Annotated in this window: 85 protein-coding genes and 2 other annotated features; of the genes, 14 read left to right on the forward strand and 71 right to left on the reverse strand. The window is 40.8% G+C overall.

The window, feature by feature from the left end; translation table 11 throughout:
- Nucleotides 1–165: 165 nt before the first annotated feature.
- The 11 genes from ADH81_RS07895 to ADH81_RS07945 form a co-directional block, all read right to left on the reverse strand.
- Nucleotides 166–1,914: an ABC transporter ATP-binding protein gene (locus tag ADH81_RS07895; protein WP_049527968.1), complete on the reverse strand. Its 1,749-nt coding sequence runs from the start codon at nt 1,912–1,914 to the stop codon at nt 166–168.
- A gap of 1 nt (nt 1,915) precedes the next feature.
- Nucleotides 1,916–3,640 carry an ABC transporter ATP-binding protein gene (locus ADH81_RS07900; protein WP_049527971.1) on the reverse strand — a complete coding sequence of 575 codons (1,725 nt, stop codon included), beginning with the start codon at nt 3,638–3,640 and terminating at the stop codon, nt 1,916–1,918.
- 50 nt (nt 3,641–3,690) lie between these two features.
- Nucleotides 3,691–4,629 carry a peptide-methionine (R)-S-oxide reductase MsrB gene (gene msrB / locus ADH81_RS07905; protein ID WP_049527973.1) on the reverse strand — a complete coding sequence of 313 codons (939 nt, stop codon included), beginning with the start codon at nt 4,627–4,629 and terminating at the stop codon, nt 3,691–3,693.
- A 123-nt stretch (nt 4,630–4,752) separates the two neighbouring features.
- Nucleotides 4,753–5,622, reverse strand: coding sequence for a homoserine kinase (gene thrB, locus ADH81_RS07910; RefSeq protein WP_049527977.1), 870 nt, complete (start codon nt 5,620–5,622; stop codon nt 4,753–4,755).
- A gap of 1 nt (nt 5,623) precedes the next feature.
- Nucleotides 5,624–6,910, reverse strand: a complete 1,287-nt coding sequence (locus ADH81_RS07915; protein ID WP_049527979.1) for a homoserine dehydrogenase — start codon at nt 6,908–6,910, stop codon at nt 5,624–5,626.
- Between the two features lie 140 nt (nt 6,911–7,050).
- Nucleotides 7,051–7,773 (reverse strand): peroxide stress protein YaaA, encoded by a 723-nt coding sequence (gene yaaA, locus ADH81_RS07920; protein WP_049527982.1) that lies wholly within the window; start codon nt 7,771–7,773, stop codon nt 7,051–7,053.
- A gap of 45 nt (nt 7,774–7,818) precedes the next feature.
- A complete protein-coding gene (locus ADH81_RS07925) occupies nt 7,819–8,229 on the reverse strand; it encodes a peptide deformylase (protein WP_049527985.1) in 411 nt (136 codons plus the stop codon).
- A gap of 109 nt (nt 8,230–8,338) precedes the next feature.
- Nucleotides 8,339–11,023 carry a cation-translocating P-type ATPase gene (locus tag ADH81_RS07930; protein WP_049527988.1) on the reverse strand — a complete coding sequence of 895 codons (2,685 nt, stop codon included), beginning with the start codon at nt 11,021–11,023 and terminating at the stop codon, nt 8,339–8,341.
- A 190-nt stretch (nt 11,024–11,213) separates the two neighbouring features.
- On the reverse strand, nt 11,214–12,182 hold the full coding sequence (locus ADH81_RS07935) for a glycosyltransferase family 2 protein (protein ID WP_049527991.1): 969 nt from the start codon (nt 12,180–12,182) through the stop codon (nt 11,214–11,216).
- The gene (locus ADH81_RS07940; protein ID WP_049527994.1) at nt 12,175–13,206 is read right to left on the reverse strand and encodes an acyltransferase family protein; all 1,032 of its coding nucleotides are present in this window, start codon (nt 13,204–13,206) and stop codon (nt 12,175–12,177) included. Before ADH81_RS07940 ends, ADH81_RS07935 begins: the two co-directional genes overlap by 8 nt.
- A gap of 1 nt (nt 13,207) precedes the next feature.
- Nucleotides 13,208–14,818, reverse strand: a complete 1,611-nt coding sequence (locus ADH81_RS07945; RefSeq protein ID WP_049527997.1) for a hypothetical protein — start codon at nt 14,816–14,818, stop codon at nt 13,208–13,210.
- A gap of 157 nt (nt 14,819–14,975) precedes the next feature.
- Here ADH81_RS07945 and ADH81_RS07950 point away from each other — a divergent pair, with 157 nt between their 5' ends.
- Complete coding sequence (locus ADH81_RS07950; protein WP_049527998.1) at nt 14,976–16,166, forward strand: cation diffusion facilitator family transporter; 1,191 nt, start codon at nt 14,976–14,978, stop codon at nt 16,164–16,166.
- Between the two features lie 40 nt (nt 16,167–16,206).
- Here ADH81_RS07950 and scrK read toward each other — a convergent pair whose 3' ends face one another.
- Both scrK and ADH81_RS07960 read right to left on the reverse strand, forming a co-directional pair.
- Entirely contained in the window at nt 16,207–17,094 is an 888-nt protein-coding gene (gene scrK, locus ADH81_RS07955; protein ID WP_049528000.1) for a fructokinase ScrK, read from the reverse strand.
- A gap of 140 nt (nt 17,095–17,234) precedes the next feature.
- Entirely contained in the window at nt 17,235–19,118 is a 1,884-nt protein-coding gene (locus ADH81_RS07960; protein ID WP_049528002.1) for a sucrose-specific PTS transporter subunit IIBC, read from the reverse strand.
- Nucleotides 19,119–19,482: 364 nt separating this feature from the next.
- Between ADH81_RS07960 and ADH81_RS07965 the strand changes: the two genes are divergently transcribed.
- Together ADH81_RS07965 and ADH81_RS07970 are read left to right on the forward strand one after the other, a co-directional pair.
- Nucleotides 19,483–20,937 carry a sucrose-6-phosphate hydrolase gene (locus tag ADH81_RS07965; protein WP_049528003.1) on the forward strand — a complete coding sequence of 485 codons (1,455 nt, stop codon included), beginning with the start codon at nt 19,483–19,485 and terminating at the stop codon, nt 20,935–20,937.
- A complete protein-coding gene (locus tag ADH81_RS07970) occupies nt 20,918–21,883 on the forward strand; it encodes a LacI family DNA-binding transcriptional regulator (protein WP_049528006.1) in 966 nt (321 codons plus the stop codon). The genes ADH81_RS07965 and ADH81_RS07970 overlap by 20 nt, the downstream gene beginning before the upstream one ends.
- Nucleotides 21,884–22,127: 244 nt before the next feature.
- Here ADH81_RS07970 and ADH81_RS07975 read toward each other — a convergent pair whose 3' ends face one another.
- The 12 genes from ADH81_RS07975 to gmk form a co-directional block, all read right to left on the reverse strand.
- On the reverse strand, nt 22,128–22,319 hold the full coding sequence (locus ADH81_RS07975; RefSeq protein ID WP_049528008.1) for a hypothetical protein: 192 nt from the start codon (nt 22,317–22,319) through the stop codon (nt 22,128–22,130).
- A 236-nt stretch (nt 22,320–22,555) separates the two neighbouring features.
- Nucleotides 22,556–23,830, reverse strand: coding sequence for a hydroxymethylglutaryl-CoA reductase, degradative (locus tag ADH81_RS07980; protein WP_049528009.1), 1,275 nt, complete (start codon nt 23,828–23,830; stop codon nt 22,556–22,558).
- The gene (locus ADH81_RS07985) at nt 23,830–25,002 is read right to left on the reverse strand and encodes a hydroxymethylglutaryl-CoA synthase (RefSeq protein WP_049528010.1); all 1,173 of its coding nucleotides are present in this window, start codon (nt 25,000–25,002) and stop codon (nt 23,830–23,832) included. Before ADH81_RS07985 ends, ADH81_RS07980 begins: the two co-directional genes overlap by 1 nt.
- Nucleotides 25,003–25,178: 176 nt before the next feature.
- A complete protein-coding gene (locus ADH81_RS07990; RefSeq protein ID WP_045763178.1) occupies nt 25,179–25,628 on the reverse strand; it encodes a threonine/serine exporter family protein in 450 nt (149 codons plus the stop codon).
- A gap of 1 nt (nt 25,629) precedes the next feature.
- A complete protein-coding gene (locus ADH81_RS07995; RefSeq protein WP_049528012.1) occupies nt 25,630–26,388 on the reverse strand; it encodes a threonine/serine exporter family protein in 759 nt (252 codons plus the stop codon).
- An 87-nt stretch (nt 26,389–26,475) separates the two neighbouring features.
- On the reverse strand, nt 26,476–28,359 hold the full coding sequence (pknB, locus tag ADH81_RS08000; RefSeq protein ID WP_049528016.1) for a Stk1 family PASTA domain-containing Ser/Thr kinase: 1,884 nt from the start codon (nt 28,357–28,359) through the stop codon (nt 26,476–26,478).
- Nucleotides 28,356–29,096 (reverse strand): Stp1/IreP family PP2C-type Ser/Thr phosphatase, encoded by a 741-nt coding sequence (locus ADH81_RS08005; RefSeq protein WP_000406258.1) that lies wholly within the window; start codon nt 29,094–29,096, stop codon nt 28,356–28,358. The genes pknB and ADH81_RS08005 overlap by 4 nt, the downstream gene beginning before the upstream one ends.
- Nucleotides 29,097–29,111: 15 nt before the next feature.
- The gene (gene rsmB / locus ADH81_RS08010) at nt 29,112–30,425 is read right to left on the reverse strand and encodes a 16S rRNA (cytosine(967)-C(5))-methyltransferase RsmB (RefSeq protein ID WP_049528152.1); all 1,314 of its coding nucleotides are present in this window, start codon (nt 30,423–30,425) and stop codon (nt 29,112–29,114) included.
- Nucleotides 30,418–31,353: a methionyl-tRNA formyltransferase gene (fmt, locus tag ADH81_RS08015; protein WP_049528019.1), complete on the reverse strand. Its 936-nt coding sequence runs from the start codon at nt 31,351–31,353 to the stop codon at nt 30,418–30,420. Before fmt ends, rsmB begins: the two co-directional genes overlap by 8 nt.
- Before the next feature lie 12 nt (nt 31,354–31,365).
- Complete coding sequence (locus ADH81_RS08020; RefSeq protein WP_049528021.1) at nt 31,366–33,762, reverse strand: primosomal protein N'; 2,397 nt, start codon at nt 33,760–33,762, stop codon at nt 31,366–31,368.
- Between the two features lie 84 nt (nt 33,763–33,846).
- Nucleotides 33,847–34,161, reverse strand: coding sequence for a DNA-directed RNA polymerase subunit omega (gene rpoZ / locus ADH81_RS08025; RefSeq protein ID WP_045763172.1), 315 nt, complete (start codon nt 34,159–34,161; stop codon nt 33,847–33,849).
- Between the two features lie 24 nt (nt 34,162–34,185).
- Nucleotides 34,186–34,812 (reverse strand): guanylate kinase, encoded by a 627-nt coding sequence (gmk, locus tag ADH81_RS08030; RefSeq protein ID WP_000775049.1) that lies wholly within the window; start codon nt 34,810–34,812, stop codon nt 34,186–34,188.
- Nucleotides 34,813–35,059: 247 nt separating this feature from the next.
- Here gmk and ADH81_RS08035 point away from each other — a divergent pair, with 247 nt between their 5' ends.
- The gene (locus tag ADH81_RS08035; protein ID WP_049528024.1) at nt 35,060–35,896 is read left to right on the forward strand and encodes a DUF4839 domain-containing protein; all 837 of its coding nucleotides are present in this window, start codon (nt 35,060–35,062) and stop codon (nt 35,894–35,896) included.
- Between the two features lie 71 nt (nt 35,897–35,967).
- On the opposite strand, the gene ADH81_RS08040 is transcribed toward ADH81_RS08035, so the two are convergent.
- From ADH81_RS08040 to ADH81_RS08100, 13 genes are all read right to left on the reverse strand, one after another.
- On the reverse strand, nt 35,968–37,581 hold the full coding sequence (locus tag ADH81_RS08040) for a ribonuclease Y (protein ID WP_049528027.1): 1,614 nt from the start codon (nt 37,579–37,581) through the stop codon (nt 35,968–35,970).
- A gap of 217 nt (nt 37,582–37,798) precedes the next feature.
- The gene (locus tag ADH81_RS08045) at nt 37,799–38,896 is read right to left on the reverse strand and encodes a nucleotidyltransferase (protein WP_049528029.1); all 1,098 of its coding nucleotides are present in this window, start codon (nt 38,894–38,896) and stop codon (nt 37,799–37,801) included.
- A 14-nt stretch (nt 38,897–38,910) separates the two neighbouring features.
- Nucleotides 38,911–39,303, reverse strand: a complete 393-nt coding sequence (locus ADH81_RS08050; RefSeq protein WP_006153606.1) for a hypothetical protein — start codon at nt 39,301–39,303, stop codon at nt 38,911–38,913.
- A 9-nt stretch (nt 39,304–39,312) separates the two neighbouring features.
- Complete coding sequence (locus tag ADH81_RS08055) at nt 39,313–40,053, reverse strand: class I SAM-dependent DNA methyltransferase (protein WP_045763259.1); 741 nt, start codon at nt 40,051–40,053, stop codon at nt 39,313–39,315.
- A 357-nt stretch (nt 40,054–40,410) separates the two neighbouring features.
- Nucleotides 40,411–40,764, reverse strand: coding sequence for a ribosome silencing factor (rsfS, locus tag ADH81_RS08060; protein WP_049528033.1), 354 nt, complete (start codon nt 40,762–40,764; stop codon nt 40,411–40,413).
- Between the two features lie 12 nt (nt 40,765–40,776).
- Entirely contained in the window at nt 40,777–41,277 is a 501-nt protein-coding gene (locus tag ADH81_RS08065) for a cysteine hydrolase family protein (protein ID WP_049528037.1), read from the reverse strand.
- Complete coding sequence (gene yqeK / locus ADH81_RS08070) at nt 41,278–41,871, reverse strand: bis(5'-nucleosyl)-tetraphosphatase (symmetrical) YqeK (protein WP_045763165.1); 594 nt, start codon at nt 41,869–41,871, stop codon at nt 41,278–41,280.
- Nucleotides 41,871–42,500 carry a nicotinate-nucleotide adenylyltransferase gene (locus ADH81_RS08075; RefSeq protein ID WP_045763164.1) on the reverse strand — a complete coding sequence of 210 codons (630 nt, stop codon included), beginning with the start codon at nt 42,498–42,500 and terminating at the stop codon, nt 41,871–41,873. The genes yqeK and ADH81_RS08075 overlap by 1 nt, the downstream gene beginning before the upstream one ends.
- Nucleotides 42,501–42,551: 51 nt before the next feature.
- The gene (yhbY, locus tag ADH81_RS08080) at nt 42,552–42,863 is read right to left on the reverse strand and encodes a ribosome assembly RNA-binding protein YhbY (protein WP_000060171.1); all 312 of its coding nucleotides are present in this window, start codon (nt 42,861–42,863) and stop codon (nt 42,552–42,554) included.
- A gap of 211 nt (nt 42,864–43,074) precedes the next feature.
- On the reverse strand, nt 43,075–44,181 hold the full coding sequence (gene yqeH, locus ADH81_RS08085; protein WP_045763163.1) for a ribosome biogenesis GTPase YqeH: 1,107 nt from the start codon (nt 44,179–44,181) through the stop codon (nt 43,075–43,077).
- Between the two features lie 2 nt (nt 44,182–44,183).
- Nucleotides 44,184–44,711, reverse strand: coding sequence for a YqeG family HAD IIIA-type phosphatase (locus tag ADH81_RS08090; protein WP_045763162.1), 528 nt, complete (start codon nt 44,709–44,711; stop codon nt 44,184–44,186).
- A 16-nt stretch (nt 44,712–44,727) separates the two neighbouring features.
- Nucleotides 44,728–45,633 (reverse strand): magnesium transporter CorA family protein, encoded by a 906-nt coding sequence (locus ADH81_RS08095; protein WP_045763161.1) that lies wholly within the window; start codon nt 45,631–45,633, stop codon nt 44,728–44,730.
- 51 nt (nt 45,634–45,684) lie between these two features.
- Nucleotides 45,685–46,251 carry a mechanosensitive ion channel family protein gene (locus ADH81_RS08100; RefSeq protein ID WP_049528040.1) on the reverse strand — a complete coding sequence of 189 codons (567 nt, stop codon included), beginning with the start codon at nt 46,249–46,251 and terminating at the stop codon, nt 45,685–45,687.
- A 150-nt stretch (nt 46,252–46,401) separates the two neighbouring features.
- On the opposite strand from ADH81_RS08100, the gene sstT reads away from it, so the two are divergent.
- Both sstT and ADH81_RS08110 read left to right on the forward strand, forming a co-directional pair.
- Nucleotides 46,402–47,607 carry a serine/threonine transporter SstT gene (gene sstT / locus ADH81_RS08105; RefSeq protein WP_049528042.1) on the forward strand — a complete coding sequence of 402 codons (1,206 nt, stop codon included), beginning with the start codon at nt 46,402–46,404 and terminating at the stop codon, nt 47,605–47,607.
- 64 nt (nt 47,608–47,671) lie between these two features.
- Nucleotides 47,672–48,646 (forward strand): aromatic acid exporter family protein, encoded by a 975-nt coding sequence (locus ADH81_RS08110; protein WP_049528045.1) that lies wholly within the window; start codon nt 47,672–47,674, stop codon nt 48,644–48,646.
- Between the two features lie 130 nt (nt 48,647–48,776).
- Here the strand turns inward: ADH81_RS08110 and ADH81_RS08115 are convergent, their stop codons facing one another.
- The 3 genes from ADH81_RS08115 to typA all read right to left on the reverse strand — a co-directional run bounded on the left by ADH81_RS08115 (nt 48,777) and on the right by typA (nt 56,551).
- Nucleotides 48,777–54,077 (reverse strand): G5 domain-containing protein, encoded by a 5,301-nt coding sequence (locus ADH81_RS08115; protein ID WP_049528048.1) that lies wholly within the window; start codon nt 54,075–54,077, stop codon nt 48,777–48,779.
- Between the two features lie 367 nt (nt 54,078–54,444).
- Nucleotides 54,445–54,690, reverse strand: a complete 246-nt coding sequence (locus tag ADH81_RS08120; RefSeq protein WP_045763157.1) for a DUF3165 family protein — start codon at nt 54,688–54,690, stop codon at nt 54,445–54,447.
- A gap of 19 nt (nt 54,691–54,709) precedes the next feature.
- Nucleotides 54,710–56,551, reverse strand: coding sequence for a translational GTPase TypA (gene typA, locus ADH81_RS08125; protein ID WP_049528051.1), 1,842 nt, complete (start codon nt 56,549–56,551; stop codon nt 54,710–54,712).
- A 161-nt stretch (nt 56,552–56,712) separates the two neighbouring features.
- Here typA and ADH81_RS08130 point away from each other — a divergent pair, with 161 nt between their 5' ends.
- Nucleotides 56,713–57,438 (forward strand): pseudouridine synthase, encoded by a 726-nt coding sequence (locus tag ADH81_RS08130; RefSeq protein ID WP_049528052.1) that lies wholly within the window; start codon nt 56,713–56,715, stop codon nt 57,436–57,438.
- Nucleotides 57,439–57,479: 41 nt separating this feature from the next.
- Here ADH81_RS08130 and ADH81_RS08135 read toward each other — a convergent pair whose 3' ends face one another.
- The 8 genes from ADH81_RS08135 to ADH81_RS08170 form a co-directional block, all read right to left on the reverse strand.
- Nucleotides 57,480–57,707, reverse strand: coding sequence for a hypothetical protein (locus ADH81_RS08135; RefSeq protein WP_049528054.1), 228 nt, complete (start codon nt 57,705–57,707; stop codon nt 57,480–57,482).
- Between the two features lie 99 nt (nt 57,708–57,806).
- Entirely contained in the window at nt 57,807–58,034 is a 228-nt protein-coding gene (locus ADH81_RS08140; protein WP_049528056.1) for a hypothetical protein, read from the reverse strand.
- 92 nt (nt 58,035–58,126) lie between these two features.
- The gene (locus tag ADH81_RS08145; RefSeq protein WP_000259322.1) at nt 58,127–58,507 is read right to left on the reverse strand and encodes a rhodanese-like domain-containing protein; all 381 of its coding nucleotides are present in this window, start codon (nt 58,505–58,507) and stop codon (nt 58,127–58,129) included.
- A 5-nt stretch (nt 58,508–58,512) separates the two neighbouring features.
- Complete coding sequence (locus tag ADH81_RS08150; RefSeq protein WP_000646475.1) at nt 58,513–58,737, reverse strand: YqgQ family protein; 225 nt, start codon at nt 58,735–58,737, stop codon at nt 58,513–58,515.
- Between the two features lie 68 nt (nt 58,738–58,805).
- Complete coding sequence (locus tag ADH81_RS08155) at nt 58,806–59,267, reverse strand: ECF transporter S component (protein ID WP_000814958.1); 462 nt, start codon at nt 59,265–59,267, stop codon at nt 58,806–58,808.
- Complete coding sequence (locus tag ADH81_RS08160) at nt 59,245–60,018, reverse strand: bifunctional hydroxymethylpyrimidine kinase/phosphomethylpyrimidine kinase (RefSeq protein ID WP_049528066.1); 774 nt, start codon at nt 60,016–60,018, stop codon at nt 59,245–59,247. The genes ADH81_RS08155 and ADH81_RS08160 overlap by 23 nt, the downstream gene beginning before the upstream one ends.
- A complete protein-coding gene (gene truA, locus ADH81_RS08165; RefSeq protein ID WP_049503446.1) occupies nt 60,008–60,757 on the reverse strand; it encodes a tRNA pseudouridine(38-40) synthase TruA in 750 nt (249 codons plus the stop codon). The genes ADH81_RS08160 and truA overlap by 11 nt, the downstream gene beginning before the upstream one ends.
- A gap of 85 nt (nt 60,758–60,842) precedes the next feature.
- Nucleotides 60,843–61,298, reverse strand: a complete 456-nt coding sequence (locus ADH81_RS08170; protein ID WP_049528154.1) for a GNAT family N-acetyltransferase — start codon at nt 61,296–61,298, stop codon at nt 60,843–60,845.
- A gap of 70 nt (nt 61,299–61,368) precedes the next feature.
- Between ADH81_RS08170 and ADH81_RS08175 the strand changes: the two genes are divergently transcribed.
- Nucleotides 61,369–62,031, forward strand: coding sequence for a prepilin peptidase (locus ADH81_RS08175; RefSeq protein WP_049528069.1), 663 nt, complete (start codon nt 61,369–61,371; stop codon nt 62,029–62,031).
- Here the strand turns inward: ADH81_RS08175 and trpA are convergent.
- From trpA to ADH81_RS08240, 12 genes are all read right to left on the reverse strand, one after another.
- Nucleotides 62,000–62,782, reverse strand: a complete 783-nt coding sequence (trpA, locus tag ADH81_RS08180) for a tryptophan synthase subunit alpha (RefSeq protein WP_049528072.1) — start codon at nt 62,780–62,782, stop codon at nt 62,000–62,002. The genes ADH81_RS08175 and trpA overlap by 32 nt on opposite strands.
- A complete protein-coding gene (gene trpB / locus ADH81_RS08185) occupies nt 62,775–63,998 on the reverse strand; it encodes a tryptophan synthase subunit beta (RefSeq protein WP_049528075.1) in 1,224 nt (407 codons plus the stop codon). Before trpB (ADH81_RS08185) ends, trpA begins: the two co-directional genes overlap by 8 nt.
- On the reverse strand, nt 63,976–64,575 hold the full coding sequence (locus tag ADH81_RS08190; RefSeq protein ID WP_049528077.1) for a phosphoribosylanthranilate isomerase: 600 nt from the start codon (nt 64,573–64,575) through the stop codon (nt 63,976–63,978). Before ADH81_RS08190 ends, trpB (ADH81_RS08185) begins: the two co-directional genes overlap by 23 nt.
- Nucleotides 64,562–65,329, reverse strand: a complete 768-nt coding sequence (trpC, locus tag ADH81_RS08195; protein ID WP_049528080.1) for an indole-3-glycerol phosphate synthase TrpC — start codon at nt 65,327–65,329, stop codon at nt 64,562–64,564. Before trpC ends, ADH81_RS08190 begins: the two co-directional genes overlap by 14 nt.
- A complete protein-coding gene (gene trpD / locus ADH81_RS08200) occupies nt 65,326–66,330 on the reverse strand; it encodes an anthranilate phosphoribosyltransferase (RefSeq protein WP_045763145.1) in 1,005 nt (334 codons plus the stop codon). The genes trpC and trpD overlap by 4 nt, the downstream gene beginning before the upstream one ends.
- Nucleotides 66,331–66,340: 10 nt before the next feature.
- A complete protein-coding gene (locus ADH81_RS08205) occupies nt 66,341–66,907 on the reverse strand; it encodes an aminodeoxychorismate/anthranilate synthase component II (RefSeq protein WP_049528083.1) in 567 nt (188 codons plus the stop codon).
- Entirely contained in the window at nt 66,904–68,265 is a 1,362-nt protein-coding gene (gene trpE / locus ADH81_RS08210; protein ID WP_049528087.1) for an anthranilate synthase component I, read from the reverse strand. The genes ADH81_RS08205 and trpE overlap by 4 nt, the downstream gene beginning before the upstream one ends.
- Before the next feature lie 71 nt (nt 68,266–68,336).
- Nucleotides 68,337–68,563, reverse strand: a binding site (T-box leader).
- Complete coding sequence (trpB, locus tag ADH81_RS08220; protein WP_049528090.1) at nt 68,560–69,738, reverse strand: tryptophan synthase subunit beta; 1,179 nt, start codon at nt 69,736–69,738, stop codon at nt 68,560–68,562. Its footprint overlaps the feature before it by 4 nt.
- A gap of 160 nt (nt 69,739–69,898) precedes the next feature.
- Nucleotides 69,899–70,123: a binding site (T-box leader), on the reverse strand.
- A 66-nt stretch (nt 70,124–70,189) separates the two neighbouring features.
- The gene (locus ADH81_RS08225; RefSeq protein WP_049528092.1) at nt 70,190–71,416 is read right to left on the reverse strand and encodes a DegT/DnrJ/EryC1/StrS family aminotransferase; all 1,227 of its coding nucleotides are present in this window, start codon (nt 71,414–71,416) and stop codon (nt 70,190–70,192) included.
- 38 nt (nt 71,417–71,454) lie between these two features.
- The gene (locus ADH81_RS08230) at nt 71,455–72,147 is read right to left on the reverse strand and encodes a sugar transferase (protein WP_049503465.1); all 693 of its coding nucleotides are present in this window, start codon (nt 72,145–72,147) and stop codon (nt 71,455–71,457) included.
- A 105-nt stretch (nt 72,148–72,252) separates the two neighbouring features.
- A complete protein-coding gene (locus ADH81_RS08235; RefSeq protein WP_049528095.1) occupies nt 72,253–73,995 on the reverse strand; it encodes an ABC transporter ATP-binding protein in 1,743 nt (580 codons plus the stop codon).
- On the reverse strand, nt 73,985–75,730 hold the full coding sequence (locus ADH81_RS08240) for an ABC transporter ATP-binding protein (protein ID WP_049528097.1): 1,746 nt from the start codon (nt 75,728–75,730) through the stop codon (nt 73,985–73,987). Before ADH81_RS08240 ends, ADH81_RS08235 begins: the two co-directional genes overlap by 11 nt.
- Before the next feature lie 262 nt (nt 75,731–75,992).
- On the opposite strand from ADH81_RS08240, the gene ADH81_RS08245 reads away from it, so the two are divergent.
- Both ADH81_RS08245 and ADH81_RS08250 read left to right on the forward strand, forming a co-directional pair.
- Nucleotides 75,993–76,820: an exodeoxyribonuclease III gene (locus tag ADH81_RS08245; RefSeq protein ID WP_049528100.1), complete on the forward strand. Its 828-nt coding sequence runs from the start codon at nt 75,993–75,995 to the stop codon at nt 76,818–76,820.
- 11 nt (nt 76,821–76,831) lie between these two features.
- Nucleotides 76,832–77,218 carry a bleomycin resistance protein gene (locus ADH81_RS08250; RefSeq protein WP_049528103.1) on the forward strand — a complete coding sequence of 129 codons (387 nt, stop codon included), beginning with the start codon at nt 76,832–76,834 and terminating at the stop codon, nt 77,216–77,218.
- A 74-nt stretch (nt 77,219–77,292) separates the two neighbouring features.
- Here the strand turns inward: ADH81_RS08250 and ADH81_RS08255 are convergent, their stop codons facing one another.
- Nucleotides 77,293–78,783, reverse strand: coding sequence for a Sau3AI family type II restriction endonuclease (locus ADH81_RS08255; RefSeq protein WP_049528104.1), 1,491 nt, complete (start codon nt 78,781–78,783; stop codon nt 77,293–77,295).
- A gap of 116 nt (nt 78,784–78,899) precedes the next feature.
- Between ADH81_RS08255 and ADH81_RS08260 the strand changes: the two genes are divergently transcribed.
- The gene (locus ADH81_RS08260; protein WP_049528106.1) at nt 78,900–80,165 is read left to right on the forward strand and encodes a DNA cytosine methyltransferase; all 1,266 of its coding nucleotides are present in this window, start codon (nt 78,900–78,902) and stop codon (nt 80,163–80,165) included.
- Between the two features lie 60 nt (nt 80,166–80,225).
- On the opposite strand, the gene ADH81_RS08265 is transcribed toward ADH81_RS08260, so the two are convergent.
- The 4 genes from ADH81_RS08265 to ADH81_RS08280 form a co-directional block, all read right to left on the reverse strand.
- The gene (locus ADH81_RS08265) at nt 80,226–80,630 is read right to left on the reverse strand and encodes a PaaI family thioesterase (protein ID WP_006152721.1); all 405 of its coding nucleotides are present in this window, start codon (nt 80,628–80,630) and stop codon (nt 80,226–80,228) included.
- A 69-nt stretch (nt 80,631–80,699) separates the two neighbouring features.
- Complete coding sequence (locus ADH81_RS08270) at nt 80,700–82,181, reverse strand: UDP-glucose--hexose-1-phosphate uridylyltransferase (protein ID WP_049528109.1); 1,482 nt, start codon at nt 82,179–82,181, stop codon at nt 80,700–80,702.
- The gene (locus tag ADH81_RS08275; RefSeq protein WP_049528111.1) at nt 82,181–82,840 is read right to left on the reverse strand and encodes an HAD family hydrolase; all 660 of its coding nucleotides are present in this window, start codon (nt 82,838–82,840) and stop codon (nt 82,181–82,183) included. Before ADH81_RS08275 ends, ADH81_RS08270 begins: the two co-directional genes overlap by 1 nt.
- Nucleotides 82,841–82,851: 11 nt before the next feature.
- Nucleotides 82,852–84,030: a galactokinase gene (locus ADH81_RS08280; RefSeq protein ID WP_049528122.1), complete on the reverse strand. Its 1,179-nt coding sequence runs from the start codon at nt 84,028–84,030 to the stop codon at nt 82,852–82,854.
- A 168-nt stretch (nt 84,031–84,198) separates the two neighbouring features.
- Here ADH81_RS08280 and ADH81_RS08285 point away from each other — a divergent pair, with 168 nt between their 5' ends.
- The gene (locus tag ADH81_RS08285) at nt 84,199–85,206 is read left to right on the forward strand and encodes a LacI family DNA-binding transcriptional regulator (RefSeq protein ID WP_049528125.1); all 1,008 of its coding nucleotides are present in this window, start codon (nt 84,199–84,201) and stop codon (nt 85,204–85,206) included.
- Nucleotides 85,207–85,264: 58 nt separating this feature from the next.
- On the opposite strand, the gene ADH81_RS08290 is transcribed toward ADH81_RS08285, so the two are convergent.
- A complete protein-coding gene (locus ADH81_RS08290) occupies nt 85,265–86,302 on the reverse strand; it encodes a zinc-binding dehydrogenase (RefSeq protein WP_049528128.1) in 1,038 nt (345 codons plus the stop codon).
- A 79-nt stretch (nt 86,303–86,381) separates the two neighbouring features.
- On the reverse strand, nt 86,382–87,284 hold the full coding sequence (locus tag ADH81_RS08295; protein ID WP_049528130.1) for a cation diffusion facilitator family transporter: 903 nt from the start codon (nt 87,282–87,284) through the stop codon (nt 86,382–86,384).
- A 133-nt stretch (nt 87,285–87,417) separates the two neighbouring features.
- On the opposite strand from ADH81_RS08295, the gene ADH81_RS08300 reads away from it, so the two are divergent.
- Together ADH81_RS08300 and ADH81_RS08305 are read left to right on the forward strand one after the other, a co-directional pair.
- Nucleotides 87,418–87,954, forward strand: coding sequence for a TetR/AcrR family transcriptional regulator (locus ADH81_RS08300; RefSeq protein WP_049528135.1), 537 nt, complete (start codon nt 87,418–87,420; stop codon nt 87,952–87,954).
- 86 nt (nt 87,955–88,040) lie between these two features.
- Nucleotides 88,041–88,457, forward strand: coding sequence for a pyridoxamine 5'-phosphate oxidase family protein (locus tag ADH81_RS08305; protein WP_049528138.1), 417 nt, complete (start codon nt 88,041–88,043; stop codon nt 88,455–88,457).
- Nucleotides 88,458–88,633: 176 nt separating this feature from the next.
- Here ADH81_RS08305 and nifJ read toward each other — a convergent pair whose 3' ends face one another.
- The 3 genes from nifJ to ADH81_RS08320 form a co-directional block, all read right to left on the reverse strand.
- On the reverse strand, nt 88,634–92,293 hold the full coding sequence (nifJ, locus tag ADH81_RS08310) for a pyruvate:ferredoxin (flavodoxin) oxidoreductase (protein WP_049528141.1): 3,660 nt from the start codon (nt 92,291–92,293) through the stop codon (nt 88,634–88,636).
- Nucleotides 92,294–92,412: 119 nt separating this feature from the next.
- Nucleotides 92,413–92,688: an ethanolamine utilization microcompartment protein EutM gene (eutM, locus tag ADH81_RS08315; RefSeq protein WP_049528144.1), complete on the reverse strand. Its 276-nt coding sequence runs from the start codon at nt 92,686–92,688 to the stop codon at nt 92,413–92,415.
- A 22-nt stretch (nt 92,689–92,710) separates the two neighbouring features.
- The coding region (locus ADH81_RS08320; protein WP_049528150.1) for a BMC domain-containing protein at nt 92,711–92,864 on the reverse strand (154 nt) is incomplete at its 5' end.

Genomic DNA, 92,864 nt, shown 5'->3' on the forward strand with positions numbered 1-92,864 from the left:
GCAGTGCTTTGAGCAACCTGCGGCTAGCTTCCTAGTTTGCTCTTTGATTTTCATTGAGTATTAGCTTTCATACTAGATAATTTTTCTAGCTATTGTAACAAAAAAGTCACCCGAAGGCAACTTTTATTCTGTATTTGCTTATTTGCTTTATAAACGATTAAAAATCTATTCTGGACTAAAAGCTGCTGCTTCTTGCATTTGATAGTATTTACCTTTTCTCGCCATGAGTTCCTGATGATTGCCATACTCGACAATATCTCCATCCACCAAGACAAGAATCAAATCAGCATCCTGAATGGTTGACAAACGGTGGGCGATGATGAAACTTGTCCGCCCCTTCATGAGTTTGGCAAAGGCATCCTGAACCAATACCTCTGTCCGAGTATCAATGGATGATGTCGCTTCGTCTAAGATGAGAATCTTAGGAATGGCCAAAAAGACACGGGCAATGGTTAAAAGCTGAGCCTGACCCACAGACAAGGATTCCCCTGCATTTTCAAGCTTGGTATCATAACCCTGTGGCAACTGTTGGATAAAGAAATCTGCGTTAGCTGCCTTGGCTGCGGCAATGACCTGCTCTCGGCTAGCATCAGGATTGCCAAAGGCAATATTGTCATGAATGCTTCCTTGCTTGAGCCAAGTTTCTTGAAGCACCATTCCAAACTGCTGTCGAAGAGAAGCTCGAGTATAGCCATAAATCGAATGACCATCTAGCAAAATATCTCCAGAGTTAATCGGGTAAAAACGCATGAGGAGATTGATAAGGGTGGATTTCCCAGCACCCGTTGGTCCAACGATGGCAACCTTACTGCCAGCTGGAATGTCAATAGACAAGTCCTTGATTAAGATTTTTTCAGGATTGTAACCAAAGGAAACATGTTTAAAGGAAATTGCTCCACTGACTTGGTCGCTGTTCAATTCTTTAAGGCCAGTTTCTGTAATCTCAGGACTTTCTAAAACAGTATAAACACGTTCTGCACAAGCCAATGCACTCTGCAACTCGGCTAAAACCGATGAAATATCATTAAAAGGCTTAGTGTACTGCTGCACATAGTTTAAAAAGGTCACTAAACGTCCAACTGTCAAAGTGGAGCCCATCATGATACGGAAGGCCCCTACTCCAGCAAGAAGGGCATAAATAAGGGCATTTACAAAACGGGTTGAAGGATTGACTGTCGAAGAATAAAAGATAGCTGACTGAGAATAGCCTGCATAAGTATCATTTGCCTCATGAAGTCTATCGATGAATTCTTCTTGAGCATTAAAAGACTGGATTATAGTCTGTTGGGTGAGGGATTCTTCAATCAACTGGGTTTGAATCCCCCTAGACTCTGTCTGTTTTTGAAAGAGATGGTAGGATCTCTTGGCAATAAAGCGTGAAATGACCATAGACAGAGGTGTTAAGAGCAAGACCAAGAGAGTCATCAAAAGATGAATCTGAAGCATGGCAAGGATGCTGACCAAAATCATCAGAACTCCGATGAAAAATTGGTTGAAAATCATATTCAATCCCGCTGCCAACTGTTCAATATCTGTCGTCACACGGCTAACCATTTCTCCGCTCCCCTGTCTGTCTACAAGGGCAATCGGGAGACGATGGAGTTTTTGAATGATTTTTTCACGTAAATCTCTGGTATAGGAGAAAATAAGACGGTTATAGAGGAGAGGATTGACCCATTGTACCAGTGTATTTCCTATGACCACCAATATCATCTGGAGGAAAATCTGCCAAAACACCTGAGATGAGCCCGTCACTATGACTTGGTCAATTACTTGTCCAATCAAGATTGGAAGATAGATTGATAGGGCCACTTGAGCAATGGTTCCTAAGAAAGCCAGGAAAAGAAGGACGGGATGACTTGCTAAATCTTTTGCCAATTGTTTGAGGGTTTGACTTGCATGTTTGCCTTTCATTCTAGTCCTCCTTTCCATGTTGGGATGCATTGATTTCACGATAGACTTGGCTAGATTTCATCAATTCCTCATGATTTCCAAGCGCTGATTGCTGACCTTTCTCTAAAAGAAGAATCTGGTCTGCAATCTTCAAGGTTGAAGTCCGTTGGGAAATCAAGATTAAGCTAGTATCTGGCAAGTTCTCCTGAATGGCCTTCAGAAGATTGGATTCAGTAATGGTATCAAGTGCTGACGTCGCATCATCCAGGATGAGAAAAGGAGCTTGACGTAAAACTGCTCGGGCAATCGACAAGCGTTGCTTTTGCCCACCTGAGAAATTTCGACCGCCTGCTTGAACCTCTGCGTCCAGCTGACCTTCCTTATCGCTGACAAAGTCCTTGGCCTGAGCAATTTCCAAGGCCTGCCAGAGTTCTTTGTCCGAGACAGGCTCTTCCATACCCAGAGTTAAATTAGAACGAATAGTCCCTTTAAAAAGTTCAACCTTTTGAGGGACATAGGCCATCCAAGAACGCCATTCAGAAAGATCGCGAGGACTACGTTCATCTCGATAAAGGGAAATGCTTCCCTTATCTGCCGGATAGAGGCCAAGTAGGACCTGCACTAAGGTTGACTTACCAGAACCAGTTCCTCCGATAATCCCAAGAATCTCCCCTTGTTGCATATCAAAAGAAATATCCCTTAGCGAAGGTTGAGCAGCATCTGGATAAGTAAAGGTCAAGTGACTAACTTGTAAAACTCGATGTCCAGATACTTTCTCCACCTGAATCTCAGAATGAATATCTTCAGGTTCTTCAGTGAAGACTTCCTCAATCCGCTTAGCTGATATATAGGACTGGTTGAGTGAATTAATCAGCATGGCTAGTTTAATCAACTCTACCAAGATCTGTAAGAGATAGTTGATTAGGGCAATCAAGGCACCCTGACTGAGCCAGCCTCCCTGGATAGAAAGATAGCCATTCCAGATAATCACCAGCAGAGTTCCGTTGACGATCAAATAGGTCAATGGGGTCAAGAGACTAGACCAGTATCCTGTTTTCATTTGGATAGCCGTATAGATTTGGTTGAGTACTTGGAACTGTTCAATCTCTCGTTTTTCTTGACCAAAGGCACGAATCACACGCATCCCTTGTATCTGTTGGCGCGTTTCCTGAACCAGCTGGTCTGTTTTCTTTCTCAAACTACTGTAGAGGGGATTGACCAAACGTGACAGAACGACAATGACAAGGGTCAAAATGGCAACCATGACCAGAAACCAGAAGGTCAATTCAGGCGAGAGACGATATGCCATGAAAATGGCACCGAAAACAATAATAGGCGCCCTTAAAAATAAGCGCAAGAATTGATTAATTCCCGTTTGAATCTGATAGGTATCTGAAGTCAAACGCGTCACCAAACTCGAAGTCGTCAAACGGTCTCTACTATCCTTGGGCAAGGAGAGAATATGACGATAGAGATCATTGGTCAACTCCTTGGTAAATCCGACAGCTGCCTTGGCTGAGTAAAACTGGGCTACTAAAGCTACCAAAACACCAATAACTGCAAAAACAAAGAGGAGGCCTATTTGCATCCACAGATGACCCTGATCTTTTTGAGGGATTGATTGGTCAACAATTTCTGCTATTACCATGGGAACCAAGAGTTCAAAAACAGCTTCTAGCAATTTAAACAGAGGTGCTAGGAAAGATTCCTTAATGTAAGGTTTAAAGTAAGAAAGTAATTGTTTCATATGTCCCTTCTATTTTCAAAATGAAGAAGGTGGAAAAACCACCATCTTTTTTATTTGTTCAAATACGGAAGTAGGTAGCCATAACCAGCCTCTTCCATTTCATTCTTAGCAATGAATCGTAGAGAGGCAGAATTGATGCAATAGCGTAAGCCTCCTAGTTCCTGAGGTCCATCAGTAAAGACATGTCCCAAGTGGGCATTACCCGAACGTGATCGGACTTCGATACGTTCCATACCATGACTCAAGTCCTGGTAGTAATGAATGAGTTCCTTGGAAATAGGACGGCTAAAGCTTGGCCAACCACAGCCTGAGGCAAACTTATCCTTGGCAAAGAAGAGGGGCTCACCAGTCGTGATATCGACATAAATTCCTTCCTCAAAAGTTTGGTCATAAGCATTGCTAAAGGGAGCTTCCGTCGCTGCCTCTTGGGTAACTCTATAAGACTCTTCTGACAAATTTTCTCTTAAATCTGCCTGACTCGGTTTTTCATAGTTGGCGGCATCTATGAGTGGTTTCTCAGCATCTCTCACATCAATGTGGCAATAGCCACCAGGATTTTTCTTGAGGTAGTCTTGGTGATAGTCTTCAGCTAAGATATAGTGTCGGAGTTTTTCTACTTCCACTGCAATTTTACGACCGATGAGGAGTTCTTGTTCGCGAACTACTGTATTGATCGTTGGTATATCAGCTTCATCTAGGTAATAAATCCCTGTGCGGTATTGACGACCACGGTCATTTCCTTGTTGATTGACAGAAAGGGGATCGATAACTCGGAAATAATAGAGTAAAATCTCACGGAGCGAGACCGCCTTTTCGTCATAGACGACTTGCACAGTCTCAGCATGATCTGTTTCTTTGATTAATTGATAATTGGTAGTTTCAACTTGACCATTGGCATAACCAACACTTGTTTGCAACACTCCAGAAATACGGGAAAAGTATTCTTCCAAACCCCAAAAACAACCACCTGCTAAATATATTTCTGCCATCTCATACCTCCTTGACCATCTATCGGTCAGCAAAAGTGGGAAACATTTCATATCCCATCTTTCATTTTCAAAAAAAGGATAGGAAGCCCTCTAATAGAGAGTTTCCCCATCCTATCGCTATATTTATTTTTCTTCGACGCGAACGCCTTGTGTGTCTACTTGCAAATCATGAAGCTTGCCTTTGAACGGTTGTTTTTCAAGCTCTGCCTTAATCTTCGGCATCTTATCAGGATTAGCTAGAACCATGACAGTAGGCCCAGCGCCAGACAAGTAGGTCGCATAAGCACCGTTTCTCTTGGCAACTTTTTTAATTGTCGCAAATTCTCGAACCAAATCTTGACGATAACGCTCGTGGAAAAGGTCACTCTCGATAGCTTGGCCAGCTTTGACCATATCTCCTGTCAGTAGAGCTGCGATAGCCACATTGGCGATAGAACTTGCTGCAACAGCTTCCTTGTATGATAATTTCTTAGGCAAGACACCACGACTATCGCGAGTTCGCAATTCATAGTTTGGAATATAAGCTAGAAAAGCACACTCTGGGAAAGGCGCCACAACAGCAGAAACCTGACCTTCTACCGAACTAGCAATGACCAGATTTCCATAGATAGCAGGTGCAACATTATCAGGATGTCCTTCAATCTTAGTCGCCAATTGCAACTTATCGTGATCCGTTAATTTTAGGTTCCCTAATTGATTTGCCAGCTCAATTCCTGCAACGATGACTGAACTAGAAGAACCAAGTCCACGCGCAAGTGGGATATCACTAATCATTTTCAGGCGTCTGGGTTGTAGGTCTGGAACAATTTGTAGAGCAATCTTCAGCAAAAGATTACGTTCATCACGTGGAATCCATTTGCCTAATTGGTGCTCGATCATCCATTCTTCACGTTCCTCACAAACCTGAATTTCTAGATACTTAGTTACAGCTACACCAACCGAGTCAAAACCAGGACCCACATTGGCACTTGTAGCAGGTACAATAATCTTCATCTTAGTCTCCTAAAACCTTGAAGGTGTTGAGAAGTTCAAATTCAGCTACACCCTTCAAAGCTGCTGTAATAGTTTCAAGTTGCGCCTTGTTGATTTTATGAGTGATAATGACAACACGAGCCTTGCCTTCTTGCTTACCATCTTGAAGGATTTGCTTGAAGGAAATATCTTCTGCATTAAAGAGTTCAGCCAATTTCAAGACTTGACCTTTTGAATCTGGAGCCAAGATTGAGAAATAGTAATTAGCTTTGACATCTTCTGGCTTAGCCAAGACTACTGGACGGCTGTATTCATTAAAGGCTTTTCCAATTGTTCCATCATTCAGACGACGAACGATGCGGGCAATATCAGCCACAACACTTGTTGCAGTTGGTTTTTGACCAGCACCTGGTCCATAGTACATAGACTCGCCGATACCGATAGACTCTACAAAGACTGCATTCATGACACCATTGACACTTGCAAGTGGGTGAGCCTTAGGAAGGAAGGTTGGTGTAACCTCGGCAGCGATTCCAGATGGTGTTTCTTCGATAGAACCTACTAATTTAACAACATACCCAAGATCTTGGGCAACTGCCACATCCTCTGGAGTGATGTTGCGGATTCCTTGATGGGCCACATCTTCAAATTTGACATTCATCCCAAATGCAAACTGGCTAAGGATGACCATCTTGTAGGCTGCATCAATCCCATCAACGTCATTTGTAGGATCACTTTCAGCAAAACCAAGTCGTTGGGCTTCTGCAAGGGCATCTGCATAAGACCAGCCTTCTTCTACCATTTTAGTCATCATGAAGTTTGATGTGCCATTGACGACACCAAGAACACGTGTGATTTTGTCTGATGCTAGTGAGTTAACCAAGGTACGAAGGATTGGAATTCCTCCCGCAACAGCTGCTTCATAGTAAAGAGCAACATTATGAGCTTTAGCAATCTCAAGCAATTCTGCACCATGAACAGCCAAAAGGTCCTTGTTGGCTGTCACAACGTGCTTCCCTGCTTCTAAGGCACGAGTGATAAAGGTTTTAGCAGGTTCGATACGTCCCATCAACTCAACAACAATCGTGATATCTTTGTCTGACAAGATTTCATCAATATTTGTTACAAAATTAAAATCATTTCCTGCTTCAAGCAAGCGAGCTTTTTCTTCATCATCTTTGACCAAAACCTTAGCTACTTCAATTTCTGAATGTGCTGCTTGAACAATTTTTTCTCCATTTTCCTTTAGTAAGAATGGTACACCACTGGCTACTGTACCAAATCCAAGTAAAGCAATCTTAACTGACATGTTTGTCTCCTTGAAATTTTCTAATAGTCCTATTATACCAAAATTGTGAGAAAATTCCTACCATTCTGAACTAAAAATAGGAGCGTCAAATCATAAAAAAGCCTGCCCTGATACAACCTAGGACAGACTCTATTTTCAATCTATTTCACAAAAGCCAATTCCTTGCCAGTAGACAGGTCTTCTCGATAACGGAAACCTGCAAAACTGAGCTTTTTGATTTCTTCTACCGAAGTCACCTGATTTTCCATCAAGGCTGTTAAGAAAGCACCCCTAGCTTTCTTTGAAATGGTTGAGTGGACTTTAAGTTTTCCATCTCTGTCTTCCATAAACTTAAAGGTCACCATTTGCTCGCGAACCTCTTTAGGGAAGACAGTTTCAAATTCCGAAGACAAGAGTGAAAAGATGCAATCTTCCTCCTTCACCGACTCTTCATAAGCTGACTGCCAGTGACTTTTCAGGCTTTTCCCAGTGATTTTAAGTTTCATCAAAAAGTCCAGTCTGTGAGGCGCAATCGGTTCAAAGGCTGGAATCACACCATAGAGAGCTGACGTTATCATGAGGTGTTTTTCGAGATAGGCTTGCTCCTCCTTGGTGAGATTGTCCCGTTTGATGTTGCGATACATGAGTCCATCAAAGAGGTGCAAGGCTGGATAGTTTGTCGCAGTTCCATTTTTCAAGGCTTGGATATGGTCATACTCCTCTTGCGCTTTTTCGGCAGATATTTTGTAAAAACTCTCCAGCTCTTGGGCAGAAAATCTTGCCAATTCATTCAGCACTGCCTGACTTTCAGGACACAATGGTTTAGCCTCTAAACTAGGGATTTCAGTGTTCATTTCTTTTGCAGTTGGGATTAGAATTTTCATAGTGTTAGTGTAGCATATTTTTTTAAGACTACCAAGGATTTGAGCCTAAATAATACGACCTTCCAAATGATCCAGTTCATGCTGACAGATCTGAGCCGGAAAACCTGTCAGGGTAATGGCCTTCTCTTGCCAATGAACATCTCTGTAACTTACTGTAATTTTTTCATATCTAGTTGTTTCTCTCACTCCTGTCAAAGACAAACAACCTTCCTTTGTCTCGTATGGTCCTTCAAAAGATTTGAGAACTGGATTAAACATAACCATGGGAATCATTCCGATATTAAAAATAATGACGCGCTTTTGCACCCCAATCATATTGGCTGCTAGTCCTACACAAGTTTCACGGTTAGCCTGTAGGGTGTCCTGCAAATCCTTTGCCAGGGGTAAATCTTCTTGACTTGCAGGCTGGGATACCTGCGATAAAAACATCATATCTTTGACAATTTTCTTTTCCAACTACTATTTCCTCCATCTTTCTCTCTACTTGATTATAGCATAAAATGCTTAGTCAGTTTATCTTTATATAAAATCTAAAAAGCCATCCGAAGATGACTTTTCATAGTGCTTAAATAGCGTTTTTATCTTTTCCAAGCGCTCGTTGAACTGCTTTGACAATCTCAACAAGGACTACAATCATAAGCGCTCCTACAGCGACCACCATCCATTGAGTCAAACTCAAATGTGACACGTGGAAGAGATTATTAAATCCAGGAACCAAAATTGTCACCACAAAGAGGACGAAGGCAACTGGGATAGACCAGTTAAAGGTCTTGTTGGTAAAGAGTCCCACTTTAAAGATAGATTGGTAAACCGACTTAACGTTAAAGGCATGGAGCAATTGGATCAAACCGAGAGTTGCAAAAGCCATGGTAAGGGCATCCGCATGGATTTCAGTATGACTTTGGTGCTCTGGGAAGAGAAGAGCCCAACCATAGACACCCAAAACTAGCATCGTTTGGAAGATCCCTTGATAAATGATTGCTCCGAAGACACCACCATCAAAGAAGTTAGACTTACGGCCACGTGGTTTGTGGGTCATGACACCTGGTTCAGCTGGTTCCACACCAAGGGCGATGGCTGGTAGCGTATCTGTTACCAGGTTAATCCATAGCAAATGCACTGGTTGAAGCACATCCCAACCTAACAAGGTTGCAAAGAAGATGGTGAAGACTTCAGCCATATTAGCAGACAAGAGGTATTGGATTGATTTTTGGATATTTGAGAAGACCTTACGTCCTTCTTCTACTGCTACGATAATGGTTGCAAAGTTATCATCAGCAAGGACCATATCCGAAGCTCCCTTAGAAACTTCTGTACCTGTAATCCCCATACCGATACCAATATCCGCTGTCTTAAGTGATGGCGCATCGTTGACCCCGTCACCTGTCATGGCAACAACCTTACCTTCATTTTGCCATGCTTTCACGATACGAACCTTGTGCTCAGGTGATACACGAGCATAAACAGAGTATTGCTTGAAGACTTTTTGGAATTCTTCATCAGTGAGTTCATTCAACTCAGCACCCGTGAAGACATGGTCTTCTGTATCATTTGGATCAATGATTCCAAGACGTTTGGCAATAGCTTCCGCTGTATCTTGGTGGTCACCCGTAATCATGATTGGACGGATACCCGCTTCCTTAGCAACACGAACAGCTTCTGCAGCTTCTGGGCGCTCAGGGTCAATCATGCCGACCAAACCAGAGAAGATGAGGTCAGATTCAACAATTTCAGATTCCAAGGTTGGAATTTCGTTACTTGTCTTGTAAGCCATCATCAAGACACGGAGGGCTTGTTTAGCCAAGTCTTTGTTGGTTGCAAGGATAGCATTTTTATCTTCTTCTGTGATTGGGCGAACTTCCCCATTGACTTCAATACGAGTCACGCGCTTGAGCAATTGGTCAGGCGCACCCTTGACAGCGATAAAGTAAGAACCGTCTGCTTCCTTATGAATGGTAGACATGAGTTTACGGTCTGAGTCAAATGGCAATTCAGCTACACGTGGCTCATCCTTCAAGACTTCACGAACATCAAAGTTGTGGTCCAAACCAAACTGTACAAGTGCTGTCTCCGTTGGATCACCAATCAGCTTACCAGATGGATCCACCTTGGTGTCATTGGCAAAGTTCATGATACGTAGCGTATTGTTGTTAGCAGCAATTTCAGATGCCGAGCTTTGCAATTGACCGTTGGTATAAACTTTTTCAACCGTCATTTGGTTCATGGTCAAAGTACCTGTTTTATCAGATGCGATGATTTCTGTTGAACCAAGAGTTTCAACCGCTGGTAATTTACGAACAATCGAATTACGTTTGGCAAGGGTTGTTGTTCCCAAAGATAGAACGATGGTTACAATGGCAGGAAGCCCTTCTGGAATCGCCGCTACTGCAAGAGCAACCGCCACCATCAAGCCTTCTAATGGATGTTCGCCACGAACAAAGACACCAACCAAGAAAGTAATAACGGCAATCACAATAATCAAGTAAGTCAAGGCCTTAGATAATTGTTCCAAGCTTTGCTTCAACGGTGTTTCTGTTTCGTCTGCGTTGGCTAACATATCCGCAATCTTACCAACTTCTGTATACATACCAGTGTTGGTCACGACCCCAATACCACGACCGTAAGTTACGTTTGAGTTTTGGTAACCCATGTTAACACGATCCCCGATACCAGCATCTGCTTCAACAAGTCCTGTCACATCTTTTTCAACTGGCACAGACTCCCCTGTAAGAGCTGCTTCTTCGATTTTAAGAGAAGCTGCTTCAAACAAACGCATATCTGCAGGCACGACATCTCCCGCTTCAAGCAAGACGATGTCACCAGGTACCAATTCTTTTGAGTCAATCTCAATCACATGACCATCACGACGAACACGAGCCATCGGGCTAGACATATTTTTCAGAGCTTCAATGGCTGCTTCTGCTTGCCCTTCTTGGTAAACCCCAAAGGCAGCATTCAAGACAACAACGGCCAAGATGATAATGGCATCCGTTAGACCGTCCATTCCTTCTGTAATCACAGAAAGTGCCGCTGCCGCAAGCAAGATGATAATCATCAAATCCTTAAATTGATCAAGGAATTTAGCTAGTAGGCTACGTTTTTCGCCCTCTTCTAACTCATTTCGACCATAAGTCGCTAAGCGTTCTTGAGCCTGGGCAGTTGACAAACCTTCAACAGATGAGTCCAAATTCTTTAGGACTTCCTCAGAAGATTGCGTATAAAACAAGTCTTTATTTTGTTCTTTTGACAAAACAGTCTCCTCCTTTTTGGCCTCTTTTTACAAAAAAAGAGACCTGTTTTTTAAAAAAACAAGTCTCGCTGTTTAATATAGTGCCGGAAATAATTCGTAATGACGACACTATCGCGGTTAACCGCCAGCTACTCCCTTGAGTAGTTCTATTATAACAGATTTTCAAAAATTTTCAAGTCTTGAGGTGGAGTTACTCATCACTCTCATCATAGGTGCGGTTGCTGATAATATATCTTGGACGTTGTTTCGTTTCTAGATAGATTTTTCCGATATATTCCCCAATTACACCAAGACTAATGAGTTGAACCCCGCCAAGTAAGCTTACAATGGCGTAGGTACTGGCCCATCCAGCTACTACTGTACCAACAAATTTGCTCCACAAAACCCAGATGATCAACAAAAAACTAAACAGTGAAGTCATAACTCCCAAGCTAGTAATCAAATGGATTGGTTTAATCGATAAGCTAGTAATTCCATCCATAGCTAGACCAAGCATTTTAGAGAGTGGATAGTGACTCTCACCAGCAATCCGCTCATGGCGTTTATAAGTCACGTAGGAATACTTAAACCCTACAAGAGGCATAATGCCTCGAAGAAATAAGTTTACTTCTTTAAATTTAGCAAGTTCATGAATAAAACGTTTGGAGACTAAACGATAGTCAGCATGATTAAAAACGACATCCGCTCCAAATAGTTGCATCACCTTATAGAACCCCTCTGCTGTAATACGTTTAAAAGCCGAATCTGTCTCTCGGTTATCACGAACGCCGTAGACAATCTCTGAACCTGACTTATATTCAGCAATCATCTGATTCATACAATCAATATCATCTTGACCATCTGCGTCAATGGTAATCACGATATCCGCAAATTCTGCAGCTTCGTACATCCCAGCAAGAACACTACTTTGATGACCACGGTTTCGACTTTGAGAAATACCTACAACAAATGGATTCGATGAAGCATATTCTTGGATAAGTTCCCAAGTTTTATCCTTACTGCCATCATTCACATACATGACCTTACTATTTGGATGAACCTCTTGATTTTTCACAAGCTCCTCTATTTTTCCCACAAACATTGGGTTAGTATGAGGCAATACCTGCTCTTCGTTATAACATGGAATCACGATATATAAAATCGGATTATTTCTACTCATTTTTGTCTCCTAACCTCTTAAATCCAAAAGGGAAATTAGTCCCTCTAAATACTCTGACAATCAATTCACACCCTACCAAAGTCAATATTGTCACAACACTTGTTGTAATATAGGCATTCACAAAAATACCGGTATATCTTGTAGATAATTGTAAAACTAATTTTTCTACCAATACTAAAACAATCGGGGCATGGACACCATAGTAAATCAAGGTTCTTTGACCGATTGATTTCAAGAGAGTCATTTCAGGAATTGACTTAAAGAATATGAGGGTGGACCATATACCTGAAATTGCAGCAATGTAAAACAAGAGATGGTTTCCAATCTGTTGATAGTAAAGATCAACAATCTGTTTCCCACTCCAATGATAGTTCAACCTACCAACAAATATAGTTAGCAATAAGGCAAGCGGCAAATAATAAATTGCAAAAAACTTTTCCATCTGCGCTAAATATTTTCTCACTCCGACACCTAAGAGTGTAAAGATAATGGCTACAGGGACCAGGTCAATATTCCAGATAAGATAAAAATGCCAAGCATAGATTTTTTGCCCTAAAATGACTAGAAGCAAGAGTGATACACTAATCAAAAACCATTGGATAATGGTCCATTTTTTTCTGAGAATAAAGTAACTAAAAACATGTGCTAAAAACATGACATTCAGAAACCATAACTGAAAATAAACATGCAAGCGGTCTGACAACAATAACTGTTTAGTAAAATGAATAAGATTAAAACTAAACACTTGTTCAGGATACATGACAAAGAGTTGAAAGAGAAAAACAAAAATATTCAGGCAAAAAAAGGGAACGACCAAACTTTTCACCTTGCTAAGAAAATATTCCTTAAATGTTTTGTATTTAGTGACATTTAAAGTAAAACCTGACAAGAAGAAAAATAAGGGGATATGAAAAACATAGAGGAGTATTTTTGCACCAAGAGGCACAAAACTGCTATGCCCTATAATAACAAGTATAATCGCTAGCCCCTTAGCCATATCTAGGTAACCTATGCGCTTTTTCATCCTATCTATCTTCTCCTGTTCTTAGTCGATAAAGATTCATATCAGAAGTGACCAACTCAACTTCTTCAAAATAAACATCTTTCTGGTAATGTTCTTTCATAATTTTTTTGACCCGATCCATATTTCCTGAGGAAGGTGACCAAAAGAATAGGATGTTCTCCTTATCTAAAGCCGATGAAAGAAGATTACTAGGGTCCTCCACATTGTAGTTTTCCATTAATTGATAGTAATGTGGCGAAAAAGTTTGCCAATTACCTAAGGTTGTTGTATTTTCAATTAACTGATCAGGCTTCATTCTAATCGTAGCCAAGCTTGGTTGAGAATTGACAAGTGTTCCATAACCGCCAAAAACAAGCAATTTATCAGAATGTTTTTCCACTACATCATGATACTCTGATATCATGGATGATTGAATGATTGGGAACCAGTAAAGTTCTTGTCCCACACTATTTACCCAGGCCATACTCGCCAGCATTCCTACAAGTTGTAGACTATAAAAAATTCCTCTTTCTTTCAACAGTTTACGCTTATTGTAAAATAAGGGCGCATAGTAGACGAAAAAGATTAAAAAGCTAACGATAATCGGGATATAAACACGTTCTACTACTCTCTGCCTAACAAATAGTGCACCGATGAGTGCAAATGGAACAAGCGGGAGTAACCAGCCATAGACTTTCTTAGGCTTGAACAACAAAAACCAGCCAACCATAACAAGAAGAAAGGTTGTCAAAATAATGTTTTGGAAATAATCTTTCACCATCTGAAATACATTAAAGGAGTACTTCTCAGAGAAAGAACGTACGGATTGAATTTTTGTTAACAACTCATTGTTCAAAGCATCTTTTTCAGCAAATAACCAGTAGGTTGAAGCAGATAAGTCGTTTTCACTGACCCCCAATTCCTGAAATTCCTTGGCATGCTTCTCATAATCAATTGCAGGGAAATCTCTCAAATTGGTACTCAGAGTATTCCAAGTTAGGTATTCTTGAACATCTGGTTTCGTTAAGGTGTAAACTTTATTAGAAGCAAAGATAAGTAAAATAAGAGCAGATAATACGAAAAGCTCTTTTTTCTTTTTCTCTTTGATTACTTCAAAAACTAGAAACGGCAGTAAAAGTAGCAATAAACTGGCAATGATTTGCGGTCTAATCGACAATCCAATCAGAGACAACAGAGCTCCTACGATGTATTTTCTATCGAATAATAAAAGTATCCCTGCTGTAGACAACAAATAAGCAATTACTGAAAACGAGAAATACTTCATCAAAATCATTTGAAGTATAACAAGTAGGGGAAGAACAAAATAAAGTTTCTTCCTGAAAAAAGAATCCAAGTATACACTAAAGCTCAAGCAAAAACTAAGGGCTAGGAAAATAAAATAAACATTCCAAGTTGTAAACAATTGCTGAAGGAATACTAAAGCAGATGACAACATAATCCCAATGTAAGGGAGCAACATATTATCACCAGATAGTATGGTTTGATTGACCATGATATCATCTACGACTGGATATTCAAAGCCTTTCATCAATCTATATCCATAAAAAATAAAAAATGGTAGCACAATCAAACCAATGCGAATCATTCTATCTGTGATTTGTTTTTGGGTCATGGAAAACTCTCTCTAAAATTATGATTACTTTATATTCTATCATATTTCAATCAAAAAATCTGTTGAATCAATGCAAATCTCCCCAACCACTCCATTTGAATTTTCCTTACAAAACCAGTATAATGATAGAATACAAAAATTCTAGGAAGAGAGTCAGATGAATCAATCAGTTTCAAATTTGAAATTAGCTGAGCGAGGTGCTATTATTAGCATCTTGACCTACCTTTTCTTGTCAGCAGCTAAGTTAGCAGCGGGCCACCTCCTTCACTCGTCCAGTTTGGTGGCGGATGGTTTCAACAACGTTTCTGATATCATCGGAAATGTTGCCCTCCTCATAGGGATTCGATTGGCCCGACAGCCAGCAGATAGAGACCATCGTTTCGGTCACTGGAAAATCGAGGACTTGGCAAGTCTTATCACCTCTATCATCATGTTCTATGTTGGTTTTGATGTTCTTCGCGATACGATTCAAAAGATTATCAGTCGCGAAGAAACTGTGATTGACCCACTTGGAGCGATTTTGGGAGTGGTTTCTGCAGTGATTATGTTTGGAGTCTATCTCTACAACACTCACCTCAGCAAGCAATCCAAGTCTAAGGCACTGAAAGCAGCTGCCAAGGATAATCTATCAGATGCCGTCACCTCACTTGGAACCACCATCGCCATCCTAGCCAGCAGTTTTAACTTCCCTCTCGTGGATAAATTGGTTGCCATCGTTATCACCTTCTTTATCCTCAAAACTGCCTATGATATCTTTATCGAGTCATCTTTCAGTCTTTCAGATGGTTTTGATGAGCACTTGCTCGAAGATTACCAAAAGGCTATCATGGAAATCCCTAAGATTAGCAAGGTCAAATCACAACGGGGTCGTACTTATGGTAGCAACATTTATCTGGACATTACTCTCGAGATGAACCCGGATCTCTCTGTTTTTGAGAGTCACGAAATTGCTGACCATGTCGAATCCATGCTGACAGAACGCTTTGGTGTCTTTGATACCGATATTCACATTGAACCAGCACCGATTCCTGAAGATGAAATTCTTGATAATGTCTATAAAAAATTGCTCATGAGAGAGCAACTAATTGACCAAGGAAATCAATTGGAAGAGTTACTGGCTGAAGATTTCATTTATATTCGCCAAGACGGACTAGAACTAGACAAGGAAGCCTATAAGGAGGAAAAAGAATTAACCTCTGCTATCAAGGAACTTCACTTGACGTCCATTAGTCAGAAGACAAAACTCATCCGCTATCAGATTGGTGACACCATCCATACAAGTATCTGGCGCAGACATGAAACTTGGCAAAATATATTCCATCAGGAAACGAAAATTGAAAAAGACTAAAGAAAGAGGCCGGGACAAATCCCGACCTCATTTTTTATACTTATTTTGCTACGCTCTTAGCAAGAACGAAGTTTCCAAGTGTAGCTGAACCATTACCTGCAACAGCTGGTGTTACGATATAGTCACGCACATCCGGAACTGGTAGGTAACCATTGAGCAAGGATGTGAATTTCTCACGCACACGGTCAAGCATGTGCTGTTGGGCCATTACACCACCGCCAAAGACGATGACATCTGGACGGAAGGTTACAGTTGCATTTACAGCTGCTTGAGCGATATAGTAGGCTTGAACATCCCAAACAGAACTGTTGAGTTCGATGTTTTCACCACGAATTCCTGTACGAGCTTCTAAGCTTGGACCAGCCGCAAAACCTTCTAAACATCCCTTATGGAAAGGACAAACACCGTTGAATTCTTTTTCAATATCCATTGGGTGTTTAGCCACATAGTAGTGTCCCATCTCAGGGTGACCCACGCCACCGATAAACTCCCCACGTTGGATGACACCTGCACCGATACCTGTCCCGATTGTGTAGTAAACCAAGTTCTCGATACGGCCACCAGCATTGTTACGGGCAACCACTTCACCGTAGGCAGAGCTGTTTACGTCTGTAGTGAAGTACATTGGCACGTTTAGGGTGCGACGAAGGGCACCAAGCAAGTCCACATTTGCCCAGTGAGGTTTTGGAGTTGTTGTGATAAAGCCATAAGTTTTTGAGTTTTTGTCAATATCAATGGGACCAAATGAACCAATTGCAAGACCTGCAAGATTATCAAATTTTGAAAAGAACTCGATGGTTTTATCGATTGTCTCGATAGGAGTTGTTGTTGGGAATTGTGTTTTTTCTACAATGTTAAAGTTTTCATCACCGACAGCACAGACAAATTTTGTACCGCCCGCTTCCAAGCTTCCGTATAGTTTTGTCATGATAAACCTCTAGTTTTTATTTTCTCTATTATAGCATATTTCAAGGAGGAAAGTTGCTCTATATTTTAGTTTTTCCTCTGTAAATTTTACGATTCAATCAAAAACGAACAAACATGACATTTGTTCGTTTTTTTGATTTATTAAGCTTTAACTTCGATGATTGCATCACCCTTAGCAACTGTTCCAGAAGCAACTGGATTTACTGAAGCAAAGTCCGCAGTGTTTGTCACGATAACCATTGTTGTGTTATCAAGACCTGCAGCAGCAATCTTAGCTGAGTCAAATGTTCCAAGAACATCTCCAGCTTTAACCTTGTCACCTTGAGCAACTTTTTGCTCAAATCCTTCACCGTTCATTGAAACAGTGTCGATACCCACGTGGATCAAGATTTCAGCTCCGTTTGCAGTTTTCAAACCATAAGCATGTCCTGTTGGGAAGACGATTGTCACTTCAGCATCAGCTGGGGCGTAAACAACATCTTGACTAGGTTTTACAGCGATACCTTGTCCCATAGCTCCACTTGAGAAGACTGGGTCATTAACATCTGAAAGGGCAACTACGTCACCAACGATTGGTGTTTGGATGACACCTTCGCTAGGTGCAACAACAGTACCAGTTACTGCTTCGTCAGCCAAACGTTCAGTTGTAGCTTCTGAAGCCACTTCTGCTTCATCTTCATAACCAAACATGTAAGTAAGAGCAAAACCAAGAGCGAATGATACAGCTACCATAAGAAGGTATTGTGGAAGTTGTCCGTTACCAATGTAAAGCATTGTACCAGGGATGATTGTGATACCATTACCAGTACCAGCAAGACCAAGGATAGATGCCAATCCACCACCGATTGCACCAGCGATCAATGAAAGGAAGAATGGTTTACGGAAACGCAAGTTAACCCCGAAGATAGCAGGCTCAGTAATACCTAGGAAGGCAGAAAGAGCAGCTGGGAAAGCAAGTGTTTTAAGTTTTGGATTTTTAGTTTTAACACCAACGGCTACTGTTGCAGCACCTTGAGCAGTCATGGCAGCTGTGATGATAGCGTTGAATGGGTTAACATGGTCAGTAGCAAGCAATTGAACTTCAAGCAAGTTGAAGATGTGGTGAACACCTGATACGACGATAACTTGGTGAACTCCACCAATCAAGAAACCACCAAGACCAAATGGCAAGTTAAGGATAGCTTTTGTTCCAAGAAGGATATAGTTTTCAACAACGTGGAAGACTGGTCCGATAACAAACAAACCAAGAATTGACATTACGAGGAGTGTTACGAATGGTGTTACCAAGAGATCAAGTACATCTGGAACCACTCTACGAACAGCTTTTTCAAACTTAGCTCCGACAACCCCGATGATGAAGGCCGGAAGAACTGAACCTTGCAAACCAACAACTGGGATAAATCCGAAGAAGTTCATAGCAGTTACTTCACCGCCAGAAGCAACAGCCCAGGCATTTGGAAGTGAACCAGAAACGAGCATCATACCAAGAACGATACCAACAGCTGGGTTACCACCAAATACACGGAAGGTTGACCAAACAACCAAACCTGGCAAGATAATGAATGCTGTGTCAGTCAAGATTTGAGTGTAAGTTGTAACATCTTCTGGAAGTGTCATTCCAAGAGCATTCAAGAGACCACGAACACCCATGAAGAGACCAGTTGCTACGATAACTGGAATGATTGGAACAAAGACGTCACCAAAAGTACGGATGGCACGTTGGAACCAATTTCCTTGTTTAGCAGCTTCTGCCTTCATCTCATCCTTAGATGTCGTTGGCAAACCAAGAGCTACGACTTCATCGTACATCTTGTTAACTGTACCTGTACCAAAGATGATTTGGTATTGACCTGAGTTAAAGAAAGCACCTTGAACTTTTTCCAAGTTCTCAATAGCATCTTTGTTAATCTTCGCTTCATCTTTCACCATAACACGAAGGCGAGTAGCACAGTGAGCTACACTGTTAACATTCTCACGTCCGCCCAAGGCTTCGATGACTTTTTTTGCAATTTCTGTATTGGTCATTTGCAAAAATCTCCTTATAAAAAAATTTGTTCTTGTTTGAAAGCGATTTTACTCGCCCCACGAATATTATTCTATCACGTTTAAAAAATATGTCAAGCGTTTTGCAGAAAAAATTTTGCTATTTTTTATTTTTTGATTGTTTTTGCTATTTTTTTCATCAACACAGCCATAACACCCTCTAAAATCAAGGTTTTTACTTTAAAGTTTTTCAAAAACTTTCATATTTTCATCATTTTCCATAAAATTACGTTTCCAAACTCTGTCAATCGTTTGACATTTTTTTCTTTAATTTAGTGTAAAAGACTTGCTTTTTTATAAGGAAACGTTTACTATTAAGATAGTAGAATTTATGGAGGAAATAGAAATGGAATGGACTACTGAACGTCGTTACAGACGTTATGAAGATTGGACACAAGAAGAAAGAAAAGAAATCCAAGAAAAGATGGTGCAATCCCCATGGCATGTCAGCTATCACATTGAACCAAAGGAAGGACTTCTCAACGATCCAAACGGTTTTTCTTATTTTGATGGTAAGTGGATTGTATTTTACCAAAACTTCCCCTTTGGAGCAGCCCACGGCTTGAAATCTTGGGTTCAACTTGAGAGTGACGATTTGGTGCACTTTACTGAAACAGGTGTAAAAATCTTACCTGATACTCCACTGGATAGCCACGGCGCTTACTCAGGATCTGCTATGCAGTTTGGTGATCAATTGTTCCTATTCTATACAGGAAATGTCCGTGATGAAAATTGGGTTCGCCACCCTTATCAGATTGGTGCCTTGATGGATAAGGATGGAAATATTAAAAAGATTGATAAGATCTTGATTGATCAGCCTGCTGATGCTACTGACCACTTCCGCGATCCACAGATTTTTAACTTTAAAGGACAATACTACGCTATCGTTGGTGGTCAAGACTTGGAGAAAAAAGGGTTTATCCGTCTTTACAAAGCTGTCGAAAATGATTATACAAACTGGCAAGAAGTTGGTGATCTTGACTTCAACAATGACCGTACTGCCTATATGATGGAGTGCCCAAATCTTGTCTTTGTTGGAGAACAACCTGTCCTTCTCTACTGCCCACAAGGTTTGGATAAAAAGGTTCTTGACTACGATAATATCTATCCAAATATGTATAAAATCGGTGTTTCCTTCGATCCTGAAAATGCTCGTATGGTAGATGTGTCTGAACTACACAATCTAGACTATGGTTTCGAAGCATATGCCACTCAGGCCTTCAATGCTCCTGATGGACGTGCTCTGGCAGTTAGTTGGCTTGGTTTGCCAGATGTGTCTTATCCATCTGATCGTTTTGATCACCAAGGGACTTTCTCATTGGTCAAGGAACTTACCATTAAAGATGGCAAACTCTATCAGTATCCTGTAGCTGCTATCAAAGAACTCCGTGCTTCACAAGAGGAATTTTCAAATCGTTCTGAAACCAAAAACACCTACGAGCTCGAGCTTAACTTAGCAGCCAATAGTCAAAGTGAAATCGTTCTTCTTGCTGACAAAGATGGCAAAGGACTCTCTATCAATTTTGACCTTGTCAATGGTCAAGTTACTGTTGACCGCAGTCAAGCAGGTGAGCAATATGCTCAAGAATTTGGAACTACTCGCTCATGTTCAATCGACAACCAAGCTACTACTGTAAATATCTTCATCGATAATTCAGTCTTTGAAATTTTCATCAATAAAGGAGAAAAAGTATTTTCTGGTCGTGTCTTCCCTCACAAAGATCAAAATGGAATCCTCATTAAATCTGGAACCCCAACTGGAACTTACTACGAATTAGAATATGGTCGCAAAACTAACTGATGTCGCAGAACTAGCAGGCGTCAGCCCAACTACTGTCTCACGTGTTATCAATAAAAAGGGCTACCTGTCAGAAAAAACTATTCAAAAGGTCAATGAGGCCATGCGGGAGTTAGGCTACAAACCCAACAACCTTGCTCGTAGCCTCCAAGGGAAATCAGCCAAGTTAATTGGGTTGATTTTCCCAAAAATCAGCCATGTTTTCTATGCTGAATTGATTGACAAACTGGAGCACGAACTCTTCAAAAACGGCTATAAGACCATCATCTGTAATAGTGAGCACGATTCGGAAAAAGAACGTGAATATCTTGAAATGCTAGAAGCTAATCAAGTGGATGGCATTATCTCTGGTAGCCATAACTTAGGGATTGAGGACTACAATCGCGTAACGGCTCCAATCATTTCTTTTGACCGAAACCTATCACCAGACATTCCTGTCGTTTCTTCTGATAACTATGCTGGTGGAGTCCTAGCAGCTCAAACCTTGGCTAAAACTGGATCCAAGTCTGTCATTATGATTACAGGTAATGACAACTCCAATTCACCAACTGGACTTCGCCATGCAGGCTTTGCTTCTATCTTCCCAAAAGCTCCCATCATCAATATTTCCAGTGACTTTTCACCCCTCCGCAAGGAAATGGAAATCAAAAGTATTCTGAAAAAACAAAAACCAGATGCTATTTTCGCATCGGATGATTTGACTGCCATCTTGGTAATGAAGATTGCTCAGGAACTTGGTATCTCTGTTCCAGAACAACTTAAGGTTATTGGTTACGATGGAACTTATTTTATCGAGAATTTCTATCCTCACCTTACTACCATTAAACAACCTTTAGAAGAAATTGCTCGCCTGACAGTTGATTTACTCCTTCAAAAAATCGAAGGAAAAGAAGTTGCCACAACCGGTTATTTCTTACCAGTTTCCCTCCTACCAGGAAAAAGTATTTAAACAAAAAGAGTCTGAGACAAAATAGTTCTCAGACTCTTAATTTAGTATACTATCAATAAATAATATTATAGAAGCAATAATAACTATAATTTTACCTATTTGGATAAGCTTATTTTGAGATTTAAATATATTTTCTAATAAAAATATTTGGATCACACACATTATAGGAATTAAATTTTTTGAAATTGAGAAGTACCCAAACAAATAGACTATAAATAATAAAAATAAAACTATATTGTATTTCTTATTCAAAACAGTTATCACCAATTGCCTTAATTCCCAAAATAGTAGACCCCATGTCAACTACAGTATTTCCAAATTTTGTAGCTGAAGCCACCTCATTAGCATGAACAACTGAAACACCTTCTGTAAGTGCTATATTCAATATTACTGTACTAAGTGATGCAACACTTACCATTTTTATTTTTTTATTCATAATCAAAAATCCTCCTCTCTATATTTTTTTGATTACCAATCTTAATAATTTACAGTTATATTATAATAAAAATCAAAGCGTTATCAATGCATACATCTTGTTTTTTTGAACAAAAATAGAAAAACTGTCAAACACTGTCGTTGAATTAAGAAACTCAAATACGATTCTGTATTTGAGTTTCTTTTATTTAAAAAAACAGTAAAAAGCGCAAAAAATCAAACCAGTCTGAGTTTTTCTTATGATCTTAAGTTTTTCAAAAGAGTTTGGGCTTTTTCTAAATTAAAAGTTTTTTCAGCAATCAAGCTTTCTACTAGCTTAGGTACTTCTTTCTCTGTAGCTCCTGCTAAAAGTGCTAGAGATTTTGCTTGAAGTTTCATGTGTCCATGCTGGATCCCTGTGCTGACCAAAGCTTTAAGTGCTGCAAAGTTTTGAGCGAGACCAATCGAAACGATAATTTGAGCCAATTCTTTGGCAGATGGATGACCAAGCAACTCATGACTGAGTACGACTCGAGGATTAAGACCAATTGATCCACCCTTGGTAGCAACCGGCATCGGCATGGTCATCTCTCCAATTAGCTCTTCTGTTTCCAAATCCATAGTCCAACGACTAAGACCTTGATAGACACCATCGTGGCTCGCATAGGCATGCGCTCCCGCTTCAATAGCACGCCAATCATTTCCAGTAGCAATCAAGAGAGCATCAATTCCGTTAAAGATTCCCTTGTTGTGAGTCGCTGCACGATAAGGATCGGCTTGGGCAAACTGGCTGGCTAAAACCATTTTTTCTGCCAACTCACGCGCCTCATCCTTCTGTCGGCTCAAATAACGAAAAGCAATCCGACAAGTTGCTGTTACTAACGAATCAGTTGCGTAGTTGGATAGGATCCCCATTAAACTTTGCCCTTGACTTAGAGCCTCTAGACTTGGTTTTAAAGCTTCAAGCATGGTATTGAGCATATTAGCTCCCATGGCTTCCTGAGTATCGACATGGAGATAAACCACTAAAAAGTCAGCCTCACCAGAAATTTTTTCAACTGTTAGCTCTCTAGCTCCACCACCACGTTTGACAATAGAAGGATAGGCTTGGTTTGCTTGTTCGAGTAAATCCGTTTTTTGACTTAGAATGGCCTGGCAAGCTAAGTCCCTATCTGGAACCTGATAGAGGGCTACCTGACCTATCATTTGGCGCTGATGAACTTGAGCTGTAAAACCTCCAGCGCGTTTGATAATCTTACTGGCAAAACTAGCTGCAGCAACTACAGATGGTTCTTCGGTCACATAGGGAACGGTATACTCCTGACCATTTACCAGAACTTCTGGAACGATTGAGTATGGAAGCGAGAAGGTCCCAACCACATTTTCACTCAATTGGTCCGCAACTGCTAGACTGAGATTTTCATTCTGCTCAAGACTTTCTTGGGCTTCGATAGAAGTAAGCGCCTGAGACTTAACGAACTCGAGGCGCTCTTGAATTGATTTTTTAGCAAATCCATTCCAATTTTTTTTCATTATTTTTCAACCTTGCTGTAGCGACGTTGGTGGTCTACAATCTCAACCAGAGCATAATCCTGCCCTTCAAAGCCTGACAAAGTTGCAGATCCAGACTCATCTAAGTTTGCTTCTTCAAAGAAGATTCGTTCATAGTCAGCAACACTCAAAGTTTGACGTTGATCTAGCAATTCTAAGCGATTTTTCCGCAATTGTTTTTCATAGCCTTCAACCAATTCCACACTAAAGAACTCAGATACAGCACCACTTCCATAGCTGTAGAGGGCAATCTTATCCCCAGCTTTTAGGCTATCAGAATTTTCAAGAAGAGACAAGAGACCTAAGAAGAGTGAACCTGTATAGATATTTCCAACTTTTTGGCTATAAATAATAGATTCATCAAAGTGCTTTTGAAGCAAATCCTTTTTCTCTTGAGGTAGAGATTTATCGAGGATTTTTTTCAATCCCTTGAGAGCTAGCTTTGGATATGGCAAATGGAAACAAATAGCTTCAAAATCATTCAAGTCGCAATCATAACGCTTTTGGTACTCTTCCCAAGTCGTTTTTAAGCTATCAAGATACTGCTGTGTTGAGTAAACCCCATTTACAAATGGTGTTGTCGAATAGTTTGGACGCCAAAAGTCCATGATATCACGAGTCTGCGCAACGTTATCATTGTTGAAGACCATAACGCGTGGATTTTTACTAATCAACATGGCAACACAACCTGCTCCTTGAGTTGGTTCCCCAGGAGTTTCGACACCATACCTTGCAATATCACTGGCTAGTACCAAAACTTTTGATTTTGGAGAGTTTTCTACGTGTAACTTAGCATAATGAAGGGCCGCAGTCGCACCATAGCAAGCTTCCTTGATTTCAAAACTACGAGTAAATGGTTGAATACCAAGCAAACCGTGTACAAAGACAGCTGCAGCTTTACTCTGGTCAATCCCAGACTCTGTCGCAACGATAACCATATCAATCTCTTGCTTCTCTTCTTCAGTCAGGATAGAATTTCCTGCACTAGCAGCCAAAGTAACAATATCCTCTGTTAAAGGAGCAATACTCAATTCTTTTAAAAGGAGCCCTTTACTCAATTTTTCAGGATCAATTCCTCGGGTTTCTGCTAAATCTTGTAATTTCAAAACGTATTGACTGGTCGCAAAACCAATCTTATCAATACCGATTGTCATATTTACCTCTATTTTTATCATTCATTGTAAAAAATCGTTCACCTCTATTTTATCACAATTGAGGTCAAATGAGCGAAAAAAGACTTGATTCACCAAATCAAGTTCATTTTCAAAACCTTATTTCATTTTTAGGCTAGTCCAACAAACAGAACTTTAGGGCTACAAAAAATCGAGACTTAGCTAGCTCGATTCTTTTTAAGATAATGATACAATTTCAACAAAACTGTTCCACTGGCCATTCCAATGGAGATAACGAGAGCCAACATCATGACTAACATGGCACTAGAAATGGCATGACTGTAGTCACCTGTAACGAAGAAGGAAGTGGTTCGATAGGACAGATAACCTGGTACTAGTGGTGCCAATATAGCCAGAGCAAAAACAACTGCTGGTGTCTTATAGAGGATACTCATAATTTGGCTGACACAAGAACCAATCACAGCAGCAATAAAGGTTGCCAAAATGACATTGGTTGGTTCCTTAAGTATCAAATAGAGTAGCCAGATAGACATCCCTAAAACTCCACCAGGGATCAGCATGGAACGCTGGACATTTAAAACGATTAAAAAGGTGATAATGGCAAGCAAACTTGCCAGAGCTTGCAATAAAAATGTTGTTAGTGTCATATTAGTTCATGAGTACGAGGGCGACTGATGTTCCAGCCCCTAAGGCAAGGGTAATCAGCAAGGATTCAAACATCTTGCTCATACCAGAGTTAATGTGATTGGTCATAATATCTCGAACAGCATTGGTCAGGGCAATTCCAGGTACAAAGGGCATGACCGCACCCGCAATCACCAGATCAGCTGTCGACGGCAAACCAGAATAGCGCGCCCAAAATTGTGCAATCAAACCGAAGACAAGAGCACCTGCGAAAGCTGTCATAAAAGGAATACGAATAAATTTTTCTACATAAAGGGAGAAAGTAAAAGCAAACAAGGTTGCTACTCCTGCTCCAAACGCATCGTAGACATTCCCACCAAACATGATTGAGAAGAATGGAGCACTGAGAGTTGCTGCTGCAGTTAGTTGAACATTGGTATAGGGAGATGCCTTAGCATTCAATTCCTTTAGTTGGATAAAGGCTGTCTCCAGATCCAGCTGTCCTGATACAAGCTGACGTGAAATCTGGTTGACATCACACACCTTCTCAATATTATAAGCAGAGGAGGTCACTCGCTTCATGCGAGAGATATTTGTATTTTCAATGGAGAAAAAAATAGCGGCAGGCATGGCTAAAACATTACAATCCATAATACCCTGTGAATGAGCAATCCGAATCATGGTATCTTCAACACGATAAATCTCAGATCCGTTTCGAAGCAGTATCGTTCCTGCTAGCATAATGACATCGATCACTGCATTCAGTTGTTTGACTTCGTCCATGTTTTCCTCCTTCTAAAACTCCTTTTTATTTTATCATAAATTTGAAGGAAAAAAAATCTTTGTCACAAAAACTGTGACAAAGATTGATTAATTATCTGTGTTATGTTCGTCTGTTTGATTATGTGTTGACGAAGATGGAGTCGATTGACTTTGTGATGGCACTGTACTATCTACTCTGTTAGTGTTACGCTGGTTCGAAGACGGAACCGAAGAAGATGATGGTGGGGTTTTTGGTTTATAAATAGAAATCTTTATACGTGTCGTACTTAGATCAATTTTCTCACCTAGTTTTGGACTTTGATCCACAACAGTTCCTTCAGCAGTGCCCTCAGGTGCTGTCGAAACCTCTACGACTTCGATATTAGCTTCCTTGACACCAACAATTTGAATTAAGTTATTCTTTGTAAATTCAAGACTTGAGCCAATATAACTTGGCATGGTCACGGTTGTCACCTTTTTAGCAACAGTCAAAACGATAGAAGTTGCCTTGGTAAGATCATAAGTCGTACCTTCTGCTAAGCTCTGTTTTAAAACCACACCTGGTTCTGATTCACTGGACTCTTCTTCTTCAATCTTAATCAGATTTTCAGGAACCTTTTTCCCTTTCAATTCTGCTATGACATCTGCAGATTTACGACCAACATAATTTCCAAGCTTGAAGGATTGTTGACCTGAAGAAATAATGAGATTAACCTTAGTTCCTTCTTTGCGAGCTGAGCCAGCATCTGGATCTGTTCGGATGACCCGACCTTCCTCTACGGTATCACTCGCTTCGTTCTTCTCCTCACCAATCTCAAAATTCGCTTTTTTCAGATTTTCTTTTGCTTCAGCGACAGTTTGACCTGCAACTTTTGGAATTTCAACAGTAGCTGGTGTTCTAGACAAAATCCACACCAGAGAAGCAGCAACCAGTACGAAACTTGCTAGTAGAACTAGATAACGTGCTTTAAAACGACGTTTTTTCACTGGTTTTTCCACAGATTTTTTAGCACTTACTTCTGGGCTAGCTTTAGTTGCCTGATGGCTTTCTGTCTGTGGCTGAACCTTAGGAATAGAGGTCAAGGTTGTCTGAGAAACCTTTGGCAATGTCTTTGTGTCTGCCTTAGTAGCATCATCAAAAACAAGTTTAGGTTCATTTCTGCGATTATAAGATAGACTGCTAGATAAATCAACATACATCTCTGAAACCGACTGGTATCGATCTGTAAGCTTTTTAGCAGTTGCTTTGATGACCACATTCTCCAAAGCTTGGGGAACAGATGGGTTTTCAGCTATGACCGAAGGAAGAGGTTTTTGAAAATGCTGGAGGGCAATGGTTACTGCGCTATCGCCATCATAAGGGATATGCCCTGTCAGCATCTCGTAGAAAATAATCCCCATGGCATAGATGTCACTCTGGACAGTTGCCTTAGAGCCACGAGCCTGCTCAGGTGACAAGTAGTGAACAGAACCCAACATGGAGTTGGTCTGAGTCAGACTGGTCTCTGCAAAGGCTACGGCAATCCCAAAGTCCGTCACCTTAGCAGTTCCATCAGGAGTTAAAAGAATATTTTGAGGCTTTAAGTCACGATGGACAATACCTTTAGTGTGCGCCAAGCGCATCGCTAAGAGAATCTGACCCATGATACGGACAGCTTCTTCATTTGAGAGGGGATAGTGTTCTTTGATATAGCGCTTGAGATCAAGACCAGCTACATATTCCATAGCTAGGTACTGTTGACCGTCCTCTTCGCCGATATCTGTTATCCGAACGATATGGGGATGATCTAAGTCAGCCATTGCACGCGCTTCACGTTGAAAACGCGCAACAGCAATCGGGTCAGTTTGGTAGTTAGTCCTCAAGACCTTAACAGCTACCTCTTCCCCGTCTAAAATCAAATCCTTGGCCAGGTAGACATCTGCCATACCTCCACGGCCAATTTGTTTGATAATCCGATACCGCCCGGCAAAAATCTTGCCGATTTGGATCATTCTGCCGCCTCCTCCTTAATCGAAACAAGGGCAACTGTAATATTATCAAGCCCTCCGGCATTGTTGGCAAAGCGTACCAAAGTGGCTGCCTTATCATCAAGCGAAATATCGCTTGTCACAATATCATAGATCTCACTGCCTGAAATCATATTGGTTAGACCGTCGCTATTCATGACCAAATAGTCACCGGCTTCCAAGCTTACAATTCCAAAGTCAGGTTGAATTTCATCTTTTTGTCCGATAGATTGGGTAATGATATTCTTTTGTGGATGTGCTTCAGCTTCTTCAGGTGTCAATTGACCTGCCTTAAGCAATTCATTGACCAAAGAATGGTCACTGGTCAATTGATGGTATTCTTCACCACGAATCAGACCGATACGAGAATCTCCAATATGAGCATAAATAGCTTGATGATCAATGATTGCAAGGGCTTCTAAAGTTGTCCCCATTCCCTTGTAGGCTTCATCACGCCCCATTTGATAAATCTTTTGATTTTCAACTTCTAGATGGTGGGCAAACCATTCGCGAACTTCATTAACGGTGTCAATCTGCGTATCAACCCAGGCAACACCTAAATCAGTTACTGCCATTTCGCTAGCAATATTACCTGCACGGTGTCCTCCCATCCCGTCAGCCAAGATGATCATTGTACGACCGGCACGGTTGACAAAAAGATTGACATAGTCTTGATTATTTGTACGTTTCTGACCCACATCTGTTAATAATGAAATCTCCATTGTGTCAGTTCCTTCCTACTTGGATATCTTGCGAAATTGGCTGATAAAGAATCCATCACTTCCGTATAATTCCGGAGTAATAAGGATACAACCATTTTTCACGATATCCTTACATTCGTGTTCTAGTTTAACCTGCTCGAACTCTGGATGACTTTCTAAAAATGCTTGAACAACTTGAAAGTTCTCTTCAGAGACAATAGTGCAGGTACTATAAGTTATTATACCACCTTTACGTAGCGTTTGACAAACACTACCTAATATTTCCAACTGAATTTCCTGTAATGACGCGAAATCTGCTGTCTCTTTATTATATTTGATATCTGGTTTTCGACGCAATAGACCAATCCCTGAACAAGGAGCATCGACCAAAATTTTGTCAAATTGATCCTTGCCAAAAAATTCATGCACTTTTCGAGCGTCCAGTTTTTGCGTTTGGACACGGTCCGCTACACCTAAACGCTGAGCATTTTCTTGAATCAAAGTGAGTTTATGGTCGTAGAGATCTAGAGACGTTACCTGACCTGTCGTCAGATAGGATGCCATATGGGCGGTCTTTCCACCAGGAGCTGCACAGGCATCTAAAACCTGCTCGTCGCCTTGTAAATGAAGAGTTGGCGCAACCAACTGACTAGACTCATCCTGGATAGTAATAGACCCTTCAGCAAACAAATCATGGCCTGCAAAGTGCCCCTGTTCCTTAACCAGACCAGCAGGAGATAAAAGAGAATCACTTGCACCAAGCAGAGTTTTGATCTGCTCTTTTCGACTCAAATCTGTCACACGGATACTGGCTTTATTACGCTTCAATAGACTTTCAAAAATAGCTTGAGCTCGCTCTTCTCCATACTCTTCCTTGAGTTTCGAAATCAACCAAACTGGTAAAGAGTAGGCAATGGAATCACGCTTATTTTTACGCTTGATACTGGCAATATCTGGCAAGCCCTCACGCAAAATACGACGAAGAACAGCATTGACCAGTTTTTCACTACCCTTCTTACGAGATTTTGCAATTTCCACTGCCTCATTGACCACTGCATGGTCAGGAAGCTTATCCAAGTATTGGAGTTGATAGACGCTCATGAGAAGCAGAACATAGAGCCAGTTGTCTAGCTTGTCTCTATCCTCAATAAAGTGAGAAATATACCACTCCAATGTTAGTTTTCGAGCTACAGTACCATACACAAGCTCTGTCACCAAACCCTTATCTGCAGCTGACAGTTGACTTCCCTTGAGATATTTATTTAAGGCGATATTGGAGTAAGCTTGTTGGATAAAGACATCCTCCAATACCTCTAAGGCTAAACTTCTAGCCGTTTCTACTTTAGTCACCAAATCGTTCTCCTACTGCCAAAGTTCGTCCCACACCGTTGAGGAAGGAAGCAATGTCCATCTTAGGTTTTCCTGCTGGTTGGACTTGCTTGAGTGATAAAGCTCCTTCTGCTGTTGCGACGATCAATTCTTTCTTGCCGATGGAGAGTATCTCACCCGGAGTCCCTTGACCATCTACTGGTAGAGCTTCATAGATTTTGAAGCGTTCGCCCTTGAGGAAGGTATGAGCAACTGGCCATGGATTCATCCCACGGATTTGGTTAAAGAGTTGACGATTGGTCTTGTTCCAGTCCAGTTTTTCCTCCTCAGGTTTGATATTTGGTGAGAAAGTTACTTGACTTGGGTCTTGTGGTTCTGGTTGAATATCGCCAGCAATGTATGCAGGCAAAGTATCCAAAAGCAGATCACGACCGACAATGGCCAATTTTTCAAACAAGGTCCCAACATTGTCCTCATCAGTAATGGGAATACTGCGACGAGAAATCATATCTCCTGCATCCATTTCCTTGACCATTTCCATAATGGTTACTCCTGCCTCCTCATCACCCTGGATCAAGGCATAATGGATCGGAGCACCACCACGGTGTTTAGGAAGGAGGGAAGCATGAACATTGACCGCAAAATTCATGCTATCAAGGAGTTTACTTGGGAGAAATTGTCCAAAAGCTGCTGTTACAATCCCATCAGCGCCCAAGTTCATGATAGCTTCCATTTCTGGACTACCCGATAATTTTTCAGGTTGGTAAATAGGAAGTCCTGCCTCTTTGGCTGCTTGTTTAACTGGGGTTTCTTGGATAACTTTTTTACGTCCGACAGCACGGTCTGGCTGAGTTACAACTGCTAGAATCTCATAGCGATCATCTGACAAAAGTCCCTTCAAAACGGTTGCTGAAAAATTGGGAGTCCCCATAAAGATTAATTTTGTCATATCTTCTCCTTCTTATAAAAACTGTTGCGGTTCGTGGTCAATACTGAGACGAAGTTCGCTATTTTCCCGTTCCTGTGTCAAGGCCAAGACCTGGTTAAGGGTTGGACCCAGCTCATCTTCTAAACGGTATTTAATTAAAATCTGATAATGATAGAGGTTATGAGTACGAGCGATAGGTTTAGGGGTCGGTCCTAGGATTTTACTAGCATCCGACAAACCAGACCTCAAAATACCCATGACTTGATAAGCACGTCTAAGAACCTCTTCCTCTTTTTTATGAGACAAGGTAATCCCAATAGTGAAATAATAAGGCGGGTAACCCAACTGACGTCTGATACCCATTTCATAGGCATAGAAACCTTCGTAGTCCTGATCCTTGGCAAAACGAATGGCATAATGCTGAGGATTATAGGACTGAATCAAGACCTGTCCTGCTTTCTCAGCTCGACCTGCTCGTCCAGCTACCTGGGTCAAGAGTTGGAAGGTTCTCTCAGAAGAACGGAAATCAGGCAGATTCAAGGCTGTATCCGCATTGAGAACACCAACCAAGGTCACATTTGGAAAATCCAAGCCCTTGGCAATCATCTGGGTTCCTAGCAATATGTCCGCTTCACCATTGCCAAATTGTTCAAGTAGAGCTTGGTGACTGCCTTTTTTACGAGTTGTATCTACATCCATTCGCAGAATGCGAGCCTCTGGAAAGAGTTCAGCCAGCTCATCGTAGGCCTTTTGAGTTCCTGTTCCATAGTAACGAATACTGCGACTCTGACAGTTTGGACAGACATGAGGAATTTCTTTGGAAAAACCACAATAATGACAGTTCATCGTCTTGGTATCCATGTGCAGCGTCAGAGAAATATCGCAGTTCGGACAGGTATCCACGGTCCCACATTCCCGGCACATGACAAAGCTAGAGTAACCACGGCGATTGAGCATGAGAACAACCTGCTCTTTTTTATCTAATCGATCTTTAATGGCCTCAATCAGTGGTGGTGTAAAATTTGATGTTTCATTCTGCCCGATATAATCACGGAAGTCAATCAGTTGAACTTCAGGAATGCTTGCTAAAGGATTGGCCCTTTGCGTCAGGCGGAGATGTTGATAAACACCCTTGCCAGCACGCGCACGGCTTTCTAGACTCGGTGTTGCAGAACCAAGAACTAATGCTGCTTGATTGTACTGAGCTCGTAAAATAGCCACATCTCTAGCATGGTAACGAGGATTACTGTCTTGCTTGTAGCTGGCCTCGTGCTCCTCATCGATAATGATTACCCCTAGATTTTTCAAAGGTGCAAAAACGGCAGATCTAGCACCAACAACTACTTGGGCTTCTCCTCGCTCCACCTTGCGCCATTCATCGTACTTTTCACCATTGGACAAGCCAGAGTGGAGAATCGCTACTTTATCACCAAAACGAGCAATGAAACGCTCTGTCATTTGAGGTGTCAGAGAGATTTCTGGGACTAAAACGATAGCTGTTTTCCCCACATCCAAGGCTCCTTGGATAATCTGCAAGTAAACCTCCGTTTTCCCACTTCCAGTGATTCCTTGTAAAAGAAAGGGAGGGTGTTTCTTCCCAATCGCTCCAACAACCGCCTCACAGGCTTCTTTTTGCTCTGGGTTTAACTCTAAGGATTGGCTAGCCTCAATGCCTTCAAAATAAGCCGCTGAACGTTGGACTTCCTTTTGCACGATGGTGATAGCACCATGTTCCACAAAGAAATTAACTTGTTCGCGTGAGTAATGTTCTAACAAATCAGCCAAAGGAACTGTTTCAGGATGTACTAATAAGTATTCTCGCAGTTCCAATTTCTTCTTGGCACGATTTGAGATTTCTAGCTTTTCTAATTTGTCAAGATTCACTTCAACCCAAGACTGCGTCTTAACTTTCTTCTGATCCACAGCCTGATACTCTAGTTTTAAAAGACCTTTTCGAGTCAATCGCATCATCTCAGCCTGCTTTTCTAAGTCTAGAGATGAAAATGCTAGAGACTCCTGTGAACCGAATAAGCGTTCTCTATCTTCTTGACTTAAGCCTTCCAGAGGATAGAGGATCTTATCATAGCTAGAGTTCAAAAATCCAGGGAGCATAGCTTTTAGAATGGAAATTTTGTAGGAGAAGACTGATTTACGTAACTTCTCTGCTAGCCAGAGTTGTTCCTCTGTTAAAACAGGAGAAAAGTCCAGCACTTCGGCAATTTCTTTCAAATCTTCGTCTGCCACATCTGCATCAGATTGAGACTCCATTCCAAGAACAATTCCCTGAATCAAGCGATTGGCCTTCCCAAAAGGTACATGAACTCGCATGCCAACTTCCAGCATCCCCTCAAATTCCTCTGGAATCTTGTAGCTATAGGGCTGGTCTGTCTGCATCAAGGGAACATCCACAATGATTTTTGCAATAGCCATATCCTCACCTCCTTCTCTTCTTAAATCCTTTTAATTGATTGAGTATTCTTGCAATAGAAAAAATAAGATTGAGTCCCCCCAACCTTAAATTTTTTCACCTTCTTCTTTTTCTTTCGCGATTTGCTCTTTGATTTTCTTTTCTTCTTCTTCTTTCAATCGTCTTTCTTCTTCGATACGACGACGAACAGCTTCGCGTTTTCCTTCTGGATCTGGATGGATGGTTACATTCCCTGATTCAATTTCTTCCAAGGCACGAAGAGTAGATTTCTCAGATTTAAATTCTTGAGTTGGAGGTGCTCCAGCTTCTAATTCGTGAGCACGTTTTGCTTCCAAGATTACGAGTGAATATTTTGATGGTACCTTATCAAGCAAGGTATCGATAGAGGGTTTAAGCATCATTTGTTTGTACCTGTTTTCTAAATTTTATCGAATAGTCGGAGACTTTGGTAGCATATCCTGATAATGACCAATCACGCGATCTACACGGAAATGTTCTGCTTCAATCACACGTTTGACACGTTCTGCGGCAAGAGGAACATGGTCATTTACAATAGCGTAGTCATACTCACGCATCAAAGCAATTTCTTCCTTGGCTTTTTCGATACGCTGAGCAATCACTTCTGCGCTATCGGTACCTCGGCCAACGAGACGGTCTTGCAATTCTTCCAAATCTGGTGGTGTCAAAAAGATAAAGACAGCATCTGGAACTTTTTTCTTAACCTGAAGAGCTCCCTGTACTTCAATTTCAAGAAAGACATCGATTCCCTTATCAAGCGTTTCATTGACATAAGTCAGAGGAGTTCCATAGTAGTTACCCACATACTCTGCATACTCTAACATTTGCCCTTGACGGATCAATTCTTCAAATTCTTCCCGTGTACGGAAGAAATAATCAACACCATCTACTTCACCTGGACGTTGTGCCCGCGTTGTCATAGATACAGAATATTGAAATTGATTTTCAGAACTCTCAAAAATTTCTCGTCTAACCGTTCCTTTTCCAACTCCTGAAGGACCTGAAAAAACGATTAGTAAGCCTCGGTCTGCCATTATATCTCCTTTGGATAGTTTGTGAAATGACTTGAAAATTTCTGTAAGATTATATATCTAAAGCCATTTCTGCTCGCTACAATCTTTCTATCTAGTGTAACAAAAAAGCAGTAATTTTTCAACTGCTCTTTCTTATTTATTTTGCATAATCAACTGTACTAAAAAATTCAACTCCAGTAGGAAAAAGCTTGCTATTTTTTTTATGTTTAAGAGATAATCAATATAACAAAATCAAAAGGAGTTGTTTATGACAATTTATAAAGGGAAAAACGTAGATGAAGCTATAGAGAAAGGTTTAGCAGCACTTAATCTTAAAAAAAATGAAGTCCACATAAACATAATCGAAAAAGGACAGGCCGGAATATTTGGTTTTTTTGAAAAAGAAGCTGAAGTAGATATAATACCATTAACCGAAAAGGAACTAAAATTAAAAAAAATTACTCCATATTTAGTTGGGGCTGCTTTATTACTTTCATTTTTTATTATGCTTCTACTTGCTATATTTCAAGATAACAAGCCAACTACAGCCTCTCCGTCTTCTACAAGTACTACTATTGTCGAAAAAACAACTGAAAAATCCAGCGAACAATCATCAACAAATACTGAAAACTCATCTAGTTCAACTAGTTCATCATCAAACTCTATTGAAAATTCGTCAACTAGTTCATCATCAAATTCTATCGAAAATTCGTCAACTAGTCCCTCACAATCTTCTACAATTACCGTTGAAAACAACTCTGAATTCCAAGTATTACTACAATCAGAGGATCAAAGTACAATTGAAGATTTTATTAAAAAATACAAAGGTCAGACGATCGAATTTGATGGGAATATTGCACACTTAGCTAAGGTGAAGTCAAAATATGATATTCTAATTCATTCTTGGGATTATCATCCCGATGAAGCAACTGGACCTAACTTTAAGTTTGTTGAAATTAGTCTTATTTCTAATCCTATTTTCAAATCTTTCAATGGTGAAAATATTAAAGTAGGACAAAATGTTCACATAAAAGCTAAGGTTGGAGGATATAATGAAAAACAAGATTTAGTCTTTTTATCTCCAATTGAAGTTTCACCTAGATAATCATTACTTATCTCTTATATAATTAGTAACTAAAAAACTGAAATCAGATTTCTCTCTGATTTCAGTTCTTTTTATTTTGCATAATCAACTGCACGAAGTTCACGAATCACGGTTACCTTGATATTTCCTGGGTAATCGAGATTGTTTTCGATTTTCTCCCGAACTTTATGAGCCAAGATTGTGACCTTGTCATCTTTGATTTGACCTGGATTTACCATAATGCGGATTTCGCGACCAGCTTGAAGGGCAAAGCTATTTTGAACACCTTCAAAGCTATTAGCAATTTCCTCTAGATCATGGAGACGTTTGATGTAGCTTTCAAGGGATTCACTACGAGCTCCTGGACGAGCGGCACTCAAGGCATCCGCAGCAGCAACGATGACTGCGATCACACTTTCAGGTTCTACATCTCCGTGGTGACTGGCAATGGTGTTAATCACGACTGGATGCTCTTTGTACTTGCGAGCCAATTCAGTACCAATCTCAACGTGGCTACCTTCTACCTCACGGTCAATGGCTTTACCAATATCGTGAAGGAATCCCGCGCGACGAGCAAGGGTAGCATTTTCACCAAGTTCACTAGCCATGATACCAGCTAACTTAGCCACTTCAATCGAATGACGCAAGACATTTTGTCCGTATGAAGTACGGAACTGCAAGCGACCCATGATCTTCATCAAGTCAGGGTGAAGGTTCGGTGCACCAATTTCATAGGCTGCGGCTTCACCATATTCACGAATCTTGTTATCAATCTCTTGACGATTTTTCTCAACCAACTCTTCGATACGAGCTGGGTGGATACGTCCATCCTTAAGCAAGGTTTCCATCGTCATACGGGCAATCTCGCGACGGATAGGATCAAAACCTGACAAGGTTACCACTTCTGGCGTATCATCAATGATAACATCAACCCCTGTCAAACTTTCAAAAGTACGGATATTACGCCCTTCACGACCAATGATACGACCTTTCATGGTATCATCAGGCAGATGAACTGTAGAGTTTGTAGACTCAGCTACATACTCACCAGCAATTCTCTGCATAGCTTGGGACAAGATATCCTTAGCCAATTTGTCTGAACGTTCCTTAACTTCTTGCTCAGCCTCACGAATGCGACTAGCAATTTCCTTAGTCAAGTTTTCCTCTGTCTGGGCCAAGATAATGTCTTTTGCTTCCGACTGAGTCAGAGTTCCAATACGCTCTAGTTCAGCTTGCTTTTGTTTCTCAATTTCTTCTAGTTGCTCTTCACGTACATCAAGGTTTTTTGCTCTATCAGAAATACTTTGTTCTTTTTGTTCAAGTGTTTTTTCTTTGTTCGTCAAATTGTCATCTTTACGATCAAGACTGCTAGCACGTTCGGTCAAACGACTTTCGATTTGCTTGAGTTCTTGACGTTCTGATTTAAATTCAGCGTCCACTTCTTCACGGTATTTTCTGGCTTCTTCTTTGGCCTCCAATAGTGCTTCTTTTTTAAGAGACTTGCTTTCGCTCTTAGCTTCATTGAGTAATAAATCCGCTTCGCGCTCAGCTTGTCCACGTAAATTAGTTGCTTCTTGTTCAGCATTTAAAAGCATCAGCTCTGCAGCCTCTTGTGATGATTTCATCTTGACTGAGATGCTGACATATCCAATGACTAAACCAATGATGACGGCAAAAACAACGATAACAATCGCCATAATTTCCATGTTTTTACCTCAATTTATTTGTTTATCCGAATGATATGCATTCTTATACATTCTACCATAAAAAATCATTTTTAACAAACCTTAAATTGAAGTTGTTTTGGTCATTTCAAGTCAAAAAAACCTTATTTTCCCTAATAAAATAGGCTATTCTCCCTAAGTAAATTTTTAAAGATTTTTTTAGAAAAAAATAAGTTAAAAAGCCTACTGTTCAGTAGACTTAGTTTGATTCGATTTTAATTAGCACTCGACCAAAATTTTGTTCTGCGATACTTGGGTGTCCCAGTTGATAAATTTGGTCTGCCTTTTGAGTCATGGCATCCCAGGGCTCTTTACCGATTCGGCTAACTAGATGGACATGCTCTTTCAGAGACTTGAGGTGTTGTCTGCCTTTTTCGGTAAAACCAAGGACGTGAATGGCTTCTGGCAAGTCACATTCTCTGGCATGCACCAGAATATAGGTCAAGAGGCGACGTACACGTGCTTTGGTGTAACGTTTGGTGGCAACCGCCTCGACCAATTCTTCCACAGACTGGGCTGTCTTGATGGCCTCCTTGATACGCACTGCCATTTCCTGATTGACCTGATAAATGCTAGTTAGGTCAGGATTTGACCAGATTTGATAGCGAAGCAAAGGATAATAATCTTCCCAGTTTACCTTGCTAGCATTGTCAAAAAGAGCAACCGAAGGCATAAAACGTTCTAAGAAATTTTGATCATTTTGATGCTGACGAAGAGCTGTCGCTGAGGCAAAGTCAACATCCTTATCCACCGAATGGTAACCCGCTCCCTGCCGTTGAATTGGATGAAGTTTGATGTTGCGCCCCGCGACTGCCTTGGCATAGGCAAGAGCAAGGACATGATTGGGCGTATCACCAGAAAAATCAAGACCTGCAAATTCCTTCCACATAGCTTGGGTTTTCTGGGGATAAGAAAGAGAATCAGGTAAATTATCCACAAATTTCTCCATCTCTTGACCACGTTCTGAGTATAGGTCAGCAATTTTCTGATAATCCAGAACTTCCTCTGTCCCAAAGGCTAAGGTATCAATTCCCAAACGAGCCAAGATAGCCACTGCACCTTGGCCGAAAAAATCCGCCGCCTGAACACTGACTAAAAAGGGCAATTCTACAACTAAATCTGCACCATTCTCTAGTGCCATTTGAGCCCGTGTCCACTTGTCCACAATAGCAGGTTCGCCACGTTGAACAAAATTCCCAGACATGGCCACAATTTTCAGGCCATCTGCCTGTTCCAGCAAGTATTTATGGCCATTATGAAAAGGATTGAACTCCGCGATAATACCTGTGATAGTCATGATGTTCTCCCTATCTAATGACGAAATCTACGATACCGCTCAGGCAATCTTCCTCTCCAGTTAAGCCATTGTTTTTCTCCTACTGGAAGGATTTCTGCCAGTTGTTCGTTGCTATAATTTTTTTGTAACTCAGGATAAGCTATCAACATTGTTGGTCTATGGCATCCAGCAACCGTCATTGGCCATGTTCCATACATCAGCATATGTCGGATATCATCCTCTGATTTTATTCCATTTACTAACATATCAAAAAGTTTCTTAGACATATCGTAAACGACTAACTCTGAAAACACGGTCCCTTCTTCCTGAACATAGAAGTACTGCCCATCTTTTTCCCAAAGCGTTCCATTTTGACGGATACGATTAAACTGCGAAACTTCTTCCCAAGAATATTTTGATCGAACCATATCCATCTCCTACTTCTGCACCACAAAAAACCAACGGGTACTGGTTTTTGTTGGCTCCTTGTCTTCAAAGTCTGCAAAGAGTTTAAAGGATTTAAAGCCAGCCTGTTCCAGCAGAATATCATAGGTTAAGACTTCATAAGTACGCTCTTCATGGACTTCATCATGACGGCTAAAGGAACCGTCTGTCTCCTTGACAAAGAAGGTCAGTTCATGCACGATAGAGTGAGGAGCATCGTCCTCATAGGTATCCCAAAGCATAGCGAAGTCTTCCGCATTTTCATGATAAGAATAACCTGGGAAGACCTCATCTGTCTGGTAAGTCGAATGCACATCAAAGATAAAGACGCCATCTTCATTGAGGGCATTGTACACTTCCTTAAAGACGTCTCCAACCTCCACTTCATCTTGCATGTAGCAGATAGAGTCCGAATAACAAGTGACAAAATCGTATTTACCAGCCTTAGATAAATCCAGCATATTGCCTTCAATAAAATCAATCTTTTGCTTGGCTGAAGTAGCTCTATTCTCAGCAATCTTCAACATATCCGCACTCAAATCAAGCCCAGTCACATCAAAGCCAGCTTGAGAAAAGCGCACAGACTGAATCCCTGTCCCACAAGCCAATTCCAAGAGTTTCTTTCTGTCCTTGGTTTTAGGCAAATGGCGTAGCGAAAAGTCCGTCCATTTGTCGTATAAACTATCATCCATGACCGCATCATATACCGCCGCAAAAGTTTCATAAGTTGCCATAATCATGATACCAAGAGCGTCCATGGCAAACACCACTCGCCCTTTACCTTTCAATCAATTTTCTTCTAAAATAAGCAAATAAAACCCAGTTGACTGCAACTGAGTTCAATTGAAGACAAAGTCTTTCTAAGACTTTCCTTAGGTGATTTCGGACGTCTGCGACCTTCTTCGAAGTTCCAAGACTTAGTTTTGAGCCTAAGGTCTCAAAACTCCCGACTTCTTGAAACATTATTGTTTCAAGAAGTTTTATCACAACGGAAAGTCTCGATAATTTCTCACTTCTCACTCAAAAACAAGAATAATCTTAATACATTGTCGAATTTCAAAGCAATTCCCAGCCGAAGTTCAAGTCATCTTCTACGCTAGAGTTTCAGATAAATCTACTGAATTCGCCTCATGCCAAAGTTTTTCTAGATTATAGTGGGCACGCATTTCTTCTGAGAAGATATGTACAACGACACCACCAAGGTCAAGTAAGACCCAGCCACCAGCTGCATCACCTTCGACATGGCTGCCTTTAAAGCCTGCTTCCGCTACTTTTTCACGGATATTGTCAGCGATAGCATCCAACTGACGACTGTTCATAGAGCTAGTGATAACAAAATAGTCTGTCACACTGGTCAATTCTTGTACGTCAAGTGCGAGGATATTCTCCGCACGTTTCTCATCAGCCGCTTTCACGACTAGTTCTAGTAATTCTTTTACGTTCATTTAATCCTCTTTCTAGAAAATATGTTTGTAATCTAGGACATCTGCAAAGCGCTCCTCCCAAATGTCCTCATAAAATTCATTTATCGTTTCAGCTGGAATGTCATCCCCATCAAACGTTGTGCAAGTTCCTTCTGGAATAATAAGCTGATAGCCATATTCAAAGGCAACCTTGACAGAGGTATCCACACAATATTCTGTCTGCATACCACATAAAACTAATTTTTCAATCCCCTGTTTATCCAAGTATTCTTTTAAACCAGTTTCTTTGAAAATACTGTTATACTTCTTCTGAAAGACCTTTTCATTAGGTTTTCGACTTAAAAACTCAGATAACTGCCAATCTTCTGATGTTTGGGCTTCAGGGCTCTCAATATGTTGAACATAGATAATTTCGATATTCTTGCTTCTAGCCTGGTTTTGTAAATAAGAAATTTTTTCCAATAGACTTTTTGTCTGAAACCCAGTTTCCACTAAAATATTCTGAACATCAATGATTATAAAAGCCGTCTTCATTTAGTCCTCTTTCAAATAGTGCACATAGGCGTTATAGGTTTCAAGGGTTTGGGGATAGATGGGAAATCCTTGGTGAGCTAAATGCTCTACTGTGTGGGCTGTCTCGTAGGCCACCGCCTTATTGAGAGATAGTTCAGCAATTTCACGCGCCTCATCTACTCCTGGAAAGGCACGATTATGTTCGATGTAGTCTGCAACATAGATAACTTTGTCAAAATCTGTCATCTGACTCGCTCCGACTGTATGAATTTCTATTGCACGCAGAATTTCAGAGTCTTGCAAGTTCAAATCTTCCTGAATTTTGTAGATACCGACCATACCATGCCAAACATTATTACCCCAGTTTTTGAGGTCTGGATCTAGTTGATATCGATCAATCAAGTCTAGAAACTCTTGATCTGATAGCTTTTTAGCATAGTCATGAAGAAGGCCTGCTAGACCAGCTTTCTCAACATCAATTCCAAATCGTTCTGCAAGCTCAATAGCTGCACGCTCCACACCCAGACAATGGGTTAGGCGTTTTTCAGGTAGAAGCTCCGCCATTTTTTCTAACAATTCTTCACGGGAACAGTTGATATAGTCCTGGTATGCCATCAATAAAGTCCTTCTTTCTCGATATAGTCTAGCACTGGCTTTGGCAAGAGAAAGTTAGGTGTGCGTCCTTGGGCGATGAAATCACGCACCATGCTGGATGAAATATCCATGAGGGGCACATCCACCCAGATAACTGGATAAGAAGTCCCTGCCTTGTAACGTGGACGCTGAACCCCCACAAACTGAACCAAATCGACCAATTCGTCAATTCTATACCACTTAGGCAGATAGTCTACCATATCTGCACCGATAATGAAATAATAATCTGTATCTGGATTCTTCTCTGTTAGAAGCTTCATGGTGTCGTATGTGTAAGAAATACCCTTACGTTCTAGCTCGATGGTTTCAATAGCTAGACCCTCGATTCCATCAATCGCTAACTCAAGCATTTTGAGACGGTGGTGTTCAGGAATGGTTTCCTTTTTATCTACGTGAGGTGGTTGATATTCGGGCATGAGCAAAACCTGGTCCAATCCCAACTGTTGGCGCACTTGGTCTGCCACGATCAGATGGGCATTATGAACGGGATTAAAATTTCCACCCAAAATACCTACTTGTTTGCGTTTTTTATCCTTGATTTCTGGCTCTAACTCCACTTTTGTAAAGGGAGTTAATAATTCAATTGCCATAGGTTAATCTCCTTTACTCTTCTGTAAAAACAGCTTTTGGGAGTATCGTTCTTAGATTTCTTTAACTTTTTTAGAAATCTTGCGATTTTCTTTCTTGCTTGATTGTTTATACAAAATCAAGATACGTCCGATTTTTTGGACTGTATCCACACCAATTTCTTCTTCCAAGATTTCAGCTACTTCGTGGATATTTTCATCTGTGTTTTGCAAGAGAGTAACCTTGATCAATTCACGAGCGTCAAGAGCCTGACGAACGCTGGTTTTGATTTGATCGTTGAGACCATTTTTCCCGATTTGGATGATGGGTTTGAGGGTGTGTGCCTGGCTGTTGAGGAAGGCACGTTGTTTTGATGTTAGTGACATATTCTTTCTTCCTTTTTTGATAGTTATTTTAGGTGATGAGGGACGGTCGGAACTAATTTTTCAATGATTTCATCTTTGAAAAATGGATTTCCTGACCTCACAATTGAGCCTAGGTCTCAATTGTGCCCCTTGCCAATCTAAAGATTGGCAATCACACCACGGCAATAACTATCTTTTTATGAGCTCACTTTGTTCGCTCGGTGATTTTATTTTAAATAATTGCTTTTCGTGTGACGACGGCGACGCCTTCTGGTGCCCAGACGGCGACTTTGGCGGTGCCTGTTACACGGATCCAACCTAGTCCTGAGATGACTAGGTCTGTCTTGTCCTTGATGTTAAATACATGTTGGACTAGTTTTGGAAAATCTTCTTTTTCCTTGTTATTTGGTGGTGTGAGGAGAGTTCCCAGGTGCTTGTCGTAAAAGGCACTAGCTCCCTCTAGCTTGGTACGATGAAGTTTGAGTTCATTGTCAAAGAAGGCTGTAAAACCTTGCTTTTCTCCTGCAATAAAGTCAAAGCGTCCCAATCCACCTAAAAATAGGGTTTGTTCAGGGTTTAGCTGATAGGTTTTTGGTTTGATTTCCTTTTTAGGGCTGACATACTTGAGGTTTTTAGCAGTCAAGTAGTGAGCCATCTGGTGACGGTGGATAATCCCCGGCGTATCATAGATATAAGAACCGTCATCAAGTGGAATCTCAATCTTATCTAGAGTTGTTCCTGGGAAGCGTGACGTTGTGATGACGTTCTGGTCACCCGTGATTTCCTGGATGATAGCGTTGATGAGGGTTGATTTCCCGACATTGGTCACACCAACTACGTAAACATCACGTCCCTTACGGTAGTGCTCAATCTTATCAATTACTTCTCTGATAGCATGCTTATTTTGGGCAGAAGTCAAGACGACATCGACTGGACGAAGTCCTTCTTCATGGGCACGCTCCATCAGCCACTGGCTAATCTTACCTGGTTTCACTGACTTAGGTAGGATATCTTTTTTGTTTCCAACCAAAAGCACATCATTACCTGACACAAAGCGTGGCAAACCTGGGATAACAGAGCCATTGAAGTCAAAAATATCAATGACATTGACCACCAAGGCATCGCTATCTCCAACCTCGTGCAAGAGTTTTAGGAAATCATCATCCGTCAACTGCACATCTGTGATTTCATTATAATGACGAAGACGGAAACAACGCTGGCAATAAACTTCTCCAGTTTCCAAACCTTTTTCAAGTGCTGACTGAGGTGTAAAACCTAAACCAGTCTTATCTTCCGTCTGAATGGTTGCTCCACAACCAATACAGAGAATTTCTTCCATAATTAGATTCCTTTTTTATAAGTGATAGGGCCGTACTTTTCAGCGATTTTTCTCATGACACGACGCTCACGCGCTCGGTTAATCTGAGTCTTAATAGAGTCGTGTTGAACCAAGGGTTTAACCAAAATCGAGCGAATGCCTGCTCGGTGGGCTGCTCGAATATCCGTCATCAGCTGGTCGCCTACCATGACCACTTCGTTCTTTTTATAGTGGAAATGTTTCATGGCACGGTTAATTCCTAAAGTAAAGGGCTTCAGTGCCCAGTAAACATAGTCAATATCAAATTTTTCAACTGCTCGTTTGACACGTTTGGGAGTATTGTTAGATACCACAATGATACGTATCCCAGCATCACGCAGATCATGCAACCATTGCTTCATCTCTACTGTTCCATCTGGATTATTCCAAGCAATCAGGGTATTGTCCAAATCCACCAAAACAGCTTTGATTCCCTGTTTTTGCAGGCTTTGAACTGTCAGATCATAAACTGCTTCCACAGCAAAATCTGGCATGTAATTTTCAATCGCCATTCTGGCTCCTTCTCTTTTATTTTCTAGTAATTTTCTTCAGCCATTGAGATAAGGCTGCCCATAAAATCAAGCTAGCTATTAAGATATAAATCCAAGCATTGGGCTCTTCTGTAAATGGTAGAGGAACATTCATTCCAAAAAAACCTGTAATAACCGCAAGGACTGCTAACAAGACTGAGATAATAGTCAAAATTGTCAAACTATCATTCAGGTTATTGTTTAGGATGTTGTTGTAAGAAGCTGAGAGTTGTTGCAAGACTTGAGAAATCAAATCTGTCATGGACACCAACTGATGGGCTTCAATCATGGCATCATCAAACTGCTCTCTCTCCACTTCGTTAAAGTTCCGATAAAGCGCGTGTCCTTGGATATGTTCCAAGAGGAGACGATTTTGTTTAGCCGCAGCTGTCAAGTAAACCATACCAGTTTCCAAGTCAGAGAGGGCAAAGAGATTTTTTTTAGTGGTTGTTTGACGTAACAAGGCACTGATTTCATCCTTGCTTTTATCCATCTGTTCAATGACAGGATAATAAGCATTGCTGATAAGCTCTAAACCGGCAAATAGAAACTTGTAGATTGAAATGATTTCATGATTTTCAAGATAGCCTAGCATCTGATCAATGACATAAGCATTCTTATGATTGCTGATGGTAATCATTCGTTGCTTTTCCACGATAAAGGTCATAGGAATGGCTTCATAGTATTCCTTGTCCCTTTCTAAGTCAAGAACGTTGTAGATAAAGGTCACTGTCCCATTTTCACGGTTATAATCCATGTGGGCCCGTTCGTTTCTATCCAGCGCATACTCGATGGTTTCTTTATCCAATCCATAGATTTCAGATAAATCTTCAAGATTTTTGATGATTTCCACATCTAGATTAATCCAGGTACAACCATTTCCTAACTGCTTATCTAAAAACATCGTTTCTCCTTTACCAAACTCTTTCTATTGTACCATAAATCAGGTAAAATTTCAGTCCTCGTCTTTTCTTGAAAAATTGCTAACGACGGTGATATTCCGATTAGGAACAAAATGAAGAGCTTGGTCATCACTTCGCAGTTGAGTTGTCCGAATTCCTACACTAACGACTTTCCCCGATACGGTAATTGGGCCGTTAGTCAAGACAACCTCATCTCCAACGTCCAACTGGCGCTCAAAGAGAATAAAGAAGCCATTGATGACATCTGATAGAAAACCTTGTGCTCCCATACCGATAGCCACCCCAGCAATCCCCGCACCTGCAAGCAAGCTAGAAACAGGCAAACCTAAGATAGACAAGATACAGTAAATCAAGAAGAAATAAAGGATATAGTTAAAAATATTCTCAAGCAAACGAGAAATAGTCTTTTGTCTACCAGCATCTCGATTTGAAAATTTAAGTGAGGGTTTGACAATCTTTCTTACAGCAGCATGGAGGAACTTTTTAGCTATATAAAATAGAAGGATAAGAAGTAGAAGAGAAATCACCTTGGTCAAGAGATTCTCTAAAACAGTTGTTACATCTAATTTATCCAGATAACGTTGAAAAAATTCTTGCATATAAAACTCCTTTTCTATTCATTATACCATAAATCCTTCCTCGCATCCTTTTCATAAATATTCATTTATTCCAACAAAACTTATAACTCACTTGCTTTTCAAGCATATTTATACTATAATCATAAACAATACACAAAAAAGGAGACCTCTATGAAAAGAATCATTCGTGCTTGGAACAAAACAAATCTTATCAAACGGATCGGAATTGGAATGACCTTGGGAGCTATTCTAGGTCTACTCGTTCCTAATCTTACTGGCATCGGTTTATTGGGAGATTTATTTGTAGGAGGACTAAAGGCCATCGCTCCTATCCTGGTTTTTGCTTTAGTCGCTAATGCCCTTTCCCAACACCAGAAAGGCCAAGATAGCAATATGAAAAAAGTCATTTTCCTCTATTTGCTGGGGACCTTTGCTGCGGCTCTTGTAGCAGTTTTGGCTAGCTTTCTCTTCCCTGTTCAGATGGTCTTAAGTAGTGCTAGTACAGAAGTTACTGCTCCAGACGGCATCGGACAAGTACTCAGTAATCTCCTACTAAAAATAGTAGACAATCCTGTCAATGCCATCATCGAAGCTAACTATATTGGGATTTTGTCTTGGGCTATCGTCTTTGGAGTTGCCATGCGTGAAGCTAGCAAAAATAGCAAGGAGCTACTCAAAACAATGGCCAGTGTGACTTCAAAAATCGTCGAATGGATCATTAACCTTGCGCCATTTGGTATCCTTGGGTTAGTCTTCGAAACCATCTCTGGCCAAGGTATTGCGAGTTTAGCAAATTACGGAATCTTACTCGGACTTTTGATTGCCACTATGGTTTTCGTTGCCCTAGTGATCAATCCTCTGATTGCTTTTCTCTTTATCAAGAAAAATCCTTATCCACTTGTTTGGAAATGTTTGCGTATCAGCGGAGTCACAGCCTTTTTCACTCGAAGCTCAGCTGCTAATATCCCTGTTAATATGAAACTCTGTGAGGATCTAGGGCTTAATCCAGATACCTATTCTGTCTCTATCCCACTTGGATCAACTATCAATATGGCTGGAGCTGCTGTCACTATCAATATCTTAACCCTAGCAGCTGTCAATACCCTTGGAATCTCAGTTGATTTTGCAACAGCCTTTGTACTCAGTATCGTTGCAGCCATCTCTGCCTGCGGTGCTTCAGGAATTGCTGGAGGTTCTCTCCTTCTCATCCCTGTCGCTTGCAGTCTCTTTGGGATTACCAATGATATTGCTATGCAGGTTGTAGGTGTAGGTTTCGTCATCGGTGTTATCCAAGACTCTTGCGAAACAGCCCTCAACTCTTCAACAGATGTCCTCTTTACAGCAGTAGCCGAATTTTCCTCTGCTCGCAATAAATAATCAAGGCAAGCCTATTTAGGGCTTGTTTTGTCTGGTTTCTATCAATTACTTTAGGAAATGTCTCATGTCTATCACCCAACGTACTTTTAAACTCGTTCTGGCAACCTGTTTAGCCTGTGTTCTAGCCTACTTTCTGGATTTATCTTCAGCAGTGTCCGCTGGTATTATTGCCCTATTGAGCTTATCGGATACCCGTCGAAGCACCATTAAGCTGGCTCGCAATCGTTTATTTTCAACCCTTCTTGCTCTTTTCATTGGCGTCCTTTCCTTTCACCTGACTGGCTATTACATCTGGAGTTTTGGTCTCTATTTGGCTCTCTATGTCCCTCTTGCCTATAAACTGGGCTGGGAAATTGGCATTACCCCAAGTAGTGTCCTGGTCAGTCATCTCTTGGTTCAGAAGTCTACATCACCTGATTTGCTAGTAAATGAACTCCTCCTATTTCTGATCGGTACGGGATTCGCCTTGACTGTCAATCTTTACATGCCTTCTCGGCAAGAAGAAATCCATCTCTATCATCTCAAGGTAGAAGAAAAACTCAAACACATTTTACAACGTTTTGAATATTATCTTGGGAAGGGCGATGGTCGTAACCGTGCCCAACTCGTTGAAGAACTGGATCAGCTTCTTGAAGAAGCTCTCAAACTGGTCTATCTTGATCACTCTGACCACCTCTTTCATCAGACCGACTATCATATCCACTATTTCGAAATGAGACAGAGACAGAGTCGCATTCTTCGTAATATGGCCCAGCAAATCAATACCTGTAATCTAGCCGCAAGCGAAAGCCTAATCCTTGCCCAGCTATTTGCTAAAATTGCAGATCAACTCAGTCAGACCAATCCTGCCAACGATTTATTGAATGATATTGAAAGCTACCTGCAAGTATTTCGCAATCGCAATCTCCCTAAAACAAGGGAAGAATTTGAAACGCGCGCAACCTTACTTCAACTCCTGCGCGAATTGGAAAACTTTATCCAACTGAAAGTTGACTTCTATCAACGCTATTCTGAAGAAAAAAGCAATCTATCATCATAAACAAAACACCTTTTGAACTGCGAAAACTTGCAATTCAAAAGGTGTTTTTCTGTCTCGAACCTAGCTAACTAGTTAATCTTACCGAGTAGCAAAATTGCTATGAACTCCTAATGATAGACTTATCTTTCCCTTAAGAAGTATAGATGGAATTTCTAAACTCATTTGATTCCTTGAGATATGCTTTGTATATAGCTTTTTTCAACTTCTGAACAGGAGTTTCAATGAAACGGTATTGTTTTTGACTGATATTTCCTGCTTTAATCTGAGCAAGTTCTTCTTTTACCGCTTCTTCCATCAATTGCTTCATTCGTTCAGGACTAGAAATCACTTCCTGCTTACCTTTGTAGTCAATGGTAATCGGTTTTAACTTACTGATATTCGTAATCCGTTCATCCATTTGTTCCTTCTTGAATTGAGCATAGGTCTTACCAGCTAAGATCTTTTCAAAGATGTATTGGTCTGACAAGGGACGATTCTCTTTTTCTGCATCTTGCTTGTACTGATTAGAGACATAAGGAACGAAACCTTCGTAATAGCCAAGGCCTGCCATGAGTTCAAAGGCTTGTTTTCTAAAGCTGATATCACCACTCATTCCCTTATCATTTTCGTTGACACCATAAATCGTATCAAACATATCAACGGTATAATAACCATTGGCATCTACTTTCCCTGTAGCCGTAAATCCTTTAATGATATAGCGATTTACCACGATGTGATTGTCAATCAAACTATGAACATCTCCTAGCTTGCTAGCATCTGCCTCTGTTAAAGCCTTGATTTCCTCGCTCTGGTGGCTTGGTTTGACAGATGGATTTGGATAAGAAACAGGAGTTCTTGAACCACTTGTCGCACTCGGCAAGAGTTGCTTGAAGTAGACTGCCTTATCCGCAGCTGACAATCCTCGACTTGCCTCAGCTTCTAGATAATCTAAAGTATAGAGAACATCGAAACTACCGTGCATATATTCTTTCAAATCTGCGGCTGATTTAAAGCGCTCAGGTGTCTTGTTGTAGAAACTGTCTTTGTCACTCTCGTCATAGACAAAGTTCAAGTTAAAGTAGCTATCCATTTCCGGAGTGTAGGAATTTTCAAAGATTCCACGTGCATAGAATTCTGCCCCAGTACCATCTCGTCGACCATAATTGTTAAAGAGGACTGTGCGATCCAACAAGTGAGTCATTTCATGAGAATAGGTTGCTGACCCTCGATCGTCCAAGACCCTATCAATAAAGTAGCGCACACCAGCCCCATTAGCCTCAGCACCTACTGATTGAGACGGAGAATACATGCCTAGCGGAGACATGAAGTCCTTAACTCCCTTATCCGCCTCTGAACCAAACTCCTTAGACCAGGTTTCCTTGATGCCTGCATTTTGCTTGCTAGTATACTTTTTCATAGTATCCACAATCAAACGGTTGGTTACTAGTTTTGATTGATTGTCTTTCTTAGTGATTCTATAAAGCGTATCAACATAAGCAGCCTGACGCTCAGCCGTCAATTCAACCAGAGCCTTCACTTTTTCCAATTCAGCCTTATATTGAGTAGGATTGCTCTGAGCCAGTGAGGTATCCATATAAGTTCCGATATTCCCGTAAGAAACGGTCGCCATATTTGTAATGGCATAAATACTTGGTTCCTTGATGTTTACTAGACCTAGAAGGGTAGCCATGTTATATTGTTTGCGATTATCAATCTGTTGAGGTTCTGCCCCGTACTTGGCAGGGTCAGAGGTCAACTTCGTGTAAAGACTGACATTTTCATCTGTCTTCTCTTTGGATTTCTTCTCAACAACGATGGCTTTTGTAGCATCCTTCAACCAAGTATCACCATCCATGTTTGTAAAGGTTGTTCGGTTATAGTCAAGGAAGTCTAATAGGCTTGACTTATCTGTTACTTTTCCAAAGTATGTTTCAAATGTTCGAGGACTATTGACCAGTTTCATCTCATCATAGCTCATTGAACCTAGAGAGGTTAGCCATTCTAATGACGTCACCTTTTTACCAAAGGAACTTGGATTGTAGGCAAGAATATCACGGATGTTGGTCTTGCCAAAGTCAATATTGTAGAAACGATTGATATAGGTTAAACCTAGGAGAACTTTTTCCTTATTAGCTTCTAAATCTGCCTGAACCTTAGCTCTGCTTTCCGCTGTATTTCCGAGCACACTCAAGGTATGGGCTACAACTTTTTTAAGGTCTGTATCTAGGGTCTTTTTCGTTTCTTCAAGTGTGTCTTTAATAGATAATCTCTCTAGATATTCTTTGCGAAGGACTTCTTTAACCTCTTCATCTGAAATAGTAGGATTTGTCTTTTTGAGTTCAATCTTCTTACTAATCACATCCCGCCCCAGAATATTTGGTCTGAGGGCATTTGTCACATAAGCGTTGGAAAACAGGTCCACAGCCTTCATTCCTTGGCTAGCAGGTCGTACATCAATGGCATTTTCTAACTCCGTATTCACTGGAAGAAGATGAGGTTTGTTTTCTTTGGTTCCCACCAAGATGACCTTTGGCTTCATTGCTTTTGTCACAGTACTTGTTTCCGTGTGTGATAGCAATTCACCTGTTTGAGAATTTACTTCATAGACTCTGGTAGTGGTGGTCTCGCCAGGCTCGCCCTGGTTTTCTACTTTTTCAAGGTTCTTCTCAAGTGTTGGTTCCTGACGACGTTCCTCCTTGATTGGAATTGGTGTCACGATGGTTTGGACATTTCCGACCTTCACTACCTTATCAATTGGAGCTGTTACTTCCTTTTGGTGATCTCTTTCTGTAACCTGACCTGTCTGAGTATCTACTTGGTAGGTAGTCGTCGTTTTTTCGCTTCCTTCCTTACCTGGAACAACAACTTTTTCTGTTTGATAAGGAAGTGTCGGGTCCGCTTCATATATCGTATTATTTGCGATGACCTTTGTTTCTACACTTGGTTTGGTCCCAACTAGAACAACCTCATCTACCTTTTCTACCAGAGTTTTTGATGTACTAGTCTCTGTAATTTGGCCACTTGTTTGATCTCTTGTATATCGGGTAGTGGCTTCTACTTGTCCATTGACCCCATGTGTTTTCGTTTTTCTAGAACCGACTTCTTGGCTGTCATCTGCTTGATAGATTGTTTTATATGGGATTGTTTGGGTTTCAATCTTAGGTTCTGGAACTGGGGTCAATTCTACCTTAGTGCCTACTGCGATGATTTCGGTAACTGGCTCCAAGGTTACAGTATTGGATTTGAGTTGGCGGACTTCCTTGCCATCTACAGTCGTCACTTCTGTTAAGATAGTGCGCTCGCCTGCTAGGCCTGCTTTGATGACACGTGTTTGCCCCTTAAGCAAGTCCGGATCTTCCTGATAAACAGTATCATAGGCAACGGTTTCTGTTGTAACCTCTAGCTCTGGTTTCACCTCTTCCAAACTTGGAGTACCTTCACTTGGAATTGAAGTGGATTCTACCTTAGTGCCTACTGCTATGATTTCTGAAACTGGCTCCAAGGTTACAGTATTGGATTTGACTTGGCGGACCTCCTTGCCATCTACAGTCGTGACTTCCGTTAAAATGGTACGCTCGCCTGTAACACCTGCTCGGATAAGGCGGGTTTCACCCTTAAGCAAGTCCGGATCGTCCTGATGAATAGTATCATAAGCAACGGCTTCTGTCGCAACTTCAAGCTCTGGTTTCACCTCGACCAAGCTTGGTGTACCTTCGCTTGGAATTGAAGTGGATTCTACCTTAGTGCCTACTGCTATGATTTCGGAAATTGGCTCCAAGGTTACAGTATTGGATTTAACTTGGCGGTCTTCCTTGCCATCTACAGTCCTCACCTCGGTTAAAATAGTGCGCTCACCTGCAACCCCTGCTCGGATAAGGCGGGTTTCACCCTTAAGCAAGTCCGGATCGTCCTGATGAATAGTATCATAAGCAACGTTTTCTGTCGCAACTTCAAGCTCTGGTTTCACCTCGACCAAGCTTGGAGTGCCTTCGCTTGGAATAGAAGTGGACTCTACCTTAGTGCCTACTGCGATGATTTCGGTAACTGGCGCCAAGGTTACAGTGTTGGATTTTACTTGGCGGACTTCCTTGCCATCTACAGCCGTCACTTCCGTTAAAATAGTGCGCTCGCCTGCTAGGCCTGCTTTGATGACACGTGTTTGACCCTTAAGCAAGTCTGGATCGTCCTGATGAATAGTATCATAGGCAACGGCTTCTGTCGTGACCTCTAGCTCTGGTTTCACCTCGACCAAGCTTGGTGCTCCCTCACTTGGGATTGAGGTGGATTCTACCTTAGTGCCTACTGCGATGATTTCGGTAACTGGTTCTAAGGTTACAGTTTTGGATTTGACTTGACGGACCTCCTTACCATCTACAGTCGTCACTTCCGTTAAGATAGTGCGCTCACCTGCTACGCCTGCTCGAATAAGGCGAGTTTCACCCTTAAGCAAGTCTGGATCGTCCTGATGAATAGTATCGTAAGCAACCGCTTCTGTCGTGACCTCTAGCTCTGGTTTCACCTCGACCAAGCTTGGAGCACCTTCACTTGGAATTGAAGTGGATTCTACCTTAGTGCCTACTGCTATGATTTCGGAAATTGGCTCCAAAGTCACAGTATTGGATTTGACTTGGCGGTCTTCCTTGCCATCCACAGTCGTCACTTCTGTTAAGATAGTGCGCTCGCCTGCGACGCCTGCTTGAATGACACGTGTTTGACCCTTAAGCAAGTCTGGATCGTCCTGATAAATAGTATCATAAGCAATGGCTTCTGTCGTAACTTCAAGCTCTGGCTTCACCTCGACCAAGCTCGGAGTACCTTCGCTTGGGGTTGAGGTGGATTCTACCTTATCCGCTTGTGGAGAATGAGGTTTTGTATTTTCATTTCTAGAAACTTCTCCATTTCCCCTTACAAAATAATAGCCTGTAAATTCATAACCCTCAATCTTTTCTGGTCTAGGCAAAAATTCTCCTGCAACTGTTTTGACAAGAGCTGGACGAAGCTCTACTAAATTCTCCAAGGCAGAAACTGATAGTGCAGTACCACCTACAGCCAAAACTGTCACTAGAAAGAGAGAGGCGCCTTTTCTCTTTTTAATGAGAGTGAGCGAAACTAACAAGATACTTGTACCCAGCACAGGCAGAATGGCATTTGAAAACAAGCCAGTATCAGGTAACTTAGTAGCAGACTTACGGTAGACGAAGTAATAATCCTTACCTTCCTCCACTTGGATAGCATTTTCTTCAAACCAACGTAGTTCAGCCTTCAAAGATTCAGGAAGATCTTTATCTTCCACATAGTGTGACACTAGCTGAGGAATTCTTTCCTCTGCAAGCACGGCATTTCCACCTGCGCCTACAAAAAACAAACTCGTTCCCAATAAAACAGAACAAGTTCCTACTGCATACTTTCTCAAAGAAAAGCGTTGTTTTGCTTTAAAATGATGTTGTTTCATGACAAACTCCAATTTCGTATCTATTCCTTTTCCCAGTATATCAAAAATAGTAAACGCCTACAAAAGATTTGAATAATAAAATTGCCATATCTAGCTTCTTTATCCATTTTTGAAAGAAAAGCAACCGTATTCTTTGTAAACATTCACAGTAAGAACGTAATTTCCTCCCAGAAGTTCTTCTATTATCTGCTACTTAATAAAAATCTAGTGAATGAAAGTAGGAGGCCGATGAAGCTTAAAGAGCCTAAATTTCTAGATTATACAAAGCAAAAACCACAAGTAAATTCAGTTTTACTGACTTCACTTGTGGTAGTTATGTTTTATCAAAATATTTACCGAATCCTAATAGAACTCCAAAGCCACATACCTATCTCTTTTTCACCGACATTAAAGATATATCTCGCAAACTAAAGTAAGTAAGGACCAGCATGGCTACTGTGATAAAGAATTCTGTTGGTAGCTGAAAGATTTGCAGGATGGACAACATAAGCAAAATCACGAGGGAAACGAGACCAAAAACAAGAATTACAATATTAACCGTTCCCTTGATACTTTGAGGTGTCGCAAATATATAGAGTAAGAGTAATAAAATCCCTATGATTAAATAGACCATTTTCTGCTCTTTCTAGCTCTTATTCAGCTGATTTTTTCTTTTTGTTTGCTTTCTCACGCTCTGCCTTGTTAAGGATTTGTTTACGCAAACGAATAGATTCAGGTGTTACTTCCATGTATTCATCATCATTCAAGAACTCAAGTGATTCTTCAAGAGTCAAGATACGAGGAGTCTTGATAACCGCTGTTTGGTCCTTAGTTGCTGAACGAACGTTGGTCATTTGTTTCGCTTTCGTAATATTAACAGTCAAGTCATTTTCACGAGAGTTTTCACCGATAATCATGCCTTCGTAAACCTCAGTACCTGGGTTAACAAAGATTGTTCCACGTTCTTCGATAGACATGATAGAGTATGTTGTTGCCTTACCAGTATCGATAGAAACAAGGGCACCACGGTGACGTCCACCGATTTCACCTGGAATCAATGGCAAGTATTGGTCGAAGGTATGGTTCATGATACCGTAACCACGAGTCATTGACAAGAACTCAGTTGAGTATCCAATCAAACCACGCGCAGGAACTAGGAAGACCAAACGAGTTTGACCATTACCAGTTGAAATCATATCCAACATTTCACCTTTACGTTCAGAAAGACTTTGGATAACAGATCCTTGGTATTCTTCTGGTGTGTCAATTTGCACGCGTTCAAACGGCTCACATTTAACACCATCGATTTCTTTTACGATAACTTCTGGACGAGATACTTGAAGCTCATAACCCTCACGACGCATTGTTTCGATAAGGATTGACAAGTGCAATTCCCCACGTCCTGATACAGTCCATTTATCTGGTGAATCAGTTGGGTCAACACGAAGGGAAACGTCTGTTTGCAATTCTGCTTGAAGACGCTCTTCAACCTTACGTGAAGTAACCCATTTCCCTTCACGACCAGCAAAAGGTGAGTTGTTAACCAAGAAGGTCATTTGAAGTGTTGGCTCATCGATGTGAAGAACTGGAAGAGCTTCAACTGCGTCTGTAGGAGTAATGGTTTCTCCGACGAAGATATCTTCCATACCAGAAACCGCAATCAAATCTCCAGCTTTGGCTTCTTGGATTTCACGACGTTCCAAACCAAAGAAACCGAAGAGTTTTGTAACACGGAAGTTCTTCGTTGTTCCGTCAAGTTTAGAAAGGGTAACTTGGTCCCCAACCTTGACACTACCACGGAAGATACGTCCGATACCGATACGTCCTACGAAGTCATTGTAGTCAAGAAGTGACACTTGGAATTGAAGGGGCTCATCTGAGTTATCAACTGGAGCTGGAATGTGGTCGATAATGGTATCAAAGATTGGCGCCATAGTCTTTTCTTGATCTGCTGGATCATCTGACAATGAAGATGTTCCGTTGATCGCTGACGCATAAACGACTGGGAAGTCAAGCTGGTCATCATCCGCACCAAGCTCGATGAAAAGTTCCAAGACTTCATCCACTACTTCTGCTGGACGAGCTGATGGCTTATCGATTTTGTTAACCACAACGATAGGCACAAGGTCTTGTTCCAAGGCTTTTTTCAATACGAAACGAGTCTGTGGCATAGTTCCTTCGTAAGCATCTACGACCAAAACAACACCGTCAACCATTTTCATGATACGCTCAACTTCTCCACCGAAGTCCGCGTGTCCTGGTGTGTCCATGATGTTGATACGAGTTCCGTTGTAGGCAACTGCTGTATTTTTCGCAAGGATAGTGATTCCACGCTCTTTTTCAATATCGTTTGAGTCCATTGCGCGCTCTGCTAACTCTGTACGCGCGTCAAGAGTTTCAGATTGTTTCAACAATTCGTCAACGAGGGTCGTTTTACCGTGGTCGACGTGGGCGATAATCGCGATATTACGGATATCTTCTCTTAATTTTGTCATGATTTCCTCTATTGTATTCAAAAATTTATTTTCTAACTGAACGATTATACCACAATTTTAAGCAAATAACTTAATTCAAGTAAGTGTAAATGTTTTCAAAAGAAAATTCATTCCTTCTCTTTTCTTTTCAAAAATCCTGACTTGTGATAAGATAGGCTGGTATGCGTTTAGATAAATTATTAGCCCAGGAAAAAATCAGCCGTAAGGCCATGAAACAAGCTCTTTTGAAAAAAGAAATTTTAGTTGATGGACTCCCTGCTAGTTCCCTTGCACAGAATGTTGATACCGGGTTGCAAGAGCTGATTTTCAAAGATAGAAAAATCCAAGGATATGAACACACCTACCTCATGCTACACAAGCCAAACGGAGTCGTAACTGCAAGCAAGGATAAAAAACTCCCAACTGTCATGGACCTTCTTCCTCAGCATCTCCAGTTTGACCAACTCTACGCCATCGGCCGTCTGGATCGGGATACGACGGGTCTCCTCCTCTTAACGGATAATGGTCCCCTAGGTTTTCAACTCCTCCATCCTCAGTATCATGTGGATAAAACTTACCAAGTAGAGGTCAATGGGCCACTAACTCCCGACCATATTCAAGAGTTTAAAGATGGGATTGTCTTTCTTGATGGAACTATCTGTAAACCTGCTCAACTTGAGATTTTATCCTCAAGTCCTAGTCTCAGCCAAGCCACTATCACCATCTCTGAAGGAAAGTTTCATCAGGTCAAGAAAATGTTCCTATCTGTCGGTGTCAAGGTCACTGCCCTCAAACGAGTTCAGTTCGGGGATTTCCTATTAGACCCTGACCTAGCAGAAGGTCAATATCGACCCTTGAATAAAGAAGAATTGGAAATCATTAAAAAATACTTAGAAAAGAGTAGGTAAAACAAAAAAAGCTTTATGCTTCAAAGCTTTTTTGTTATTGCTTATCCATAAACTCTTGCTATGGCTACAATCAAGTTTATTACAAAAACTACAATACCTACGATATTGAGAATTCGTTCTGTTTTATAGTCTAGTCCAGATTCTTTTTGATGTGAATTAGCCAAGACTAGACCAACGATCCCCAAAACGAGACCTACGATTGGAGATAGCAAACCAAGGACGATAGATAGAATACCTAAAACAAGTGATGGTTTTTTCTTTTCTTTCATCTTCAAAAAACTCCTTAAACTCATACAAATGAATAATACTATAGCAATTGGATAAAACAAAAAAGCTTTAAAAATAAAGCTTTTTTGTTAGAATCCTGATTAGTGCATCATCAAAACGACTCCTGCAATCCAGTTAACTACAGAAATTACAATCCCAACGATATTGAGAATTCGTTCTGTTTTATAGTCTAATTCAGATTCTTTTTGATGTGAATTAGCCAAGACTAGACCAATGATCCCCAAAACGAGACCTACGATTGGAGATAGCAAACCAAGGACGATAGATAGGATACCTAAAACAAGTGATGGTTTTTTCTTTTCTTTCATCTTCAAAAAACTCCTTAAATTTTATACTAACAATTATACCATAAAAAGCCAAGACTTTATATTAAACATATGTGACAAGTTTTTTCACATTGTTAATTAGATTTCACCTTCCCTGTCCAAGAATCCAATCCGTAAGAGAGGATATAGATTTCTGAGAAACCTTGTTTTTTCAAGAAAAGTGCTGCGTTTGTGACACGTTGCGCACGTTGGTTTTCATAGAGAAGGACAGGTTTATCCTTGCGAAGAGCTGCAAGACTTGTCTTCAATTGATTTGAAGGAATATTACGAGCTCCGAGGATATGTTTTCTGTGGAAGTCAGCTGGATCACGCAAATCAATCAACTGACCTGTACGAATCAAAGACTCAAACTCTGCATTGTCTACAATTTTTGCTGCACGACGAATACGAAGATAGTTATATCCCATCCAAGCCAACATCGCTATAATAAGTCCCCATAATACCCAAGTTACCATATTACCTAATCTCCATTTTTTTCTAAATAGTCTAATTCTAGTTTGTGCTCTCTGCGAAGAACAGCCTCCGCTTCAAGATAATCCAGCTTGTCCATCAAGCCTGCATCATAGATTCGAGATAGCTCGATCTTCATCAGTTCAATGTCATAGAGACGTTTTCCCATATAGACAATGATACCAAACTGTTTGAGAAATTGTTGCACATCGTAGAGTGTTTTCATAGCTTTCATTTTAGCAAATAATCAGAGTTTTTTCAATAGTTCCCTAATAGTTCGGGGTAGGTTTCCTTTTTTCACGATTATCTGAATTTCTTTACACTATGACAAAGAAGAAAACCTAGAGTCATTCCAACGATATTTTGCATGAGATTTGGAATGATTTCTGGAATAGCTGCGCCCCAACCATTCATCCAAGCTGATGCCAAGGCATAACCAGCTACCATGAATAAAGTCGCCAAGACTAAGCCTAGCCATTGCCATTTCCCTTTAAAACCTGCAAAATAACCTTGGAAACCATGGTTAATTAAGCTAAAAATCATCCACTGAGGGTAGCCTGAAATGAGGTCAATAAGAAATCCTGCTAAACCTCCAACAACGGCCCCTTCACGACTGCCAAAGTAAAAGGCTGTGAAGAAGACTCCAACGTCCAAAAGTGTTAGAAAGCCAGTTGGTGTCGGGATTTTTATAAAATACCCCAATACGACAGAACTAGCTGCCAAGATAGATACTAGGGCGATTTTAGTTGTTTTGGTTTGCTTCATACTGTCTCACTCCATATTGATCTGCTTGTGCAATGGCACAGTAAACAAAGGCTTTGGAAGTTTCAATTGCTGGTAATAGTTCCTCTCCCTTGACTAACTGACTAGCAATGCTTGAGGCAAAGGTACATCCTGCACCAGCATTTTGTCCTTGGATAACTGGATTTTCAAGAATAGTGAAATTCTCCCCATCATAAAAGACATCCACAGCCTTATCCTGACTGAGGCGATTTCCACCCTTGATAATCACTGCTGGTGCACCCAAGTCATGTAATTTCTGCGCTGCAGTCTTCATATCTTCCAGACTTTCAATCTTTTGGTCTGCAAGCAACTCTGCCTCAGGAAGATTCGGAGTAATCACTGATACATAAGGGAAAAAGCGAATCAACTCTTGACAGAGCTCACTAACTGCAACGTCGTGCGTTTCCTTACAAACCAATACAGGGTCCAAGACCACTGGAACTCCTGATCTTTCCTTAATGAAATTCAAGGCTTTTTCAGCAACACCGACTGTCGGCAAGAGACCAACCTTAATCCCTCCAAAGTCTACACTCTTCAGACTATCCAACTGTTGTTGGAAAATAGTCTCATCTGTCGGGAAGACCTCAAAACCATTTTCCGTCAAAGCAGTTAAACAAGTCATGGCTACAAATCCATGCAAGCCATTCAAGGTGTAGGTCGCAAGGTCTGCTGCCAATCCACCACCACTAAAAATATCATTTCCTGAAAGTGCTAAAATACGATTATTCTTCATAACGAATCTCCTTCAAATACAAACCATTGGGTGCTGCAGTTGGTCCTGCCAACTGTCTATCCTTTTTCTCCAAGATGAGGTCAATCTGTTCAATCGGCATACGGTTGTTGCCAATTTTAAGCAAAGTTCCAACCATATTTCGAATCTGCTTATAGAGGAAACCATTGCCAGAGAAAGTAAAGGTCAAAAACTGCCCTGTTTCATCAACCCTAAGACTAGCTTCCGTGATCGTCCTAACCTTATCCTCTACACTAGTACCTGATGCCGTAAAACCAGTAAAGTCATGTGTTCCCTCTAGTTTTTTTACAGCTTCTTGCATCCGCTCCACATCGAGTGGATAGGGATAATGAGTCGCATAATGGCGACGCATGGGATTTTTAGGACGTCCTCTATCCACGATAAACTCGTAGGTCTTGCTATGCTTGGCATAACGGCAATGAAAATCGTCAGCCACTATCTCAATCGAAATCACATCGATATCTTCAGGACTTTGGGTATCGAGAGCAAAACGAAGTTTTTCCTCATCCATCTGATAGGGAAGGTCAAAATGGATGACCTGACCTAAAGCATGAACGCCACTGTCCGTTCGCCCAGCGCCATGAATGGTAATAGCTTGTCCCTTATTTAATTTGGTTAAAGTTTTTTCAATTTCCTCTTGGACACTACGCGCGTGAGGTTGCCGCTGGAAGCCAGCAAAAGCGTAGCCATCATAGGAAATTATAGCTTTATATCTAGTCATGTATCTATTTTATCAAGAAAATTTCTCTGCAACAAGTTTGAAAACCAAAAATTGTACGGGTACAGTTTCTAGTGTAATTTAGTTCTTATCTAGATTTTTTCATTATGTATTTTCGTTCAGGAACTTCAATGGTTTGAACAATTTCAAATCCCTCTTTGTGGTAGAGGTCTCTAGCTATTTGATTTGACTCAAAAACCGTTAGGGAAATACTTTCTATTTCTTCATTTTCAAACATTTCTTGAAGAAAGTATTGAAAAGCTTTTCTACCTAATCCTTTCCCCTGCTTATGTGGAGCTATGAGAAATCTTCCAATATGAAGATTTTTATCTTCTAGTTTGATTTTCTGGATGATGCCTACAAACTCTTCTCCAACAAAAATGGAAAAAATCCCTTCAAACTTTTGTAAGGTTTGGGCATTCAAGGGATAAGAAATTTTGGGACCCATCCATTGCTTCTGGAAACTTTTTCCCAAAGCATTAGACCACTGGCTAATGAGTCGGGCATTTTCTAACTGTAGTCCTTTTTCAAAGTGAATTTTCATATTTGCTCCTGAAACTTCTCCTATATCCAACTATTATACTCTTTCTCTTATTTTTTCCGAATAAATAAGTATGATTCATCTTTATTTTTTTCTTGTTGGAACGATTCTTGCTTCCTTTCTAGGCTTAGTCATCGATCGCTTCCCTGAACAATCCATCGTCTTTCCTGCAAGTCACTGTGATTCTTGTCAGACTCGCTTGAGACCACTAGATTTGATTCCGATTGTGTCCCAGATATTCAATCGCTTTCTCTGTCGCTATTGCAAGGCTCGCTATCCTGTTTGGTATGCCCTTTTGGAGTTGGGGTTAGGACTTGTCTTTCTAGCTTTTTCTTGCAGTTTTTTAACGTTGGGGCAAATCATATTGATCACCTCTGGCTTGACTTTAAGCATCTATGACCTTCGTCATCAAGAATATCCCTTGATCGTCTGGCTAATTTTTCACTTAATCCTCATGGCTTGCTGTAATTGGAATCTGGCCATGGCTTTCTTCTTGATTCTTGGAATCATTGCTCATTTCATCGATATTCGCATAGGAGCAGGTGATTTTCTCTTTCTAGCCTCTTGTGCACTCGTCTTTACACTTGCAGAAATTCTGATTTTAATTCAATTTGCTTCCACAACTGGCATTCTATCCTTTCTCCTACTAAAGCAAAAGGAAAGGCTTCCTTTCGTGCCTTTCCTCTTGCTGGCTGCTTGTGTGATTATTTTTGGTAAGCTACTGCTTCTAGGATAAAGTCGGCGATTTCTGCTACTTGTCCTTCATGTAGAGCCTTAACAATCTTGGAACCGACGATAACACCGTCTGATACAGCATTGAAGCGTTCCACATCAGCCTGAGTGGATACACCAAATCCTGTCAAAACTGGAATGTCAGCCACTTGATGAAGTTGAGCCAAGTGCTTGTCCAAATCATCTCGGTAATTCCCTGATTTTCCTGTCACTCCATTGATAGCAACGGCATAGACAAATCCTTCTGCCCCTTCAATGAGTTCCTTTTGACGGTCAATTCCTGTCGTCAAGCTGACAAGTGGAATCAAAGCAATATCTGTATCCGCCAAATATGGCTCTACAAAATTAGCATGTTCATGAGGGAGGTCTGGAATAATCAAACCCTTGACTGCTGTATCAGCAAGATCTTTAACAAATTTCTCCACACCGTACTGAAAGAGGGGGTTAAAGTAGGTCATGATGACAAGCGGAATTTCTGTTTCAATGGTTTTCAAGGTTTCAACCAAAGCCTGGGTAGAGGTTCCGCGAGCTAGACTGCGCAAGCCTGCTTCTTCGATAACAGGACCATCTGCAACCGGATCCGAGAAGGGAACTCCCACTTCAATGGCAGAAACACCCAAATCTTCTAAAAAGTGAATTGTTTCACCGAGACCAGACAAACCTTTTTCATGGTCTCCAGCCATAATATAAGGGACAAAAATTCCCTTTCCAGTTGCTTTGATAGCGTTCAGTTTTTCTGTTAGCGTCTTAGGCATGAGCTTCTCCCTTCTTTGCTGCGTCTGCTTCCAAACGGTCTTTGACTTGAACTACATCCTTGTCCCCGCGACCTGATAGACAGACAATCATAGACTTGTCTGGGCCAAGTTCTTTGGCCAATTTCACCGCAAAGGCGATAGCGTGACTAGATTCCAAAGCTGGGATAATCCCTTCCACACGTGACAAGAGTTGGAAACCTTCCAAGGCTTCCTCATCTGTCACAGGAACATAGGTCGCACGCTTGATATCGTGGTAATGAGAATGTTCTGGACCGATACCTGGGTAGTCTAAACCTGCCGAGATAGAAAAGGCTTCTAAGATTTGTCCATGAGCATCTTGGAGCACATCCATGAGCGAACCGTGGAGAACACCTGGTCTACCCTTGGTCAAGGTTGCTGCATGATGCTCTGTATCCACACCTAGTCCTGCTGCTTCAGCTCCATACATAGCCACTGAGTCATCTTCCACAAATGGATGGAAAAGCCCGATAGCATTCGAACCACCACCAACACAGGCAACTAGCGCATCTGGTAGATTTTCGCCTGTCAAATCACGGTACTGTTGTTTGGCTTCGCGTCCGATAACACTTTGGAAATCACGAACAATTTCTGGGAAAGGATGAGGTCCCAAGGCAGAACCAAGAATATAGTGAGTGTCATCGATATTTGCCACCCAAAAACGAAGGGCTGCATTGACTGCATCTTTGAGCACGCGCGAACCATCTGTTACAGCTTCTACCTTGGCTCCCAAAAGTTCCATACGGAAGACATTGAGGGCTTGGCGTTTAACATCTTCCTCACCCATAAAGATAGTACATTCCATGTTGAAAAGTGCTGCAGCAGTTGCAGTTGCTACACCGTGCTGACCGGCACCAGTTTCAGCGATAATTTTCTTTTTGCCCATGCGTTTAGCGAGAAGAACTTGTCCCAAGGCATTGTTAATCTTGTGTGCACCTGTATGGTTGAGGTCTTCACGTTTGAGGTAAATCTTGGCTCCGCCGATATGCTGGGTCAAGTTTTTTGCGTAGTAAAGAGGTGTTTCACGTCCTACATACTGGCGCAAAAGTTGGTTTAACTCTTCTTGGAAACTTGGATCTGCCTGACTTTCACGATAAGCCTCTTCCAATTCCAATACTGCTGTCATCAATGTTTCTGGGACAAAACGTCCACCGAATTTCCCGTAAAATCCATCTTTATTTGGTTCTTGATATGCCATGTTTTACCCTCTCTATAAATCTTCTAATCTTTTCATGATCTTTTTGTCCGTTTGATTCTACTCCACTTGATACATCTACTGCATAGGGAGTAAAGTGTTGAATTGCTTCTTCTACATTATCCTCATTGAGCCCGCCTGCGATGAAGAAAACCTGAGGTAGTTCTGTCGTATCCAGTTGCCCCCAATCAAAGGTTTGACCACTTCCTGCCACAGGTGCATCAAAGAGGAGATAATCTGCCCGAGAACTTGGTACATGGCCATTCCCACCCACCTGCACTGCCTGAATGCTGGCACAAGGTAATTTCTCAAATAAATCATCCGCCACCTGACCATGAACCTGCACCAAGTCCAAACCAACCTTTTCAATCGCTTCTAGTAATTCTTCCCGACTGGGTGAAACAAATACGCCAACCTTTTTTACATATGTAGGAATAATCTCAGCTAGCTCTGCTGCTTGTTCCAAGGTCACCTGTCTTTTGCTAGGAGCAAAGACAAAACCGATGTAGTCGGCCCCTGCCGACACAGCTGTTTCTACCGCTCCTTTGGTCGATAGTCCACAAATCTTAACCTTTGTCAATCTGCAACTCCTTGATTCTCTGAGCGACATCTTCGGCCTGCATGAGAGCTGTTCCTACCAAAATTCCGTTAAAGTAAGGTGCAACTCGTTTCGCATCTTCTTCTGTAAAAATAGCAGATTCAGAAATGTAGAAGCAATCGTCCTTAAAGTATTGGGCCAAGTCTACGCTAGTCTGCAAGTCAACTTCAAAGGTAGTCAAATTGCGATTGTTCACACCGATAATTTGAGCTCCCAGGCGGTGAGCAACTTCAAGCTCAGCCAGATTATGAGTTTCCACCAACACTTCTAGTCCAAGCTCTGTCGCATAGTCATACAGTTCCTTGAGGCGTTCTTCTGATAAAGCCGCTACGATGAGCAAGATAACTGTCGCACCTGCATTGCGAGCACGGACGATTTGCTTTTCATCAATGATAAAGTCCTTGTTGAGCGTCGGAATCTGTACCTGACTGGAAATCTCACGAAGATAATCCAAATGACCTTTGAAGAAAACTTCGTCTGTCAGAACAGAAATCATAACAGCGCCGTTAGCCTCGTAAGTCTGGGCCTGTTGAACGATATCCACATCCAGATTGATATCACCCATACTTGGGCTTGCCTTCTTGACTTCTGCAATAATTTGCAAGCGGTCCTGATGGTTTTTCAAATATTCAGCCAAACAATAGCTTTCTCGCAGGGGCTGAAGTTCCTCTCGTTCCATCTTTTCAACTTCACGCGCCTTCTGCTCAAGGATACGTGACAAAAATTCCTGACTCATCTTTGATACTCCTGTAATAGTCTGAGTTTTTCAAGTGCCTTACCACTAGCAATCACTTGGCGTGCCATTTCAACTCCGTCTTTGATACTATCTACCTTACCATTGGCATAAAAACCAAGGCCAGCGTTTAAGACTGTTGTTTCCAAGAATGGACTTGGTTCATTATTAAGAACGCTAACAAGGATGGCTGCATTCTCATGAGCATTTCCGCCACGAATGTCCTCAATAGCAATGCGTTCCATTCCCAAATCTTCTGGAGTAAAGGTTGACAAAGTGATTTCTCCATTTTCAAGAAGGGCAATGCTGGTAGTTCCATTCAAACCAGCTTCATCCAATCCTTCTGGACCAGCTACTACGATAGCACGTTTGCGACCCATGTTTTTCAAAACCTGAGCAGTACTTTCCAGAAGTTCAGGACGACTGATTCCTAGAAGCTGTGTTTCCAAGACCATTGGGTGAATGAGTGGACCTGTCAAATTCATGATGGTTGGAATTCCCAATTCCAAGCGTGCTGGCATGATATATTTCATAGCTGGGTGCATGTTTTTGGCAAAGAGAAAGACAATTCCTGTTTGATCAAATACCTTACCTAATTGTGCTGGCTTGAGGTCAATATTGATTCCCAAAGCTTGCAAGACATCTGCTGATCCAGATTTAGAGGAAATTGAACGATTACCATGTTTAGCCATGTGGATGCCACCACCTGCCAAGACAAAGGCTGCAGTTGTAGAAATGTTGAAGCTAAATGACTTATCTCCACCTGTACCGCAGTTATCCATAGCATCTTGAATGTTGGTTGGAATGTGTTGAGCATGTCCTCTCATAACTTGAGCGAGGGCTGTTCTTTCTTCAGGTGTTTCTCCCTTCATCTTGAGGGCTAAAAGGAGTGAAGCGATTTGTGCTTCTGTCACTCGCCCTGTTACGATGCGTTCGATCACATCTGTCATCTCAACACTTGATAGGTCTTCAAAGTTTGCTAATTTTTCAATAATTTCTTTCATTTTGTCTTCCTCACTTTACAACTTTTTCGATAAAATTCTGAATAGAAGATAGGCCATCTGGCGTTCCAATGCTTTCTGGATGATACTGCAAGCCATAAATCGGCAAGGTTTTGTGTTGAATTCCCATAATAGCTTGGTCATCTGTCGAACGAGCTGTCACTTCAAACTCTTCCGGCATCTCTTCAATTAAAATACTGTGGTAACGCATGACTGGACGATTGTCCTCAATTCCTTGATAGAGAACTGAAGGAGTCTCAAATCGGATTTGGCTTTGTTTACCGTGCATAACTTTAGGAGCCAAGCCCAACTTGCCACCAAAGACTTCTGCGATGGCCTGGTGCCCCAAACAAATCCCTAGAATCGGTTTCTTACCTGCAAAATCACGAATCATTTCTTCCATCTTCCCAGCATCAGCTGGCCAACCTGGACCGGGAGAAAAGACCAGTCCATCTGCCTTTGTAGCTTCTTCATAAAGGTTTGGATCATCATTTCTCAAAACCTGAACTTCTGCGAAATTCCCAATGTATTGAGCCAAGTTATAGGTAAATGAATCATAATTATCAATCAATAAAATCATGGTCTTAGTTCTCCCATTCTAGTCATAGATTTAGCTTTGTTAATGGTTTCTTGGTATTCATTCTGAGCGATGGAATCATAAACAATTCCTGCTCCAGCCTGTACGTAGGCTGTTTTATTTTTAAGAATCATGGTTCGAATTGCAATGGCGAAGTCCATATCTCCAGTTGCTGAAAGGTAACCGATAGCTCCGGCATAGACGCCTCGCTTCTCTGTTTCCAACTCATAGATGCGTTTCATGGCCCGAATCTTAGGGGCCCCAGAAACTGTTCCTGCCGGAAGAGTCGCTTTCAAGGCATCCATGGCAGTCAGTTCTGGCAACAAACGTCCTTTAACCACGCTGGTCAAATGCATGACATAGCGGAAAAGTTCCACTTCCATATACTTGGTGACTTGGACACTTGCTGTCTCAGCAATTCTACCGATATCATTGCGTCCTAGGTCCACTAGCATTCGGTGTTCTGCCGTCTCCTTTTCATCAGAAAGTAGATCACTTGCAAGTGCTGCATCTTCCTCATCATTGGCACCTCTAGGTCGCGTACCTGCAATTGGATTGGTTGTTACGATGCCGTTTTTTACGGAAACCAAGCTCTCAGGACTAGCACCGATGATTTGATAATCTCCAAAGTCATAAAAGTAGAGGTAATTTGATGGATTTGTCACTCGGAGATTTCTGTAGAAGTCAAAAGGATTTCCAGTTACTTCTGCTGAGAAACGCTGACTGAGCACGCATTGGAACATATCTCCATTGCGAATCAAGTCGCGCGCTGTTTCTACCATCTCTTCAAATTTCTGAGGTGCAATATGTGGTCTAAACTGAAGTGGAGAAACGTCCAAATCTTCAAATTCATTCGAAGCAGGGATTTTCAACTCCTCTAAAACCTGATCCAAAGCCGCTTCTAGCTCATCATTGCTTCGATCACTGTAAAGAGCATCCTCGATGATATGAATTTTTTCTTTCTTGTGGTCAAATACAATATAACTCTCGTAAACAAAGAAATGCATATCTGGTGTCCCAATCGTATCCTCAGGAAGCTGGCCAATTTCTTCATAGAGAGAAATCATATCATAGCCAACAAATCCGATGGCTCCACCTCCAAAAGGTAGGTCTGAATGGTGCTGGCTCTTATGAGTCACTTCATAAAGGAAAGCCAAGGGGTCACGATCAATCACTTGGCCATTTTGATATAGGACTCCATTCTCAAACTTAATCTCAAAAACTGGGTTATAGGCCAAGATAGAAAATCGAGCATTTTCCTTTTCTCTTGGGATACTTTCAAGTATAACCTTGTGTTGTCCGTTCAAGCGCATATACGCCAAGATTGGTGATAAAACATCTCCATGAATGATTCGTTCCATTGTATTTTCCCTTTCAGTTCTTCATAAATCCTGTGGTGATTCTACAAAAAATCCCCACGCAAAATAACTTGCGTGAGGACGAAATTCGCGGTGCCACCTCAATTATAGGATTTCTCCTATCTCTCATTCCTGTCTCAGAACCTTCTTGTAACAGGCTGTGCGATAAAGGGCACTCCCTTGAGAATCATGTTTTCTTCTCTCATTTTCAGATGGACCCAATCTTACAGCTTTCTCTACTTGTTTTCAGCAACCACAAGCTCTCTGTGAGAGAAATCTCTGTATCTTTTCCATCTTTTATTTTTTAGCTTCAAGGTAGTCTGCAATAGCAGCTACGTCCTTGTCTCCACGACCAGAGACATTGATGACGATAATCTCATCTTTACTTAGTTTTGGTGCTCGTTTGACTGCTTCTGCGATAGCATGGGAGCTTTCAATAGCTGGGATAATTCCTTCAGTCTTGCTAAGTAGAAGCAAGGCTTGGACAGCTTCTTCATCAGTCGCTGCAACATACTCTACACGACCAGAGTCTTTAAAGAAGGCGTGTTCTGGTCCAACCCCTGGATAGTCTAAACCAGCAGAGATAGAGTAAACAGGTGCAACATTTCCATCTTCACCAAAGACTGCATAGGTTTTCATTCCATCGACAATTCCGACACTACCCTTGGTCATTGTTGCCGCGTGTTTATCGGTATCTAGACCGTGACCAGCAGCTTCTACCCCAACCAATTTAACTTCTTCATCAGCTACATACTGTGAAAAGGCACCGATGGCATTAGAACCACCACCCACACAGGCAATGACGTAGTCTGGCAAACGTCCTTCTTTTTCCAAGATTTGACGACGTGATTCTTCACTGATTACTTTTTGGAATTCATGAACAATCGTTGGGTAAGGGTGCGGACCTACAGCCGAACCTAAAACGTAGAAAGCATCAAGGTCATTCATCCATGCTCCAAAGGCTGCATCAACCGCATCTTTAAGGGTACGAGTACCAGTTTCAACTGCGTGAACAGTTGCTCCCATCATCTCCATACGGAAGACGTTGAGACGTTGACGTTCCACATCTTCTGCCCCCATGTAGACATCACATGCCATACCAAATTTGGCTGCTGCTGCAGCTGTCGCAACACCGTGCTGACCAGCTCCTGTCTCTGCAATCACACGTTTTTTACCCATGCGTTTAGCAAGAAGGATTTGTCCAAGGACATTGTTAAGTTTGTGTGACCCAAGGTGGTTAAGATCTTCACGTTTGAGATAAATCTTAGCCCCACCTAGGTGCTCTGTCAAGCTTTCTGCAAAATAGAGCGGTGTTTCGCGACCTGAATAATCCTTCAAGTAATGGCGAAACTCAGCTAAAAACTCTGGATCATCCTTGTATTTTTCAAAAGTCACTTCCAACTCATCTAATAAAGCCTGAATTGGTTCTGGTACAAAACTACCACCAAATTGTCCAAAATATCCTTTAGTTGTCATAAATTTTTCCTCCTTCTATATGAATCCGGCTTTTTATTTGCTTTTAGTAGTAGGCAAGGTGCTGTAGATAGAACTCAAGTTCATCAAAGCGACTTAACGCCCTAATAAAAGATAAATAAAATGTCGGATAGAAAAAGCCCACACACGGAATTTACTTCCATGTGAGGGCGTTCGTAACGCGGTACCACCTCATTTGTAAAGAGAATATCCCCTTTACATCTCTGCCTTGTCTAACAACAAGTTGCACTGTAAGGTGTGCCTACCGAATTTTCATTGTTTCAAATTCACTTTTAAAATCAGCCCAATTTCACTAGTTCCAACCACCTGTTCACAGTAACCACAGGCTCCCTGAAGATTAAAAATAATTACTTTTCTGATTTGTTGAGTTAATTATATGTTATTGTTTTTTCTTTGTCAACCGTTTTCACTAATTTTTTACTAATTTTTTTAATTATTTTTCTGAAGCACCTAGAACTTCTTCAGAAACTCTGACAAAAGTTTCGATGATATAATCTACTTCTTCATCCGTTAATTTCGTGTGAAGTGGTAGTGTAATCTCGTTTACAAAGTAGGCATAGGCCTTAGGATAGTTTACCATATCAAAGCCAAGATTCTTATAAGCTGTCAAAAGTGGAAGCGGTTTGTAGTGAACGTTACTTGCGATTCCAGCTTTGGCCAATTCTTGGATGATTTGGTTGCGTTGCTCGAGACTAGCACCTTCTACATGGGTAACGTAAAGGTGACGACAAGATTCAACAGTATCTGTCTCATGCGCCAATGGGTGAATACGAGTTCCTGCAAATCCACGGTCATAGCGAGTTACGATTTCTTTACGACGTTGAAGCAAGCCATGATAACGATCCAATTGTACCAAACCAATTGAAGCCATGATATCCGTCATGTTGCACTTGTAGGCAGGAGTTACTATATCGTATTCCCATGAACCTAGTTGCATCTTGGCAAGCGCATCTTTGGTTTGACCATGAAGAGATAGGATTTGGAATTCCTTGTACATTTCTTCATCATCAATAGCTGGATTAGCTTTCCAAGTAGCACTTCCTCCTTCAGCAGTTGTGAAGTTCTTAACTGCGTGGAAAGAGAAGGACGTAAAGTCTGCAATGGAACCAGCTGGTTGCCCTTTGTAGGTTGAACCCAAAGCATGGGCACTATCAGATACAACAACGATACGGTTAAAGACCTTTTGCCACTTGCTAGTAGCTGTAAAGAGGTCACGTTTTTTCTCGACAACTTGGAACAAACGGTCATAGTCACAGATAATCCCTGCAAGTTCAACTGGGATGATAACCTTAGTCTTCTCAGTAATCGCTTGCTCAAGCTTGTCATAGTCCATTTCAAAGGTATCACCTTGGATATCAACCATAACTGGTGTAGCACCTACGTGAGTGATAACGCTACATGATGCTGTATAAGTCATAGCCGGAACGATAACTTCATCGCCAGGACCCACTTCAAGCACGCGCAAGATCAATTCAAGAGCTGCTGTTGCAGAGTTGAGGCAGACTGTCTTAGGTGTCTGAGTATAGGCAGATAGACGACGCTCCAATTCTTTTGTCTTTGGACCTGTTGTGATCCAACCAGAACGGAGGGTATCTGCTACTTCCGCAATTTCTGCTTCGGTAATATCAGGTGGTGAAAATGGAATATTATACTTTGTCATTGTTTTACTCCTTTGATCGGTTTCAATCTTGCGACTACTTATTTTAAAACTTCAAATACAGTCTGGAACATGATTTTGATATCTCCGAAGAAATTAAAATCACGTAGGTAGGCTAGATTATAGTGCATCTTTTCTGGGAGGACTCTTTCGACATAGGCCTGGTCAACCGTCATACCTTTTGCAGTCATTTGACTGATAATGGCATCCTCGTCCTTATAGTTAATGCTGGCAAGCGATGTAATCCCTGCAGGCAAGAGCAAGGTAGCCATCATTTCAGGGCTATACTGCTCTGTGTAGCGTGGTACTTCTGGACGAGTTCCCACAAAGGACATCTCTCCTTTGAGAACATTGACCAATTGTGGAAGTTCATCCAAACGAACACGGCGAATGAAATTTCCAACCTTGGTGATACGGCTGTCATTTGCAGAAGTTACTAGACTTCCTTTCTTGTCCGCATCTGTCACCATGGTACGGAATTTCCAAATCTTGAAATGTCGGTTGTACTGGGTTACCCGGACTTGCTTGTAAATGACTGGACCCTTGCTATCTAGCTTGATCCAAATGCTTAGAATCAGAAATACGGGTGAAGTCAAGATTAACAAGACCAAGGCTAGAAACAAGTCTAGACAACGCTTGAGAATCAGAGAGCCTTTCCTTTTAGAAACAAGCTGGTAGTATGGTTTTACCTCACTTAATTGCATTTCTTGAGGTAGTTCATCCCATTTCAGCATGCACATTCTCCTCTGTTTTTTAATATGTAATCTTTAAACATTCTACATTATACCACAAAATGAAAGAGGCAGTGCAAGAAATCTGTATTTTAAAGGAATTCTTCTCTAAGAAAGAGCCCCTGCCTGTAAACTATACATCTTGTGATAGGTTCCTCCTAAGGCCAAAAGTTCCTCGTGTGTGCCGCTCTCGATGATTCGTCCCTTATCTAGGACATAGATACAGTTAGCATCCTGAATGGTAGAAAGACGATGGGCAATGGCAATGGTCGTCCGGCCCTGTCTCATCTTGGCTAGAGAATTTTGGACCAAGGCTTCTGTTTCAGAATCAATATTAGCTGTCGCTTCATCCAAAATCAGTATTTTCGGTTGACTGGCAACGGTTCTAGCAAAGGCAAGAAGCTGACGTTGACCAGTTGAAAAACTCGAACCACGCTCAGATACAGGAGCATCATAACCTAAAGGAAGATCTTGAATGAAGGAATCTGCATCGACAAATTCTGCCGCAGCCTTAACCTGGTCATCGCTGATATCTTGGTACATAGCGATATTGGACTTTATGGTCCCATGATAGAGGAAAGGTTCCTGTAGAACCAGACCAATATTTTTTCTCAATTCCTCTTGGCTATACTTACGAATATCCACACCATCTAGGAGAACTCGACCAGACTGGAATTCATAAAAGCGCATGAGAACATTGATGATAGAAGATTTCCCAGAGCCAGTATGTCCGACAAAGGCGATGGTTTCACCTTTATTGACTGTAAAGGAAATATCATCGAGAATCTGGTGTTTCCCGTCATAAGAGAAGGACACATGTTCAAAACGGATATTTCCTTCTCTAATCTCGGCTTGTCCATTTTCTTGGACCGGTTCATAGTTGGTCTCATCGATAAGTGCAAAGACACGACCTGCTGACACCATGGATGTCTGAAGGGTAGAAAAGTTTTGCGTTACCTCGATGAGGGGATCAAAGAGACGATTGATGTACTGGATAAAGGCATACATGGTACCTGCCGTTATGCCTAGATAGAGACCACGATAGCCAAAGTAAGCCATCAAAACCGCATACCCTAACAACTTTAACAAACTCATAGCTGGACGTAAGAAGAGAGAGTCCAAAGCCACTGAACGGTTGGCGTAGACCAGATGTTCCTGGTTTATCTCATCAAACTCTTCTTGCAGACGTTTTTCTTGATTAAAGGCTTGAATAATACGAATCCCTTCGATATTTTCTGACAGCTTACTGTTGATATCTGACAAGAGACTTCTGGTTTTTTCAATGACCTTGACCGATTTTTTACGGTAGAGATTAACCAAAAGGAAAATCAAGGGTAAAAAGAGTAGAACTAAAGCTGTCAGACGATAATCCAAAACGAGCATGGTATAAAGGGTTGTCACAAAGATAAAGACTGCTGAGACAAAGCTGGACAAAATCCCTGAAAACATATCACTAATAGTCTCAGTGTCATTGGTCAAACGCGAGACGATAGATCCTGCAGGTGTTTTATCAAAATAAGACATGCCTAGCTTTTCCATATTGGCAAAGGCATCACGTCGAATATCTCTAACGATACTGTAGGACACTCGCGCAAAGAGGATGTTCCCCACATACTGGACAATGGTTTGAAGAATGTAGAGACCATAGTAGGCTAGCAAAACTGTAATGGCAAGCTGGTTGAGATTATGTAGATACTGGTCGATAAAGTGCGAAGCTACCAAGGGGATGATACTCTTGATAACAGTCGTCGTAAGGAGAAAAGCGAGTGCTAAAAAGGTGAGGAGACCGTAAGGCTTGAGATAGGACAACAAGCGTTTCAATACAGCCCATTGTTCTTGTTTATTGCGCATCTTCTTCTCCTTTCATTTCTAACTGTTGTGACTGATAGGTTTGTGCATACCAACCATCCAAGGCTAGTAAGTCTTCGTGTGTCCCTCGCTCAATGATACGACCATCCTGCATGACCAAAATCAAATCTGCATGGACAACTGCACTGAGTCGATGGGCAGTGATGATGGTCGTTTTATCTTTGCGAGTTTCCTTGAGATTATCGATAATAGCGAACTCTGTCTTGGCATCCACAGCTGACAAGGAATCATCTAAAATCAAGATATCAGGATTTAAAATCATAGCCCGACTCATGGCCAGACGTTGCTTTTGTCCACCAGATAGACTGACACCCTTTTCACCGATAACTGTATCAAATCCCTGGGGCATGGCTTGAATGTCTTGATAGACTTGAGCCAGCTTAGTTGCTTTCTCTACTTCTGAGAAAGGCAGGTCAGGATTTCCAAAACGAATATTATCTAGGATAGAGCTGGCAAAGAGAAATTGATCCTGTGGGACGTATCCCATCAAACTACGCAAGTCAGCTAGTCGATAGTCACGAATATCATGACCATTTAGATAAATAGCCCCTTGGTCAACGTCATACTCACGTAGGAGCAACTTAATCAAAGCAGTCTTCCCTGAACCAGTCTGCCCAACCAAGCCCAAGGTTTGCCCTTTTTCGAGGCTAAAATGAATATCATTCAGTGTCTCCTCGTCTTCAAAGGCAAAACTATCAATAGCATAGTCCAAACAGCCATTTTCAATCCCGTCAAGTGGAGATTCTGGATCTTTGACAGGTGACTCTTGAGACAAGAGACTCTCAATACGTTGGTAAGAAACTTTCCCTCTTTGAGTAATATTAAAGAGGAACCCAATCGCCATCAAAGGCCAAACCAACATATCCAAGTAAGAGATAAAGGTAACCAGATTACCGACGGTTACTTGTCCCGCTTGCACCATAAAGGCACCGACTAAGAGAGTTAAGGCATAAGAAGAACCAACAAAGAGCAAAACCATCGGGTCAAAGAGGCTATCATATTTCATGGTTTGCAGATTCTTTTGGAAGGTCAAATCATTGACTTCCTGGAAAGAATTCAACTCGTCAGACTGATAACCAAAGGACTTGGTTACCTTGATACCTGATACAGACTCTTGTACCTTATTGTTGAGTTCTGAAAAGGCTGCTTGTGATTCGCCGAAAGCCTTATGGGTCTTTCTCCCCAGACGACTAGTCGCATAGGCCATAAATGGCAAGGGCAGAATGGCAACCAAGGTCATCTGCCAAGAAATACTAAAGAGCATAGTCAGTAAAGTCACCAAGGCTGTGATAGAAGCATCTACTGCAGACATGACACCTCCACCTGCTAGACGAGTCAGGGCATTGATATCATTGGTGGCGTGAGCCATTAGATCCCCAGTTCGATAATTCTGATAAAAAGCAGGCGACATTTTTGTAAAATGCTCAAATAGTCTTGAGCGCATGATTTGTCCCAGTCGGTAGGAGGTCCCTAGGATATACATGCGCCAAACGTAACGCAGATAGTACATCCCAAAAGCTGCCAGCAGGAGATAAAAGAGATGAAACAGGAGCTCGTCCTGTGTTAATCGTCCTGAAGTAATGGCATCAATTACGCGCCCCATAACCATCGGTGGGATGAGGTTGAGCACAGAAACCAAGACTAGAGCCACAATTCCAACGAGGTAACGACGTTTTTCTAACTTAAAAAACCACCAGAGTTTTTGGATGATGGACATAGTATTCCTTTCTAATAACAAATGGAAACCTGAGGCATGAACCCCAGGTTTTTCTTATTCATAGGTGACGACACTCACTTGAACTTTGTCATACTCAGTGATAAAGATATTCATAGGAGTAACATTTCATTTATTTTCAATCTTTTACATAAATCATTCTTTATTATATAGGAATGACCTTGATTTTTCAAACTATACGCTGGGGAAATACTTCTTTTTCTGGTATAATATTGTCTATAATCTGAATGAAAAGGTACACACTATGAAACTAATCTCATGGAATATTGATTCCCTCAATGCAGCGTTGACGAGTGACTCTGCGCGTGCGAAATTGTCTCAAGACGTTCTCCAAACTTTGGTAGCCGAAGATGCCGATATTATCGCTATCCAAGAAACCAAGCTTTCAGCTACAGGGCCTACTAAAAAACATCTCGAGGTGTTAGAAGAACTCTTCCCTGGACATGAAAATACTTGGCGTTCCTCTCAAGAACCTGCTCGTAAAGGTTATGCTGGAACTATGTTCCTCTATAAGAAAGAACTTACTCCAACTATCAACTTCCCAGAAATCGGTGCACCTTCTACCATGGACTTGGAAGGACGTATCATCACTTTAGAATTTGATACATTTTTCGTGACTCAAGTTTACACACCAAACGCTGGAGATGGGCTCAAACGTTTGGAAGAACGTCAAGTCTGGGATGTCAAATATGCAGAGTACTTGGCTCAACTAGACAAGCAAAAACCTGTCCTAGCAACCGGAGACTACAATGTTGCCCACAAGGAAATTGACCTTGCTAACCCGGCCAGCAACCGCCGTTCACCAGGATTTACAGACGAAGAACGTGAAGGATTTACAAACCTTTTAGCCAAAGGATTTACAGATACCTTCCGCCATATCCATGGCGATGTGCCAGAACGCTATACTTGGTGGGCACAACGCAGCAAGACTTCAAAAATCAACAACACAGGCTGGAGAATCGACTACTGGCTCACAAGTAACTGTGTAGCAGACAAGGTTACCAAGTCAGACATGATTGACTCAGGCCCACGCCAAGACCATACACCGATTGTCATGGAGATTGATTTCTAAGGAGAAAACGAATGGACTATCAAGCTGTCATCCCTGAATTTGTCGTATCGGATATCGAGAAATCGCGTCACTTCTACTGTGATTTACTGGGTTTTACCATCGAATACGAGCGCCCAGAAGAAAAATTCCTCTTCCTTTCTTTTGAGGATTGCCAGCTAATGTTAGAGGAGGGAACAAAGGATGAATTAGTTGAACTGACCTACCCATTTGGTCGTGGAGTCAATATCTCCTTTGGCATAAAGGATGTTCCTCGACTCTATCAGAAAGTAATCGAGTCTAACTATCCTATTCATCGTCCTTTGACCAAAAGAGAATTTCGAGTTGGTGAACAATATATCTACCCTCATGAATTTGCAATTCTAGACCCAGATGGCTATTTTTTAAGATTTAGTGAATAGGATAATAAAGCATTAGAGTGGGAAAGTAATAAAAAAAGAGGCATATGCCTCTTTTTCTTACTGTTGAAAATCACTTAATCCCACTTACCATCCAAAATATCTTTAAGGAACTTTTTAGGAATCCAGAAAGAATGCTTGGTAATTCTTCGTCCATCAGGAAGAGGGTTCGTATCTGATAGTTTTCCTTTTCCTACAAAAACATTTTTTTCAATTTCATAATAAGAGTTTGATGCATGAATTTTGGTAAACAAGAACTTATTTACTTTGCTTTGAGGAAAGTTTGTCGAAACACCTTTTTTTGTCTGAGTTAACTGTACCCCTTCATTAATAATGCTACGTGTTTCATTCCAGACACGTTTTGCTTCATCGACTAAACGTTCAGGGAATCCCCAAAACTTCACTTGACTTAAAACATATTCTCCAGGTTCTTCTTCCTTAAATACAACAAACATATAGCGTTTGTCACAAATTTCTTGATAAACATGAGATTCTTCCCAGTTGTCATTTTTTGCCAATTCTATAAAATCATAAACTTTAAACGGTGAGTCTTCAGTAGGTAGCCCCTTTTTATTCACACTAATAACTCTAAGATTCATATTGGCTTTTTGAAATTCCTGAGTATTTTCTATATCACTAGTAATACCAATCATTTTACGAATCAGTAAATTATTTCTAGATTTTGAGCGACGAGGAACACCGAACGCATCATATAAGTCTTCCGCTCTCCATCCTTCATACTTCAAAATTTTTTCTTCAATAAGCTGGGTAAATGTTTTTTTCGTTCCTTTTGCAGTAGCTAATACACTCTCCTGTTCATGACTAGCAAAGATTTTATGATTAATCAAATACGTCATATAACTAGACTTTAATTCCCAGGCACGTTGTTTTGCCAAAACATCACTAAAAGGTTGTTTTTTCCAATCTTTGTCTTTACCGGCTCCTTTAGTACAAGTTGATAAATAGTTCCCATCGGACTCAGACAATTCGTGCGCACGTCCCTCCTTAATTTTCTGAGTAATTCGAGCGTAATCATCTAAAATGACATTCATATCTTCCTCAAACCATTCATACAGAAACACTTTTTCAATCATGTAATCAAAAACTGTATTTTCAGGAATCAAACCGTTGTAAAATAATAAAAGTATTTTAGAACATTTTTGCCATAGATGAGTTTGATAAAAATCGTCCAAGTTCTCTTCAAAATAATTAATAATCGTCAAGACTAGTCGTTCTTTTGCAGAAATGGTTCCATTCTTATTAACTTTAAATGGAGTCACCTTAAGCTCTACTCCAATTTTTTCAAAATCAGCTGCAGCATTACTGTTAGGCTGATAACCATAATAATAACGTTCTATATAATTCCCATACTGTCCCTTTGACGATGGTTTAATTTCTTTTTTCTCATATTCATTAGCTTCTTGATTTTGATAATCCTCGTATGTTTTATAGAGAGATCGATTATATTCTTCCATAACCTCAGCAAATTTTCTATTCAAAAGTTTGTGAGAGTAATTTACAACACTGTCAATATCTTCATCGTTATAATTAAATAAATTTTGTTTCATTCTTTTCTCCTACTCCCTATATTATATCAGATTAAATACAAAGCAAGCATTAATACTTGATCAATCGTTGAAAATAGTATATAATGGATTAAACTGAAAAATTGTAAGGAGAAAAGATGAAAGTTCTCGAACTATTTGCTGGGGTCGGAGGATTCCGAATAGGATTAGAAAAATCTGATAACCAGTTCTTTGAAACAAAGTGGGCTAACCAGTGGGAACCGTCTCGTAAATCTCAAGATGCATTTGAGGTATATGATTATCATTTCCCCGACAGCGAGAATATCAATATTAGTATCTCTGATATTACAGACGAAGAATTTTCGAAAATGGATGCAGATATGATTGTAGGAGGTTTTCCTTGTCAAGACTATTCTGTCGCTAGAAGTAAAAAAAATGAAAAAGGTATCGAAGGAAAAAAAGGAGTCCTCTTTTGGGAAATCATTCGTGCTACCGAAAATATTAAACCTAAATATCTTATCCTCGAAAACGTTGACAGATTGCTAAAAGCCCCTTCTAAACAACGAGGAAGAGACTTCGCAATCATGCTAACAGCTTTCAATAATTTGGGATATTCAGTTGAATGGAGAGTCATCAATGCGGCTGATTACGGACGAAGCCAAAGACGTCGTCGTGTTTTCTTCTTCGTTTATCGTAATGATACTAATTTTGCAAAATCAATTGATGAACAATATGAAAACAATGAAGCAGTAGCTGAAGAACATAAATATGATGAGTATTTATTTCAAACAGGTTTATTTGCAACTCAATTTCCAATAAAAAATATACCAGTTAAAAATAGACATGTTTTTCATGAACTTGGAGATGATATCGTGGAGGTATCTGATAATTTTACAGGTACTGTTTGGAACACAGGTATTATGAGATATGGAAAATACTACTCTATCGATACAGAGCCTAACTTTAATGGAAGACCAATTACATTAGGTGAAATTCTTCAGGATGAAAAGGATGTTCCTGATAAATATTTCATTACTGACCAAGCAAAATTGGAAAAATTCCAATTTCTAAGGGGACCAAAACGAATTGAACGTACTTCTGCGGACGGTCATACTTACATCTATTCTGAAGGTGGTATGGCTCCCTATGACGATTTAAACTTACCTGGTCGTACAATGTTGACTTCTGAAGGTACCGTTAATCGTTCAACCCATTTTCTTAAAGTTAATGGTAAATACCGTCTTATAACTCCAGTTGAAGCAGAACGTCTTCAAGATTTCCCAGATAATTGGACAGCTAAAAAGAAATTAACTGATGGGTCTATTGTAGATGTTTCTGATAAAATGAGAATGTTCTTTATGGGAAATGCTCTTGTTACTGAGATTGTAAGAAAAATCGGTGATTTTATAAAGAAAATTGATTAAAACAAGTTGCTTACATTAAACAACATAAAAAAAGAGGCATGTGCCTCTTTTTTATGTTTCCTATATCCTCACCTGTCTATCTTCAGACCGTTGTCCTGTGACAAACATGGTGAAGGTTGCCTTGCAGACATTTCGGCCATCTTGGTTGATGATGTCAACATCGACGACACAAGTGGTACGTCCTTGATGGACACATTCTCCCTTGATAGTGAGAACATCCCCTAGATTTCCAGCTTTCAGATAGTTGATGGAAGACTGGAGTGTCACTCCGTCTAAGCCAAGCGAAATCACCACAAGGCCACTAATTTGGTCACAAAGGGTAAATAGATAGCCTCCATGGGCATTCCCATAGTAGTTGAGTGAGGAGTCCACTACTTTTGTTGTCACCACCACGTGACCGTCTCTCATTTTTTCAATTTCGTAATTTTCAAAGGCAGATATAGCGTCAAAGTGAAAATCTTTCATACGTTCCTCCTGATATTTCAAACGACACTATGATACTACTTTTCAAGACTCTACGCAAGAGAGAAGCACTTATTCGGGCAAAATACCAACCTGCTCTACAAAGCGCATAAAGGCAGCTTGTCCTTCTTCTGTTTGCTTGTAAACTCCTGCATCTTCCAAAACTCGAGCAAAGATTTTTCCAACAGATTCTTGGACGATATTAAGAGCTTGGTCTTTGTCAGTCAATCCAGGATGGGAATCTTTCAATTCATCCGCCCATTCTTGGTGATAATCTGCAACTGAAACATCCTCTCCGACTAGATAAGCTGCTACTTGCTCCACTTCTTCCTTCAAGCGTGGTGGCAAGATTGCCAAGCCCATGACCTCTATCAAGCCGATATTTTCCTTCTTGATATGTTGGACATCCTTGTGGGGATGATAGATACCATCTGGATGCTCTGGAGATGTTTGATTGTCCCGCAAGACCAAATCTAACTCAAACTGTCCATCTCGTTTACGCGCAATCGGTGTGATAGTGTGATGCGGTGTTCCATTACTTTCTGCCAAGACCTGTACACTTGGGTCTGAGTATTGACGCCAAGCCAGCAAGATTTTATCCGCTAGTTCTGTCAAATCCTCTTTAGAATCTGAAGTTAGTCGAATCACAGACATAGGCCACTGAACAATCCCTGCTTTGACAGTTTCAAAACCTGCAAAGGTAAAACTCTTCTGTAATGGCGCCACTTCCATTGGGAATACATGGCGCCCACCTTGGTAATGATCATGGGTCAGGATGGAGCCACCCACGATTGGCAAATCAGCATTCGAACCAGCAAAGTAGCCTGGAAATTGCTCCACAATTGCTAACAAACGTTCAAAACTTTGGCGACTAATGGCCATAGGACGATGCTTGCTGTCTAGGAAAATACAGTGCTCATTAAAGTAAGCGTAAGGCGAATACTGGAAGCCCCACTCCTGACCAGAAATATCAAAACGTATAATTCGGTGATTGCTTCTAGCTGGATGATTGACACGACCATGATAACCTTCATTCTCCATACAGAGCTGACATTGAGGATAGTTGCTCGACTTGACCAACTTAGCTGCCGCTATCTCTTTTGGATCCTTTTCAGGCTTAGAGAGATTGATGGTAATCTCCAGTTCACCGTAGTCAGATGGTACACGATAAGCAATATTCTTTGCGATGGCCTTCAGTTTGATGTAGTCATTCTTCTGACTGAGTTGGTAGAAATCTGCAATTGCCTGCTCTGGTGACTGGGCATAGGTATCCCAAAAATCACGATTAACCTGACTTGGACAAGGGGTTACCAAGTCCATGAGGTCAGCACCGAGAATCTCACGCGCAGCCTGACTATCTTCAATCGTTTCCAATCGAACGGCTTCCTCGACAAGCTGATCTTTTAGTTCAATCAAATCATCTTGGTCAGTCTCAACTTCAAAAACTCCATCTCCCACCAGTGCTAAAACACGATTGGTCAGGTAAATCCGATCCAACTCTTCAAAGCTACTTTCTGCAATAACTTTGGTCACAAAATTTTCTACTAAGGTCACTAGAAAACCTCCTTCTGACTTTCTAAATAGTCTCTAACAGCATCCAAATCCTGAAAAACTTGTTCTGTTTTATTTAAGAAAGACTGTGCTGGTATTTTTAAATCTGGAATACAAATAACTGGAATCCCAGCTCTAGATGCCGCTTCAATCCCTGCTTCACTATCCTCTAGTACCAAGCAATTCTCTGGTAAAACGTTCAAATCGCTACAGGCCTTTAAAAATATATCAGGGTAAGGTTTGCTTCGCTTTACATCTTTTGCAAAAACTAAATGGTCAAATAGGGACAGTATACCATTGCTATCCAAGATCATTTTAGCTCGAGATTCAACACTTGATGTTGCTAAAGCGATTGGAATGCCTTCTTTTTGCAAATAAGTAAGCAAATTTTTAGCACCTTTTTTTAAATTTACACCTTGAGCTAAGATTTGAGCTTCCAGTTCATAAACTTTAGCCAAGGTTTGGTCAAAGTTCCAAGATAAATCATAGGTGTCCAAAAATCGTTGAACATTCTCCTCTTCCCTATGTCCACTGTAGTCTCTAGAATAAGTTTCTTCTGTGAAAGGAATTCCAAAATCTCTAAGCAATTCTTGATAAACTTTTAGAGAAATGATTTCAGTATCGGCTAATAAGCCATCTAAATCAAATATTACAGCTTCCATATCCTTCTATCCTAATCTAAGACGCGAGTACCACCTGCAACTTCAGCGATATAGAAGCTTGGTGCATAGCCAACTACTTCTTCGTAGTGCTTGCCAACAGCTTCTTTAAAGTTTTCAACCGCATCTTTTTGAACCAAGGCAATAGCACAACCACCAAAACCTGCTCCTGTCATACGAGCACCAAGAACACCTTCTTGAGCCCAAGCTGTATGAACAAGGGTATCTAATTCCAAGCCAGTTACTTCGTAATCGTGCTCAAGAGAAACATGCGAAGCATTCATCAAACGACCAAACTTATGTAAATCTCCTGCTTGAAGTGCTGCTTGCGCCTTAAGGGTGCGTTGATTTTCTAAAACGGCATGGCGAGCACGTTTCAAACGATTTGCGTCTTTGATGAGGTAGCTGTATTCATCAAAAGCCCATTCATCCAACTCACCTAAAGTCTGGATATCCAAGGCAACTTGGAGTTCTTCCACTGCCTTTTCACATTCAGCACGGCGTTCATTGTATTTAGAATCTGCAAGTTCACGGCGCTTATTGGTATTCATAATCACAACGACATTGTCTTTCAAATCAAGTGGAACCAAGTCGTATTCTAGAGTGTTAGTATCTAGGTAAATAGCGCGTTGGTCAGCACCCATACCGATAGCAAATTGGTCCATAATACCAGAGTTCACTCCGATAAAGTTATTCTCAGTTAGTTTTCCGATTTTTACTAAGTCTAGACGGTCCAATTTTAGGTCAAAGAGGTATTCTGCCACGACACCAGTCAAAAGCTCCAAAGATGCTGAAGAAGACAAGCCCGCACCATTTGGGATATTCCCAAAGACATAGAAATCAAAACCTTTGTCAATCACATGCCCAGCTTCTTGCAAGAAATGAAGGACACCTTTTGGATAGTTGGTCCAGTTGTGCTCTTTCTCAAACTTAAGGTCAGCTAGAGGAACTTCGATAATTCCTTTATCCTCAAAGTTTGCTGAGTAGAAACGCAAAACTTGGTCATCACGCTTACGAGCAGCCCCATAGGTTCCGAGTGAAATAGCTGCTGGAAAAACATGCCCACCGTTATAGTCAGTATGCTCCCCAATCAAGTTGATACGGCCTGGTGAGAAGAAGGTTTGATCCGCTTCTTGACCAAAAACAGCAAGAAAATCCTTGCGAAGTGCTTCAGCAGTAAGATGTTGTGTCATATGAATTCTCCTTTTACGAAATATTAGGTAAAAAAGTTTATCCTGTAATCGTTTTCTTCTATTGTACCCAAGGGTTTTGCTTAGGTCAACATTTTTACCGATATTTTACTAAACTATGAGTAAAAAGGAAGAAAAATATGCTATAATAACCTAAAAAGGAGGGGAATTATGGCTACACTCAAAGATATTGCTCAGCTAGCCTCTGTCTCGATCGCAACTGTATCCCGTGTCCTCAATCGCGATCAGAGTCTATCTGTCACAGAAGAAACCAGACATCGTATTTTAACCGTTGCCGAAGAACTAGGCTACACCAAACATCTCAAAACAGGTGAATCTCATAAACTCAAACAGAAAATCGCTATCATCCAGTGGGTCAGTGAACAGGGAGAGTTAGAAGATCTCTACTACTACCAGATTCGACTAGGAATTGAAAATAGAGCACAAGAATTAGATTACGACATCTTGCGCTATTTTAATGACCAGCCTTTCACGCTTAGCGAAGAAGTGATTGGGATTCTTTGTATTGGGAAATTTAGCCAAGCACAGATTGCATCATTTGAGGAATATCACAAACCCCTAGTATTTTTAGACAGTGATACGATTGCTCTTGGTCATACCTGTGTCATTACAGATTTTTATAATGCTGTTAGACAGGTTGTTGATTACTTTACAGATCATGGGCTTAAAAAGATTGGTATCCTATCCGGTCTTGAAACTACTACTGACCAAGAGGAAGTCATCGCAGATAAGCGTTTAGATTACTTTATATCCTATACGCAAGAAAAAGGAATTTATAACGAAAAATTCATTTTCCAAGGCTCATTTACTGCCCAATCTGGGTATGACTTGATGAAGGAGGCTATCGAAAAATTAGGAGAGAAACTTCCACAGGCTTTTTTTGCAGCCAGTGATAGTTTGGCAATTGGTGCCCTTCGTGCCCTTCAAGAAGCCAGCATCAGCATTCCAGAGCGCGTCAGCATTATTTCCTTTAATGATACCATTCTAACCAAGCAAGTGTTCCCACCACTTTCCAGTATTACAGTCTACACCGAAGAAATGGGACGCACAGGAATGGATATTTTGAACAGAGAAGTCCTTCACGGCCGTAAAATCCCAAGCCTTACTATGCTAGGAACCAAACTGACTTTAAGAGAAAGTACTTCGCATGAAGGATAATAGTTAAACATAAAAAATCCTAATAGAGATTCTCAAATCTCTATTAGGATTTTCTTTTTTAATCCATCACAATCATAGACTTGATAGTCTTACGTTCATCCATGTCCTTATAAGCTTGGTCGATATCTTCCAGTTTATAGCTTGAAGTAAAGACACGACCCGGATTGATATCACCGTCAAGAACTGCTTTTAATAAAACTTGTTTATCATAAGTAGTAACTGATGCTGCTCCACCTGCCACTGAGATATTTTGGGCAAAGGTTGAACCAAGGGCACGGTTATTGTAGTGAGGCACACCGACAAATCCCATGCGCCCTCCATTATGGAGTACACCTAGTGCTTGTTCAACAGCCGCCTCAGTACCGACACATTCGAGAGCTGCATCTGCTCCACCACCGAGAATTTCTCGCACCTTGGCAATGCCTTCTTCACCACGTTCAGCTACGACTGCTGTCGCGCCTGACTCCAAGGCCATTTGTTGACGATCTTCGTGGCGACTCATGAGGACGATTTGTGATGCACCACGCATTTTGGCTGCGATAACCGCACATTGACCCACAGCACCGTCACCGATAACGACAACCTTGTCGCCTTTTTGCACATTAGCAACACGCGCTGCATGATAACCGGTCGGCATGACGTCAGCCAAAGTCAAGAGAGACTTGAGCATGCCTTCTGTATAGTCAGATGGTTGCCCAGGAATTTTAACAAGTGCCCAATTGGCATAGTGGAAGCGGATGTACTCAGCTTGGACACCACCTGACCAGTTAGTGCCAATATGGCGGTCACAAGTCCCATCATAACCAGCACGACAGGCATCACACTGACCACAACCATGAGTGAAAGGCGCGATGACAAAGTCACCTGGTTTTACAGTAGTGACAGCCTCACCAACTTCTTCGACGATTCCGATAGCCTCATGACCACTATTACTATGTCCCTCTTCGATGTCTGGATTACGGTAACTCCAGAGGTCGGAACCACAAACACAGGTACGGACAATGCGGATAATAGCATCATCTGGCGCTTCGATCTGTGGACGTTCCACTTCTACTAGACCCACTTGCCCAGCTTTAGTATAAATTGCTGATTTCATTTAAAAATTTCCTCTCTCTATGTAACTACCTTTAGTATACACTTTTTATTTAGCTTTCGCTCACTTATACTACATCTCATTAATGATGATGTTCCTGTCCATGACTTTGACCTACTTCCAACTCCTCAATTTTTCGCTTATGGGCTTGATGAGTTGCTAGGTCTGCATCAACCTCAATGGTGATATTTTGGAAACCACAATCTTTGAGCAAGGTTCGAATGGATTCTTTACAAACCTCCATCTTTTCGATTTCTTTTAGACAAACATGGACAATGGCATTTTTTTCCAAACCATCCATGGTCCAGAGGTTTAGCTGATTAATACTAGCAACGTGATCAAGTTGCTCCAAGTCGCTCATTACTTGCTTGATATCCACTCCTTCTGGCACAGCATCCAAGAAAATCTTGAGAGTAGACCAAAAACGTGGAATGGCTTTTGACAAGATAAAGAAGGAAATGACAAGCGACAAGAGAGGATCTAAGATATACCAATCCGTAAATCGGAGAATAATTGCCATCAGGATGACTGCTATCCAACCAAGGGTATCTTCTAGAAAATGCAGGCTAAGAATAGATTCGTTCTTTGTTTTTCCTTTACGAACGACAAGACTGGCTAGCACATTAATGCTAACAGCAAGGATTCCTAGCCAGAGGATTCCCTCATCATTGACAGGTTGTGGATGAAAGAGTTTCGTTATATTTTCCAAAATAACCAAAACGGACCCTGTCATAAGAATCACAGCCGTTACCAAGGCTCCTAAGAGACTAAATCGTTTGTAACCCAAGGTGTAATGACTATCCTCTTCACGATTGGAAATTGTTTCAAGAACGGCTGATACCCCAATTGCGATTGCATCTCCCAAATCATGGACAGAGTCAGCAAGAACAGCACTGGAACCAAACACTCCACCAGCGATAAACTCGACAATGGCATAACTCAAATTTAAGAAAAAAGCTAGCCAAACCGCACCTTTCGTTGTCATTTTTTCATCCTCCTTTGGTATAATAGTAGTATAAATATTCCCTTTACTAGTATTATCTCTTACTCCGAAAAGAAAGGATAGGGGCAAACTGTTCTCTTTGTAAGTTACTGAACAATTTGTTCAAAGTGTCCATATGACTAGTCAAGACCGCCGCATTACCAAGACACGAAAAGCTATCTATACTGCTTTTTTACAATTATTGAATCAAAAAGATTACGAAACTATCACAGTTCAGGAGATTATAGACCTGGCAGATGTTGGTCGCTCCACCTTTTACAGTCACTATGAGAGTAAGGAATTACTCCTAGATGAGCTCTGTCGTTATCTCTTCCATCATCTTTTTGAACGTGAAGGAAATATATCTACAGAAGCTTATTTGTCCCATATCTTTTCACATTTTAAGAAAAATCAAGACCACGTCACCAGCCTCCTTTTCTCAAAAAATGACTACTTCCTCCGTCAATTACAGAAAGAATTGGAGCACCATGTTTATCCCATGGTCGCAGAGGATTTGCAAGTTTCTTATCCTAATATTCCTACTTCCTACCTCAAACATTTTGTAGTAACTAATTTTATCGAAACACTAACCTGGTGGCTCAAAAAAGGAAAATCTTATACAGAACAAGAAATCATCTTATTTTACTTAGAGACTCTAAAAGTAGATTTCTAGTCACTATGAATCAAACTGAATTTCTCTCTATTTTCAGGCAATCTGCACAAGTTTATAACAAATCATTTAAACAAGGAGGTATTATCATGAATACCAAACAAGAATTTTTATCTATTATGGCTCAGCAGCCTCAAATTGCTCTTGCCACAGCTGTAGACCAACTTCCTAATGTTCGAATCTTAAATTTTTACTATGACCCAGAAAAACATATTCTCTACTTTGCCACAGTAAAGGGAGAAGACAAAATTAAAGAAATGAACTTAAATCCTCACATAGCTTTTACGACTATTCCTCACTCAGGAAATAAACATGTCAAAGCAAGAGGCATTGCTAAACAAAGTCAACTCACTATTTTTGATTTGGCTGATTGCTTTATTGCTAAAATTCCTAGCTACCAAGAAGCAATCGAACTCGTTGGATCTGATCTAGTTTTATATGAGGTTTCATTTGACAGTGCAATTGTAGCTAAAGATTTAACAACTATTGAAAAAATAACATTTTAGTTAATAAATCTTTGTTCTTAAAAGAGGATTCAAAACGACTAAGAAATTTATACTTCGGCAATCATACCACAAAAAGGGGCAGAATAAGTTTTGAGTAAACTTATTCTGCCCCTTTCTTAGTTCTAGGTTCCAGCAGTTCTTAAATAGTATTTTCAGCAATCATACATTTTTTGCTATTAAAGATCCAATGTTTTCAGAATATCATCAATTTCATCTTGTTGTTGACTTATTTTTGAAACTAATGCACTTTGTTTATCTATGACTTTAGCGACCTCTTTACCTCTACTCTCTTTCTCTAAAAAGCTATCATAGTCTCCTGAAAGTTTGGCATAGTTTAAAAATCTTCTCCTAGCTTGAGCAACAGTTAACTGATATAATTTCTCTGCTTCTTTTTTATTGACTATTCGAAGTGCCGAAAAACGCTCTTGTTTTAACATGAAAGAAATCATATTTTCAAACTTAGGACGTTTAAAATCAAGTATCATCGGACATTTATTTTCTTTAGTCAGTGACGGATTAAATCGATACAGAGACCAATAACCTGAATTAACTGCTTCCTTAGCTTCTTCGATCGTTCTACTCATTCCACCTTCAAGTCGATGCGTAATACACGGGACATAGGCAATAATGATAGATGGTCCTGAATAATTTTCTGCTTCCTCAAAAGCTTTTATTACTTGAATTGGATTTGCTCCATTAGCAACTTGGGCAACATAGACATTACCATAAGTCATTGCAAGCATACCCAAATCTTTTTTTGTACTATGGTTTCCTGCAGCAGAGAATTTTGCAATCGCCGCAGTAGGAGTCCCTTTAGATAAGTGGCCACCTGTATTCGAGTACACTTCATTATCTAATACTAAAATATTGACATCAGCACCACTTGCTAATACGTGATCCAGTCCTCCATAACCAATATCATAGGCCCAGCCATCACCACCAACAATCCACTGTGATGGTTTGACAAATAAATCTTTATGAGAATACAATTCATTTAGAACTGGTGTAGTTTTCGAGCATTCCTTTTCCAAAGCTTGTTGGAGCTTCGCTGCCCTTGCTCTTGTTCCTTTGCCTTCACCAAAATGTTCAATCCAGTCTCTCATCAACAAATTCAAATCATGACTAGCTTCATTTTGAGCTTTCTCCATAAGTCTTATGAGTGATTTCCGTCGTGTGTCATTTGCAATCATCATTCCATAGCCAAATTCAGCATTATCTTCTAATAGAGAATTGCTCCATGCTGGACCACAACCTTTTTGATTGGTTGTATAAGGTGTACTGGCTCCTAGTGCCCCCCAAATAGAGGAACAACCTGTCGCATTCGCCACAACCATCCTATCTCCAAACATCTGTGTCAGCAACTTAACATAAGGGGTTTCACCACATCCTCCACATGCTCCAGAAAATTCTAGTAAGGGCTGTTCAAATTGTGTATAAGCAACCGTTCCAGGTTTTCCTGGGTTCTCTTTTGCTCGCAAAGTCATAGAAAATGCCCAATTGATAGCTTGTTCTTTTAGTTTTTTTTCATTTTCTATACTAGAAATCATCTTTAATGCTTTTCCCTTAGATGGGCAAGCTTGTACGCATAGCTCACATCCAGTACAATCTTCAACAGATACTTGAATTCTATACATCAAACCATCTTTGCCTTTAAAATCCTTCACTTTATACCCTTCAGGCGCTGCATCCAGTTCATCTTCTTCGACTAAAAAAGGACGAATTGCTGCATGAGGACAAACAAAGGAACACAAACCACATTGAACACAGTAATCTGGATTCCACTCGGGAACTTCCCAAGTTAGCGATTTTTTCTCCGTAGCCGTACCACCTAACGGAAGGCTTCCTGCTACCATTCCGTTATCAATTAATTGTCCAACGGAAATAGCACTTCCTTTTAGGCGACTAAACGGTTCTTGAATTTGTTTTTTAAAGTGATTTCTATAATTCCCTTGTTTTTTAGGGAGATCTTCACAAGTCCCCCACTCAGGAGGAATCGTAATTTTTTCTAGAGCATCTATAGATAAAGCAATGGCTTTTAAATTCTGACTCACTAACAATTCTGATTTCTTTGAAAAAGCTTTAACAATTTCATCTTCCATTGCTTGCTGCGCGATATCAAAAGGTAATACACCTGTTAGTTTGAAGAAGGCAGCTTGCATGCTAATACTAAATTTCCCTGTCAATCCTGCTTCTTGAGCGATTTTAAAAGCATTTATAGTATAAAATTGAATTCGATTATTTGCTATAAATCTCTTCATTTTAGCCGGCAATCGTCTTTCCAACTGCTCTTTACTCCACGGTGTATTTAGTAAGAAAATCCCCCCTGGTTTTAGACCTTCTAAGACATCATATTGTTGTAAATAAGCCGGCATTGTGACACCAATGAAATCAGTTTGTTGAGTTAAATAAGTGGATTTGATTGCATTTTGTCCAAACCTTAAATGGGAAATCGTAACCCCTTCTCTTTTACGAGAATCAAAATAAAAATAAGCTTGTACCTGTTTATCCGTTTTTTCACCAATAATATGAATCGTAGATCGATTCATACTGACTGTCCCATCTCCACCTAATCCCCAAAATCTAACTTGGTATATATCAGAAGGAGTTAAGTCAATCTCTTTTTCTGTTTCTAATGATAACTTTGTTACATCATCTTCAATTCCAATTGTAAATTGTTTTTTAGGAACTTCTTTTTGTAGTTCTTTAAATACTGCAATAATCTGGGAAGGTGTTGTATCCTTAGATCCAATTCCAAATCTTCCTCCAATAATTCTCGGTCTATTCGGATAATCGTAGAGAGCAGCTTGAACATCTAGATATAGTGGTTCACCCAATGCTCCTGGTTCCTTAGTTCTATCTAATACAGCAATAGAATGAACTGTAGCTGGGAGTTTCTCTAAAAAGCAATTTACTGGAAAAGGTCTATAGAGATGTACTTGAAGCATTCCCACCCTTCTTCCAAGCTGCATCAAATAATCCACAACTTGTTGAATAGTAGAGGAAACAGATCCCATCGCTATAATGACTTCTTGTGCTTCTGGATGACCATAATAAGTGACCAGATCATAGTTTGTACCCTGTAGTTCGTTAATTTTTTTCATATATTTTTGAACCACAAATGGAACAACTTGATAATTTCTATTAACTGTTTCTCGTTGTTGAAAATACAAATCAGGTCCTTGATTTGTTCCTGAAACACTTGGATGATTCGGATTCATCCCTCTTGATTGGAAAATTTCTAAAGCCTCTTGATTGATTAATTTTTTTAAATCATCTGTCTGCAAAACATTGATCTTTTGGGTCTCATGACTCGTTAAGAAACCATCAAAAAAACTAACAAATGGGATTGAACATTCAAGAGTGGCTAAATGAGCAACAGCTGATAAATCCATAACCTCTTGAACCGTTCCTTCTGAAAGAAGAGCAAAACCAGACTGACGGATTGACATGACATCACTGTGATCTCCGAATATACTGAGAGCATTTGTTGCAACTGATCTTGCAGCCACATGAAAGACCGTTGGCAACAACTCGCCAGCAATTTTGTACATATTTGGCAACATGAGTAACAAACCTTGGGATGAAGTAAAAGTAGTAGTCAATGCACCTGATTTTAGAGAACCATGTATGAAACCAGCAACACCAGCTTCTGACTGCATCTCCACTACTCTCATTTTTTCACCAAAAAGATTTTCTCTCCCCTCAGCTTGCCAAATATCTACAAGCTCTCCAATACCAGAACTTGGAGTGATTGGATAAATACCAGCCACTTGACTAAATTGATAAGCAATATAAGCTGCGGCTGCATTCCCATCCATAATTTCTTGATGTGCCATCCTATCCTCTCCTCCTGACTAGTATTTCTTTCTACACTTGTAAAAAAGCTCATCCCAAGTGTTTGGGATGAGCTGTAGTTAACTGTAAAACAGTACTATTCGATTTCCCAAAGTTACTTTTAATGTGGTAAAATCGATTCCACTTCCGTATGTGGGCGTGGGATAACGTGAACTGATACCAGTTCACCAACACGTTGAGCTGCAGCTGCTCCAGCATCTGTTGCTGCTTTGACTGCACCAACATCACCACGTACTAGAACTGTGACAAGACCGCCACCTACATGTTCTTTACCAATTAATGTTACGTTGGCTGCTTTCACCATTGCATCTGCTGCTTCGATTGATCCAATCAATCCTTTAGTTTCAATCATTCCTAATGCTTCTGAAGTGCTCATATCTAGGTCCTTTCTTTTTAGCTTAATGTGGTAAAATTGATTCTACTTCTGTATGTGGACGTGGAATAACGTGAACTGATACCAATTCACCAACACGTTGAGCTGCAGCAGCCCCAGCATCTGTTGCTGCTTTGACTGCACCAACATCACCACGTACTAGAACTGTGACAAGACCG

The sequence above is a fragment of the Streptococcus pseudopneumoniae genome (assembly GCF_001072925.1).
GTDB classification, from domain to species: domain Bacteria; phylum Bacillota; class Bacilli; order Lactobacillales; family Streptococcaceae; genus Streptococcus; species Streptococcus pseudopneumoniae_Q.

What these genes read in the sequence shown, in the direction of transcription:
- ADH81_RS07895 (WP_049527968.1), bottom strand. Translation starts at nt 1,914, where the DNA reads ATGAAAGGCAAACATGCAAGTCAAACCCTCAAACAATTGGCAAAAGAT.
- ADH81_RS07900 (WP_049527971.1), bottom strand. Translation starts at nt 3,640, where the DNA reads ATGAAACAATTACTTTCTTACTTTAAACCTTACATTAAGGAATCTTTC.
- msrB (WP_049527973.1), bottom strand. Translation starts at nt 4,629, where the DNA reads ATGGCAGAAATATATTTAGCAGGTGGTTGTTTTTGGGGTTTGGAAGAA.
- thrB (WP_049527977.1), bottom strand. Translation starts at nt 5,622, where the DNA reads ATGAAGATTATTGTACCTGCTACAAGTGCCAATGTGGGTCCTGGTTTT.
- ADH81_RS07915 (WP_049527979.1), bottom strand. Translation starts at nt 6,910, where the DNA reads ATGTCAGTTAAGATTGCTTTACTTGGATTTGGTACAGTAGCCAGTGGT.
- yaaA (WP_049527982.1), bottom strand. Translation starts at nt 7,773, where the DNA reads ATGAAAATTCTAATCCCAACTGCAAAAGAAATGAACACTGAAATCCCT.
- ADH81_RS07935 (WP_049527991.1), bottom strand. Translation starts at nt 12,182, where the DNA reads ATGAGTAGAAATAATCCGATTTTATATATCGTGATTCCATGTTATAAC.
- ADH81_RS07940 (WP_049527994.1), bottom strand. Translation starts at nt 13,206, where the DNA reads ATGAAAAAGCGCATAGGTTACCTAGATATGGCTAAGGGGCTAGCGATT.
- ADH81_RS07945 (WP_049527997.1), bottom strand. Translation starts at nt 14,818, where the DNA reads ATGACCCAAAAACAAATCACAGATAGAATGATTCGCATTGGTTTGATT.
- ADH81_RS07950 (WP_049527998.1), top strand. Translation starts at nt 14,976, where the DNA reads ATGAATCAATCAGTTTCAAATTTGAAATTAGCTGAGCGAGGTGCTATT.
- scrK (WP_049528000.1), bottom strand. Translation starts at nt 17,094, where the DNA reads ATGACAAAACTATACGGAAGCTTGGAAGCGGGCGGTACAAAATTTGTC.
- ADH81_RS07960 (WP_049528002.1), bottom strand. Translation starts at nt 19,118, where the DNA reads ATGACCAATACAGAAATTGCAAAAAAAGTCATCGAAGCCTTGGGCGGA.
- ADH81_RS07965 (WP_049528003.1), top strand. Translation starts at nt 19,483, where the DNA reads ATGGAATGGACTACTGAACGTCGTTACAGACGTTATGAAGATTGGACA.
- ADH81_RS07970 (WP_049528006.1), top strand. Translation starts at nt 20,918, where the DNA reads ATGGTCGCAAAACTAACTGATGTCGCAGAACTAGCAGGCGTCAGCCCA.
- ADH81_RS07975 (WP_049528008.1), bottom strand. Translation starts at nt 22,319, where the DNA reads ATGAATAAAAAAATAAAAATGGTAAGTGTTGCATCACTTAGTACAGTA.
- ADH81_RS07980 (WP_049528009.1), bottom strand. Translation starts at nt 23,830, where the DNA reads ATGAAAAAAAATTGGAATGGATTTGCTAAAAAATCAATTCAAGAGCGC.
- ADH81_RS07985 (WP_049528010.1), bottom strand. Translation starts at nt 25,002, where the DNA reads ATGACAATCGGTATTGATAAGATTGGTTTTGCGACCAGTCAATACGTT.
- ADH81_RS07990 (WP_045763178.1), bottom strand. Translation starts at nt 25,628, where the DNA reads ATGACACTAACAACATTTTTATTGCAAGCTCTGGCAAGTTTGCTTGCC.
- ADH81_RS07995 (WP_049528012.1), bottom strand. Translation starts at nt 26,388, where the DNA reads ATGGACGAAGTCAAACAACTGAATGCAGTGATCGATGTCATTATGCTA.
- pknB (WP_049528016.1), bottom strand. Translation starts at nt 28,359, where the DNA reads ATGATCCAAATCGGCAAGATTTTTGCCGGGCGGTATCGGATTATCAAA.
- ADH81_RS08005 (WP_000406258.1), bottom strand. Translation starts at nt 29,096, where the DNA reads ATGGAGATTTCATTATTAACAGATGTGGGTCAGAAACGTACAAATAAT.
- fmt (WP_049528019.1), bottom strand. Translation starts at nt 31,353, where the DNA reads ATGACAAAATTAATCTTTATGGGGACTCCCAATTTTTCAGCAACCGTT.
- ADH81_RS08020 (WP_049528021.1), bottom strand. Translation starts at nt 33,762, where the DNA reads ATGGCTATTGCAAAAATCATTGTGGATGTTCCCTTGATGCAGACAGAC.
- rpoZ (WP_045763172.1), bottom strand. Translation starts at nt 34,161, where the DNA reads ATGATGCTTAAACCCTCTATCGATACCTTGCTTGATAAGGTACCATCA.
- gmk (WP_000775049.1), bottom strand. Translation starts at nt 34,812, where the DNA reads ATGGCAGACCGAGGCTTACTAATCGTTTTTTCAGGTCCTTCAGGAGTT.
- ADH81_RS08035 (WP_049528024.1), top strand. Translation starts at nt 35,060, where the DNA reads ATGACAATTTATAAAGGGAAAAACGTAGATGAAGCTATAGAGAAAGGT.
- ADH81_RS08040 (WP_049528027.1), bottom strand. Translation starts at nt 37,581, where the DNA reads ATGGAAATTATGGCGATTGTTATCGTTGTTTTTGCCGTCATCATTGGT.
- ADH81_RS08045 (WP_049528029.1), bottom strand. Translation starts at nt 38,896, where the DNA reads ATGACTATCACAGGTATTATCGCGGAGTTCAATCCTTTTCATAATGGC.
- ADH81_RS08050 (WP_006153606.1), bottom strand. Translation starts at nt 39,303, where the DNA reads ATGGTTCGATCAAAATATTCTTGGGAAGAAGTTTCGCAGTTTAATCGT.
- ADH81_RS08055 (WP_045763259.1), bottom strand. Translation starts at nt 40,053, where the DNA reads ATGGCAACTTATGAAACTTTTGCGGCGGTATATGATGCGGTCATGGAT.
- rsfS (WP_049528033.1), bottom strand. Translation starts at nt 40,764, where the DNA reads ATGAACGTAAAAGAATTACTAGAACTAGTCGTGAAAGCGGCTGATGAG.
- ADH81_RS08065 (WP_049528037.1), bottom strand. Translation starts at nt 41,277, where the DNA reads ATGAAGACGGCTTTTATAATCATTGATGTTCAGAATATTTTAGTGGAA.
- yqeK (WP_045763165.1), bottom strand. Translation starts at nt 41,871, where the DNA reads ATGGCATACCAGGACTATATCAACTGTTCCCGTGAAGAATTGTTAGAA.
- ADH81_RS08075 (WP_045763164.1), bottom strand. Translation starts at nt 42,500, where the DNA reads ATGGCAATTGAATTATTAACTCCCTTTACAAAAGTGGAGTTAGAGCCA.
- yhbY (WP_000060171.1), bottom strand. Translation starts at nt 42,863, where the DNA reads ATGTCACTAACATCAAAACAACGTGCCTTCCTCAACAGCCAGGCACAC.
- yqeH (WP_045763163.1), bottom strand. Translation starts at nt 44,181, where the DNA reads ATGGAAGAAATTCTCTGTATTGGTTGTGGAGCAACCATTCAGACGGAA.
- ADH81_RS08090 (WP_045763162.1), bottom strand. Translation starts at nt 44,711, where the DNA reads ATGGCGATTGAAAATTACATGCCAGATTTTGCTGTGGAAGCAGTTTAT.
- ADH81_RS08095 (WP_045763161.1), bottom strand. Translation starts at nt 45,633, where the DNA reads ATGTTTTTAGATAAGCAGTTAGGAAATGGTTGTACCTGGATTAATCTA.
- ADH81_RS08100 (WP_049528040.1), bottom strand. Translation starts at nt 46,251, where the DNA reads ATGCAAGAATTTTTTCAACGTTATCTGGATAAATTAGATGTAACAACT.
- sstT (WP_049528042.1), top strand. Translation starts at nt 46,402, where the DNA reads ATGAAAAGAATCATTCGTGCTTGGAACAAAACAAATCTTATCAAACGG.
- ADH81_RS08110 (WP_049528045.1), top strand. Translation starts at nt 47,672, where the DNA reads ATGTCTATCACCCAACGTACTTTTAAACTCGTTCTGGCAACCTGTTTA.
- ADH81_RS08115 (WP_049528048.1), bottom strand. Translation starts at nt 54,077, where the DNA reads ATGAAACAACATCATTTTAAAGCAAAACAACGCTTTTCTTTGAGAAAG.
- ADH81_RS08120 (WP_045763157.1), bottom strand. Translation starts at nt 54,690, where the DNA reads ATGGTCTATTTAATCATAGGGATTTTATTACTCTTACTCTATATATTT.
- typA (WP_049528051.1), bottom strand. Translation starts at nt 56,551, where the DNA reads ATGACAAAATTAAGAGAAGATATCCGTAATATCGCGATTATCGCCCAC.
- ADH81_RS08130 (WP_049528052.1), top strand. Translation starts at nt 56,713, where the DNA reads ATGCGTTTAGATAAATTATTAGCCCAGGAAAAAATCAGCCGTAAGGCC.
- ADH81_RS08135 (WP_049528054.1), bottom strand. Translation starts at nt 57,707, where the DNA reads ATGAAAGAAAAGAAAAAACCATCACTTGTTTTAGGTATTCTATCTATC.
- ADH81_RS08140 (WP_049528056.1), bottom strand. Translation starts at nt 58,034, where the DNA reads ATGAAAGAAAAGAAAAAACCATCACTTGTTTTAGGTATCCTATCTATC.
- ADH81_RS08145 (WP_000259322.1), bottom strand. Translation starts at nt 58,507, where the DNA reads ATGGTAACTTGGGTATTATGGGGACTTATTATAGCGATGTTGGCTTGG.
- ADH81_RS08150 (WP_000646475.1), bottom strand. Translation starts at nt 58,737, where the DNA reads ATGAAAGCTATGAAAACACTCTACGATGTGCAACAATTTCTCAAACAG.
- ADH81_RS08155 (WP_000814958.1), bottom strand. Translation starts at nt 59,267, where the DNA reads ATGAAGCAAACCAAAACAACTAAAATCGCCCTAGTATCTATCTTGGCA.
- ADH81_RS08160 (WP_049528066.1), bottom strand. Translation starts at nt 60,018, where the DNA reads ATGAAGAATAATCGTATTTTAGCACTTTCAGGAAATGATATTTTTAGT.
- truA (WP_049503446.1), bottom strand. Translation starts at nt 60,757, where the DNA reads ATGACTAGATATAAAGCTATAATTTCCTATGATGGCTACGCTTTTGCT.
- ADH81_RS08170 (WP_049528154.1), bottom strand. Translation starts at nt 61,298, where the DNA reads ATGAAAATTCACTTTGAAAAAGGACTACAGTTAGAAAATGCCCGACTC.
- ADH81_RS08175 (WP_049528069.1), top strand. Translation starts at nt 61,369, where the DNA reads ATGATTCATCTTTATTTTTTTCTTGTTGGAACGATTCTTGCTTCCTTT.
- trpA (WP_049528072.1), bottom strand. Translation starts at nt 62,782, where the DNA reads ATGCCTAAGACGCTAACAGAAAAACTGAACGCTATCAAAGCAACTGGA.
- trpB (WP_049528075.1), bottom strand. Translation starts at nt 63,998, where the DNA reads ATGGCATATCAAGAACCAAATAAAGATGGATTTTACGGGAAATTCGGT.
- trpC (WP_049528080.1), bottom strand. Translation starts at nt 65,329, where the DNA reads ATGAGTCAGGAATTTTTGTCACGTATCCTTGAGCAGAAGGCGCGTGAA.
- trpD (WP_045763145.1), bottom strand. Translation starts at nt 66,330, where the DNA reads ATGAAAGAAATTATTGAAAAATTAGCAAACTTTGAAGACCTATCAAGT.
- ADH81_RS08205 (WP_049528083.1), bottom strand. Translation starts at nt 66,907, where the DNA reads ATGATTTTATTGATTGATAATTATGATTCATTTACCTATAACTTGGCT.
- trpE (WP_049528087.1), bottom strand. Translation starts at nt 68,265, where the DNA reads ATGGAACGAATCATTCATGGAGATGTTTTATCACCAATCTTGGCGTAT.
- trpB (WP_049528090.1), bottom strand. Translation starts at nt 69,738, where the DNA reads ATGACAACTAAAGGATATTTTGGACAATTTGGTGGTAGTTTTGTACCA.
- ADH81_RS08225 (WP_049528092.1), bottom strand. Translation starts at nt 71,416, where the DNA reads ATGACAAAGTATAATATTCCATTTTCACCACCTGATATTACCGAAGCA.
- ADH81_RS08230 (WP_049503465.1), bottom strand. Translation starts at nt 72,147, where the DNA reads ATGCTGAAATGGGATGAACTACCTCAAGAAATGCAATTAAGTGAGGTA.
- ADH81_RS08235 (WP_049528095.1), bottom strand. Translation starts at nt 73,995, where the DNA reads ATGCGCAATAAACAAGAACAATGGGCTGTATTGAAACGCTTGTTGTCC.
- ADH81_RS08240 (WP_049528097.1), bottom strand. Translation starts at nt 75,730, where the DNA reads ATGTCCATCATCCAAAAACTCTGGTGGTTTTTTAAGTTAGAAAAACGT.
- ADH81_RS08245 (WP_049528100.1), top strand. Translation starts at nt 75,993, where the DNA reads ATGAAACTAATCTCATGGAATATTGATTCCCTCAATGCAGCGTTGACG.
- ADH81_RS08250 (WP_049528103.1), top strand. Translation starts at nt 76,832, where the DNA reads ATGGACTATCAAGCTGTCATCCCTGAATTTGTCGTATCGGATATCGAG.
- ADH81_RS08255 (WP_049528104.1), bottom strand. Translation starts at nt 78,783, where the DNA reads ATGAAACAAAATTTATTTAATTATAACGATGAAGATATTGACAGTGTT.
- ADH81_RS08260 (WP_049528106.1), top strand. Translation starts at nt 78,900, where the DNA reads ATGAAAGTTCTCGAACTATTTGCTGGGGTCGGAGGATTCCGAATAGGA.
- ADH81_RS08265 (WP_006152721.1), bottom strand. Translation starts at nt 80,630, where the DNA reads ATGAAAGATTTTCACTTTGACGCTATATCTGCCTTTGAAAATTACGAA.
- ADH81_RS08275 (WP_049528111.1), bottom strand. Translation starts at nt 82,840, where the DNA reads ATGGAAGCTGTAATATTTGATTTAGATGGCTTATTAGCCGATACTGAA.
- ADH81_RS08280 (WP_049528122.1), bottom strand. Translation starts at nt 84,030, where the DNA reads ATGACACAACATCTTACTGCTGAAGCACTTCGCAAGGATTTTCTTGCT.
- ADH81_RS08285 (WP_049528125.1), top strand. Translation starts at nt 84,199, where the DNA reads ATGGCTACACTCAAAGATATTGCTCAGCTAGCCTCTGTCTCGATCGCA.
- ADH81_RS08290 (WP_049528128.1), bottom strand. Translation starts at nt 86,302, where the DNA reads ATGAAATCAGCAATTTATACTAAAGCTGGGCAAGTGGGTCTAGTAGAA.
- ADH81_RS08295 (WP_049528130.1), bottom strand. Translation starts at nt 87,284, where the DNA reads ATGACAACGAAAGGTGCGGTTTGGCTAGCTTTTTTCTTAAATTTGAGT.
- ADH81_RS08300 (WP_049528135.1), top strand. Translation starts at nt 87,418, where the DNA reads ATGACTAGTCAAGACCGCCGCATTACCAAGACACGAAAAGCTATCTAT.
- ADH81_RS08305 (WP_049528138.1), top strand. Translation starts at nt 88,041, where the DNA reads ATGAATACCAAACAAGAATTTTTATCTATTATGGCTCAGCAGCCTCAA.
- nifJ (WP_049528141.1), bottom strand. Translation starts at nt 92,293, where the DNA reads ATGGCACATCAAGAAATTATGGATGGGAATGCAGCCGCAGCTTATATT.
- eutM (WP_049528144.1), bottom strand. Translation starts at nt 92,688, where the DNA reads ATGAGCACTTCAGAAGCATTAGGAATGATTGAAACTAAAGGATTGATT.